Origin of the sequence: Sulfuricella sp. T08 (assembly GCF_000971475.1) — a bacterium.
Lineage (GTDB): Bacteria > Pseudomonadota > Gammaproteobacteria > Burkholderiales > Sulfuricellaceae > Sulfuricella.
In genome coordinates, this window is sequence record NZ_DF967585.1 from 1 (window position 1) to 115,343 (window position 115,343).

Here is a 115,343-nt window from a genome sequence, read left to right on the forward strand (position 1 = left end):
GCTGCAAAACTGAGTTGTTTCATGGGCAATTTCAGTCGATTGATGATGTCCGCTATTTTACAGGTTCAGGAACTTGTTCAGGGCTTCCTTAGCAACCATCCCGCCCCACGGCAGGATGCCCCGGATTCCATTTCATTCCATCCGGGCTACGCTGGCTCAACTCGCGTAAGGCAATAACGATTGCGTCAGACGCGGCCTGAGAGCCTTGCCAATAGGCGTTCTACAATGCAGCATGACTGAGAGCCAATAATGACGGCACTCTTCATGAATCACACCTGAACAATGCCTATCCATGCGGGTTGCAGTTCGTAGGATGCGCTGAGGCACGAAGCGCATCGTTCGCGACTGGATATGCGGGTGGCGCCATGAAACAGTCAAGTAGGGTGGGCACGTTTTTGTGCCCACGCGGTTGACGAAGGTTATTTCCGCGTGGGCACAAAAACGTGCCCACCCTACCCGGCTTGACTTTTCGTCAGCACATCCTACGCAGGCTGAGGTTATGCCTCTGTCTCTCTCGGCAACCTGCAACCGTCTCTACCACAAGCGACTAGCAAATCATGCAAACGACTCATTTCGTCGTAGAGCGGTTGCATAGCGTAGCGCTCTCCTAATACCTCGAATACGCCAATGTCTGTAAAGAAGGCTCGAAAGAAATGACTCGGAACCCCCGACTTTGGTGCAGGCCCAACATAGGCGGGGATAAAGTCTCCTGCAATTGGCTGTGACAGAAAAATATCCAGACTTTCATCGAAGTGTTCGATTCGATTACGAAGGGTTCTGTTCTTGAGGGGATTGTCTTCGTTGATCTGAAAAGCTGCTCGAAGTTGAGCACCTCTACGGCGATGGAGTTCAATGTGCTTACTCTTGGGGCTGGCAGATGGCCAGAAGTAGCGAGATACAGCGGCAGCCTGTTGAATGATGTTTTGGAAGCAGTCCAAAAACTGCTCCTGAGTTAGTTCACTTTCACTCTCCCCGTAGGTACGTGAGATCGCCTCGGCTGAAGTGAGCGCGGAAGATATGCAAGCCAGCATGCCTTCCAAGTAGAAGAACTCATACACGCAGAATATACCCTTCTGATCGTTCATCGCCGCTAATGCGCCCAGCGCGGACTCATTGCTCCGCTCGCGCCAAATTTAACGCCAGCAACCGCCGCAAGATTTCCTCGTCCGGCATCTCCGGCGTGTAGTCGTTCCAGCCGTAAGCCTTGGCAACGGCGGCATCCAGTGTCTTATGCGCGTTGTCCAGCCACGCGGGACGGGCATTGTAGAGGTTGGTGAGGGTGCGTTTTTTCAGGTCGGCCTCATGTCCGGGTTTGGCGACGGGACGCGCTGGGTAGCCTGCTTTTTCTTCTTCGGGGGTGCGCACCCAGTCTACCCACTCCGGCGGGTTGAGCCAGTTTTCGCGCAGTTTGTTCAACTCTTGTGCGGCGGTGGCAATCTCGGTGGCTGCGGTGTTGGCGTAATCGGATGGCACGAGGTTGGGCGTCAGCCCTTCTGGAAATTGGAAAGTCTCGAAGGTGGTGGTTGGTGTGTAGCGTGGGTCATTTCCAGCACCATGCCAAGAACAAACCGCCAGCGCCCAGAGTTCGTGAAAGCACGAATGAAGGATGCCGAATGTCGTATTGTCTGAACGGGCAATGGCATAAAGCTTCTGGTCTGGCAGAATACTTTTATCCATCCATACAAAAATGCGGTGCTTGGCTACTTCTGGAGTAGCAATGTAGCGCGGCAAGCCAGTTAAAGCTTTTCGCATTCCAGGGCGCGCTTCGGCGTGACGCCACCAGTATTTTCGGTAAGCCTCGCGATTGTTTTTTTCGCGCTCTGGTTTGACATGTTGCGTTACATACTCGAACGGGGCTTCGTACAGCGCGGCATCCGCCTCACTCATCCCTGTGCCGAAATCAATAATCCAGCCATCGCGCGGACGGCGCGCCACATCCAGCCCGTTCCATAAAGGCTTGAGTACGTCACTGTTCGGTCGGCCATTCGGATTCGGTAGCTTGAGCCATTGCCGCGCCAAGTCACCATCAATATCGAATGCGCCTTTTTTCGATGCCCCCATGAAACACACACCCGCATTCTCTTTCAGCGGCTTGGCCTGAGTGAGATTCAGCCCAGCGCCTGCGGTCAAATCGGCGTGGATGGTTTCAACGGGTTGTCCGTTTAATACGACTGACTGGATTCCCGCCTGCGCGGGAATGACGGAAGCGAAGCACACCAGCGATACACGCACCGCTGCGCCTTCGTTAATCCATTCCTCATCGCTCCACGCATTGAAGATTTTGGAAGTGCCGCAGATACGCGCCAGCACTTGCTGATTCGAGCCGCCGCGTATGGAGTTGGTGGCAACCAGTCCGGCGCGCTGGCAGTTACCAGCTTCGATTTGCGCCCGTGTTTTCTCGAACCAATACGTCACCAAGTCCGCGCCACCCGGTACGCGGCCTTCATACACATTGCGCAGGGCTTCGGTGTAGTCATCGCTCAACTCGCCGCGCATCTTGGAGCCGCCCAAAAATGGCGGGTTGCCGATGATGGCATCGACGGTGGGCCATTGTGCCTCTACGGCTTCACCCTCTCCCCCAACCCCTCTCCCGCTTGCGGGCGAGGGGAGTAAAAGCACCGCGTCGCGGTTCTCGATGTGATCGAGCGGTTGCAGGATGGGGTTCTTGCGGATGGGGTAGCCATTCTTGAGCATCCACTGGATTTCGCCGATCCACACGGTGACGCGGGCGAGTTCGGCGGCGTAAGGGTTGAGCTCGATGCCCAGCACATTGGCGGGCGAGGCTTCGATGCTGACCTGGCGATGCAGGCCGTGTTGTTCGGCTTCGAGGTTGGCTTTGTGTTCGAGGTCTTTCAGTGCGCGCAGGGCGAGGTAGAGAAAGTTTCCACTCCCGCACGCGGGGTCGAGCACTTTGAAATTCTTGAGCCGTTCGAGATAGACAATGAACGCGCCTTGTGCTTCTTGCAGGGCATTCTTCGAGCCTTTGCCGCCTTTCTCGTACAGCGCCATGCGCTCGGCGATGAGGCGTTTCGCTGCTTCCCATTCCGCCGCGAGCGGCTCGACGATCACCGGGTTGATGATGCGCAGGATGGATTGCTGGTCGGTGTAGTGCGCGCCAAGCTGGGAGCGTTTCTTCGGGTCAAGCCCGCGTTCGAACAAGGTGCCGAAGATGGAGGGCTCGATGCCGCTCCAATTGAGCTTGGCGGCGGCGTGCAGGGTGGTTATTTCGCTGGTGATGAGCGGTAACACTTCCACCGTTTCGAACAATCCGCCGTTGAACCAGTGAATATCCTCCAGCGCGAAGTCTCCCCCCTTGCGCATCGCATTGAATAATTCTTCGAAGCGGCTGGAAAGTTTGGCGGGGTCGGCCTGGCTTTTGTCCAGCAAGCGCTCGAACAACTTGCCCGGCAGCAGTTCGGCATCTTCGGCAAACAGGCAGAACAGGCACTGATTAAGAAAGTGCGCCACGGTCTGCGGGGCATGGCCTCTGGCGTTCAATGACTGCGCGAGGGCGGCGAACTTGCCTGCCGCTTCTTCGGTGATTTCTGAAATGGTGCGTTGTGGGTGGAACTTGTCGGGGTCGGTGAACAGCCAGCGCAGCTTGTCGAGGTTGGAAGGTGAGGCGATGTCTTCCAGCGCGATGGTGTGAACTTCGCTGGGCGCGTTGGTGAAGTGGGTGTGGATTTCGATGATGTTGGTATCGCACACCACGAGCAACGGCGGGTTGTCCAAGGCCAGCGCGTAGGTCATCAACTGTTTCAGGGCTTCGCCCAAGTTGCGCCGCATGGCTTTATATTCAAACCCGAAAAAGCCTTTTTTCCATACATCAGCCCAGCCTTGCCCGGCTCCGGTGCGCGCGGCGCCGCGCTCGAAGCAATAGGTCTCATGGCTGGATGGCGAAGGGGTGGGCACGCCCAACAGGGCGCACAGGTCAATGAAGTGGAGTTGATAGCTGGCGCGCTCTTTGAGCGGGTTATCTCGCCACTTCTCGATGAATTCGCGCGGGGTCATATTTTTATTTTCCACCGCCCTCTTCATTCAGCGGCATTATCGGGTTGGTTTTTACGCAGCGGATCAGAAGTGATCTAGCTCGACATCAAAGGGGATGGATTTATTTATCCTAAAAAGAAGCAGTTGAAGCCACAGAGAACACAGAGATGGCGCGGCACCGACTCGTCAAGCAGGACACGCCTCATGCTGCCAGCAGTGCTTGCCGGGATTCTTCAAGGAGCGCTACGGCCTGCTCGCGTTTGACACTGGGGAATTCGTCAAGGAAGGTATCCAGATTGTCGCCACCTTCCAGATAGTCAAACAGGGTTTTGACCGGAACCCGTGTGTCGGCAAAGCATGGGGTGCCGCCAAGGATATCGGGATCAATCTTTACAACGGCGGAACGCATCGCATTCTCCAAACACAACTAAAGCTGATTTAATAATACACCACGTCGCGGCGCTCATCCATAGTACGCAACACGTGATGAAACAGTCCTTAAAGCCAAACCATCAACCCCATCTCCAGAGGATGGGTCAGGAGTTCCTGCCAGGGATAAACGCGGATCTTGTAATCCAGATGACCGCACCGATCGGGGGCCAGATCGAGGGCGAACAGATGTTCCCCGGTCTCTTCCACGATCCCCTGGAACGAGAAGCTGAAGTGCAAGTAATCCTTCATCTCCTTGCGGGTCGGGCGACGCATCATCAGCTCGACCACCACATCCTCAGGTGCCAGGCCGTTCAATTTCAGGACGACTTCGAAGCGCACTTTGTCGCCAAACTGAATGTGCTTCTTCGGTGTATCCAGGCGGCGTATCTCGACGCCCTGCCAGGTAGCGCGGATCTTTGTTTTCCAGACCGAAAGATTTTTCGCGTTTGCGTAGTCATCGCGGGCGTACAGCTCGCCCTGGCGGCTGGCCTGCAGGTAGAAGCGGGTCACGTATTCGCCCACCATCCGGTTGGAATTGAAGCGTGGCAACAGGGTGCCGATCGAGCGCTTGGAACGCCTGATCCATTCCGCCGAGTAGCCCATCTTGCCGCGATCGTAGTACTGGGGCACGATACGGTCCTGCAGGATCTCGTAAAAGGTCTGGCTGTCTTCCTTGTTGCGACGGTAGTCGTCCATGTAGGTTGGTGCCGGCTTGATCGCCCAGCCGTTGGTGCCGTCGTAGCCCTCGCCCCACCAGCCGTCCAGCACCGAGAAATTGATCGCGCCGTTGATGCCCGCCTTCATGCCGGAAGTGCCGCTCGCTTCAAGCGGGTACACCGGGTTGTTGAGCCACACATCCACGCCCGCTACCAGTCTGCGCGCCATACCCATATCGTAGCCTTCTACCAGCAGCACCTTGCCCTCGAATTCCGGCATGTGGGACATCCCTTGAATATGCCGGATTAAATCCTGGCCTGGGCGGTCGGCAGGGTGCGCCTTGCCGGCAAAAATAAACAGCACCGGACGGTCGGCCTCGGAAATGATCTGGCTCAGCCAGGTTGGATCTTCGAACAGCAGCGCGGCGCGTTTGTAGGTGGCGAAGCGGCGGGCGAAACCGATGGTGAGGACGTTCGGATTGAGGGGATCGATGTGCTTCAGCAGCCTGTCGAGGTGGGCTTCGGAGCCGTTGTTGCGGAAATGCTGCTGGCTGATGCGAAAGCGCACCAGTTCGAGCATTTGCGACTTGAGCGACTGGCGCACACTCCAGAACAGGTGGTCGGAGATCTCGTCGATACGCGCCCAGTAGCCCTGATTGGTGAGATTATGGCGCCACTCGTAGCCGAACTGGTTGTCGAACAGGTCGATCCATTCCTGCGCCAGGAAAGTCGGCATGTGCACACCGTTGGTGACGTAGCTCATCGGGTTTTCCTCGGGAGCCAACTGCGGCCACTGGCTGGCACAGATGCGCGAGGATACTTCGCCGTGAATGCGGCTGACGCCGTTGTGAAAACGCGAGCCCCGCAACGCCAGGGCGGTCATGTTGAAATCCGGCCCATCCGGCGTCCTGCCCAGGGAGAGAAACGCTTCACGGCTGATTTTCAGCTCATGGCACATGTGCTCGAAGTAGTCGCAGACCGTATTTTCGGCGAAATGGTCGTGCCCCGCCGGCACCGGCGTGTGGGTGGTGAACACGGTATTGCCGGCAGCCGCTTCCAGCGCGCTGGCGAAATCCAGCCCCTCGGCGACCAGGTAGCGGGCGCGTTCCAGCACCAGGAAGGCGGCATGGCCCTCGTTGATGTGCCACACCGTGGGCGTCAGTCCCAGCGCTCTGAGGGCGCGTACGCCGCCGACGCCAAGAACGCTTTCCTGCATGATGCGCATGTTGCTGTCGCCGCCGTAAAGCTGGTGGGTAATATCGCGGTCCTCGGGCGTGTTTTCCTCCAGGTCGGTATCGAGCAGGTACAGCGTAACGTGACCGACCCGTGCCTGCCATACCTTGACCGTCACCTCCCGTCCCGGCAGGTCGACGGAAACATGCATCTCTTTGCCATCCTCCCCCAAAGCGGGAACGACCGGCAGGTCTTCGAAATCTGAATCGCTGTAAGTGGCGATCTGGTTGCCTTCGCCGTCGATAATCTGGGAAAAGTAGCCTTGGCGGTAGAGCAGTCCAACCGCAACGAAGGGCAGGCGCAGGTCACTCGCCGACTTGCAGTGATCGCCGGCGAGTATGCCGAGGCCACCGGAATAGATCGGGAAACTTTCGTGAAAGCCGAATTCGGCGCAAAAATAGGCGATCAGATCGCCTTCCTTGAACTGCTCGTGGTTGCTGCCGCGACGCAGCGGCTCGTTGTGGTAGGTATCGTAAGCCGACAGCACGCGGTTCACGGTGGCCAGAAACACCTGGTCCTCCGCCGCTTCCACCAGGCGTTTTTCGTCCACCCGGCGCAGGAACACCTTGGGATTGTGTCCGACCGCATCCCACAGGGCGGGATGAAGGCGCGCGAACAATGTCCGGGTCGGCTTGTCCCAACCATACCAGAGGTTGTTGGCAAGCTCATCCAGGCGCAACAGCTTGCGCGGAATCTTCGGGTTGACCTCGATAACGAAAGTGGTGCCCTGCTTCATGCTGATTCCTTAAATCTTTGCTAAAAAAGGCAATTCACCGCAGAGGACGCGGAGGAATTCAAAGGCTTATGTGTCATTACGTGCTCACCAAGAGGGCAGTCAAAGTCTGGTATTAAGCTCTTATTTTTGTTTTTCCTCTGCGTCCTCCGCGTCCTCTGCGGTTCAACAGCTTTTGACAGATTATTCCAACCGAAGGAAATTCTCCCGGTAATACCTCATCTCGCCGATGGATTCATACACATCGGCCAGCGCGGTATGGTTGTTCTCCTTTTTGAAACCGCCGTAAACCTGTGGCCTCCAGCGCTTGGCCAGTTCTTTCAGGGTGCTCACGTCGAGGTTGCGATAGTGAAAATAATCCTCAAGCTTGGGCATGTAGTTCGCCATGAAACGGCGATCCTGGCAGATCGAATTACCGCACATCGGCGATTTTTTTGCCGGAATGTATTCCTTCAGAAACTCGATCAGTTGGGCCTCGACGGCGGCATCATCCAGTTTAGATGCCTTGACCTTGTCGATCAGGCCGGATTTGCCGTGAGTCGCAGTGTTCCAGGCGTCCATGCCATTCAGCACCTCATCGGACTGGTGCACGACCAGTACCGGCGCTTCGGCGATGGTCTCCAGGTTGGAGTCGGTGATCACCAGCGCGATTTCGATGATGCGATCCCGTTCGGGAACCAACCCGGACATCTCCATGTCGATCCAGATGAGGCGATTGCTGTCTTGTGCCATAATGGAAACCCAGTAATCTTAAAGACGCCATTTTAGACCGAAACCACCTGTGACTCCATGACATTTACCCTGATCTTCCTCGCCACACTGGCAATCTCCGTACTCTTGCGCTACTGGCTCGCACAACGTCATATCCGCCACATCCAGGCACACCGTGCCAGCGTGCCGCAGAATTTCGCCGACCGCATCGATCTGGAATCACACCAGAAAGCCGCTGATTACAGCATAGCCAAAACCCGCCTGGATAATCTGCATCTCGTGCTGGAAACCGCACTGTTACTGGCCTTTACCCTGGGCGGCGGGATCGAGGTGCTGTATGGCCTGTGGCACGGCCTGCTCGGGTCGGGGCTATGGCAGGGCACGGCACTGATACTGAGCGTATTCGCTATTTCCACTTTAGTTGAAATTCCGCTGGGGTTCTACAGCGCCTTCAGTATCGACGCCCGCTTCGGCTTCAACAAGATGACACCGGCGCTGTTTTTCACCGACCTCGCCAAGCAGATGCTGCTCGGTGCGGCGCTCGGCATTCCACTGTTACTCGGCGTACTCTGGCTGATGGGGCGGATGGGTGAATACTGGTGGCTCTACGTATGGAGCGCATGGATGGGATTCAACCTGCTGGTACTGGCGGTTTACCCCACCTTCATCGCGCCACTGTTCAACAAGTTCACGCCGCTTGAGGATACCACGCTGAAAGAGCGCGTCGGCCAGTTGCTGCAGAAATGCGGCTTCCGCGCTCAGGGCTTCTACGTGATGGACGGTTCCAAGCGCAGCACCCATGGCAACGCCTATTTCAGCGGCTTCGGCAAATCCCGGCGGATCGTGTTTTTCGACACTCTGCTGGAACGCCTCGGCCACGACGAGATCGTTGCGGTGCTGGCCCATGAACTCGGACACTTCAAGCACCGTCACATCATCAAGCGCATTGCCCTGATGGCCGCCATGAGCCTGGCCGGACTGTGGCTGCTCGGCTGGCTGATGGACAAGGAATGGTTTTACCACGGTCTCGGCGTCACCACGCCAGGCACTGCCACGGCACTGCTGCTGTTCCTGCTGGCGATGCCGGTATTCACCTTTCTGCTGCACCCGCTGATGAGTTTTTATTCGCGCAGGAACGAATTCGAGGCCGACCGCTACGCCGCAAAAAATGCCAGTGCCGACGATCTGGTTCGTGCGCTGGTCAAGCTCTACAACGACAACGCCTCGACCCTCACCCCCGATCCGCTGCACTCGGCGTTCTACGATTCGCATCCGCCTGCGGCGATCCGCATTGCACACCTTCAGGCTCATGCTAGTATTTAGTAGCCCATTTCACCAAAACAGCGACATCAACCCACGGAGGTCCACATGAAATTTATTACACTGCTCCTGAGCCTGCTGCTCGTCAGCTCGCCTGTGCTTGCTGATCCCTTTCCCAAGGGAGACGCCAAGATCGGCAAAACCCTGCACGATAAATCCTGCGTCAGCTGCCACGTTTCCATGGTGGGTGGAGACGGCTCCGCCATTTACTCCCGCCTCGAACGCAAGGTGAAGAATCCGCAGCAACTCCAGGCTCGCATCCGCAACTGCAATGCCAATGTCGGCGCAAACTGGTTCCCCGATGAGGAGAACCACGCTGCGGCCTACCTCAACAACGCCTATTACCACTTCAAATAAACCCATGAATCCGTTAAGCACCGAGCAAATCACGCAGCGACTGGGCACGCTGGAAGGCGGCTGGGAATACGCTGACGGCAAAATCAGCAAGACCTACCGCTTCAATGACTATTACCAGACCATGGCCTTCGTCAATGCCACCGCCTGGGTATCCCATCGCGAGGATCACCACCCCGATCTTGAAGTGGGCTACAACCAGTGCCGGGTGAGTTACCACACCCATGACATCAAAGGTCTGTCCGAAAACGACTTCATCTGCGCGGCGAAGATAGACGCCCTGCTCAAGATCTGAATGGGGCAGGTGCAGCACGGCCAAGTTGTCGCCGCCTTCGGCAGGCACTTCGATGTTGAAACGGCAGAGGGCATCGTTTCCTGCGTCACCCGCGGCAAAAAAGGCGGCATCGCCTGCGGCGACCGGCTCCAGGTCGAGATGACCGGCACTGCCCAAGGCGTGATCAAGTCGATCGACACTCGCACATCACTGCTGTTCCGCTCCGATGAATTCAAAGAGAAGATCATTGCCGCCAACGTCACCCAGATTATCGTCGTGGTGGCAGCAGAGCCGGCCTTCTACGAGGATCTGGTCAGCCGCTGCCTGATCGCAGCCGAGGCTGCCTCTCTCAAGATCGTCATCGTGCTCAACAAGTGCGACCTGGAGCAGGCAACCCAGGCCGCGCTCGAGAAACTCAAACTGTACCGCGATCTGGGCTACCCCCTTGTAACCCTCTCAGCCAAGCGGGACATCAGCCCGCTACGCCCCTATTTACAGGGCGAAACCAGCGTGCTGGTGGGGCAGTCCGGCATGGGCAAGTCGAGCATCATCAACGCCCTGCTGCCGGCGGCGCAGGCACACACGCGCGAGATTTCCCAGGCACTGAATTCCGGCAAGCACACCACTACTCATGCACGCCTTTACCACCTTGATGACGACAGTCATATCATCGATTCACCCGGCCTGCAGGAATTCGGCCTGGCCCACGTCAACGAGCAAGACATCGCTTACGCCTTCGTCGAGTTCCGCCCCTACCTCGGCCATTGCCGCTTCAGCAATTGCCGCCATCTGGTGGAACCGGGCTGCGCCGTTCTTGAAGCCACTACGGCAGGTAAAATCGACAGACGACGACTGGGCACTTTCCACAAGTTGGTCAGATGAATGCACCTCTGCCCTGCCCCTGCGGCCTGCCGCACAGTTACGAGGTTTGCTGCGGCCGCTACATCAGCGACAACATCCCCGCCCCCACCGCCGAAGCGCTGATGCGCTCGCGCTACACCGCCTACACCCTGGCGCAGGAGCCCTACCTGCTTGCCACATGGCACCCCAGCACCCGCCCCGCCGTGCTGGACCTCGGCACCAAACCCCAGCCCAAATGGCTTGGACTGCAAGTCAAACACCGCCAGCAAACCGACGACAGCCACGCCGAAGTTGAATTCATCGCCCGCTACAAGATCGGCGGCCGCGCCTACCGGTTGCATGAAACCAGCCGCTTCGTGCGCGAAGAAGGGCAGTGGTATTACCTGAATGGGGACATCAAGGAAAGCTGATGCGGCACGGATTATTCGAACCGCATATTGCGTTTCGGTGTGAATGCGGTAATGCTAAACTGTAATTTGCTAATGCGCTTGATCAGGCGGGGGAATTAATCGAGTCTGATCCAATTTAACCAACCGGAAGACGGCCATGGGCAATGAAGAGACTCCGCTAGCCAAGCTGCTCGACCTGTCCAATTTCCTCGAATCCGAGGGCGCCCTGGACGAGAACCTCTATCAACTCGCGAAGATGGCGGCCAAGATCCTCAACGCCGAAAACTGCTCCATCATGCTGTTGAACGATGACGAATTCGAAGAATTGCGCCTGCGCGTCTGCGCCAACTTTGGAAATTTGCCAGCCAGTGCCTACCAAAGCCCCGTCAAGCGGGGAGAAGGCATTTCCGGGCATGTCGTCGCCACCGGCAAGTCGCTTCTGATCGAGGACATCACGCAATCGGAATTCGCGCAGGTGGCTCGCCAGCTTCACGACACTCGCAAGAGCATGATCTCCTCCCCGATCCTGATCAACGGCAAGATCATCGGCGTGGTCAACGTCAATGCACCGAAGCATCAGCGCCCGTTTAACCTGGACGATCTCAATCTGCTCGACATCGTGGCCTTGTTCATTGGCCGGTCAATCCAGGTCATCCAGCTGCAAAGTATCCTGAATTCCCGCTTCGCCCAGATCACCCTGGCCGCAGAAGCGGATAAAACCTTCGGCAACGCCCTGTTCACCGCCGCTCAGAATCCGGACCAGATGGCGAAGATTGTCGCCAAATCGTTCTACCGCGAAATGACCAAAGCCGGCTTCGGCTCAAACCAGATCATCAAAGCCGCCTCGGAAATCATCTCGGAACTGACTCAAAGCCTGCACAAGCACAGCAAGCGACTAAAAAAACAGTGATCCCGATGAACCCTGCAATTCTTCTTTTTTCCTGATCTTCATGCCTGCCTGCCGGGCAGAAAAATGTACCCTGAAAAATCACCTATAATTTTTATTATCCGCACCTCACAAAGGAAAAGTCATGAAATGCCTATGGATTGCGATTAAATCATCGATGATCGTCTCGGCAATGCTAGGCGTCTCGAGCCTCTCCTGCGCTGCCGATAAATTCGATATCGGCAAAAACGAATACATGACCAACTGCGCCAGTTGTCATGGCACTACAGGAAAAGGAGATGGACCATCCGCGGAAACGCTTAAAAGCCGCGTATCCGACCTGACTGTGCTTTCCAGGAATAACGGCGGCGTATTCCCTGTTTCCCGCGTATATGAAGTGATTGACGGAAGACAGCAGGTGAAAGCCCATGGAGTACGAGAGATGCCCATTTGGGGAAAAAACTACAGCATCAAGGGTGCACAGCACTACGACGACTACCCCTACGACCCAGAGTCTTTCATACGCGGGCGCATACTCGCTTTGATCGATTATCTGAATCGTATGCAGGGAAAATAGAACAAAAGGGTCTACGTTTCCGTAGGCCCTTATCTAAATCCAGCGCCATCTGGAAGATAAATCTTCGCTCCGGCTGGAATTGATCGCCTTGCCATAACGTCAAGAATGCCTGCGAAAATCGTGAAGCGACCATTCTTCTGACCAAACCACAGGCAGCTCGAAGTCTAGATTAATAGTAAAACCCTGTTATCCCTTACCCGAACCCAGGTGAAGGTAAGTCCCCGTTTCGTGGTAAATTTGGCGTTTCCAACAGGCGCCCCATGAAGAAGCACGTGCAATGACCTCGCCACAGAAAAACGACATGCTCGACTCGCTCAAACTGATTGGCACCGGCAAGGCCTTTCAGGATGAGCTTTGCAGCATGATAGCAACCACCCAGATGTTCCGCGATTTCGAGTGGCACGACATCGAAGCGCTTTCCGGATACATGCAAGCCTACGAAGCGAGCGATGGAACCACCCTGTTCCGCGAGGGCGAAAAGGGCACCTACGTGTGCCTGATCATCAAGGGCAAGGTCGACGTCTACAAGGAAGATCACCACGACAGGAAGAAAATCGTCGCCACCATAGGTTCTGGCAAAACCTTGGGCGAAATGGCGATCATCGACGGCGAACCGCGATCGGCAACGGCAATCGTCGCCGAGCCCACCACACTGACCATACTCACCGAAACTAACTTTCTCCGCATCATCAGCGAAAAACCCGCCTTGGCCACTAAAATCCTGCTGAAGATAGCGCGCCTGTTAAGCCAGCGCCTGCGTCAGACAAGTGGCATTTTGGTGGATTATCTGGAGAGCAAAGCCGATTAGGCCGATGCTTGCACGGCTGCAGGGTTCGGACCAATCATAGCCGATCCCATGCACCGAGTTGCTGAACGCTGCGAAACCCCCTTACCTGCTGCTCCTGGCGCCTAGCTTAGCCAGCACCCTCAATGCGGCGCGCAGCGCCAGCACGATTAGCAGGCTGAGCGCAAAACCACCCAGTACGTCAGCGGGAAAATGCGCGCCCAGGCTGATGCGCGACAAGCCGACCCAGAGCAGGAAAAATACCCCGGCAAAACGCCACCAGCGGGCGAGCGGCCAGACCGAGGCGCACACCAGCATGGCGAACGAGGAATGGCCGCTGGGGAAGCTGTGGTGGAGCTTGGCTTCGCCGACGATATGCACGCTGGCCTCGCCCAGTGCCAATGGCGGCCGGGGGAAATCGAGCAGAGGCTTGAGCCAGCCGAGCACCAGCCCGTCGATGAAATAGCCGAGAGTGAACACTGCCAACACGCCGATCCACAGATTGGCGGCATTTTCGCCGAATCCCAGTTGCTGCACATAGCTGCGTGGAACGGTGAACACTGCAGCCAGCATCAGCAGGCACAGGATCGGCACGAAGCTGGTATGTTCGCCGATGGCGGTACCGAACAGCATGAACTGGTCTAGCCAGCCGGCACGCACATCGTTGATGAGGTGGAACAGCCAGACGTTGAGACCGCCCCAGTCGTAGAGGATTGCCCTCATCCTCTCCCTTTCAGGCCAGCCAGGCCAGCGCCCACAGCACGCAACCACCTGCGGCGGCGATGCCGGCGCCGATGAACAGCCAGCGCTTGCGCGTCAGCACGGTCATGGAAGCGAGTGCAATGGCAATCTGGATCAGCGTCATGGATTGCGCCAGGCGGTGATGCGGATGCATCATGTGCTCGCTTTGATGGTTGGCTTCCTCGGATTTCTTTTCAAGTTCTTCGGCCTTGGCCTTGATCTCTTTCTTTTCCTCGTTGTACTTCTCGATCTGCTTCTTGTAGTACTCCTGCTTGTCAGACGGCGCGATGTTGGCGGCCAGTTCCATCAGGTGGCCCTTGGTGCTCTTGGCCTGATAGAAATTCCACTGGTCGGAAGCATGTGATTTCTGCAGCACCGCTTCGTTCTTGTACAGCATCGCTTCGTTCTGGGTGGCGCCGCCCTGATAGCTGACGATAGCGCCGACGGTGGACAAGATGGCGGTGAAGATCGCGACCGACTGAGCCAAGCCAGGCCCGTGCTGGGCCTGGTGCTCGACTTCGTGGTCATGCGCGCCGTGAACGTGAAAACCGTGACCGGACATGGCTTAACCTCGACAAAACCGGCTTAAGCGTGACGCTTATGCGCGCGCTTGGCCTTGTGCTTCGGCTTGGCGATTTTTTTGGCTTTCTTGGCTTTCTTGGCCTTGTGCACGGTTGCTGGCCTGGCAGCCTCAGCAGGCTGGACGGCTATCGGAACCATCTCATTGGGTTCGGCCGCAGCAACGGGCAAAACGGCGGTGGCGGAAAAAGCGATGGCGGCGAGAAAAGTAATCAATTTTTTCATGGTGTCCTCAAAATTAACAAAGAATGGCGCTGGGATTATGCCACAGAACGATTCGAATCCGGCAGGGCCGAAGATTTTTACAAGCCGCTCAGCACCTTGATGTGTGCCGCCACACTGCGGCCCAATGCGTGCAGTTCATAGCCCCCCTCCAGCGCAGACACAATCCGCCCCTGGGCATACTTTTCCGCAACATCCTTGATCTGCTGCGTGACCCAGATGTAATCCGCCTCCTTCAGCCGGAACATCGCCATGTCGTCTTCCCAGTGGGCGTCGAAGCCGGCGGAGATGAACAGCATTTCGGGCCGGAAGCGTTCCAGGGCAGGTAACCAGCGCTCATTCACCGCCTGGCGGAACGCAGCGCCATCGGTTCCTGCCGGCAGCGGCACGTTGATGATGTGGTCGTTGCCGCTGTCGGCCCCGCAATACGGGTAGAATGGATGCTGGAAGGTCGAGCACAACATGACGCGCGGATCATCGTGGAAGATTTCCTCGGTGCCGTTGCCATGATGGACGTCGAAATCGACAATGGCGACCCGTTTCAGGCCATAGCGCTCAATGGCGTGCGCTACGCCGACGGCCACGTTGTTGAACAGGCAGAAACCCATGGCGCGGCCCGATTCAGCATGGTGGCCGGGCGGGCGGATGGCACAGAAAGCATTCTCCAACTTTCCCTCCAGTACCAGTTCGGTCGCCAACACCACTGCGCCGGCAGCGCGCAGCGCCGCATTCAGAGAGAACGGGTTCATCGCCGTGTCCGGATCGAGGTAGACCAGCCCATGCTGGGGCGCTGCGGCTTGCACGGCTTCAATGTAATGCGGCTTGTGCACCCGCGCCAGTTGCTCGAACGTGGCCAGCGGCGCATCATGGTGCTGAAGAAAAGACAGCAACCCGGAAGCAATCAGCTGATCTTCGATTGCACGAAGCCGCGCCGGGGATTCCGGGTGGTGCGCCCCCATGTCGTGCTTGAGGCAATCTGGATGGGTGATATAACCAGTATGCAATTGTCACACCTAAAATCGTGCCGTCAACTAAAATGGAAGAAAGAAGCTGAACATACCGGATTCGGTTATCCATCTCCCTTATCGTTATATTTAACCTAAACAACAACGAGTGCAAGCCCATGGGACAACATTACCTCAGTACTTTATTCTCTCCTAAATCAGTCGCGATCATCGGCGCCAGCGACCGCGCCGACTCGGTGGGAGCCATAGTATTCAAAAACATGCTGGAAAGCGGCTTCAAGGGGTCGCTTTACCCGATCAACCCCAACCACAAGAAAATCCAGGGCAAACGCGCCTATGCCACGATCGAAGAAATCGGCAAGCCGGTTGAACTGGCGGTGATCTGCACCAATGCGGCAACCGTGCCCGACGTCATCGAAGCCTGCGGCAAGCACGGCGTGCGCTCCGCGGTAGTGCTGTCCGCCGGTTTCAGCGAAGTAGGCGCCCATGGCGCCGAGATCGAGCGCACCATGCTGGCCAACGCCAGAACTTACGGCGTGCGCATCATCGGCCCTAACTGCCTGGGTATCATGCGCACCGGCATCGGCCTCAACGCCACTTTCTTCAAGGGCAACGTCAAGCCCGGCAAGCTCGCGCTGGTGTCGCAATCGGGCGCGCTCTGCACTGCCATTCTGGACTGGGCGCCAGCCAACGACATCGGCTTCTCCAGCGTGGTATCGATGGGCACTTCGGCCGACGTGGATTTCGGCGAAATTCTCGACTATCTGGCATCAGACCCGCAAACCGAAAGCATCCTGATCTACATTGAGGGTATCCACAAGGCGCGCGGCTTCATGAGCGCCCTGCGCGCCGCCGCCCGCTCCAAGCCGGTATTCGTGGTCAAGGTCGGCCGCCATGCCGCCGGCTCGAAGGCGGTGATGTCGCACACCGGCGCACTGGTCGGCTCCGACGACGTGTTCGACGCCGCGGTGCGCCGCGCTGGCGTAGTGCGCGTGATGTCGATCGGCGAGCTGTTTTCCGCAGCCAAAGCGCTTGCCTCTCCCCACCGCTCCAGCGGCAACCGGCTGGCCATCGTCACCAACGGCGGCGGGCCAGGCGTGATGGCGATCGACCATGCGGTCGACCTGGGCGTCACTGTCGCCAGCTTGTCCGATCAGACTATCGAAGCGCTGAATAAAGTGCTGCCCGCCACCTGGTCGCACAACAATCCGGTGGACATCATCGGCGACGCTACGCCGGAACGCTATCGCGACGCAGTCACCATCTGCATGGAAGATTCAGACGTGGATGGCGTGCTGGTTATCCTCACCCCCCAGGCGATGACTAACCCGCTAGCAGTGGCCAGCACGTTGATCGAAATAGCCAGCCGCTTCAAGAAACCCATGCTGACCTGCTGGATGGGCGACATCCAGATCAAGGCAGGAAGGGCAGCATTTGCCCAGGCACGCATCCCCACCTTCAGCACGCCGGAATCCGCAGTCGAGGCCTTCTCCTACATCACCGCCTTCTACCGCAACCAGCGCCTTCTGGCACAGACTCCCGGCCCGCTGTCGCACCGCGACGAACCGGACGTGGAAGGCGCACGCATGCTGATCGAAACCGTGTTGTCCGAACGGCGCAAGGTACTCTCTGAAATGGAATCCAAGGCCTTGCTGGCCGCATTCCGCATCCCGGTGGCGAGCACCGTCATCGCCCGCTCCCCCGGCGAGGCACTGCTCCTGGCCCAGCAACTCGGTTACCCGGTGGCAATGAAAGTCAACTCGCCCGACATCACGCACAAATCCGATGCCGGCGGCGTCAAACTCAACCTGATGAACGCGCCTGCCGTGCGCGCCGCCTACCAGGACATCATCACCGAGGTGAAGAAAAACCGGCCAGAGGCACACATCGACGGCATCGCCATCCAGCCGATGGTGGTCAAGCCCAATGGCCGCGAGTTGATGCTCGGCGTCACCTCCGATCCGGTATTCGGTCCGGTGATTACCTTCGGTGCCGGCGGCACCACGGTGGAAGTGCTGGGAGACCGCGCCGTTGCGTTGCCGCCCCTGAACAGCTTTCTGGTGCGCGAACTGATTGCCGGCACGCGCATCTCGAAACTGCTCGGCGCCTTCCGCCACATGCCGCCGATCCAGATGGTGGCACTGGAAAGCCTGCTCCTACGCGTTTCAGAGATGGTATGCGAGCTGCCTTGGCTCAAGGAGATGGACATCAACCCGCTGATCGTAGACGAGAACGGTGCACTGGCAGCGGATGCGCGCGTGATGGTGGACTTCGCCCCGGTCTCCGGCGACCGCTATGCCCATATGGCGATCTATCCCTACCCTTCCCATCTTGTCACTGAGTGGCAGTTGCCGGACGGCACGGAAATCACCATCCGCCCGATCCGCCCGGAGGATGCCGAAATGGTGCAGGAGTTCGTGCGCAACCTGTCGGCCGAAGCCAAATACTTCCGCTTCATGAACACCCTGCAGGAACTTTCTCAAACCATGCTGGCGCGCTTCACACAGATCGACTACGACCGCGAAATGGCACTGATTGCCGTGACCGAAGAAGGAGGCAAGGAAGTGGAAATCGGCGTCTGCCGCTACGCTATCAACCCCGACGGCGAATCCTGCGAATTTGCTCTGGTGGTAAACGACCAGTGGCAGCACAAGGCAATCGGCCACAAGCTGATGGGCAGCCTGATGGATGCGGCGCGCACCAGGGGTCTGAAAACCATGGAAGGCGAAGTGCTGGCGAGCAATCACAACATGCTCAAGCTGGTTGGGACGCTTGGCTTCGCCATCGCCACCAGCGAGGAAGATTCGGCCATCAAGCGGGTGACCCGTAGCCTGTAAAACAGATGGATGCCACCCTCGCCCGCCAGGAAATTCTGGTTACCGCCCTCCGCAACGCCCTCGGAGAGTCGGTCGAGATAGTGGAAACACATATTTCCTGGGTGCTGCTGGCTGGCGACTACGCCTACAAGATCAAGAAAGCGGTCGACCTCGGCTTTCTCGATTTCAGCACGCTGGAAAAACGCCGCTTCTATTGCGCTGAAGAACTGCGCCTCAACCGGCGACTGGCGCCCGATCTTTACTTGGAAGTCGTTCCCATCGCCGGCAGCGCAGACCACCCCGACCTGAGCGGCACCGGACCCGCCATCGAATACGCCGTTAAAATGCGGCGCTTCCCCCAGTCCTGCCTGCTCGACCAGGTGTTGCTGCACGGCGAACTAGCCCCTGAAACGGTAGACGCCATCGCCCGCAGAATTGCCGATTTCCATGGCCACACTTCAATCGCAGACAACGAAAGCCCTTTCGGCACACCGGAGCTCACTCACCTGCCGGTGGCAGAAAATTTCGCGCAAATTCGTCCGCGACTACGGGATAAAGAAGACCTTATTCGCCTGGACAAACTTGAGCGATGGAGCGAACGGGAATATCAGGCACGTTTCGACGCCCTTGCGGCGCGCAAGGCACGGAGTTTTGTCCGCGAATGCCACGGCGATCTGCATCTCGGCAACATGGTGCTGCTGGATGGCGAGGCGGTTCCCTTCGACTGCATCGAATTCAGCGACAATCTGCGCTGGATCGACGTTATCAGCGAGACGGCCTTCCTGGCCATGGACCTGCAAGACCGCGAGCGGCCTGACCTGGCGCGCCGATTTCTCAATGCCTACCTGGAGCAAACCGGGGATTACGAAGGTCTTGAGGTGCTGAGCTACTACCTGGTGTACCGCGCCATGGTGCGCGCCAAGGTGGCCTGCATCCGGGCCGGACAGGCGAAACTGTCGGCTGACCACTGGACGCAATACCGAAACCACATCGAACTGGCGGCAGACTTTACTCGCCCCTTTCAACCTTTCCTCGCCATCACCCACGGCTTTTCCGGAGCCGGAAAAACCACGGTCACTCAATCGCTGCTGGAAGCGACAAGCTTGTTTCGAGTCCGTTCCGACGTGGAAAGAAAACGCTTGTATGGGCTCAAGCCGGAGGCGCGCAGCGGCGCCGGGACAGGTGAAGGCATGTACTCTCCGGTAGCCAGTGAGCGCACCTACCGACGTCTGGCGGAGGTGGCGCGGGGGATTATCCACTCCGGCTTCTCTGCCATCGTCGATGCGGCATTCCTCAAACGACGAGAGCGCACAGCCTTCCATGAACTGGCACAGGAATTAAGCATTCCTTTCGTCATTCTGGATGTGACCGCACCCGAAAACCTGCTGCGAGAACGTGTAAAGCAACGCATGCAACACGGGCGAGATGCCTCGGAAGCGGATATCACTGTGCTGGAAAATCAGCTCCGCAATAGCGAGCCGCTAGACGCCAGCGAACTGGCCGTAGCAATCGAGGTGGATACGGAACAGGCAGAAAATGTTCAGGCGCTTGTGCAGCGCTTGGCGGGCATGGCGAGAAGCACCACCCCGATATGACCAAAAGTAGGCGACATCGCTTCTCGCCGTGCCCGCTCCGTCCCCCTCTCCCACGTTGTGGGAGAGGGGGACGGAGTATCACTACGCGATGTTCACTTTATTGAAGGCTACTTCTTGCTGAGAAGCGCTTCAATTTCCGCTTCTGCCGCAATCCAGTCCTGCAACGAATTGCCCAGAAACCCATGCCGCTCGGCGTGGTAATAAGCCGCCTCGGCAACCATGCGATAGCGCTGCTCTGGCGTGACGGTGGATTTGGCAACCGCTGCGCGCTTCGCTGCAGGTTTTTTCGGCGCAGCGGCTTTTGTCGGCGCAGCAGGCTTTTTCGGTGCTGCCGCAACAGCCTTCTTCGGCGCAGCCACCTTGGCAGCAGCTGGCTTCTTCACGGTAGCTTTTGCGCTGGCAGTGGTTTTTGCAGCGCTTGATGATGTCTTTTTCTTGTCTGTACTTGGGGTTGTTGCCATAATTTTTCTCCAGGTTAAATCTTGAATAATTTCACATCAATTTTTGAATGCAGTATAGCTCAATTTTTCAAGGGTAGAGCAGTTTCATGACATTACGATGAAACCTGCGCATCCTGCCCTACTTTGCCTCGAGCGACCGGTCCGGTCGGATCAGAAACCTGTCACTGCGCTCCTTGCGGTTCTGGAGGTAGTGGTTGACTGTGATCTCCCGGCCTGATTTGTCGAAGATGATTTCGTAGTAAACATAATTCTTGAACACCTCTTCGAGGTTCAGGTCCTGACCGGGATCCCACGGTTTCATCGCCGGATCGAAGTTCTCGAAATAATAAGGCGCGCCGGGCTGGAATTTTTCCTCCAGCGATGCCGCGCTTGCCCCCACCCAAAACAGGATCGCAATAACTGCCGCTGCAATACGTACGCCTTGCCTCATGTTCAGCACTCAGGGTGTAGGGCGGAAAAGCGCAGCGCCTTCCGCCGTATGATATCCCCCGGATTGCGCTTCGCTTATCCAGGCTACGCACTCAGGGCTAGCAATCAAGCCGTTCCACCCACCGTCAGACCGTCGATGCGCAGGGTCGGCTGGCCCACGCCCACAGGCACGCTCTGGCCGTCCTTGCCGCAGGTGCCCACGCCAGGGTCGAGCGCCATGTCGTTGCCGATCATCGACACCCGCGTCAGCACGTCCGGCCCGTTGCCGATCAGGGTCGCGCCCTTCACCGGGTAGGTGATCTTGCCGTCCTCGATCATGTAGGCTTCCGCCGCCGAGAACACGAACTTGCCGCTGGTGATATCGACCTGGCCGCCGCCGAAATTGGCCGCATACAGGCCATGCTTGACCGACTTGATGATTTCCGCCGGGTCCTTGTCGCCGTTCAGCATGTAGGTGTTGGTCATGCGCGGCATCGGGATGTGCGCGAAGGATTCGCGCCGGGCGTTGCCGGTAACGGCCATGCCCATCAAGCGGGCATTCAGCGTGTCCTGCATGTAGCCCTTGAGAATGCCGTTTTCGATCAGCACCGTGCACTGGGTCGGATTGCCCTCGTCGTCGACGTTGAGCGAGCCACGGCGACGGGCGATCGTGCCGTCGTCCACCACGGTCACACCGGCTGATGCGACGCGCTGGCCGATCTTGCCGCTGAAGGCGGAGCTGCCCTTGCGGTTGAAATCCCCTTCCAGTCCGTGGCCGATCGCCTCATGCAGCAGGATGCCCGGCCAGCCTGAACCCAGTACCACGGTCATGGTGCCCGCCGGAGCCGGCTTGGCATCGAGATTGATGAGCGCCTGATGCACCGCCTTTTGCGCGTAATCCTGCAGCACCTCATCGCTGAAATAAGTGTAGTCGAAACGCCCGCCACCGCCTGCGCTGCCCTGCTCGCGCCGGCCACCATCCTCCACGATAACCTGCAGAGAGACCCTGACCAGAGGACGCACATCCGCTGCCAGCAGGCCGTCGTTACGGGCGATCAGCACCACCTCGTACTCTCCGGCAAGCGATGCCATGACCTGGGTGACACGCTTATCAAGCGCGCGAGCATGGCGCTCCAGCCTTTCCAGCAGGGCCACTTTTTCGGCATCCTTGAGACTGGCGATCGGATCGTGAGGCAGGTAAAGCTGGGGCTTGGCTGAACCATAAACCGCCGGCACCGATTTTCCCGCCCCCTGCCGGGCAATCGCACGGGTGGTTTCGGCCGCAGCCGCCAGGGCTGGCAGGCTGATGTCATCGGAATAGGCAAAAGCGGTCTTTTCGCCGGATACGGCGCGCACGCCCACGCCCTGGTCGATGCTGAAACTGCCCGACTTGACCTGGCCTTCCTCCAGGCTCCAACCCTCGGCGCGGGTGTACTGGAAGTAGAGGTCGGCGTAATCCACCTGATGGGTCATGATGCGGCCGAACACCTGCTGCAAATCTCCTACATCCAACCCGTAAGGGGTCAGCAGAGTCGACTGGGCGGTGCCGAACAGAGGGTCGGACTGGAACGAAGCGGTTTCAATTTTCATAAATTTTAAGGATTCAGCAAGTTTTCAAGGTTCGGTGTGTCAGGGCAGGCAGGCTCTTGCGCAAGCTCGCCTGATAGGCCGGGTTGACGTTGGCAATCACTACACCGGAGCCACGCGGCAGACGATCGAGAATCACACCCCAGGGATCGACGATCATGCTGTTTCCGTGTGTTTCGCGGCCGGACAGATGGTAACCGCCCTGGGCCGAGGCCACCACATAAGCCAGGTTCTCGATGGCGCGGGCACGTACCAGAGTTTCCCAATGCGCCTTACCAGTGGTTTCAGTGAAGGCGGCGGGCACAACGATAATATCGACCTCGCCCATGGCGCGATAAAGTTCGGGAAAACGCAGGTCATAACATACGGATAGACCGATTCGGCCGAACGGAGTTTCAACCACCACTACCTGGTCACCCGGTTCAATGGTTTTTTCTTCGCGATATTTCTCGTTGCCGAGATCCAGGCCGAACAAGTGGATCTTGTCGTAGCGCGCCACCAGCTTTCCCTTGTCGTCGTACACCAGACAGCTGTTGCGCACCTTGGTCGGAACGCTCGCCTCCAGCGGCACCGAGCCACCTATGATCCATATCTTGTGCTTCCTTGCCATGGCACTGAGGAATTTCTGCATCGGCCCCTTGCCCTCGGCTTCACGCACCGCTACCTTGTCGCTTTCCTTCTTCCCCATGATGGCAAAAAACTCCGGCAGCACGACCAGTTTGGCGCCCTGCGCCGCGGCCATGCCAATCAGGCGCTCGGCCTCGGAAAGGTTGGCCGCCACGCTCGGGCCGGAGGCCATCTGGATGGCCGCGATGCGGCAAACGCCGGGCTGCGGTTTGGCGCGTGCAACTGCAGTGCGGGTCTTGGTTCTGGCGAAACTCGATTTGGCTTTCGTTATCATTTTCTTTCCTCTAGTCCATTGCTTAATTCAGTGATGAGTCATGTAGGTTGGGTTAGCGGCTTCATCGCGTAACCCAACAAACTCAACCAAAAGTAGGCGCCTCTAGGCGACATTCAAGACCAACATTTGAAGGAAACTTAGGTTTGTTGGGTTACGGCGCAAAAAACCGCGCCTAACCCAACCTACATTTCACCCATCACCTCACTGCGCGTTCCCGCCGATTTTTACGACATTGGGATTGTCCCATGTTCCGGTAATACTGTATTCGTAAGCAGCGATTTGATCAATCGGATCTCGCAACAATTTTTGCGCCACCAGCGCAGCTATCCCAACCACGGGTCCACCCAGAAAAGCGCCGGCGACGGACACGCCCTCTCCCAGCTGGGGAGCCACTCTCACTTTCAGGTTCTGGGTTTCCCTGGCAAGATCGGTTTCACCCTGCATCCGGACTTTTGCCGCCGGGCCTTCCAGCCTGAAATCATCGGTGTGCGCTACACCGTGGTCGATGCGCGCACTGCCGGAAATCGAGTCAAAGGCGAAACCTCCGCTGAAAATATCGCGAAAATCCAGCGTCAGGCGCCGTGGCAGCGACTGAAGACTGAGCAGGCCAAGCAGCTTGCCCACTCCCGGCTCGACTTTGAGAAACTGGCCATTCTTCGCTTCCAGTTTGAGACTGCCGGCCAAACTCGGAAAATCGATATCATGTGGACTCCCCGCCCAGGAAAGCTCGCCGTCGAGCTTCGCCGTTCCGCGCTTCACCGCTTCCGGGTAGCCCAGCCGGGCCAGCAGCTTACCCACATCCTGCGCCTCAAGATGCAGATTGGCGTTGGTCATCGGCCTGCGTCGCCACCCCTGCCACAACCCGTCCATCTGCAGGCTGCCATCAGGGTTGCTGATGCGCAGTTTCTCGATACGCCAATCCTCATCCTCCTGCACGGCCAGCAGTTCGAGCTTGCCTAGTTTCTTCTGCTTGGCCGAGAAACTGTCCGCGATTATATCCAGTGCAGGCAGTTCCTTCTCCTGCGGCGCTTCGGTCGGCACCCCCAGCTTCGCCGGAGCTGGATCGGGAATAGTCAGATAACCCAGGCGCGCCTGCAGCCGGCCACGGCCCCCAGGGTTCCAGTTCACGCTGCCGGCAAGCTCCCTGCTCTCTATCTTCGCCTGCCAGGTGCTCTCCTGGATTTTGGCGCTAATACGCAAGTCATTAAAGCGCTTGCCGAATGCATCGAGTGCACCAAATTTCAGGTTGAGCCCGGCAAACCCGGACAACGGCGACGCCTTGGCCGATGGCTGTCCAAGGAGTCCGCGCCAATGATCGAGATCAAGCAAGGCCAGTTCGCCGCTCAACCAGATGCCAGGCTGCGGGGGCAACACCGCCGCTGCTCCCAGATTGACCGCGCCACGTTCAATTGTCGTTTTGCCGTTTTCTTGATTGCGTGACAGAACTGCCGCCAGAACCTTGCCATAGCTGAGCTGAAGCAGGTCCTGATTCGCACCCGTTATTTTCTTCTCGATGTGCAGCGGCACCGCTTCAGCCGCTTTTTTGCCAAAAGGCGCAGGCAGGTTAACCGCCAACCCAACCAGTGAAGATTCGAGCAGCATATCGGCCTGCTTTTTGCGGATCGAGACCACCCCACGCCAGTCGGCAGTTCCATTCAAGTTGTTGATTAACGGCAAGTCGGCCAATCCACGTATTCCGGCAGCGGTGGCACGCCCCTGAGCATTGATACGCACGCCGCCATCCTTCTGTGTCGCCCCGCTGATCGATGCCGGACCACCCACGACCTGCGCCGTAATTTGAGGGATCCCCACCGAGGCTTCGGTAAAATCCAGACGTCCATTCACTTGTTCCAGCGTCGGGAAGTCCGCGCCAAGAGAAACGCGGTTGTTGACGAACTGGTAGCTTCCCACCACCCGGCTGTCCTTGTTGCGTCGCAAGGGGATAACCAGCTTCAGCTTGAAATTGCCGTTGCCCGATGCCCCCATGCCTTCGGTGAAATCGTCGATCATGGCGCTGACCGGGCTGCGGTCGATGAACTTGATCATATCGCCAGTCGGTCCGCGAGCTTCGCCCTCCACTTCAAGAATTTCATCCAGGCTCAACAGGTCTGGAATCACCACACGTGTCTTGCTGATTTGCATGCCATCGGTATTGCCTTGATGTGCGGTGATTTCCATGCGCGCGCCACGGAACAGGAGATCGACCGTGATATTCTCAATTTTTGGCCAGCCCGGCGCATATTCCAGCGTGCCGCCAGTCACCTTCCCGGCCACCTCGAACAGGCCGTGCTTGCCGTCGGCAAAGGGGAAATCGGCCAGATTGCCCTTCAGCCGCAGCCTCACATCGTTGGACTGCCCGGCCAGCAGCGCCGTATCGAGCCAGTCGCGCGTCGATTGGCCGACCGTGAGAGGGATGTATCGGGCGACCTGGCGCCCATCGCCGCGGGTGAACTGGCCGGTGAGATCGATCGTGCCCGGCGTACCGCTTTTCATCTTGTAGCTGCCGAACAGCGTGCCCGCCAGGTGGCGGTTGGCAAGAGAAAGACTGGTCAGGGTAATATCCAGACCATTTTCCTGTTTCTTCCAGTTCATCTGCGCAGTCAGCGCATCCATCTCCAGCGGCTCGCGGAACAGACCGGGAAAGTCCGCACGCACGCCGTGTGAATCCAGCGCCAGGGTGCCGGATTTTTCGTTGGCGTCGAGGTTGCCGCTCAGGCCGGAAACACCCGGCAGCTTTCCATGGGGCTTCATGCCCAAGCCGGTAAAGCCACCCTTGGCCGTATAGCGCTGCGGCGTTTTCCAGTCGCCGCTCCATTTAACGCTGAAGTCGTGGAAGCTGCCCTGGGGAGCGATTTCAGCCATATTGCCACGCACTTCCTGTGACAGCGGCAGCGCATCGGCCAATTTCACCAGCGGTTCCAGGTAAAGGCCATTGGCGCGAATTTCCCCGGTAGCGGGATTTTTGCCTTGCGCCGGGATATAGCGCACCAGCAAATCGGTAGCCGGCAAATTGACGCCGCTCTTCGCTGCCAGACTCACACGCTGCGCGCGGAACTCGAATGCACCCGGCAGCGGCTTTCGTCCGAGACGGCCTTGCAGACTTTGCAGTTCGGCCTCGGCCAGGTCGCCGATAAAACGGGCTGCCGAATCGACAAAACGAACATCCGCCTGCAACGGCCGCCAACTCAGGCGGCCGCTCAGGCTATGCAGATCGAGCTGGGGCAAATCAGTGGCGAAGCGGGCGGCTACATCGTTCAGACGAATGTCCGCTGTGACCTCGCTGACCCCGCCGGCCTTGAGCCCAAGCCAGGCCTGCACCCCGCCATAACCGTGCCGCAGCTCGAACGGGAAGGGTAGCCAGGTCTGCCAGGCAGCGATGTCGGCATGGTCGAGTTTCGCATAAACCCTGCCCTCCCAGGCAGCCAGATCGGCCACTTTTTCACCTTTCAAATCGGCACGAATATCCAGCGGGTCTGACAGTTCGACAGGCGGAACGGCCTGCAGGCCCAGTCGATGCCGACTGCCGCTGTTCTCCAGGCGCAGGTTGACGCGGCTCAAGGTCAAAGCCGGCGCCTGGAGCTTCTCGTCGCGCCACTCGATCACTGCGTTGCGGATGACGATGCGCGATTGCTGCAACAGCCAATCGGCAAAACCGCTGTCGCTGTCCGGCTGGTTGAGCTCGATTCCCGCAATGAAGATGTGCCCTTCGGCGTCTCGCCGGAGACTCAATATGGGATCGCTGATTTCGAGGGAATGCAGGCGCACCTCGCCGACCAGCAGCGTCCACCACGACAGGGTGCTATCAACGTTCTGGAGTACCAGCGCAGGACGTCCCTGCCGGTCGTAAACCTGAACTTCGCGTAACGCCAGGTGCGGCCTCAAGCGCTCCCAGCTGGCATCGATTGCGCCTATCGCCACACGCTGGCCGGCTGCGCGGGTAATGGAAGCGGCAATGTCCTCGCGGTATTGGCCGATATTGGGCAAAATCCAGTAGCGCAGTGCCACCACCGTCGAGGCGAACGCCAGCCCGGCCAGAAACAGGGCCGCGATTGCAATTCGGTAACTCCAGCGCCAAGAGGTTTTGAGCATTTCAGATTCAGAAAAAGAATAACCGCAGGGGCGCTTAATGCGCCCCTGCGGTCAGATTATACTCCGGCGGCGGGGATTGCTTCACGTTACCCTTTGGTCAGCTTGCAATTGCGTGTGCGCTGCGCGCGGATGTTTAGATGCCGGGGGCTGCCCGGCAGCAGGTTACTTTATTTTGCTTGCCCAAAATATAAGTAACCAAACAAAAGGGCACCCACCCGCACCGGCCCTTCGGGCTACCCTCGATTTTCCGGGCAAATCGGGCGGCCGCGTTAAACTCGGCCTTTGGCCTCAGACAAACGCAGCCGACGGCCCCCGATTCACCCGAAAAACCGAGGCGGTGCAGAGGGGGATTCAAATCGGTTTTGTGAGCGTAGCCCGTGTTTTGGTTGCCCTCCCCGCCGGGGAGGGCTGGGTGGGGCGGTTTTGTTTTGCTTTTCGGTCCCCTTGGGCCACCGCCGAGCAGCGCAGCCGGGCCGGGAGATTTCGGCGAGGACTGTCTGAGGCCCACAGGGCCGAGTTCCGCAGCCGCCCGGTTCGGCGAGCAGCGCAGGGAACCCCGAAGGGGCGGTGGAGAGGGGCGGCTTTCTTTGGTTACTTTCTTTAGCAGTTTAAAGAAAGCAACTAGCCCGCCGGGCTACCCCCGGCACCTAAACATCCGCGCGAAGCGCGCCTTACGAATCCAATATTACTGGTAGTCTGGCCCCGAATATGCGGAATGCAGAGTTAGGCTGGATGCGTGATGGCAAGACCTGACCCCGCTAGTTACGATCTCATCTTAAGTTGAATATGTAGCACGGACTCTCTTTGACCGCCTAAGGTATGTAAACCAGATTGCGCATGCCATGAACGTTAGAAAAGCCTGCTTTGCCAGTTCTTCGACCATAACGCTGCTGACCTCAGATGGAAGGTCGGAAATGCCTGAAAAAATAAATGGCAATGCAATGCTATAAGCCAACCTCGAAAGGAAATACGCCTTAGCGATTTTTACTGCATTTTGTTTGACCGACCATAAAACAGAGCCCGCATAGAAACTGAACGCCATCAACCATATGCTCATTGTTGTTTCAATCGAGACCATTATGCGCATGCTTGGAAATGAACTGAAAAGGGACGCAGTTGCCTCCCACGCTCTGATTAACTCCACAATCGTTGAGAGCGGCGAAAGAATTGTAAGGGATATACAGAGGAATGCCAGCCACCCTTTAACTCCTTTCAACGTGGCGTCAGCCGTAGCAACTTTCGTAACTGTTGGCTGTACCACGGGTGGCAACAAAATCGCCGACGCCTGAGTAGAGCCCACGGCAGCCCCGCATTTGTGGCAGAAATGGGCGCCGATGAGAATCTCTGAGCCACATTGAGTGCAGTACATATTCCCGACTTCTTTCTGCGCTATCTGCAAACCATCTTCGGATGGATCTTCCCGAGAACCAGTCTCAGCTATAGATCTTTGTGTACCTTGACCTTGGAAGCCATAAATTATCCACTGATAACCCTTTAGTCCAACAAGCACTGCGAAAGGGGGAATAACAAGGTTCACAAAGAATGAATCACTATCCCAGTAATCGAAATAATGCCCGAGAAATTCAAAGCTAGTATTCGTGCGGAAAAGAACGAATAGCGCCCATACGACAGAACAGATAAGGTAGGCACGTCCGAACCGACCAAGGCCATTCAATTTCACTTTGAGCCCTATGGTCGGAGGGGGAGATAGGGCGGAATGCAGTGCTATCGCCCTCTCAATTTTTGCGGACTTATTTGCCCGAAATTCATCGTCAGTCGCAAGTATCCGTTCAAATACATCAAGGATATTGGTTGGTGGCGTATGCCGCTTGAGTTGTTCAGCATCCGACCGTTTTGAGATCATGCTAAACATAGGCTGTAAATCTGAAGTAGGTGCAACACCGATAGCCAAGTATGCCGCCCAAGCGTCCGTAATCTTCTTGGTGTCATCGTCATTGAATTCTCGGCCGGAACTCCCCAGCCAATTTTCAATTGTTTGCCATTCCGCTCTAAGCTGGGAAGAAGCCTTGGGATCAAGAGCCATGTCGCGCAACACATTGATGTAGAACAGTCCCAAGTCCAACAAAAAGCCATGCCCCGATGCATCGTCGGCAGCAATCAATAGCGTTCGGGTGCTTGAGTCGTAGGGCATTTGGTTGCTCCAGGAAATTCGGTGCGGAAATTCGGGGTTCGGATTCTGACCCCTCGGATTCCCTTGCTGATGGCTAACGCTCCACTTGAGCCGCGGCTTGCCTTGGAGCGCAGCGGAAGGGTAAGCCGTCGGACTCGAAGTGGTTGTTAGCGCTATTGCGGACTAAGTACATAAATTGTTTCTTACGCATCTTAGCTCAGCCCTATTAAATCATGCTTACTCAGGGGACACCCTAAACATCCCCCCCTGAGATTGCCCTGTCTCTCAGTGATTCCATCTTGGTAAGAATCCTTTTGTAGAGTCGTGCCGCCTCATCCGCCTCTTCTATCATTATGGGCAGAAGTTCCTTGCCATCGTCATCAAAAGCCGAGAGCCCGCTGTTCTTCAATTCGATTAGCCTATCTCGCTGTCCTTCTGCGCGATCCAAAGAGTCCTTCCACTGGTCACAATATACTTTGAGATAAATAATTCGATTTTCTGTTGCCATTTCTTCCCCCTCGATCCTGTATTGCGCTAACGTAAAGTAGACCCCCATAAAACACTAAAAATATTATCGGGTTGGTTTATAAACATGACAACGACTCTAAGCTTAATTTAAAATCAAGACAACCAAATATTTATTGGGCATTTTTTCGGCTTTTAACACCCCGCCTACCCGCTCCAGCAACGAGCATAAAAAAAGCCGCCAAAAACCCCGGCGGCTTTTTCGTTCCCCACAGGCAGGAAAGTTACTTCACGACCTCTTTCAACTGCTCCAGGATCGCCGGATTCTCCAGCGTGGAAACGTCCTGGGTGATCTCCTCGCCCTTCGCCAAGGCGCGCAGCAACCGCCGCATGATCTTGCCGGAGCGGGTCTTGGGCAGGTTGTCGCCGAAACGAATCTCGTCGGGCTTGGCGATCGGACCGATTTCCTTGGCCACCCAGTCGCGCAGGTCGGCGACGATTTTCTTCGCCGCTTCGCCTTCGGGGCGGTGGCCTTTCAGCACGACGTAGGCCACTATCGCTTCGCCCTTGATGTCGTGCGGCTTGCCCACCACGGCGGCTTCAGCCACCAGCGGGTTAGCTACCAGGGCGGACTCGATTTCCATCGTGCCGAGGCGGTGACCGGATACGTTGAGCACGTCGTCGATCCGGCCCATGATCCAGAAGTAACCGTCCAGGTCGCAGTTGGCGCCGTCGCCGGCGAGATAGTATTTGCCGCCCAGGTCTTCCGGGTAATAGCTCATCTTGTAACGCTCTGGGTCGCCGTAGATGGTGCGGATCATCGAGGGCCAGGGGCGCTTGATCACCAGGAAGCCGCCCTTGCCTCTGTCCACATCGTGGCCGGCCTCGTCGACGATCGCAGCCATCACTCCGGGCAGGGCCATGGTGCAGGAACCGGGCTTGAGGCCATGCACGCCGGGCAGCGGGGTGATCATGTGGCCGCCGGTTTCGGTCTGCCACCAGGTATCGACGACCGGGCAGCGGGTCTGGCCGACAGTGTTGTAATACCACATCCACGCCTCGGGGTTGATCGGCTCGCCCACAGTACCTAGCAGGCGCAGGGAGGAAAGATCATATTGCTTGGGCAGGTCGGCGCCGAGCTTGATCAGGGAGCGGATCGCGGTTGGCGCGGTATAGAAGGTGGTGACCTTGTGGTCCTGGATCATCCTCCAGAAGCGGCCGGCGTCGGGGTAGGTCGGCACGCCCTCGAACATCAGCTCGGTGGCGCCGATCGCCAGCGGGCCGTAGGTGACATAGGTGTGGCCAGTGATCCAGCCGACGTCGGCGGTGCACCAGAACACGTCGCTGTCCTTGTAGTCGAAAGTCCAGCGCATGGTGTTGATGGCGTGGAGCAGGAAGCCGGCGGAAGAATGCTGAACGCCTTTGGGCTTGCCGGTGGAACCGGAGGTGTAAAGAATGAACAGTGGATGCTCGGCGTTCACCCACTCCGGCTCGCAGGTGTCGGCCTGGCCCTTGACGGCATCGTGCCACCATACGTCGCGCTGTGCATCCCACGCGGCTTCTCCGGCGGTGCGCTGGTACACCACCACCTTCTTCACGCACTCGCAGCCGCCCATGGCGAGCGCGTCGTCCACTGCAGGCTTGAGCGGCAGCGCCTTGCCGCCGCGGAACTGGCCGTCGGCAGTGATGATCAGGCTGGCGGTCGCATCGGTGATGCGCTCATGCAGGCTCTTGGCGGAGAAGCCGCCGAACACCACCGAGTGGATCGCACCGATACGGGCGCAGGCCTGCATCGCCACCACCGCCTCGATGCTCATCGGCAGGTAGATGATGACGCGGTCGCCCTTCTTCGCGCCCAGTGCCTTGAGTCCGTTGGCGAAGGTGCAGACGCGGTGGTAGAGATCCTTGTAGGAGATCTTGGTGACCTTGCCGTCGTCCGCCTCGAAGATGATCGCGGTCTTGTTCGGCTGAGTGGCGAGATGCTTGTCCAGGCAATTGTAGGAAACGTTCATTTCACCGTCGTCGAACCATTTATAGAACGGCGCGTTGCTCTCGTCCAGCACCTTGGTGAAAGGTTTCTTCCACACCAGCAGTTCGCGCGCCAGCCCGGCCCAGAAGCCTTCGTAATCTTTATCAGCCTGCTCGCACAGTGCCCGATAGCCTTCCATCCCCTTGACGTTGGCCTGGGCCTTGAATGCCTCAGCCGGCTCGAATACCCGTGTTTCATTCATGACTGATTCGATCGACGACATGTTTTCTCCTCGGAGTTTTTGTTACGATGCGGTAGGTTGATTAGAACTGATGATATCGCTTTTATTAATTGATGCAAGCCAAACAAAATTGATTTTTGTCAACGTGATGCCGACAAAACTCGGGATTCCGCCAAACATATAGATAAGCTAACTGACATCTCATCATATCAAAATGGATATTTCCACGCAAAACACCCCCGAACAACTCATAGCAAAGGCGCTCAACCTCAGCCGCTATGCCCGGCGCCTGACCGAAAGCGACACCACCGCTCTCGACCGGCTGCGTGCAACCCTGTTCACACCCTGGGATGCGGCTGCGATGCAGGCCATCCTCGACGGCTGCGCGATCGAGGATGAAACCGCCCTGAAGAAAGCCCTGCGCTTTTTGCGCAAGCAGGTGATGCTGCGTCTGATCGTGCGTGACCTCGCTGGACTGGCCGACCTGCGCGAAGTCATGAGCACCGCCACCGTGCTGGCCGAAGTCACCACCAACTTCGCCCTCTCCCGGATCGACAGCTGGCTGCGCAGCCAATACGGCCCCCCTGTCGGCGAAGAAAGCGGCACCGAGCAAGACCTGGTCGTGGTCGGCATGGGCAAGCTCGGCGGCGGCGAGCTCAACGTCTCATCGGACATCGACCTGATCTTTGCCTACCCTGAGGAAGGCGAAACCACCGGGCCGCGCAAAACCAGCAACCATGAATATTTCGCCCTGCTCGGCAAGAAGCTGATCGGCGCCCTCAACGAGGCCACCCCGGACGGTTTTGTCTTCCGCGTCGACATGCGGCTGCGGCCCTATGGCGACTCCGGGCCGCTGGTCGGCAGCTTTTCCATGCTGGAAAACTACTACCTCACCCAGGGCCGGGAATGGGAGCGATACGCCTGGATCAAGGGGCGGCCTCTCACCGGCAGCCTGTACCGGGAACTGGCCGCCATCCTGCGGCCATTCGTGTTCCGCAAATACCTGGATTTCGGCGCCTTTGCCTCGATGCGCGGCCTGCACACCCAGATCCGCCAGGAAGTGAACCGGCGCGACATGCAGGACAACATCAAACTGGGGCCGGGCGGCATACGCGAAATCGAGTTCATCGCCCAGGTATTCCAGCTCATCCGCGGCGGCAAGGAAACCGACCTGCAGACCCGCTCCACCCTGGTGGCGCTCGACCTGATCGAACAGCGCAAGCTGCTGCCGGCACAGACCGTGACCGAGCTGCGCAGCGCCTACTTCTTCCTGCGCAACCTGGAGCACCGCCTGCAATACCTGGAGGACGCCCAGACCCAGACCCTGCCGGTTAACGACGCCGACCGGCAGATCATCGCCGCCGCGATGGGCTACGCCGACTGGCCCGAATTCCTGCACGCACTCGACAGCCACCGCAGCAAGGTGGAGCGCCATTTCGAGCAAGTCTTCGCTGCGCCGCAAAGCGCGCAGGGCAATCACTCCCTGGCAGCATTGTGGCAGGGCGCGCCAGCTGAAGAGGAAGCCATCTCACTGCTTGCCGAACAGGGCTACCACCACCCAGCCGATGCCTGGCAGCGGCTCAACCGTATCCGCGAAGGCAGCCGCTACAACCAGCTGCCAACCGAAAGCCGCACCCGCTTCGACTCACTCCTGCCGCCGCTGATCCAGGTGGCCTGCAACTTCTCCAACCCGGACGAAACCCTGGAGCGCATTCTCCATCTGGTGGAAAACATCAGCCGGCGCGGCACCTACCTCGCCCTGCTGGTGGAATACCCGCAGACCCTCAACCAGGTGGCCAAGCTGTGCAGCGCCAGCCCCTGGGTATCGGATTACCTCACCCAGCACCCGATTTTGCTGGATGAACTGCTCGACACCCGCGAGCTTTACGCCAGGTACGACCGGGAGGAACTCCGGAACGAGCTGAAGGGGCTGCTGCACGCGGCTGAAGGCGACACCGAGCGGCAGATGGACATCATGCGCCACTTCAAGCAGGCGCAAACATTCCGCCTCGTGGCGCAGGATCTGGCCGGGGCGCTGCCGCTGGAAATCCTGTCCGACCAGCTCTCTGACCTGGCCGACATGATCCTGGACGAAACCCTGCGCCTCGCCTGGGCCGGGCTGCGCGTCAAACACCGCGACACACCGCGCTTCGCCATCATCGCCTACGGCAAACTGGGCGGCAAGGAACTGGGCTACGCCTCCGACCTCGACATCATCTTCCTTTATGACGACGATTCGCCCGATGCTGCCGAGAACTACGCAAAACTGGCGCAGCGCATCAACAGCTGGATTTCCAGCATGACGCCGGCCGGCATCCTTTACGAAACCGACCTGAGGCTACGCCCCAACGGCGCCAGCGGCCTGCTGGTCAGCTCGGTCGAGGCATTCGAGGACTACCAGAAGAATCAGGCCTGGGTGTGGGAACACCAGGCGCTGACCCGTGCCCGCTTCTGTGCCGGCGATGCCGATATCGGCGCGACCTTCGAGCGCATCCGCATCGAGGTGTTGCGGCAGGTGCGCGACCCCGCCACCCTGCGCGAGGAAGTGCTCAAGATGCGGCAGAAGATGCTGGACGCACACCCCAACCCCAGCGGCCTGTTCGACATCAAACATGATAGAAACGGCATCATCGACGTCGAGTTCATCGTGCAGTATCTGGTGCTGAACTTTTCCCGCCTCCATCCCGAATTGACGCGAAACGCAGGCAACCTCGCCCTACTCCGGATCGCCGGCGAGTTCAAGCTGATCCCTGCGAAACTGGCAGAGCAGGTACGCGACACCTACCGCGAATACCGCCTGCTCCAGCACCAGCTCCGGCTACAGGGCGGCGCTCATGCCCGCATCGATCCGGAGCAGACGGAAGAACACGCGGAAGCCGTCAAGCAGCTGTGGCAGGCGGTGTTCGCTCCTTAAATTCGGCAAAATGCGCTACAATTAGCCGATTCCTGACAATTCCTAGCGACATTATTCCCTCCCCCTGGCAGGGGGAGGGCTAGGGTGGGGGTGGAAAGCCTCGCGTGAGAACGGGCATTTTTACCCCCATCCCAACCTTCCCCCTATGAGGGGGAAGGGGCAAAAAAACCGGCCCCGGCATTGTTGATTGGCAGTTAACTTTAATTAGAGTTTGGAGCAACAAATATGTCTATGTCCGACCGCGACGGCCTGATCTGGTACGACGGCAAGATGGTGGATTGGCGCGACGCCACCACCCACGTCCTCACCCATACACTGCACTACGGCATGGGCGTGTTCGAAGGCGTGCGCGCCTACAAGACCGACAAGGGCACGGCGATCTTCCGCTTGAAGGAGCACACCGACCGGCTATTCGCCTCGGCGCACATCTTCTGCATGAAAATGCCTTTCGATAAAGCCACGCTGATGCAGGCCCAGCTGGATGTGGTGCGCGGCAACAATCTTGAATCCGGCTACATCCGTCCGATCGTGTTTTACGGTTCGGAAGCCATGGGCATCGCGGCAACCACGCTCTCCACCCATATCGCCGTGGCCGCCTGGTCGTGGGGCACCTATCTCGGCGCAGAAGCGCTGGAGAAAGGTATCCGCGTGAAAACCTCGTCGTTCACCCGCCACCACGTTAACGTCAACATGTGCCGCGCCAAGTCGGTATCTACCTACACCAACTCCATTCTCGCCCACCAGGAAGCAGCGCACGATGGCTACGATGAAGCCCTGCTGCTGGATGTGGATGGCTACGTGGCGGAAGGCGCAGGCGAAAATCTTTTCATCGTCAAGAATGGCAAACTGTTCACGCCCGACCTGACTTCCTGCCTGGAAGGCATCACCCGCGCCTCTATCATCGAGCTCGCCGGCGAACTGGGCATCCCGGTGATCGAAAAACGCATTACCCGCGATGAAGTGTATTGCGCCGATGAAGCCTTCTTCACCGGCACGGCGGCTGAAGTTACGCCGATCCGCGAACTGGACAACCGCACCATCGGCGAAGGCAAGCGTGGCCCGATCACGACCAAATTGCAGACCATGTTTTTTGACTGCGTCACCGGCAAGGCAGCCAACCATCAGGATTGGCTGAGCCTGGTTTAAGGAGAGATCGATGCAACCCGAATTCAAGGCACGTTATTACGAAGTCACGGCGAAGGATTTGCCGCTGCACTGCCCGACACCGGCGATGCAGAGCTGGAGCAGCCACCCGCGTGTGTTCCTGCCGATAGAAAAGACCGGCGAAGCGCTGTGCCCCTATTGCGGAACGCTGTACAAGCTCAAGGGCGAGTTGCCCAAGGGGCATCACTAACAACCTGATTTACCGCCGATCAAAACAAGCGCCCTTCGCGCTTGCCCCCTCTCCCCCTGTGGGAGAGGGTTGGGGAGAGGGGTAGCCGGCGTCTCCAAAACAAAACCAACACACTAAGGAAGTTTGGGTTTGTTGGGTTATGGCGCAAAAAACCGCGCCTAACCCAACCTACATAACTGCGTCCTCTGCGGTAAAAAAGATTCATGTCGAAAATCCTCATCATCGCCCCCTCCTGGGTCGGCGACGCCGTGATGGCGCAGCCCCTGTTACGACGTCTGCGGGAACTCTATCCCGATGCCGTGATCGATGCCTTCGCGCCGGCCTGGGTGGCCCCGGTACTGGAACGCATGCCGGAAATCCGGCGCGTCATCATCAATCCGCTGGCCCATGGCGAGCTCTGTCTCAAGCTGCGCTGGAAGCTGGGGAGCGCGCTGCGGCAGGATCACTATGATCACGCCTTCATCCTGCCCAATTCGCTAAAATCGGCACTGATTCCTTTCTTTGCGGGCATTTCGTTGCGCACCGGCTTCAAAGGCGAGATGCGCTTTGGCCTGATCAATGACATGCGGCATCTGGACAAGCAGTCCCTACCCCTGATGGTGGAGCGCTTCGCCGCCCTGGCCGAATATCCCGGCACCCCCCTGCACCGCCCGGTGAATAACCCGCGCCTGACGGCGGATAAAGAACGGACACAAACCACGCTTGCCAAACTGGGCCTGACCCCGAAAAAAACGGTGGTCGCTTTCTGCGTCGGCGCCGAATACGGCCCGGCCAAGCGCTGGCCGGCTCCACATTTCGCCGAACTGGCGCGCATGCTGGCAGATGAAGGCCATGAAATCTGGCTACTGGGCTCGCACAAGGATGCGGAAATCGGCGCCGAAATCGAAAACTCAAGCAACGGGGTGGCCCGCAACCTGTGCGGCCAAACCGACCTCGCCGAGGCCATCGACCTGCTTGCCGCTGCAAACCTTGCCGTCGTCAACGATTCCGGCCTGATGCACATTGCCGCCTCACTCGACAAGCCGATGATCGCCTTGTTCGGCTCGTCCAGCCCCGGCTTTACCCCGCCAATGTCGGACCAGGCCAGGATTATCAGCCTGAACCTGCCCTGCAGTCCCTGTTTCAAAAGGGAGTGTCCGCTCGGCCATTTCGACTGCATGATCAAGCTCTCTCCGAAACGGGTTTTCGAGGAAGCCGCCGCAATGCTCCAGCATGCCGGCCCACAAGATAAAAACCAGGGAAAATGAGAATTGACAAGCGCAGCAGCTTTCACCACGATATGCACTTAACCGGTTTGGAATCGTAATGGCAACAGGAATACCCAAAGGGTTTGAATTCATCGAAAGCCTGGCAAAGGAGCTTTCCTCCAAAAACCTGGTTTTCCCGACCTCACTGAATGCCACAATGCGCATTCGCTCTGCGCTGAATGACCCCAACTCGTCAACAGACAAAGTCGCTCACATCGTCGGGGCGGAGCCGGTGCTTTCCGCACATCTGTTACAGCTTGCCAATTCGGTCGCGATGAACACCAGCGGCAAGCCGATCGTCGACCTGCGCACGGCGATCACCCGGCTAGGCTATGCGCTGGTACGCAACGTCGCCATCTCGGTCGGGATGCGCCAGCTATCCCAGGCATCACCGCAGGGCGTCATGCAGCCGTGGGTGGAAAAGCTATGGAAGCACAGCATCCTGGTCGCATCCATCTCCTACATACTGGCAAAAAAACGGGCGCGAATTAACCCGGACGAAGCGATGCTGGCAGGGCTGCTGCATGATATCGGCGAGTTTTACATTCTGACCCGGGTGAAAGACTTCCCGGAACTCTTTGCCGATGAGGCGGCCATCAAGGAAATCACCCGCCTCTGGCACGCCGAGGTGGGACGTGCGATCCTGGAAAGCTGGGAAATTCCCGAGGAAATCGCCGCCGCGATCCAGGATCATGAAACATTCAACCGCATCCACGCCGCGCCGGCCGACCTGACTGACGTGATCATGGTCGCCAACATCCTCAGCGGCGAGGGTATGCCGGAAAACATTGACTGGGAAAAAGCTCCGCAAGCCTTCGGACATCTGAGGCTGGACTCGGAAACCTGCGATACGGTGTTGATGGATTCCGAAGACGAAATGAAACAGATTGCCCTGGCCTTGGGCTGACCAGCCCTATCTACAGGGTAGTTGAAATAGGCAGCTTTTCTTCCGAACAAGTGTTCAATAAAGATTCTGCAATATTTCCATTGGATGGCAATCAAGCCGATAATTTCAACATTGACAACCGAAGCGGCACCATCCACGATAATACCGTCAATCTGGAGAGCTCAATGAGCACCGTACAAACAAATATGGCGGATTTTATCGATACCCTCGCCAGGGAGATATCGGCGAAGAACCTGATTTTCCCAAGCTTTCCCGACATCACAATGCGGATTCGGTCCGCACTGAGCGACCCCAACATTTCCGCCAGCAAAGTCGCCAAAATCGTCGGAACAGAACCGGTTCTGTCAGCACAGCTATTACGCCTGGCAAACAGTGCTGCATTATGCGCCGGTAGCAGACCGGTTGACGACCTGCCCACAGCGATCAAACGTCTGGGTTATGCTCTGGTTCGCAACGCCGCGATTGCGCTAGGGATACGTCAACTGGCCCAGGATACCCACCAGAGCATGATGCGTGTTCCCCTGGAAAAATTGTGGCGACACAGTATCCAGGTTGCCGCGCTCAGCTACGTGCTGGCGAAAAGGCTGACCCGCCTTAACCCCGACACTGCGATGCTGGCGGGTCTGCTACACGATATCGGCATGTTCTACATCCTGGCCCGCGCGAATAAATACCCGGATCTGTTTACCGATGAGGCGATGTTAAGAAACATCCCGCATCAAACGCATGCACAAATCAGTCCGGTTATTCTGGAAAGCTGGGATGTCCCGGAGGACATCATTACTGCCGCAAGAGATCATGCCTCATTTAACCGGATCCACTACGCACCGGCAGACCTGACCGATGTGGTAATGGTAGCCAACATCCTGGCCAAACGAGGCTGCCCCGGGCCAGATGGAAGCTTTGAATGGTCAACGCCTCCCCCCGCCTTCGGCCGGCTTAACCTGGATGCGACAACCTGCGCCGCTGTAATGCTCAAGTCCGAAGAGGAAATTACGCTGATATCCCAAGTATTCTGCTGAAATATCGAGCCCGGCCTTTTTCCTGGTTATAGCGTCCGGGAAAAACGCGGCTTCTCTGCCGATTGCTGCTTGAGATAGGCATCGAAGGGCATCGCGATATTGCGCAGGAAGAAGCGCCCGACCTGGGTTACCGCAACCTTTTCAGGCGACAGTGCAACCAGTCCGTCGGCTTCCATTTCCTTCAATTCCACCATGGCATCGGCAAAGTATTTGTCGAAATCGATTCCCCATGCACGCCCGAAGGACGCCTTGTCGAGTTCAAGGTCACACATGATGCGGGTAATGGCATCGCGCCGCAGCTTGTCCTCATTCGTGACGCGCAGGCCGCGCTCTGTCGGCAGCCGCCCCTCACCCACCAGTCGATAATAGTCGGACAGCTTTTTCACGTTCTGCACGAACACATCCTCGGTCTGGCTGATCGAGGAAGCGCCGAAAGCGTAAATATCGCAGTTCTTGTGAGTGGTGTAGCCCTGGAAGTTGCGGTACAGGGTCTTGCTCTGTTGCGCCCTGACGATCTCGTCGTCGGGTTTTGCGAAATGGTCCATGCCAATGTAGACGTAGCCTGCAGCGCCAAGTTTGTCCAGAATCAGCTGTTGCAGTTCCAGACGTGTAGCGAGACTGGGCAGATCGGCTTCAACAATTAGTTTCTGGTTTTTTTTCATCCACGGCACGTGGGCATAATTGAACACTGCCAGCCGGTCCGGCCCCATGTCGATAATCTTGTCCAGCGTTTCACGATAGGTTTCCACGGTCTGATGCGGCAGGCCCACCATCAGGTCCATGTTGATACTGTCAAAACCTTCTTCACGCATCCAGCCATAAACCTGCCGGATCAGGCTTTCCGGTTGCACCCGGTTGACCGCCTTCTGCACGGTGTCATTCAGATCCTGCACGCCCAGGCTGATGCGGTTGAAGCCGGCATCTTTCAGGGCCTTTACATGCTCGCGGGAAAGCTCGCGCGGATCAACCTCGCAGCCTTTTTCCGCATCAGCAGCGATGGTAAAACGGCTGGCGATATGAGCGAACAGGCGGCGGATATCGTCGGGGGCCAAATAGGTCGGCGTGCCGCCGCCCCAGTGCAACTGGCGCGCGACTCTGGACGGGTTGGTCAGTGCAGCCACCTGGTCAATTTCCTTGAACAGGTAATCCAGATATTCGGTAGCACGATTGTAGTTCCTCGTCGCCACCATGTTGCAGCCGCAGTAGTAGCACAGCGTGTCGCAGAACGGAATGTGCACATACAGCGACAGGTCGCGCCCCTTGTCCTGGGTCTGTTTGATTTCTTCCAGCCACTCCTTCTCGCCGAAGGCATCGGTAAAATAGGGTGCGGTCGGGTAAGAAGTGTAGCGTGGACCGGCCTTGCTGTATTTTTCGAGTAAAGAAGCGGCGAGTTGCATGGTGACGTGCTTTTCAGAATAGGTGAGGCGGTAATTATACTCCGGCTTGAAAGCTGGTGGAAAAAACGGCCGAAAACCGCGATAATCAAGGCAAAATCACACAAAGAGAAAGTGCACTACATGATCAGCCTGCCCAAAGAAATTTTCAAAGCCTACGACATCCGCGGCATCGTCGGAAAAACCCTGACACCGGAAATCGTCGAGGCCATCGGCCACGCCATCGGTTCGGAAGCCGTAGCTCGCAAGCAGACCGCCATCGCCATCGGCCGCGACGGACGCCTGTCTGGCCCGGACTTGGCCGCAGCGCTGGCGCGCGGCATTCAGAAAGCCGGCATTGACGTCATCGATCTGGGTCTGGTTGCCACGCCCATGACCTATTTCGCCGCTTACCAGCTCAACACCCACTCCGCGGTCATGCTCACCGGCAGCCACAACCCGCCCGACTACAATGGCCTGAAAATGGTGCTGGCCGGCGACACCCTGTCCGGCGACGCAATCCAGGCGCTGCGGATTCGGCTGGAACAGGGCGACCTGTCCAACGGCAGCGGCAGCTACAGCACCCACGACATCGCCGACGAATACCTCAACCGCATCACCTCCGACGTGAAGATGGCGAGAAAGATGAAGATCATCGTCGACTGCGGCAATGGTGTACCCGGCGCGTTCGCGCCCCAGCTCTATCGCGACATGGGATGCGAAGTCGAAGAAATGTTCTGCGAAGTGGACGGCAATTTTCCTAACCACCACCCCGACCCCTCGGTCCCCGAGAACCTGCGCGACCTGATCGCCCGCCTCAAGACCAGCGATGCCGAAATCGGCTTCGCTTTCGACGGCGACGGCGACCGCCTGGGCGTTGTTACCAAGGACGGGCGGATTATCTTCCCTGACCGCCAGCTGATGCTGTTCGCGCAGGACGTGCTCTCACGCAATCCCGGCGCGGAAATCATCTTCGACGTCAAATCCACCCGCAACCTGTTTTCCTGGATCCGCGAACGCGGCGGCAAACCGCTGCTGTGGAAAACCGGCCACTCCTTCATCAAAGCCAAGATGAAAGAAACCGGCGCTCTGCTGGCTGGCGAGATGAGCGGCCACATCTTTTTCAAGGAGCGCTGGTACGGCTTCGACGACGGCCTCTACGCTGGCGCACGCATGCTCGAATTCCTCAGCAATCAGGCTGACATCAACGCCACCCTGCATGGCCTGCCGGATACCGTGAACACGCCGGAACTCCAGATCAAGATGGAGGAAGGCGCGCACTATGCCCTGATCGACAAGCTGCAAAAAACCGCAAAATTCCCGGATGCCACGGAAATCATCACCCTCGACGGCCTGCGCGTGGAATACGCCGACGGCTTCGGCCTGATGCGGCCGTCCAACACCACGCCGGTGATCGTGCTGCGCTTTGAAGGGGATAACGAAGTGGCGCTGAAGCGGATTCAGGAAGAGTTTCGGGCGGTGTTGCTGGCGGCGGAACCGAATGCGCAGTTGCCTTTCTAAGATAAATGGATCCGAAACATCTAAAATTCAGTCGCAGGATATTGCCAAGCAGAACGCACTCATCGTAACATTACGCCATCGGTACTTGTTTTATATCTCTTATATAAGATATATAAAACAAAAAGGTTTCGCAGCGTAAAAACCACTAGGTTATTTGTCGAGGTCATACATTATGCCTGTCGTCATGTCTCGCCGTCGCTTCATCACCATCGCCGCCGCCGCTGTCGGCCTGCCGTTGCTGCTGAAGGCAGGTAGTTCCCAGGCCAGGCCGGTGCGCTGGGAAGGCACCGCACTGGGAGCGCCCGCCTCCATCCAGCTTTACCACACCGACGAAGCACAGGCGCGCGCAGCCATCGCTGCCGGGCTGGACGAACTGAAGCGACTGGAGGCAATTTTCAGTGTCTACCGCGCCGACAGCGCCATCGCCGCGCTCAACCGCGACAGCGTGCTGGAGAATGCACCGGCTGACTTCATCGCCCTGCTGACCCACGCCCTGTCGCTGGCCAGGATCAGCGACGGCATCTACGACCCCACAGTGCAACCGCTGTGGCAGACCTATTTTCGCCATTTCACTGCCGCACACCCCGATCCCTCCGGGCCGGCTCCGCACGACATTGCCGCTGCGCTTGCCCTGGTGGATTGGCGCGCAGTCGAGGTGGACGCAAACCGCCAACGCATCGCTTTCACCCATCCCGGCATGGGCCTGACGCTCAACAGCGGCGCCCAGGGCTATATCACAGACCGCGTCACCGATGTGCTGCGCGCCCATGGCTTCGAGCACATGCTGGTGGACATGGGCGAGCCGCGTGCCTTGTCGACCAAGCCTGATGGCTCGGCCTGGCGCATCGGCATAGCCAATCCTGCCGATCCCAATAGCACGGTGGCCACGCTTGAAGTGGTGGACCAGTGCGTATCCACTTCAGGTGGCTATGGCACCCTGTTCGACCCTGCCGGCGCCTTCACCCACCTGATCGACACCCGCACCGGACGCACTGCGCCCGCGCTGCTGGGGGTTTCGGTCATAGCCAGCACCGGCACCATCGCCGACGGCCTCTCCGCCGCCATGCTGATGGCGCCGGTCGAGAGTCGACTAGCCATCCTCCGGGCTGCTGGCGGCACGAAGGCCATCTATGTCACACCCGAAGGCGTGATATCCACCGTGGTGTCCTGACCGTGAACGCCACCGAGGAAAACACGATGGATTTCAGCGCACCCGACATGGTCGAGGGCATCGCCCACGTTGTAGCGGTGGAAGGCACCATAGTCTGGCTGGAACCGGAACAGACCACCAGCTGCGGCAGTTGCGCCTCGTCCTCGACCTGCGGCGCCAAGGGGGGTATCGGCACTACCGCCAACCGGCTCGAAGCCCGCCGCTTCTCGCTCGAAAATCATCCCGGCCTGGTTGTCGGCGAACGCGTGGTGGTCGGCATCCGCGAGAATACGCTGCTCAAGGCTTCGCTCACCGCCTATGCCATTCCGCTTGCCGCCATGCTGGGCGCAGGCGTAATGGCACAATGGGCCGCCGGCAGCGATGGCATCACCATGGCCGCCATGGTCGCCGGGCTGGCGCTCGGTCTTGGCATCGCGCGCCTGAGCGCCGGCCATCTGTCTTCCCGAGGCGACCTCGCCCCCCGCTTCATTCGTCGCGCCAATACGGGCGGCACCTGTAAAATAACCTAGAGGCCGAGGCATGAAAGAATACATCCTTCTGATGGTGAGCGCGGCACTGGTCAACAACGTCATCCTGGCCCGCTTTCTCGGTCTGTGCTCGTTCATGGGCGTCACCACGCGCATCGACACCGCGGTCGGCATGGGCATGGCAACCACTTTCGTGATCACCGTCTCGTCGATGGCTGACTGGGCAGTCGCAACCTATTTGCTTGAGCCCTATAACCTGTGGTATCTGCGCACGGTGACTTTCATCATGGTTATCGCCGCCGCCGTGCAGTTCACCGAGTTGACGGTAAAAAAGGTATCGCCACACCTGTTCCAGATGCTGGGCATCTACCTGCCGCTCATCACTACCAATTGCGCGGTGCTGGGTATTGCCATCCTGCTGGTCGAGCACAGAATGAATTTCATTAGCGCCACGCTGTTCGGCTTTGCTTCCTCCATCGGCTATAGCTTGGTGATGGTTATTTTCGCCGGGCTGCGCGAACGAATGGCATTGGCCGAGATCCCACGCCTGTTCGCCGGCCCACCGATCGGATTTATCGTCGCCAGCCTGCTGGCGCTGGCGTTCATGGGTTTTTCCGGGATGACCACGACTGGGTGAGATGTGATGAATAAACCCTTGGCACATCACTCATCACCTTTCATTGGCTTAGGAGTCTGACTATGTTATTAGCGGTCGGCAGTCTCACGATAATGGGCGTCACACTCGGCAGCATACTCGGCGCGGCCGCATATTTTCTCGCTGTTGAGGAAAATCCGCTGGAGGAGGAATTGAAGGAGATGCTGCCCGGCTCGCAATGCGGCCAGTGCGGCTATGTTGGCTGTGGCCAGTATGCAGTTGCGCTGGCGAAGGGCGAGGCACCGATAACCCTGTGCACGCCCGGCGGCAGGGCAGTGATCGAAGTGCTTGCCAGGAAGCTGGGCGTCACCGCCGACCTGTCCGAGCATGAAGAGAAGGTGCCAGAATACGCCGTCATCATCGAGGATCTGTGCATCGGCTGCACCCGCTGCATCAAGGAGTGCTCGGTGGACGCCATCATGGGTGCCAACAAGCTGATGCACACGGTCATCGCCGATGTCTGCCACGGCTGCGCCAAATGCGTCAAGGTCTGCCCCACCGACGCGATCGAGATGCGCCCGATCCCGATGACGCTGGGCAGCTGGCATTGGGCCAAACCTGAAGACCAGCATGCCATGCATTAAAGAGGGCGATTTAAGATGAAACTTTTCCCCATCCGCGGCGGCATCCATCCCGACTACCGCAAGGAACTGACCAGCGAGAAGGCCATCGTCGCATTACCCATGCCGGTTGCACTTTACATCCCCCTGCAGCAGCACATCGGCGCGCCGGCCGAAGTACTGGTGAATGAGGGCGACCCAGTCAAAAAAGGGCAGATGATCGCGCGTAGCGGCGGCACGGTGTCCGCTCCCCAGCACGCACCCACCTCGGGACGCATCAAGGCCATCACCGCCATCGCTGCGCCTCACCCTTCCGGGCTGGCGCAAACCACCATCATCCTCGAACCCGATGGCAAGGACGAGTGGGGCGAGCTCCCCGAACCCATCGCTGATCCCTTCACAGCGGACACACACACCATCAACGAGCGCGTCGCCGCTTCAGGCATCGTCGGCATGGGAGGGGCAGCCTTCCCCTCGGCAATCAAACTGAACCTCGGCACCCAGAAAAAGCTGGAAATCCTGCTCCTCAACGGCGCTGAATGCGAACCCTACCTGACCTGCGACGACCGGGTGATGCGCGAGTACGCCGACGAGATCATCGACGGCGCGCGCATCATGGCACATGCGCTGGGCGTACCCAGGGTGGTGATCGCCATCGAACAGAACAAGCCCCAGGCAATCGATGCCATGACACGGGCCGCTTCCACCTTTTCCGAGGTTGAGGTAGTGGGCGTGCCGGTGCAATATCCGATGGGCTCCGAGCGCCATCTGGTGCAGGCCATCACCGGGCGCGAAACACCGGCAAAGAAACTCACCGCCGACATCGGCGTTGTGGTGCACAACGTCGCCACCGCCCGCGCCGTGCATCATGCCGTGCGCTTCGGCCGTCCGCTCATCTCCCGCGTAGTGACGGTGAGCGGTAACGCGGTGCGCGAACCGAATAATATCGAGGTGCCGATCGGCGCCCGGGTGGCCGACCTGATCGCCTTCTGCGGCGGATTCGCCGTCGAGCCCGAAAGCCTGATCAACGGCGGGCCGCTGATGGGCCAACCGCTGCCCGGACTGGACGTGCCTGTGATCAAGGGCATGTCGGGCATCCTGGCTCTCACCGCCGCAGAAATCAACCAGCAGCCGGCCAGCGCCTGCATCCGCTGTGGCAACTGCGTGACAATCTGCCCGTGCGGGCTGGTTCCGGTAGAAATGGCCGCCTTCATCCGCAAGGACAATTTTAAAGTCGCCGCCCAGCTCGGGGTAATGGACTGCGTTTCCTGCGGCAGTTGTTCCTGGCTGTGCCCGTCGCATATCCCGCTGGTGCACTATTTCAACTACGCCAAGGGCATGATCAACGCCCAGGATCGCGAACGGCGCAAGATCGAACAGACCCGGATTCTGGCCGAAGCGCACACCCTGCGCGTGGAAAAAGCAGCTGCGGACAAAGCCGCCACCCTTGCCGCCAAGAAAGCCCAGGCAGCCGCGGCAGCCGCTGCCAAAGAAAAGGACGAGACCCCCGCATGACCTTTCTATCCATCAAGAACAGCGCACCGTTTACCCACCAGGTCAGCAGCGTTCAAAAAATCATGTTCACGGTGTTGCTGGCGCTGATACCGGCTACCGCTTTCAACCTCTACCTGTTCGGCTGGCCTGCGATCCTGCTGTTCACCGTCACAGTCGGCGCCTGCGTAGTGGTAGAGGCAGGTTGTCTGATACTGGCTGGCCAGCCGGTGAAAGCGACACTCAACGACTACTCGGCAGTGCTTACCGGCTGGCTGCTGGCGATGAGCCTGCCGCCCTGGGCACCTTGGTGGATCGGCGTGCTGGGGGCGATTTTCGCCATCGCCCTGGCCAAACATCCCTTTGGCGGCATCGGCCAGAATGTGTTCAACCCCGCCATGGTGGCGCGCGTCGCCCTGCTGATATCGTTCCCTGTGGCGATGACCGTCTGGGTGATGCCGCATCCGCTGTTCTCGGCCCATGCACCCGGCCTGGCCGACGCCATTGCCATCACCTTCGGCGGCCAGATGCCCGATGCGGTGAGCGCGGCTTCTGCGCTTGGCCATATCAAGACCGAGCTGTCGCGCGGCATTCCGGTGTCGCAATCTCTGGCGCAGGCGCCCGACATGATGGACATGATGCTGGGCTACCGCGCCGGCAGTCTGGGCGAAACCTCGGCGATACTGATACTCGCCGGCGGCCTGTTCCTGATGGCCCGGCGCATCATTTCATGGCATATTCCGTTGAGCGTAATGGGCGGGGTGTTCCTGATGGGCGCGATATTCCACGCCGTTGACCCGGCCCGCTTTGCCCCCGGCACCTTCCATCTGGTATCCGGCGCCACCTTTCTGGGAGCGTTTTTCATCGCTACCGACTACGTCACTTCGCCGGTGTCAAAAAAGGGACAACTGATATTCGGCCTCGGCTGTGGCGTGCTGATCTGGCTCATCCGCACCTTCGCCGGCTACCCCGAAGGCGTGGCTTTTGCAGTTCTGCTGATGAATGCGCTGGTTCCCATTATCGATCAATACACCCGTCCGCGCGCGTTCGGGCGCACCCGCAAGGGCGAACCGCTGCCGCTGGGGAAAGAAAATCCATGAAAGCACAGCGCACGCTACGCCACGGGTTGATTCTGGGCACATTTTGCTTGGGTTTCGGGATCGTGCTCGCCATTAGCGACAGCATTACCGTGGATGATATCGCCGCTCGCGCGCAGGAAGACAGGCTGAATTCGCTCAGCCAGGTGATCCCGGCCAGCATCCACGACAACAATCCAGTGACGGATACCGTCACTATGAAGAACGATCGCAACAAGGAAATCACCGTCTACCGTGCTCGCAAAGAAGGCAAGGTAACCGGTGTGGCCTACGAGATATTTGGCTCGGGCTATGCCGGCGAAATGAAGCTGATGATGGGCGTGGATGCCCAGGGTAAGATCCTCGGCGTGCGCGTTCTTGCCCATAAAGAGACCCCCGGCCTGGGCGACAAGATCGAAGTAAAAAAAGGCGACTGGATACTGCGCTTCACCGACCTTTCGCTCGGCAATCCGCTGCCAGACAAGTGGAAAGTAAAGAAGGACGGCGGTCAGTTCGACCAGTTTGCCGGAGCCACCATTACGCCCCGTGGCGTGGTTGACGCCATCCACAAGGGGCTTGAACTGTTCTCCGCCAACAAGGCAAAAATGATGGACATCGATACCAGCAAGGTGGCAACGAAGGAGGCACATTAAATGACAACACCATACCGAACCATTGTCCGCGATGGTCTGTGGGATAACAACGGGGTGCTCGCTATGTTGTTGGGCCTGTGTCCGGCCATGGCCATGACGACCAGCGCCACCAACGCGCTGGGCATGGGATTGGCAACAGCGGTAGTAATGGCTGCATCCAGCATGCTGGTAGGCATGTTCCGCAACCAAATTACCCAGGAAGTGCGCATCCCGGTATTCATCCTGGTCATCGCCTCCATGGTAACACTGGTGGATCTCTTCATGAATGCCTGGATGCACGAGCTTTACAAGGTGCTGGGCATGTTCATTCCTCTGATTGTGTCCAACTGCCTGCCACTTGCCCGCCTTGAAGCTTTTGCTGGTAAAAACTCGACGTTGCCCTCGCTAGTGGACGGTCTCTTCATGGGTCTCGGCTTCACCATCGCGCTCACCCTTATCGGCGCGGTGCGCGAGATCGTTGGCGTGGGCACCCTGTTCGCCGATGCATCGCTGCTGTTTGGGCCCGCTTTCAAATTCATGGAAATGCGCTTGTTACCCGCTGACACAGGCATATTGATGATGGTTCTGCCGCCCGGCGGGTTCCTGGCGCTCGGACTGCTGGTAGTAGGCAAACGCATGCTGGACGTGCGCGCCGGCAAAGCCATCCAGATGGGCGGCGCACACAGTGCAGCATGAGGAAGGTGCAATGAAGATCGGGGTCGTCTACGCCGCACCAACCCGCCAAGCCTGGCTCAGCGTCGAAGTACTCGACGGTGCGACTGTCAGGGACGCCATCGAGCGTTCGGGCATCCTCCAGCAGTTTCCTGAAATCGACCTGGAACAGCAAAAAGTAGGCATCTTCAGCAAGCTCACCAAGCTCGACGCTGCGCTCGCGGATGGCGACCGCATCGAAATCTACCGCCCCATCACTTGCGATCCCAAGACCGTAAAGCGCAAGGCCAAAACCGAAGGTGAAGAAGAGGCATCGGAAGGCTGAACACTACACATAGCCCAGCTTATTTGGATTATTTTCCCCAAATCATGTCGGCGTTGTAGCGAGTTTGTTATGATTGGCGATCATTTCAAGAATTCGCCCTCATCGCATAAGGGATAACTTCGTGGCACGGTCGCCGCTTCCGGCTTCTTTTTTCGGTATGGTTCTGGGAATCGCCGGCCTTGGTCAATCTTGGCGCGTTTCCGTTCGACTTTGGGGTATGCCATCTGCGATCGGAGAAGGGTTGCTGCTACTATCCGCGCTGATCTGGGCAGCGCTTCTGGTTGTTTATATATGGCAGGCAATAAGGCATCCAGAGGTCGTCCGAAGCGAATTCCAACATCCGGTTCAGGGTAGCACGCCCGCCCTGTTGGCTATTTCGACACTGCTGATCGCGCTCGCGGTGTTGCCCTACTCGCGCTCATTGGCATGGACACTTACCGCTGCAGGAATCACCTGGCATTTGGCTTTTTCGCTCTGGCATACTGGCGCACTCTGGCAAGGGGGGCGCGATGCACTAGATACGGCGCCGACCCTTTATTTACCCACTGTGGCCGGCAACTTCACCAGCGCTGCCGCGCTGGGGGGATTAGGGCATCCAGACTGGGGCTGGTTATTTCTGGGTGCTGGAATTTTTTCCTGGCTGGCACTCGAATCGCTCGTCATCCAGCGTCTATGGCACTCCAAAGCCCTGCCAGCAGCGCAGCGCCCCCTTCTCGGCATCCAGTTTGCCCCGCCGGTGGTTTGCGCCATGGCCTGGATGATGCTCGACCCAGGCGCCGCTGATCATTGGCTGCTGATGCTCTGGGGCTACGGGCTGTTCCAGCTTTTGCTGGGCTTGCGACTGGGTTCATGGCTCGGTGCGCAACCCTTTTCCCCTTCCTACTGGGCCTATACTTTCGGCATTGCCGCTGCAACAATCTGCGGTCTCAAATTAGCATTGGCGGGTGTCGGCGCCGCCCAGATCCTCGCTATTCCGATTTTTGCAGGGGCCAACTTATTTATTGGCTATCTCTCCCTGCGAACTGCATGGCACGCTGCCTACCGCCCCTCCTCCACCTTCAGCCGCACCGCCCCCCGTTCCCCCGACTGAGCGGAAGCCGTCTCCAGAATAGCTCGGCTGATTTCATCGCGGCTGGCGTTTATCCCGCCCAGATCCACCCATTCCCCCAGCTTGGCGCTGACGGTGGTGCGCAGCTCCTGGAAATTCACGTCCTGGACTCCCCGATTGCCTACGAAAGACAAGCGCGGTGCGATCTCCAGCTCCACCCGGTCGCCGTTGAGACGCGGCAGCACCTCGAAACCGGTGGTGACATTGAGAAACTGCGTATCCTGTCCGTACACGATGCGATTACCGGCAAATGCCAGAAAGCGTTGCACGTAAGGCAGCGATTGGCCGACGCGGATGAAGGCGGGCGCGCCTTCCAGCACATTAATGAACTGGCTGGTGTTGTCCTGACCCGAACCGGTGCTGCGGGTGATCTGGTAGCGCAGGCTGTCTTCCTGCCGGCCGCCGATCACCAACCCGCCGCTGCCGGACGGTTCTTTCCCCGGCAAGATGATGCGTACGTTCCCCGCCCGGCCTGCGCCGGACACACCCTGTGATTCGCTACCGCCGCTGCGCGCGACGTCCTGCTGCAAAGTGATTCTCAGGTTTTTCCGCGCCCGGTCGAGTTCGGCCAGCAGCAGTTCGATGTCGCGCAGGCCCTGGTCCGAAGCGCGCACGAAAAGCTGGTAATTCATGCCGCCGACGTTCTCTCCCGCCCCCAGCATGGGGCGGATCACCGGGATCAATTCCTCGGCGGAGCGATACTTGAGCGGGATGATTTTGAGCGGATAATCTGCCAGCGCCGCCGTGGTCAGTATCGATAGCAAAAGCGTCACGATCAGCTTCTTCAACATTGGTTTCTCCTTGCAGAATCCCTATTCTAGCGTCTTGCTTGCCCCTTGTTACAGGTTAGGAGGTAAAATGCCGGGATGTACTCATTCATCCGCTCCATATTTTTCAGCCTCGACGCTGAAACCGCCCACGGCCTCGGCATGCGTGCAATCAGGGATGCCCACCGGGTAGGCCTGCTGTGCCTGCTCGCACCGCGCATCAAAACAACGCCCCGCACCGTGATGGGATTGACCTTCCCCAACCCGGTCGGCCTGGCAGCCGGACTGGACAAAGACGGCGACTATATCGATGCGCTCGGCGCGCTGGGTTTCGGTTTCATCGAAATTGGCACTGTCACGCCCCGCCCCCAGCCCGGCAACCCCAAGCCGCGTCTGTTCCGGTTGCCGAAGGCGGAGGCGATCATCAACCGCATGGGCTTCAACAACAAGGGTGTCGACTATCTGGTCAGCAGCGTCAAGCGCAGCCGCTACAAGGGCATACTCGGCATCAACATCGGCAAGAACTTCGACACGCCGATCGAAAAAGCCGTCGACGACTACCTGATCTGTTTGCGCAAGGTCTACCCCTACGCCAGTTATGTCACCGTCAACATTTCCTCACCCAACACCAAGAACCTGCGCCAGCTGCAGCAGTCGGATGAACTGGAAAACCTGCTTGCCGCACTCAAGGCCGAACAGAAAATGCTCGCCGAGCAACACGGCAAATACGTGCCACTGGCGCTCAAGATCGCGCCCGACCTCGACACCGAGCAGATCATCATGATCGCCGACTTGCTGCTCAAGTACCAGATCGACGGCGTGATTGCCACCAACACCACCATCGGCCGCGAAGGTGTTGAAGGCCTGCCGCATGCGGAAGAAACCGGCGGCCTCTCCGGCGCGCCGGTGCGCCAGAAATCCAATGCGGTGATCAAGCAGCTCTCTATTGCCCTGCAGGGAAAAATCCCGATTATCGGGGTGGGGGGCATCATGAACGGGCTCGATGCCGCGGAAAAGATCCAGGTTGGCGCCAGCCTGGTGCAGTTCTACTCCGGCTTTATCTACCGTGGCCCGGAGCTGATCGCCGAAGCCGTGCGCGAGATCGAAAGCGCTGAGCGCATGTCCTTCAAACAGAAGTGATCACTGCATGCTGATCGGCGTCCCCAGGGAAATCAAAGACCACGAATACCGTGTCGGCATCACTCCGGCCGGGGTGCGCGCCCTGACCGACGCCGGCCACGAAGTTTGGGTGGAAACCCGCGCTGGCGAGCGCATTGGTTTTAGCGACGCACTCTATCTGGCTGCCGGCGCCAGGATAGCCAACACGGCATCCGACGCCTACGCCTGCCCGCTGATCGTCAAGGTCAAGGAACCCCAACCCAGCGAGATTCCGCTGCTCCGGAAAGAACAGGTGCTGTTTACCTATTTGCATCTGGCCGCCGACCCGGCGCTCACCCGCCGCCTGCTGGAAAGCAGAATTATCGCCATCGCCTACGAAACCGTCACCGATGCGGCAGGCGCCTTGCCTCTGCTCACCCCGATGTCGGAAGTGGCCGGAAGAATTGCCATCCAGGCCGGCGCCACCGCGCTACAATTGGCCAACGGGGGCCGCGGGGTGCTGCTCGGTGGCGTCCCCGGCGTAGCGCCCGGAAAAGTGTTGATCCTCGGCGCCGGCACGGTCGGCACCCATGCCGCCAGGATGGCGCTGGGGCTGGGCGCCGACGTCACCCTCATGGACATCAGCCTGCCGCGGTTACGCCATCTCGACGACATCTTCGGTGCCCGTCTCAAGACCCGCTATTCCGAAGCACATGCCATCGAGGAACTGGCGTACGAGGCCGACCTGATCGTCGGCTCGGTGCTGCTTCCCGGCAAGCGTGCGCCGAAATTGATCAGCCGCGCCCTCATCCAACGGATGAAACCGGCCTCGGTGCTGGTGGATGTGGCAATCGATCAGGGCGGCTGCGCCGAAACCTCCCGCCCCACGACGCATTCCAGCCCAACTTACATTGAGGAAGGCGTAGTGCATTACTGCGTCGCCAACATGCCGGCAGCCTGTGCGCGTACCGCCACCCAGGCGCTGACCAACGCCACCTTGCCCTACGTGCTGGCGATTGCCGGCAAGGGATGGAGGGACGCGCTGAAAGCGGATGCCGGACTACGCAAGGGACTCAACCTTCACCTTGGCCAAGTGACCCATGCCGGCTTGGCTGCCGACCTTGAATTTCCCTGCATCAGCCCTGATATTGCCCTGGAGTAAAGCCCAAGCTTTGTGCGACTTGCAAGTAGGGGATTTAATGGCCGACAATCCCACCATAGCGAACATTGAGGCGGCCTGACGACAATGGAACATTACTTTTTCATTCTGATCGGCACGGTATTGGTCAACAACATCGTGCTGGTCAAAATACTTGGCCTGTGCCCCTTCATGGGGGTATCCAAAAAGCTAAGCGCTGCCGTCGGCATGGGCGCGGCGACCGCATTCGTCCTCACCCTGGCTTCCGGCCTGAGCTATCTGGTGGATCACCACCTCCTGATCCCCAATGATCTCAGCTATCTGCGCACCCTGTCCTTCATCGTGGTGATCGCGGCCATTGTCCAGTTCACCGAAATGTTCATCCGCAAGTCCAGCCCGGCGCTGTACCAGACGCTGGGCATCTACCTGCCGCTGATTACCACCAACTGCGCGGTGCTCGGCATCCCCCTGCTGAACGTGCAGGAAAACCACAATTTCATCGAATCCCTGCTCTTCGGCTTCGGTGGCGCGATGGGTTTCGCACTGGTGCTGGCGTTATTCGCCGCCATGCGCGAACGCCTTGAAGGCGCCGCCATTCCAGCGCCATTCCGCGGCTCGGCCATCGCGATGGTGACTGCCGGACTGTTGAGTTTGGCGTTCATGGGTTTTGCCGGGCTGGTGAAGTGATGATGTTAGGACTACCCCCCTCTCCCCAACCCTCTCCCGCGAGGGGCTGCCCTCTCCTCAATCCTCTCCCGCAAGCGGGAGAGGAGGCAAACGAGAAAGGCACTTGTTTTGATCGGCGCTTGTTTTGATTAGCGCCATTCTGGTCATGATTCTCCTCGCCGTCATTCTGGGCGCCGTACTGGGTTACGCCTCGATCAAGTTCAGGGTCGAAGGCAACCCACTGGTCGAAAAAGTCGAGGCCATCCTGCCGCAGACGCAGTGCGGACAATGCGGTTTTGCCGGCTGCCGACCTTATGCCGAAGCGGTTGCCGCCGGAGAGGCCGAAATCAATCAATGCGTTCCCGGCGGCAATAATGTGGCCAAACACCTGGCCGAGTTGCTCGGCGTAGAATTCAAGCCTGTCGGTGGCGAAGAGGATTTCGACCACAAGCCCAAGATGGTCGCTTTCATCGATGAAAACACCTGCATTGGCTGCACCGCCTGCATCAAGGTCTGCCCGGTGGATGCCATCGTCGGCGCGACGAAGCTGATGCATACTATCCTGGCCGATCCGTGCACCGGCTGCGAACTATGCATACCGGCCTGCCCAGTGGACTGCATCACGATGATCCCGGTGAAGGAAAATGTCACCACCTGGAAACGGCAGTTTCCAATTTTTGAATTGAAGAAAGTGGCATGAGAACGCTCCACAAATTCCACGGCGGCGTGCATCCGCCGGATCACAAGACAGAATCGAGTCGCCTGCCTATCGCCGCCGCGCCGCTGCCGCAGCGCCTGATCGTTCCGCTGCGCCAGCATATCGGCACCCCGGCCACGCCTATCGTCAAAGTCGGCGACCATGTACTGAAAGGACAGATGATAGGCGCTGCCGACGATTTCATCTCTGCTGCCGTTCATGCGCCGACATCAGGCATCATCAGTGCCATAGAAATCCATGCCGTACCCCATCCATCCTCCCTGCCGGACCTGTGCATCACCATCGTGTCAGATGGCGATGAGCGCTGGATAGAGCGCCAGCCACTGGATTACCGAACTGCCGACCCCGATGCAGTGCGCGCCCGGCTACGCGATGCCGGCATCGTCGGGCTGGGCGGCGCGGTGTTTCCCACCCACGTCAAACTCAGCCCCGGCCAGCAGAAAATCAAGACCCTGATCCTGAACGGTGCCGAGTGCGAACCCTGGATTACCTCCGACGACCTGCTGATGCGAGAGCGCGCAGCCGAAATCGTGGCGGGCATCAAAATCATGGCGCACCTGATACAGCCGGAAGAAGTCCTGATCGGCATCGAGGACAACAAACCCGAGGCCATCGCGGCGATGCAGGCGGCTTGCCAGAGCACAGGCTTTGAAGTGGTCACGGTGCCCGTCCTTTACCCCAGCGGCGGCGAGAAACAGCTGATCAAGATGCTGACGGGCAAGGAAGTGCCGAGCGGCCAGCGCACGGTCAATATCGGCGTTTTGTGCTCCAACACCGGCACTGCCTATACCATGCACCGCGCCGTCGACCACGGCGAACCGGTGATCTCGCGCATTGTCACGGTCACCGGCAATGTCACCAAACCGCAGAATTTCGAGGCGTTGCTCGGCACCCCGCTCGGCGAACTAGTTCAACTCGCGGGTGGCGCCAGGCCCGACACCAGCCACTACCTCATCGGCGGGCCGATGATGGGCTTCGGCCTGAACAATCTCGATGCCCCTCTGACCAAGGCAACCAACTGCCTGATCGCCGTTTCACCCGCGCTGTTCCCACCCAAGCCGGCAGCCATGCCATGCATCCGCTGCACCCAGTGCGCCCAGGCCTGCCCATGCAACCTCCAGCCACAGGAACTCTTCTGGTTTTCGCAAAGCAAGAATTTCGACAAGGCGCGCGCCTACAACCTGTTTGACTGCATCGAATGCGGCTGCTGCGATTACGTCTGCCCCAGCCATATCCCGCTGGTTTCCTTTTTCCGCTTTGCCAAGAGTGAAATTGCCACGCAAGACCGGGAAATAATGGCAGCAGAGCAGGCCAAGCAACGCTTCGAGTTCAAGCAGATGAGGGAAAAACGCGAGAGAGCAGAAAAAGCGGCTCGCATGGCCGAGAAGACGGCTGCCGCCAGGGCAGCGGCCGCCGCAAACCCGGACGATCCCGTAGCGGCAGCGAAAAAGGCCGCGATCCAGGCCGCCGTGGAACGTGCCAAGGCGAAGAAAGCCGAGGCAGTTGCTGCTCTTTCCCCCTCTCCCCAACCCTCTCCCACGAGGGGAGAGGGAGCAAACGAGAAGGGCGCTTGCTTTGATTTGCCGCCTTCCGAACAGTCGACCGCACCGGAAAACAACACGGAACCCTCATGAGCTCACCCCACGTCCTCACCCCCGGCAGCAGCGTCAGCACCATCATGCTGCTGGTGCTGGCCGCCCTGCTGCCGGCGATCGCCGTCTATTACTTCTACTTCGGTCCCGGCATCCTGATCAGCCTCGCCCTGGCAAGCGTCACAGCCCTGGTGGCCGAAGCGGCGATGCTGCAGCTGCGCAACTATCCGGTGAAATATTTCCTGACCGATGGCAGCGCTGTGCTCACTGCCTGGCTGCTGGCGCTGTCCATCCCGCCGCTGGCGCCATGGTGGCTAATCGTGGTCGGCACCGCCTTCGCCATCATCGTCGCCAAGCACCTTTACGGCGGCCTCGGCAACAACCTGTTCAATCCGGCGATGGTGGGATTCGCCGTACTGATGATCTCCTTCCCCTCTTACATGACGCAATGGACAGCACCTTTACTGCTGTCGCATCACCCGGTCGGATTTTCCGAAACGCTGCAGTACTACTTCAGCGGCACGCTGCAAGGTGTCAAGCTTGACGCGGTGACCATGGCCACCCCGCTCGACGCCATGAAGACCCGCCTCAATCTCCAGCACACCATGAGCGAAGTGACGAACATGCCGATCTTCGGTATGTTCGGTGGCAAAGGGACCGAGGCGATCGCCGCCATGTACCTGCTCGGCGGCCTGTTCCTGTGGCAGCGACGCATCATCACCTGGCACACCCCGGTCTCCTTCCTGGTCGCCCTGGCTCTGGTCGCCACGCTGTTCAACGGCATCGACCCCAACCGCTATGCACCACCGATGTTCCACCTCTTCACCGGCGGTGCCATGCTGGGTGCCTTCTTCATTGCCACCGACTACGTCACCAGCCCGACCACGCCGCTCGGCAAGCTGATTTTCGGCGCCAGCGCCGGCTTCCTCGTATACGTCATTCGGGTATTCGGCGGCTACCCGGATGGCATCGCATTCGCCGTCCTGATCATGAACGCGGCCGTGCCGCTGATCGATGCCTACACTCAGCCGCGGGTCTTCGGCCACGACTCCAGGACGAAACCATGACCACCAGCATCCTTCGCCACGCCTCCGCCTCCGCCGGCATCCTCACTGCCTTTGCGGTCGTCGGCACGGCGCTGCTTGCCGCCACCTACCTGGTCACCCACCCGATCATTGCCGAATCCGAAAAGCAGGCCAAGCTCGCCCTGATCGGCCAGATCCTGCCTGCCGCACTCCACGACAACGATTTATTCAAGGACTCTGCGCTGCTTCCGCCCGCCGGGGAACTCGGCAACAGCGAACCCACTCCGGTCTATCGCGCCCTCAAGGAAGGCAAACCCTCCGCCGCGGTACTGGAAGTGATTGCTCCTGACGGCTACAGCGGAAAAATCCGGATGATCGTCGCGATCAAGGCGGACGGCGAAGTTTCCGGCGTGCGTGTAGTGACTCACAATGAAACCCCTGGCCTGGGCGACTATATCGAAATCGCAAAAAACAGCTGGATCCGGATATTCGAGAGAAAATCGCTGTCGAAATATGCAGATCAGGACTGGAAAGTAAAGAAGGACGGCGGCAAGTTCGAGCACATGGCCGGCGCCACGGTGACACCGCGCGCGGTAGTCAAAGCCGTGCACAAATCGTTGAAATACTTCGCCGCAAATCAGGACAACATCTTTTCCCTGCCGGCCAATTCTCAGGAGCAAGCGAAATGAGTGACGACACCATCAGCTACAAGGAAATCATCTGGAATGGCCTGTGGAAGAACAATGCCGGCATCGTCGCACTGCTCGGCCTGTGCCCCCTGCTGGCGGTCAGCTCCACGGTGGTAAACGGCATCAGCCTGGGGCTTGCCACGGCGCTGGTGATGGCCTTCAGCAACGGAGCGGTGTCGGTGGTGCGCGGCTGGGTGCCGAACGAAATCCGCATTCCCGTTTTCATCCTGATCATTGCCGTGCTGGTAACCATCATCCAGCTGTTGATGAATGCCTACATGCAGCCGCTTTACCTGGTGCTGGGTATTTTCGTGCCGCTGATCGTAGTCAACTGCAACGTGCTCGGCCGTGCCGAAGCCTTCGCCTCGAAAAACCCGGTGATGCCTTCGGTAGTGGACGGCTTCATGGTCGGCTTCGGCCTCACCCTGACCCTCGGTGTACTCGGGGCGATGCGCGAGATAATCGGCAAGGGCACGCTGTTTTCCGGCATCGATCTGGCGTTGGGCGAATCGACCAAGGGGTTGATCATCACCGTGTTCCCCGACTACCATGGATTTCTGCTCGCCATCCTGCCGCCCGGCGCCTTCCTCGGCTTGGGCCTGTTGATTGCCGGAAAAAACTGGATCGACCAGCGTGCCAGCAAGAAAGCGCAAAGACAGCCCGCCGCAACCCTCCCGCCTTCCCACGTAACCGCGTAGGTATGAACTGATAAAAAACGATTACCCAAGAGAACTGCAGTTTCCAGGATTGACCACGAATTTGCTGGCATCAGGATTCCGCGATTGATCCGTTCAACTTTTTAGTGTGTCGCTCATGACTAATACAGGAATGTGGATTGATAGGCGGCAATCACTCAACCACCCTGAAATCGACGCCGAGCGATACGACACCTTCGTCGAGAAGGTGGCCTCATTAAGTGTTGGCTGAAGGTCAGTTGCGTGCTAATAGCTGCCGATCGTTGTTTGCAGGAGAGGACGTTTGATCTACAGATGTCGCTGCAATGGGGTTAGCGAGGAAATCACGCTTTGATCGAAAAGATAACCGAGACATGTCTCGAGCTAAAGTCCAATATACCGAGTGAGTAGCTTAAATGGCCAAATCTTTTCCCATAAAAAGTGCTCTACTGGAAAGCCCAGGGTTAACCCTAGCCAGAAGCTAACAGACAGCAGCACTGTTTTAGACTTGTGGTAGCACTTCACCATAAGACCGTTTTCGTCCGGATGCGTATGAAACATCTTAAGCTCCTCAAGTGCTAGTCTTGTTGTCGAATGAGCCATTAGTACCTCACGATTGCGTTAACACTCCGCACTGGCATGCGGATATCGCATCATCATAAGCACTGGGGTAAATGTATGAACCACTACTGCGGTAGCCCGCCGCACGCGCTTCAAAATTTGCGACAGGCCCTAGTACTCGCTACTTCCCTTTATCCAGATGCGCAACTTTGAGCCTTCCCTGGGAGCGATATTTGTTGGGATCTATGCTGTGCAAATTGATCTTCTGATGAATCGCCCTCGGCGTAAGCCCCAAAGACTTCGCCACCTCGCTGACATTGCCGCAGAAGCGGGTAAGCGCCTCCTTGAGGATTAGCGCCTCAACCTGTTCACCTGCCCGCTGTTTCACCTCCTTGAGGGACAAGTCAACGGGTTGACAAACGCTCGCTAGCACCCCGCCACTGGTTTGGGGAAGCAGTAGCTCGGACATAATAGGACCGGGCGAAAATAGGAACGAGCGCTCCAGTACGTTCTCCAGTTCACGTACGTTGCCAGGCCAATCGTACTGCATCACCCTAGCTATTGCGGCCTCGCTTAATGCTTTGATAACTTTGTTGTACTTCGCGGAGAGTTGAGCAAGGATGTGATTGACGAGTGGCAAAAGATCCTCGCGTCGTTCGCGCAGCGGTGGGATAAGGATGGGTACTACGTTTATCCGGTAGTAGAGATCCATCCGAAAAGCTCCCTCGGCAATGAACTTGTCTAGGCGCATACTGGCCGCGGCGATCACCCGAACATCAGCGGATAGGCGCTGCTTCCCCCCCACCCGCTCGAACTCACCGCCTTGGAGCACCCGCAAAAGACGCGCTTGGGCGGCGAGAGGCAACGAATCGATCTCGTCAAGAAACAGACTTCCGCCCTCTGCCTGCTCAAATAGTCCGTGGTGGACTTCGTAGGCACCGGTAAACGCACCGCGCTCATGTCCAAATAGCGTAGTCTCGATTAAATTTTCTGGTATTGCGCCGCAGTTCACCGCGACAAAATTCCTGTTCCAGCGCTCACTCATGGCGTGGATGCGACGAGCAATGACCTCCTTGCCTACACCGGTCTCACCGGTAATCAGCACGGTCGCGGTGGTTGGTGCTACTACCTTTACTATCTCCAGAGCATTGAGCATGGATGGGGACTTCGCCACGACGGGAGGTTTGTCGGCATCCTCGGGCTGGCTCGGACTGACGCCGCACCATGCTTTTCCGTCGCGCCGCTCTCTAGTGATTTGCGCTTTGACTGTCGCCTCCCGACCGCGGATGACGCCCTGTTCCCGGTGATATTCGTCTCCCTCAAAGGAGGCGGCTATCTTGGGGTCGGTATAAATGCGTGCCTCGCACATCCCGTCTTCCACAGCAATGCGTTTGTCCAGGATCACTTTCGCGTAGCCGAAGTTACGTGCTGCAATCCCGCCGAAGACGCTGGACGTCATTTTGCAGAGCTCAGGGGCTTGCATGACGGCTTCCCCGAAGGGGCAGCGCGTGTTGACCACTCGCACCATGCCAGGTTCGCTTGATGCACGGGAAAAATTCCCGCCGATCTTATTCTTAATTTCCACAATCATGTCTGCGTACTTGTCATGATCCAGTGGCCCATCTTGCGCCAACTCTTGGCGGTACGCGGCCTCAAAGCAACCACTCGCGGTGAGACCGAGTTGCTCGATGTAATTTAGGCGATTATTACCCTTGCCGCCACCCATCTTTGCGCTGACCTCGACGCTCTGGGCAACGAAAGTTTGCAAAAACAGGATGGGGTTTAGATGGGAAAAAAGCTTATCGGGCATAGTTGGTCTCCTCAAATCCGATATCGCTATCGTAAGTCGCGCGCTGTTGCGCGCTGGGCTTAGCTATTCCAAGGTTCTGCAGTGGCTATCTACCTAGGCTACACCAAAATATTGATTGCGTTTAAGAATGTTGGTGACCCCCACATCCGCACCCAGGTCCGTGTACATGTTTTTTCTGGCCGTGTTTCGGCTGAAGTGAACGCATAGCCAGATCACGACCACGCGCCATGTTGCCATGCATCGCGGGGGCAGATAGGATCACTTTTTCGGTCGCGCCCCCACATACCGAGCAATCCGGGCTGGATGCGTTGATTGCATGGCGTGCTTCGAATTGCAGTTTGCATCGGGTACACAGGTAATCATAAGTTGGCATTTTTGTCCCGCCTTCCGTTGTTCTAGTGCGTTTCTCGGAAATACTAAGACGTGGACACCTGTTACACCAGGCGCCCACGTTTCCAGGTGTCTCTCTTGGACTTAGCCCCAACGTGGCGGTTGTTTCCCTTTGACGCCGAATTGGCTGGAGGTGACATCGGTTCTTGCCCGTTTTTCATGATCCCGGGTCGGCGCCCTCAGCCGACGCGTCTCGACCTCCCAGACCCAGCCGCTGATGACCACATCCTTGGGAATGAGAGGATGGTTTTTGAATGCCTCTATGGTCTTCATGCAGGTTTCGTCCACGTCGTCCATCATCCCGATCCACTTGGCGAACGCACCTTTCTCCAGTTTCAGTTCCGGCAGCGTCGGGTCCATCGCGATATTGTCCGTATCGACCCCCTTGTCGCGTAACATCTTTTCCAGATCGGTCGCATTCGCAGACAGCATGCCGCATTGCGTATGCTGCACGATGACGATTTCCTTGGTGCCAAAGAAATTGCAAGTCAGCATCGCCGAGCGAATTGCATCGTCGGTGACGATTCCTCCGGCATTGCGGAAGCAGTGTGCATCCCCACCGCCGGCCGGTGTATCTACGTGAATGCCGAGCGCTTCGTCTACCGGCAGGCGTTCGTCCATACAGGCAAGTACCCACAAGCTTCGGTTGTTATGCCCATCCGGTCCATAGCGGCGACGTTGTGCCCAGAGGTCATATGAGGCGACGTGTGTGCTTAGTTGCTCTTTGAGAGTGGTCATTGATGAGTCTCCTTGCTAAAAGGCTACAAATTTAAAACCACTTGAGCAGCCTAATTTCTTTGGTAGCATCCCAAGTGGATTGGTAACGGGTGTTTTACCCGCAGAACTTACTTTAGCAAGTCTCATGCCAGATAATAACCATAGCAAATACAAAGACTTATGACATCTGACTCTCTCTCCATTGATCACAATTTCCTACTAATAACTAGTTTAGTTCACATAACATATTGAATAATTGAAATAATATTGAAATGAAGAAACACTTCATAGTGGGAAGTGATATTGCTTAGGGCGGGGGAAATTGGAGCTACCATGGTCAATCAGCACTCAGAGGTTCACCAGTACATCTGCGACGGAAGAACGCATTGCTCTTAGATAGCATCATGCGAGGAAGCAACTTACTTCCTGAAAAACTGTTACGGAACAGAAATGGATGGAGACAACGATGGTGTTCCTTGCGAGCAGCAGTGGTGCAATCGATAACAAATTACCGAATGCCACAGTGCTAACACTCCGGTCATCCGGACGCCCTGTAAGCGGGACGTTTCGCATCGGCATGGCAGCGCGGGCGCCTGTTAGCTTCACGTTGAAGGTCCTAAGGGGTCGGGTACCGAAGTTCGAGTTTCCCGGTAGCAGACGCTGGAGTTGATCCACCAACCTTGCTGCGGCTTCAAGAATAGCGCGCTTTGAGCCCTGTTTCTATCATGGAATCCGGATACCCGAATTCGCTTTTGGCATTCGTGCTTTTTGCCGTGTTAAACTTTTCCATATGAACGCTGCCAAACGTCGCGAAATCTTCACCCGCTTTCGCTCAGCCAACCCCAAGCCCACCACTGAACTGGTCTACCGTACCCCCTTCGAACTGCTGGTGGCGGTGGTGCTGTCGGCCCAGGCCACGGACAAGAGCGTCAACCTCGCCACCGCCAAACTGTTTCCAGTGGCCAATACGCCGGCAGCCATACTGGCGCTCAGCCAGGAAGGGCTGGAGTCCTACGTCAAATCCATTGGCCTGTACAAGAGCAAGGCCAAACACCTGATCGCAACCTGCCGCCTGCTGCTGGAACAGCACGACAGCGAAGTGCCGCAGAACCGGGAGCAACTGGAGAAGCTGCCCGGCGTTGGGCGCAAGACCGCGAATGTGATTTTGAACACCGCCTTCGGTCAGCCTACCATCGCTGTAGACACCCACATCTTCCGCGTCGCCAACCGCATCGGCATCGCACCGGGCAAGACCGTGCTGGAAGTGGAAAAGAACCTGCTCAAGTTCATCGCCCCGGAGTTCCGCCACGATGCACACCACTGGCTGATCCTGCACGGACGTTACGTATGCAAGGCGCGCAAGCCGGACTGCCCGCACTGTTTGATTAACGACCTGTGCGAATACAAAGAGAAAACCTTACCCTTATGAGCATCGCCACCGGACTTGTCACCGCCCCCATCGCCGAACCGCAGCTTGCCGGACTAGCCGTTGCGGCCGCCATGGAGAAGGCTGGGCTGACTATCGCCAACAGCGTGCTGCTGTTCCTCACCCCGGAGTTCGCCCGCGACCCCAAGCCCGCCCTTCTGGCTGCGTCCCGGGCCAGCAACTGCACCCGCATTATCGGCTGTTCGGCAGCAGGCATTTTTACCGATCAGGACTGGGTGCTGGACGCTCCGGCCGCTGCCGCTATGGTGTTTGGCGGCGACATCAGCCTGGCCCCGGCACCACAACCGCAGGCGGACGACCTGATACTGTCACTGGCCGCCCCGAATGCGCTCAACTCCGCCTGGATCAGTGAGCCGGGACGGCGCTTCGGCGGGGTGTCGGGAGATGCGACCGGTCAGGGCCCGTTCAAGGTTTGGTGCGGTGGCAGGACGGCCGAAAACGGCCGCTGCGAAACCCGGTTGGCCGGTGCAAGCGGTGTCGTCGGCGTTTCCCAGGGCATCCGCGCCCTGGGCGGTCCACTCGAAATTACCCAGGCCAGCGGCTACGATGTAATCTCGCTCGGGCAGCAACCTGCCATGAACGTGCTGACGCGCGAACTGCCTCTCGATCTCCGCAGCGAAAACGGACTTCCCCTGCACCTGCTGATGGCCGGGATCATCCACGGCGATCCGGCAACGGCTATCGCAGATGGCCGCTTCCGCCTCGCACCGATCATTTCCGCCAATGCCGAGGATCGCTCGGTCACCCTGTCGGCACGGCTTGCGCCCGGCGAGCAGATGTTCTGGGCGGTGCGCCAGCCGCTAGCCGCCGAGCGCGACATGCGCCTGACGATAGACCGCTTGCAGCAGGAACTCGATGCCCCGCCCGATTTCGGCCTGCTGTTCCCCTGCATGGGACGCGGCCCCTATTTCTACGGCGGGGTGGACCGTGACCTCGATCTGGTCAAGCAGCGCTTCCCGGACATGCCACTGATCGGCTTCTATGGCAATGGCGAAATCGGACCGCTGGACGGCGCCAACCAGTTGCTGCAGTACGCTGCCGTTCTCGGTCTGTTCGCCCGGATGAGCTCTCATGTTTAGCCCCAGTCGCGACCAGGCACGCCGTTTCTTCTTCGAGTCCTGGCAAAAATTCCGCGCCCGGCAGCCGCTGTCCGATCTCGAAGTCATCGCCCTGGAACTGATGCAGCAGCATCCGGAATACCACGCCATCTTCGACAACCCGGAACGCTACGTCGAGCGCGATTATTTGCCTGAGTCGGGCGAAACCAACCCTTTCCTTCACTTGAGCCTGCATTTGGCAATCCGCGAGCAACTGCCGATCGACCAGCCTCGCGGCATCGCCGCCCACTACCGGCGCCTTCTGGAAAAAACGGGCAGCACGCACGACGCCGAGCATTTGATCATGGACTGCCTGGCGGAAATGATCTGGCAGGCGCAACGCAACCATTCGGCGCCGGACGCCGAAATTTATCTTGGCTGCCTGACCAGATGTTAAAATCCATTTCATGTTCGATTGACAAAAATCGTAGCGCTTCAAAAAATTCCCAATTACCCTTCCACTATTTTTTAACTCCTACGAGACCGAAGGATCAACCGATGAAAAAACAATTGCTTGCCTCAGCCACCCTGCTGCTCGCCACAACCACCCTCCAGGCCGTAGCGGACGACATGGCCCAGTACCCGGAAGAAAGCCGCAAGATCGTCAAGGAATTCGCCTCGCAGCTGGGCGGTGAAATGCAGAAGGAAATGAAGGCCAACGGCCCGGTCGGCGCCATCAAGGTGTGCCGCGACATGGCGCCCACCATCGCCTCCGAAGTTTCGCGCAAGAACGGCTGGAGCGTTAGCCGTAAGTCCCTGAAGGTGCGCAACGCTGCGCTTGGCATGCCGGATGCTTGGGAACAGAAAGTGCTGGCCGACTTTGAAAAACGCATGGAGAAGGAAAACCCGGTCAATATGGAATTCGTCGAAATCGTCACCGAACCGCAGGGCAAATTCTTCCGCTACATGAAGGCCATCCCGGTGCAGGATGTCTGCCTGAAATGCCACGGCAGCGACGACACCATCGCCCCCAACGTGAAGGATGCGCTGAAGGCCGAATACCCCCACGACAAAGCCACCGGCTACACCCTGGGCCAGATCCGCGGCGGCTTCAGCATCAAGCGCCCTCTGTAATTTTTATTCACTGAGCGCCCCGCCCAAAGCGGGGCGTTTCTATTTCACCCGACCACCCGGCAGGACTCGCACATGCACACAGAAAGCTTTATCGCAGGCAAGGATGCCTCGCTGGAATCGTCAATCGGCACCATGCAATCCAGACTGGCCAATCTGGGTTTCCACATTGAAGAACGCTCATGGCTGAACCCGATAGACAGTGTCTGGTCAGTACATATCAGGGATCGCGACTGCCCCCTGCTGTTCACCAACGGCAAGGGCGCATCCAAACCGGCGGCCCTGGCAAGCGCGCTGGGCGAGTTTTTCGAGCGCCTTTCCTGCAACTATTTCTGGTCGCATTATTATCTGGGCGAAACGATTGCCAATCGCTCATTCACCCATTATCCACAGGAACAATGGTTCAAGCCGGGTGACGATGGCGGCTGGCCAGAAGATCTGCTCACGCCGGAACTGCGCACGTTCTACAACCCGGAAGGCAGCATCGATGCCGACACACTGGTCGATCACAACTCCGGCAATATCGAGCGCGGAATTTGCGCCCTGCCCTACATCCGTAGCCGCGACGGCATCCGCGTCTGGTTCCCGGTCAACATCATCGGCAACCTGTACGTCAGCAATGGCATGTCGGCCGGCAACACTCCCGCCGAGGCGCGCACCCAGGCGCTGTCGGAAATTTTCGAGCGCTACGTCAAATTCCGCATTATCAGCGAAGGGCTGTGCCTGCCGGAAGTACCGGATGAGGTGATCGCCCGCTACCCGCGCATAGAGGCGGGCATCCGCGCACTGCGCGCGGCGGGCTTCGGCATCCTGGTCAAAGACGCCTCGCTGGGCGGGCAATACCCGGTCATGAACGTGACCCTGCTCAACCCGCACGACCAGGGCTGCTTCTCCAGCTTCGGCGCCCATCCGCGCTTCGAGATCGCCCTCGAGCGCTCCCTCACCGAACTGCTGCAAGGCCGTGCGCTGGATGCGCTGGGCGGCTTTCCAGAGCCGGGCTTCGACCTGGACGAAATCGCCAGCTCGCCGAATATCGAAATCCACTTCGTCGATTCCAGCGGCATCATCAGCTGGAATTTCCTCGGCGACTCCCCGGATTTCGAGTTCAGCGACTGGAATTTCAGCACCACGACCGAAGAAGACTATGCCTGGCTGACCGAGCGCATCCACGCCGAGCAGCGCGACATCTATATCGCCGACTTCGCCCATCTGGGCGTCTACGCCTGCCGGATCATTGTGCCCGACATGTCCGAAATTTACCCGGTCGATGACCTGGAATGGGAAAACAACAGCGTCGGCAACGGCATCCGCCCTGCCATTCTGCAACTGACCGACCTGGACAACGACGGGTGCACCGACCTGCTGAACACGCTCAACGAACTCGGCCTGGACGACCAGCGACCGGTTGCGGCACTGATCGGCCTGGCAGCCGATGCCGGCTCATTCTGGAAAGACTTGCGCGTAGGTGAGCTGAAAACCCTGCTGGCACTGGCGATTGGCGATGAAGAAGCGATCCGTGAAGGCTGCGACTGGGTACGCCATTTCGAGCAACTGAACGAACAGCGCCGCAAGGTTTACCGCTGTATTGAAAGCCTGCTCAACCTGGGCGATGCAGCCCCGTACAGCGATGCCCTGAAGCGCCTCTACGGCGCGGATACGCTGCAACAGGCGCAAGCCCTGCTCAGCGGGGAGCAACGCTTTTTTGGCCTGCACTCACCGGGGATGGCACTGGAAGGGTGTGACATGCACCAACGCTTGCTTGCGGCTTATGGAAAACTGCACGTGATATAGGCGATTAACACTGCCCATTACCCTAGCGTATAAAACACAGCCTGCGCAGGGAGCCCTGCGCGGGCTGTCTCAACCGATCACTGCTGCAGCGTCGCGTCTTCGATGAGCACCTTATACGCATAGCCTGCACCGAAATCCTTGTCGGTACGGACGACGCCCTTCACCGTCACGACATCCCCGGTCTTGGCCTGACTCATGGTCGTCACGAGTACGTCGTTCGAACCGGTCGCAGCAGAACCTGAGCCATCACGCAGATGGATCCAGTTTTTCCCCATGATCTGCGAGTTGTATTTCACGACCTTGCCGCGAACCAGAACAGGCTTGTCCTTCAGTTCGGCGCCCTTGGTCATGATTTCCGCAACGGTCCGTGCATTTGCGCCGCTGGCCTTGGGAACATGGATATCACCGGTGTCTGCCGTCTTGGCAACGCCGGAATGAGCCGTAGCCATGTCTTTGCCTGCAGCCTGCGCACTCCCTCCCGCACCGCCCAAGGTACCGAAGACTATCGTCGGGAAAGTCTTCTTCAGCGCCTTGCTCTCGAAGTTCTTCATGATCATCACGTTTTCAATCGTGACTTCAGCGCCTTTCCTGACCGGTGACTTGTTGACCGCAGCCCAGGTCTCGCCGTCCTTGGTCTTGAGGCGGAGGTAGGTATAACTCTCGACGTCCTTGACCTCGAGGACCTCGCCCTTGACGACGGTGGGCGCAGGCGAAGAAAAGACAGGGGTTTCGCCTGCCCAAACGAATGCGGCAACAACAATCATGCAGATCGCCAACAGGGCTTTCATGGTCTGGAAACTCCTTCTAAACAGGGCCTGTGAGTATAACAGAAGGCCGGTCAGCGGCACCGACTCCGGTATCACCCCTGGTTCTTCATCGCACCTGGTGGACGATCTGTCCGAGCATTTCCGGCGTGATCAGCGTGATTCCGCGCTCGGTGACGTGGAAACGCTGTTTGTCGCGCTCAGGGTCGAGGCCGGCCGAGAAACCGTCGGGGATCTTGCAGTGTTTGTCCACCACCACGCGCTTCAGTGTCACGTGGCGGCCGATCTGGACGTTGGACAGGATGACCGAGTCCTGTATCAGGCTGTAATCGCCGACACGCACTTTCAGGAACAACAGGGAGCGTTCGATGGTCGCTCCGCTGACGATGCAGCCGCTGGAGACCAGCGAATCCATCGCATGGCCGCGCCTGCCGTCGTTGTTGAAAATAAACTTCGCTGGCGGTAATTGCTCCTGATGGGTCCAGATCGGCCAGGTGTCATCGTACAGGTTAAGCTCGGGCGACACCTGCACAAGATCCATGTTGGCTTCCCAGTAGGAGTCCACCGTGCCGACGTCGCGCCAGTACGGCACATCGCCCACCATGTTGACGCAGCTGTCGGCGAAGTGATGGGCAAAAACACGATGGCGCGGCACGAGATAGGGAATGAGATCCCTGCCGAAGTCGTGACCGGAATCCGGGTCGTCGTGGTCGCGGATGAGTTGCTCGTAGAGGAAGCGCGCGCCGAACACGTAAATGCCCATGCTCGCCAGCGCGCTGTCCGGCCTGCCGGGCATTGCTGCCGGGTGTTCCGGCTTTTCGTGGAAGTCGGTCACCCGCCCTTTCTCGTCCACGCCCATGATGCCGAACTCCCGCCCCTCCGCACGCGGCACCTCGATGCAGGCGACGGTGATATCCGCTGCTTTCGCGACATGGTCGGCAAGCATGCGGCTGTAATCCATCTTGTAGACATGGTCGCCGCCGAGGATCAGCACGTATTCCGGCGCACAATTGCGCAAAATGTCCAGATTCTGAAAGACGGCGTTTGCCGTGCCCTGGTACCACCCCTCCTTGACACGCTGCTGGGCCGGCAGGACATCGATGAACTCGTTGCACTGGTCATCGAGAAAGCTCCAGCCCCGCTGGATGTGGTGAATCAGGCTGTGCGCCATGTACTGGGTCGCCACCCCGATGCGCCGAATGCCGGAATTGATGCAGTTGCTGAGCGGAAAATCGATGATGCGCAGCTTGCCGCCGAACGGAACGGCCGGCTTGGCGCGCCAGTCGGTCATCTGCTGCAGCCGGCTGCCGCGTCCGCCGGCAAGCACCATGGCGTAAGTCTTCTTCGTCAGGGCGCTGATGAAGCGTGGGGCCGACTCCGCCTTGTATGGGCAGTAAGTAATGTGAGCACAGGTTTCGTTGACATGTTCGTTCATCAGGCTACACCTCCGATTCTCCACGTGCCTCGTCACGGCAGGACGGGATTTTTTCGTCACTCACGCCAATAAAACACAGCTTGACCTCGAACGGCACATCGAACGCGTGCAGCACGAGTGGCACCACCCAGCGGGCACGGGCAAGGGGGTGTCGTCATCCATCTTGCCCTCACGCCCACAAACTCAGGGGCGGGTTGGCGATGACAGCGCGCAGGATATCACCACGCTAGACGAAGGCCACCATCTCCCCCATCTCGTTCACCACCGGCACCTGAATTAACTGCTCCAAAGGGCCGTGGAAGGACTGGCCGGTGACGCCATATATGGAAAACATTTATCGCGACCTTTCCTTTTCATCACGATGAAGGCATAAATCTTATTGGGTGCTGTTATCCAGGAAGGATGGCGCGGGTGTATTGGGTGATGTCGTGCGTCACCGTGAAGCTGCCATAGGCTGCCTACCCCTTGGCATGCATGCGTCGCTACGGGATCACCTCGCGATCGAAGTGCGCAAGTTTTTCCAGTAGCCAGACATCCTGGAGCAGCATGGGGCCGCGCGGGCCGGCAGTCATCACATTCTGGTTGTCGGGTACCGGCGAGTCGCCGGTGGGGGTGACTTTTTTCGTGTTCATGGATTATCTCCTTGGCTTGCTGAACAATTTAGCACTTTCATACTTATGACTTTCATTATAGAGAGCATGTAGTCAATGCCACCAATTGATTAAACCAATTTCATTGATTACCAAAAGCTATCAATAAATAACGAAAGTATGTTCAGTCACCCATTCCGGATTCCAGAGACCCGCTAAAAAGTTGATTAAATTCCTACCATAGCGCTTTTCAGTTTCGGATGACCGGGTTGTTATCGTTCATCCAGTGGGTGATGCCGTTGCGTACGTTGTAAACCTGCGTATAGCCCATCTTCGCCAGTTCACGCGCCGCGGCGTCGGTGCGGTTGCCGGAGCGGCAGATCAGGACGACCGGCGCATTCTTGTTCACCTCGGCGGTAAAGCGCGGCAAAAATTCCGGGTTCGTCCGTCCGGCTGCGTCAAAGAAGGTCAGTTTGCGGCTGCCTTCCACCACGCCGGTCTGGCGCCATTCCTCCGGCAAGCGGATGTCGTACAGGGGCACGCCCTGCGCCAGCAGCTCTTTCAACTTGGCGTTATCGACGTTGGTGTAGGGCGGCTCGGCGCAAGCGCCGAGACTAAGTGCAAAAAGTACGATGGCGAAGAGGCGAGCGATCATGGGGTAATTCCTTTCATAAGTAGATTTCAATGGGATGGCTTGTCGCGCGTGGCGATCAGGCTGGCGACGACGCTAGCCCCGATCAGGACGGCGACGATGGCCAGCGAGGCTGCCACCGGCACGTGATACCACGGCGCGATCAACATCTTGGCGCCGATGAAGGTGAGCACTATGGCCAGGCCGTATTTCAGCAGATGGAAGCGGTCCGCCACGTCGGCGAGCAGGAAATATAGCGCCCGCAAGCCCATGATGGCAAAGATGTTGGAGGTAAAGACGATGAAGGGGTCGGTGGTGATGGCAAAGATGGCCGGAATGGAGTCCACCGCGAACACCACGTCGGAGGTCTCGATCAGAATCAGCACCAGGAACAGCGGCGTGAAATAGCGCACGCCGTCCTTCATCACGGTGAATTCCTCGCCGTGATGGCCCTCGGAGATGCGCAGATGGCGGCGCGCGAATTTCAACACCGGGTTCTTGTTCAGGTCAGGCTCCTTCTCCGCCATCACCAGCATGCGCATACCGGTCACCACCAGAAATAAACCGAAGATATACAGCACCCAGCTGAACTCCTGCACCAGCCAGGCCCCGGCCAGAATCATGACGGCGCGCAGGACGATGGCGCCCAGCACGCCGTAGACAAGCACCCGGCGCTGGAATTCGGCGGAGACGTGGAAGGACGAGAAAATCAGCAGGAAGATGAACACGTTGTCCACCGACAGCGACTTCTCGATCAGATAGCCGGTGAGGAATTCCAGCGCCTTGCGGTCGGCGATCTCCTGCCCGGCCGTGCCGTTCAGATACCACCACAGGCCGGCGTTGAACAGCAGCGCAAGGCTGACCCAGACCATCGACCAGGCGGCCGCCTCCCTGACGCTGACCTTGTGCGCCTTCCTGCCGCCGAAGACGAACAGGTCCAGCGCCAGCATGAACAGCACGAAAGCGATGAAGGCGGCCCACATCCAGGGTTCGCCGATGGAGATTGTGGTATTTGTATTCATAAAAGGGAGCGGAATTTGACAGCGCCATAATACCGGCACTGTTCCATCAAGAAAATTCGTATATTATTTACGAAGTGTTCGTTATTTACGAAGGCAATCTTGAAGCGCTCTCTGCACTGATGCCGATATTTTCCCCCGGATACGCCCCCATGACCCATTCCACTTCGCCACACCGTGATGACGACTGATTCCCGCCGGGCGCGCCTGTTTCTGCTTGCCCTGCTTACCGGGGCGGTCGCGGCGATCATTGCGGCTCTCCCCCCTTTTCCGCAGCCGGCGGCCTATCACGACTTCGCCGACCAGCGCGCCTTCCTGGGCCTGCCCAACTTCCTTAATGTGGCTTCCAACGGCCTGTTCGTGCTGGTGAGCGCGGCCGGCCTGCGCTGGCTTACCGCCGCAGGAGGGGATGCGGCCTTCCGGGATCGCCGCGAACGCTGGATTTATCTGGCATTCTTTCTCGGCCTGGCGCTGACCGGCATCGCTTCGGCCTGGTACCATCTGGACCCGGACAACGGGCGACTGCTGTGGGATCGCCTGGCGATGACCATTGCCCTGATGTCCTGGCTGGCGGCAATTATCGCCGAGCGCATCGGCGGCGCAGTGGGGCTGGCGCTGTTGCCGACGCTGCTGGCCGCGGGCGCGGCCTCCGTACTCTACTGGGGCGCCACCGAGGCTTTGGGGGCAGGCGATCTGCGCGCCTATGGCATGGTGCATTTCTACCCGGCGCTGCTGATTCCGCTGCTTATTCTGCTGTTTCCTCCCCGCTACACCCGCGGCGGCGATACGCTGATGGTGCTCGGGTGGTATGCCGCGGCGCTCGGCGCCGAATTACTCGACCGGCAGATATTCGCCTTGGGCGGAATCGTCAGCGGCCATTCCGTCAAGCACGTCTTTGCCGCTCTGGCCGCCTGCTGGGTACTGCGCATGCTCAGGCTGCGGCGGCCCTGCGATCGTGGTGGGCGGCCGGCACTGGCGTAGCTATCATGCAAGGCTGCTGCGCGTTGAGCCGTCCCTGTCGACACAATTATAAATGGAGAGCATGCGCCGCCACTGCCTATCCGCTGGCTCTGCTGTTCGATGTTACCATTGCCATCACACACCAGTTTTCCACGCCCCCCATGTCCGGAACTGCATTACTGCCTCTGATCGTTGCAACCGCCTTCATCGGCTGTCTCCTTCCCGCTGCTGGCCCACTTCGGCAGGGGAGTGGCCGCCTTGGGCGCAGTCGGGATCATGGCGGGCTGCCTGGCATTGCTCGCCCCCCTGGTGCCGACCGTGCTGGCGGGGGAAAACCTGGTGACGGCCTACACATGGCTGCTCGCCTACGGCCTCGATCTTTCCTTCCGGCTCGACGGGCTGGGGCTGCTTTTCAATAACGGAGGCTGCATTGATAGGCGGACAGACGACCTTAGAGCACCCATATTCACTGATGGAAGACCACTTGAAGGAAGCATCCACGACATACAGTCGCTTTTCCGGCTTGACGATGATTTCTGGTTTCGCCTGGCTGGCGGGGATCATTGCTCTGCTGGCTATAAGCCTCGCCAACGAATATCAGGAAGCTGACAAACATGCCCAGGTAGAGGTGGGTAATATCACACGGGTGCTGGAAGAGCATGCATTGGCAACCGTACATAAAGCTGACCTGCTGTTGCTCGAAGTACAAAGGAACGTGCGTCCAGACGACATGCGACTAGCTCCCGGCGTGAGCAGCTCACGTAGACAGGAACTCCACTCATTGATGAAATCTCAGCTTGAGAGCATGCCAGAAGTGGCCGTGCTCCAAGTTACCAATGCTCTGGGAAATCACATTTACAGTTCGCTCGACACGGTTCCCCGTGTCAATATCGCCGACCGCTACCACTTCACGCGCCACAGAGACGACGGGGCGGCGGGGCTGGTGATTTCTCCACCTGTCGTCTCGCGCACCACCGGCAAATGGACGCTAATATTGACTCGGCGGCTCAATTTCGAGGATGGTAGTTTCGCCGGCATCGTCAACGTCATATTGAACCTGGAATACTTCCAGCAATTCTACCAAACCCTTAATCTAGGCACACATGGACTGGTGTCGCTGTACGACAAGGAGTTGCACCTCGCGGCGCGCTATCCGCCAAGTGAAAAAGATATGGGCAAGAAATTACCTCAACTTAATGTAAGACCCTATATCGAGAAGGGGATAAAACACGGGGTCTACCACGGCAAGTCACCACTGGACGGCGTCGAGCGCCTGTACGGCTTCCGGCAGGTGAACGACCTTCCGCTGATCGTTATCGCTGGCATCGCCGAGGGCGACTATCTCGCCGAGTGGCATCGCCATATTTGGCAATACAGCGTTGGAGCAGTGATTTTCAGCTTGGTGATGATAGGTTTCGGATTGCGGCAGCGGCGGGCAGAGGAGGCTCTTAGCCAAAATGAGGTGAGATTCCGCTATATGCTGGAAACCAGCCCCATCGCAGTGCGAATTGCAGCATCCTCTGGTCACAATATTTTGTTTGCCAATCAGCGCTATGCTGAATTGATCAATTCGGCACGAGATAAGGTTATTGGCACAGATCCAAAACTGTTTTACGCCAACCCACAGGATTACGAAGATATTCTCCAGCAACTCGACAAAGGGTTATCGGTCACTAACAAGCTGGTCGAGTTGAAAATTCCCGGTGCCAGAAAAACCTGGGCCTTGGCCTCCTACTTCAGGATGGAATATGAAAATGAGCAGGCTGTTTTGGGCTGGTTCTATGACGTGACCGACCTCAAGAATGCCGAGGATAAAATTTACAAAATGGCATTCTATGATGCACTGACGCAGCTACCTAATCGACGTCTGTTGATGGATCGCCTGAGCCAGGCGCTTGCAGCGAGCACGCGCAATGGGCAGTATGGCGCAGTACTGTTTATTGATCTCGATCACTTCAAAACCCTCAACGATACTAAAGGGCATGCCATTGGTGACCTGTTGCTTATCGATGTGGGAAAAAGGCTGCATTCCAGTGTGCGTGAAGGCGATACAGTGTCACGTTTGGGTGGTGACGAATTCCTGGTTGTGCTGGAAACGCTCAGTACTGATGCCGATGTCGCTGCAACGCAAGCCGAGATCGTTGCCGAGAAGATACGCACCACCCTGAGCGAAGCTTATACACTCAATGAACGCCTGTGCTATATCACGTCGAGTATCGGCATCGTTCTGTTTCGCGGTCATCAGGAAAGTACTGACGATTTGCTCCGGTATGCCGATACGGCGATGTATCAAGCCAAAACGAGCGGCCGCAATACCATCCGTTTCTATGACTCAGCCATGCAGCGCGCCATCGATGCTCGCGCCAAACTTGATGATGAATTGCGTCTCGCACTCAAAAAACAACAATTTCATCTGTATTACCAAATTCAAGTGGACAACTTGCGCCGTTCTATTGGTGCAGAAGTATTATTGCGCTGGGAGCGCCCTGAACACGGCTTGGTATCCCCTGCGCAATTTATCCCGCTTGCCGAAGAAACCGGACTCATCATACCGATAGGGATATGGGTGCTTCAAACTGCCTGTGCGCAACTTGCAGCTTGGCAACATGATGCACTGACCCGCGATCTGACACTGGCGGTAAATGTCAGCGCCAAGCAATTCCATGAGGTTGACTTTGTTACCCAAGTACAGCGTGTGCTGCTGGAGAGTGGCGCAAAGCCTTCGCACCTGAAACTGGAATTGACCGAAAGCACCATGCTGGAAAATGTCGAGGACACCATCACCAAGATGCATGAAATACAAATGCTTGGTGTGAGTTTCTCGATGGATGATTTCGGCACCAGTTATTCTTCGCTGCAATACTTGAAACGCTTGCCGTTGAGTCAAATCAAGATTGACCAATCGTTTGTCCGTGACATCGTCAGCGACCCTAACGACGCCTCCATCGTGCAGACCATCATCGCGATGACTGAGGCGCTTGGGCTAAACGTGATCGCGGAAGGTGTGGAAAACGAAGCGCAGCGCCAATTCCTCGAGAAACGCGGCTGCAATGCTTTCCAGGGATACTTGTTTAGCAAACCTGTACCGTTGGATGAGTTTATGGAATTCCTGAAAAACCGGATCTAACAGGATAATATTAGCCTTGACAGCACTTGTCTCAAATTGGCGCGGAAGTGCCGGCCAAGAAGCTGGAATTGGATGTCGACTTTAATATTGTATTCTAATGAAAAGCTCGTTGTCGTAGTCGGCCAGATGTCCAGACGGTGGATGTAGAGGAAGGAGTTCGCCCCTTTGAGGCCTGCAACCGGGTCTCGATGCCCGGTTTGATAGATAATTTAAGTGGTTTCTCCTCATGCGGGCACACCTATCCCGTTAAACGGAGGTGCTTGAGCGATCAGTTTGGCCAATCGCCGCAGATTTTGCACGGTTACAGATTTTAAGTGGAAATTGTTGGCGCTTGGAGGCCATGAACTTCGGATCGTCGGCCTGAACGGTCATACACCGAATGCCAAAAAGCGACCACTCAGTAGGCTGCTGGATGTCTGCTTTCCTGGAAGATGAGCTGGCGCTTTAGACGAAGCCGTCCTTAAGACGCTCTCCAAAGCTGCCTTTCAGAAGTGCCTAAGAAACCAGTGGCGATTGACTGCGGCTACCCGACTCAGTGATACTCTAGTAGCGTGTCGCTGCACTTCAGACCGGCCCTGAAATAAGGTAGGCCCCTTTTGTTTAAGCGCCCCTGAAAACGCCGATCTTTGGGAAAATAAGGGGGGCATAGGTACTTGCTGCGAACGCTGTTTCAGGTCTTGTTCCGGGTCAGGATTAAGGGCGAGATGGCGTCCTTGGCGGCACTTCGACCATGATTCGGCTCTCCAACGGTCTGGAAGATGTCGCCGACCTGAAGCATGCGCCCGGATGATCTCCCGCAAAAACACCTATATTTAATGGAACTTTCTGACGATGTGCGAGCTTTTTGGGATGTCTGCCAGCCAAGCCGTGACAGCAAGAGGCACACTCAGTGATTTTCGTCTGCGTGGCGGACTGGCGGCGGACAACCCTGACGGATGGGGACTCGCCTGGTGGGAGAATGGTGTTTTTCGTCTTTCCAAGGAGCCGCTGCCGGCGCACCAGAGCGTGCTTTTCGCGTGTTTGTGCAAAACCACGCGCTCTAACCTGATTGTCGCTCATGTGCGCAAAGCCAGGTTTCCGCCCGTCAACACCATGGACAATACGCATCCGTTCCAGCGGGTATGTTGCGGAAAAGAATGGGTGTTTGCCCACAATGGGCTGGTGCCTGATATCGTGGAGATGGAGCGCGCAAATAACGGTTCGGTCTGTCAACCTGCAGGAGAAACCGATTCGGAATATGCCTTTTGTCACCTCCTGAGCCATATCTCCCAGAACATCCTGGCCTCCCCTGCCGCGAATGCAAACTTCTCGTTCCCCATCGTGGCGATGATCAGTGAACTGATCGCATCGCACGGCAAGTTCAATTTTCTCATGTCGGACGGAGAGCATCTGATCGCATACGGCCATGACAGGCTCCACTATCTGGAACAGAGAGATTCGTATCCCCAAGACGGCACTCCGGCCGACAGCGCCATGATCGCCACGGAGCCTTTGTCCGGGAATAAAAACTGGACCGCTTTCGAGGCGGGGGAGTTGCGCATTTACCGTTTCGGCAGAGTAGTGTGGCGAATCCTGACTCGACCATCCAACCAGATTTCCGATCTGGGGAGGATGTCCACATGAGCGATCCGGTTTTCTCGACTACAACGCATCCACTCCAGTGGCGCCAGAAGTGGCTGACGCCATCAAGCTATCACCGTGGCCGGAATGGCCGAAAAACCGTCACATAAAATTAAGAAATCTTATTGACAGCAGACCTGATTCAGGGGCTTCCACAAAACCTGTGGATATCTCTGTGCAAAACCATGTAACAAAAAGATAACCTGATTGTTTGATAAAGGATTTATATAGTTTGTCCAAAAGATAAGCTAATATATTCATTATTAAATTCAAAGAGTTGAATAATAAGCAAGATCAATCAATGGGTTTGGGTAGTTATTAAAGTAAATTATTAAGTTGAAGCGGTAACTGTGGACAGTTTGCTCACTAAATCCAGCAAATATACTTGGAATCAGGACTATACTGCTTTTCAGCGGCATCGTTTTTATGATGGTCGCCGCTCCCAGGCGGACACGCTAAAGCGGGTCCGGTTATTTCAAACAGTGAACGTCTGCTCTTGTATGGTTAGGGTGGTGGCAACGGCTTTCTTATGTAACAGTTAAGTAGCCGGGGTGGAGGGGCAGCGTCTGCACCTGTTCTCCCTACCGAGAGACAGGTATCGAAAGCCCTCCACCCACACCACTCAGCGTCGAGGAGGAATCTAGCGGTGTTAATAGTTGGCACCTTTTGCATAGTGCTGCTCGTGCTCACCACTGTCATTCACTACGAAGTGCTCCGCGCGCTGAGTAGAGGACTTCCAGTGGCCGCTATTCCCGTGCGAGCAAAGCTTATTGTTGTCATCTTCGGAGCGTTCTTCGCACATGCTGTCGAGATCGTCCTGTACGCCCTCGCGATATATGTACTCGTCCGCTACTTGGGCTTGGGTACACTGGGTGAATCAGGCAATTTCTCCATCAACACCTCTCTGTACTTCTCGACGGAGACGTATACATCTCTCGGCTACGGGGATGTTATTCCTAGCGGAGATTTGCGACTGCTCGCTGGTATGGAAGCTCTCAACGGCCTGCTATTAATCGGATGGTCGGCCTCATACACTTACATTTCGATGGAGCGCTTCTGGGGGGATGACGACAGTTAATAAGGGTGGCCGCGACTTGGCGCAGACGGCGGAAGACATGAAGGTGTTGGGCCAGGAGGCCAAGGAGCATTTGCAACCAGCGCAGTCGGTACCGGCGCCCTGTCCTCGATAGCTCGGCTGCTCGAGGCGGCCGGCTTGGCGCTGCAGTTTCTCTCGCACAAGGCAGAGGACGCCCTGCACTACCATACCGGCGACATCACAGCGGCCGGGACGTAACCTGCACGCAATGTGGTCAGCAGAGGCACCTTAAACGCACCACCAAGATCCCGCCCTGCCCGAGTTGCCACGGCACCGAGTTCCGCAAGTGGTACTGAGCGATGTGGCGGCGGTTGTCGCTTGAACCGCTGGCACGAGCGTGGCCTTTTCGTGCGCCTGCGAGTGCGTGCCGCCACGCTCAGTTACTCCTCCCTCTCCTCCGGCGGCTTGAGACCGCGAAATGCCCGATACAGCATCACGTCGTAGGCGATCTTCATCCCCGCCCCGATGAACAGTGGAGTAGAAAACGTCAGAAACTGCATCAGGAATCCCGCAAAAGAAGGCGCGACCGCCCAGCCTCCCAGCCGAACCAGGTGGGTGATGCCGGAAGCGAACGTGCGTTCCTCCGGCCGCACCATCGCCATCACGTAGGACTGCCGCGTCGGCACGTCCATCTCCACCAGCCCCTCGCGCAACAGAAACAGCACGGCCGCCACCCAGAAATTCGGCGCGAAGGCGACAGTCATCAATAACAAGCTTGAAGGAATGTGAGTAAAGACCATGGTGTTCACCAGCCCGATACGTTTGGCCAGCCAGGCCGCACCGAGGTGCGAGACGGCATTCATGCCACGGGCTCCGAAAAACAGCACGGCGATCACCGATTCGGACACGCCGAAGCGCTGGTAGAAGAAGTACGACAGCAGCGCCGTGCCGACGAAGCCGCCGGCTACGCTGTCAAGCCCGAAGAGTAGGGATATGCGCCACAGCACCTTGCGGCTTTGCGGCGAGACAACCAGACTGGGCTGTTTCAGCGGCGCTTCCGACTGGGCCGAAAGACGCAGGTAGAGCAGGGCAGTAGCGAACAACAGCAAGGCGTACAACATCACCGCAGCCTGGAACGATGCCAGCTCGCCCACTCCGGCCATGCGCAGAAAACCGGGGATCGCCGCCAGCAGGCCGCCGAGGCCATGGCCGACATCCTGCAACACGTTGTACCAGGCAAAGGCGCGGGTGCGCTCCTGATCGGTGGCGGTAGCAGGGATGATCGCCTGCTCCAGCACCAGTGCGGCGCCGCGATCCCGCCCCATGCCGTTGAGCATGCCGACGAAAGCAGCGATGCCCACCGCGACTGGACTGGAATACCATGCCGCCGCGGCGCCGCCCAGCGCACTCAGTAACGCCAGCCAGAACAGCAGGCGACGCCTGCCCAGACGGTCGCCGGCAAAGGTCACCAGCAACGCGGCCAGCGTTGCGCCCGCCAGGCCGGCACTGATTACCAGGCCGATTTGCGACGGCGTGAACGCCATGCGGGCGAGGTAAATGCCGAGCAGCACCCCCATCATGCCGGTGGCCAGTGCCCGCAGGAAGGCGGTTGTATAGAGAATGTAGCGGTCGCGAACCATGTTTCCGCCTAGCTCACCGCGCGGCGCAGCAGCCCCACCACTTTCTGCAGCGGCGTTTCTGCACACCAGGCATAGAGCGCATCGTAGATGACCATGCCGTGTTTGAGCATTTCGTGGTCATCCTCGAAATTGAGAGACAGTCCTTTCGAGATCGCCAGCAACCCGGCCGCCTCCTTCGCCAGCTCGGGAGTGCCGGTATCGGCTGCACGCACAATGCGCGCAAGTTTGGCTAGCGCCGGGTCGGTCAGTTTATATTTATCGATGAAAGCATCGAAGCTGCACTGGTCGCCATGATGGCCCAGTTCAATACCGGGCACGTCGTAGGGAACGGCGCCGGTGTCAGCGGCCATTTTCATCACGTCGCCACCCGGCACATACAGAAACTCCGGCGCTTCGTCGATGAAGCGCGCGATCAGCCAGGGACAGGCGATGCGGTCAATCCTGGGACGTTCTCGGGTGATCCACTTCATGGTTTTCTCCTGAACGCGGAAATGGGTTTACTTGCTCACTGTATCGCCACCTGCCGCTTTCCAGCCTTCGATGCCGCCCTCGATGAAGCGGGCCTGAACGCCCTTAGCCTGCAAGACATCCACCACAGCATTGCTGACCGAACCGCCGCGCACGCAGTAGAGCACCACTTCGCGGTTCTTGGGTATCTTGTCTGCCCATTCTTCAATCACGTCCGGGTCGCACCAGGTAGCACCAAGGATTTTTTCCCGGGAGGCATCAAGATCGCTTTTTCGGCGCACATCAAGTAATGCAAAGGGCGATGAATTTCTTAGTTTCTTGAGGTCGTTGGGGGAAATTGTGCGGTCCATGCTCAGACTCCTTCAGGAAATGGCAAAAGTGTAAATCAATCCCAGCGCCGCGCAGGCGCCGATCACGCGCATGATGTCCTGCTTGTACTTCCACAGGGCGAAGAAGGCTGCGATGGAAATCAGGGCGTAGAACCATTCGAAGCTGCCGCTGAAAGGCGCAGCCTCGGTGGCCTTGGGCCATAAAACGTGCCAGCCGAAGAAAATGGCGAGGTTCAGGATTACGCCTACCACGGCGGCGGTAATACCAGTCAACGGTGCGGTGAACTTGAGGTCGCCATGCGTCGCTTCCACCATCGGGCCACCGGCCAGGATAAAAAGGTAGCCCGGCAGGAAGGTAAAGAAGGTGGCGGCACAGGCACCAGCGAATCCTGCCAGCAACAGGCTCTCCGGACCAAATATTTCCTTCGTCCAGCCGCCGATGAAACCAACGAAAGCCACCACCATGATGAGCGGGCCGGGGGTGGTTTCGCCCAGAGCCAGACCATCGATCATCTGCAGACCGGTGAGCCACTGGTAATGCTCGACACCACCCTGATAGACATAGGGCAACACCGCATATGCGCCGCCAAAGGTGACCAATGCGGCCTTGGTGAAGAATTCACCCATGTCCAGTAGCACCGGGCTCCCCATCAGCACCCACATCGCCGCCGCCCATATGGCGAGAAAAACGAGCGTCATGATGACCAAGCGCGACAGTTTGAATTTCGCGTGTTCCGGTGTCGGTGTGTCATCGTCAATCAGGGCCGGGCCATATTGCTTGCTGGATGCGCCATGACCACCGCCGACCTTGAACTTGCCCGGTGCGATCTTGCTGCCAATGAACCCCAGCACACCTGCAGCCAGCACGATGGCCGGAAAGGGGATGTGCAGCGCAAAAATGGCGAAAAAAGAGGCCACGGCGAATCCCCACAACACCTTGTTTTTCAACGCTCGCGAGCCTATGCGCCAGGCGGCGAAAACAACAATCGCCACTACCGCCGGTTTGATACCGGAAAATACGCCTTGAACAAATTGTAGATCGCCGTAAGCCATATAGACATAGGACAACGCCGAAAGAATGAACAACGAAGGCAGCAAAAACAGCGTGCCTGCGACGATACCACCCCAGGTGCGGTGCATCAGCCAGCCAATGTAAATCGCGAGTTGCTGTGCCTCCGGCCCCGGCAGCACCATGGCGTAGTTGAGGGCATGCAGGAAGCGGTGTTCGGAGATCCAGCGCCGTTTCTCCACTAGATCCTGATGCATCATGGAAATCTGCCCGGCAGGGCCGCCAAAGCTGATGAAACCCAGTTTGAACCAGTAGACAAAAGCCTCCCAGAATGTGGGTTGGGCGGGGCGTGCCAGATCCTTCGTCTCGCTCATATTGATTCTCCTGTTTTAAAATTCATATATATCCCGTCGAAAACACCACCTGCCGCCGCGAGCAGCGCATCATCATCCGACTGGCTGACGCGCAACCCGCCCAGCACCATCTCCACTCCCGCCGCTTCCGCCACCGGCATGCCGCCCACATCGAGGCAGTGCACCAGCGCACCCAGCTTTGTCAGAGAAGTGTCAGATTCCAGCCCGAAACTCGCCAGCAGAACCTCGAACGTCACCCGCTGGCCGACATGGGTAAACTCGGCGCCGTCAAAGTCAAAACCCAGGGCATCATCCGGGCAGTCTTCCGGCTGTTCAAGCCACAGGAAGCGCGCTTCCGGATCGATGAAGCGGCGAATCAGCCAGGCGCTGGCCATGCGATCCACCCACAGATGACGGCGGGTTGCCCACTGGCAGCCCTGATAGTCCGCCGCATCGCGCAGGGTGACACTGCCCGGCACTGCTTTGGGTTCGTCGGCGGACAGACTGGCCAGAAAAAGTGTTTCTGCATCTGTCAGCAGGGCATCAGCTTCGACCTTGCCATGACTTGAAAAATAATCCAGCGCTACCAGCGCCTCGAAATCCCGCCACAATGCCTTGAGCTGACGCCGTCCGGCAGCCGCGTCGATGCTGCCGATGGCGGTCTTGAACTCGGTTATCCGCCCCATCAATTTGAAATAGTCCTCACTGCGGTCGAACAGTCCCTGAAAATCGATCTTCTCCTCGGTAGAGGGGTGGGTAACATTCAACAGATAGGCGCTGCCGCCGCCCTGCTTGATGTCTTCGGCATGCATGCGCAACGCCTGCCGCAGCCCCCGTCCAGCGGGGAGCAGGTAAACGCCATCGCGCAGCACGGCGCAGCCCAACCCCTTCATGGCACGCCACACCCGCATGCGCAGGGTGGCATTGACTGTCGGCAGGCTGACTACCAATGCCAACCATTTCTCCGTGCTAAAAGCCGGCTTCATAATTTGCACCCGAACATAATCTGTTCTATTTATAACATCAATTGGTAACAATGTGAACAATATTACAGATTCATGATCTATCAGGCATGCTGAAAATCAAGTAAAATCAAACAATATTAGTAAAATCAAAATATCAACCGACTTTCATTTTTTCCTTTTTAAGACCTACTCCAAATCAAGATGAGTATCTCACTAGACAACTGCCCCACCTGCAAACTCTGGATGTACCGAGTATTCCCCTTCCTGCGTTGGTGGCCAACGGTCAACAAGGATTCCAACAAGGCCGACATGATTGCCGGCATCACCGGTGCCATGATCGTGCTGCCACAGGGTGTAGCCTTCGCCACCATCGCTGGCATGCCGCCTGAATACGGCCTCTACGCCGCTATGGTGCCGGCCATCATCGCCGCCCTGTTCGGATCGAGCTGGCATCTGGTTTCAGGACCGACCACCGCCATCTCGATTGCGGTGTTTGCCGCCGTGAGCCATCTTGCCGACCCAGGATCACCCCAGTTTGTCAGCATGGTACTCACTCTCACCTTCCTGACCGGCGTATTTCAGCTTGCGCTGGGGCTGGCGCGCATGGGGGTGCTGGTCAACTTCATTTCCCACACCGTGGTGATCGGCTTTACCGCAGGCGCGGCATTGCTGATCGCTGCGAGTCAGGTAAAGAGCTTCTTCGGTATTGCCATCGAGCGCGGCGCACACTTCCATGTCGTGATCGAACAGCTGATTCTGCAGATTGGCAACCTCAACCCCTATGTCACGACAGTCGGCGTGGTCACGTTGGCGACCGGCATTCTGGCCAGGAAATTCATCCCAAAATTCCCCTATATGATCGTCGCCATGGTGGTAGGTAGCATCGTGGCTTTTTTCATCAACATGGAATTCGGCGTCGAACTCACCAAGATCAAGACGGTGGGCGCGCTGCCGGCCCATCTGCCGCCGCTGTCGCTACCCGATTTTTCCTATGCCACCATCCACAAGGTGCTGTTCCCGGCGCTGGTGGTCACCATGCTGGCGCTGACTGAAGCGGTTTCCATATCCCGCGCCATTGCCACCAAATCCGAGCAGCGCATCGATGGCAACCAGGAATTTGTCGGCCAGGGACTGGCTAACATGATCGGCAGCTTTTTCTCCGGCTACGCTTCCTGCGGTTCCTTCAACCGCAGCGGCGTCAACTACGCTTCCGGCGCACAGACCCCGTTGGCAACGGTTTACGCCTCGATCTTCCTGGTGCTGATCCTGCTGCTGGTCGCGCCGCTCGCCTCCTATCTGCCGAACGCCGCCATGGCCGGCATCCTGTTTCTGGTGGCATGGAGTCTGATCGACTTTCACCACATCAGCTCCATCGGCAAGACCAGCAAGGCTGAAACCGTGGTGCTGTGGGTGACCCTGCTCGGTACTCTGGTTGACTTGGAGAAGGGTATTTTCTTCGGCATCCTTCTCTCCCTTACGCTCTACCTGTACCGCGTTTCGCGCCCTGCGATTATTCCAGTGGTGCCGGCCAAGGAAGAAGGCGCCTACCACCTCATCGACGCTCACGGCCATCATGAATGCCCCCAGTTCCGCATTGTGCGCATCAACGGAGCGATCTTCTTCGGAGCGGTGGACTACGTACAGAACGGCCTGACCCAGATCGACGAAGCCAACCCGGATCAAAAATCAGTGATGATTGTCGCCAGCGGCATCAGCTTCGTTGACGTGGCAGGCGCGGAAATGCTGGCCCAGGAAGCGCGTCGCCGGCGCAAACTGGGTGGCGGCCTGTATTTCTACCGATGCAAGGATTCCATCTACAAATTCCTGCGCAAATCCGACAAGCTGGATGACATCGGCGAGGGTGCCTTCTTCCCCGCCATGTCGAACTGGATCAAACCGATCTACAGTACCCTCAACCCGGAAATCTGCCGCAACTGCAAATACCGCATTTTCCCCGAGTGCCAAACCCATTTGCCAGATGGCGAAGCAAGAAAAGAATGATCCGCAAGAAGCTCAGTGGCGATTTTCAGACCATCCATAAACCGCCTATCAGGAACTAACAAGATCAACCAGGCTTCACCACAGGCCAGCGATTTCTCTGAATCTGTGCTGAAAGCCAATCGCGAACCGGTTAATGGGCACAAGAAATTCAGAACGAATTCCAGGTCTGATTTGTGCAGACCAAACTTTCAGCCAACTTGATCCAGACAAGAGAAAAAATGAAGCACGCCCCGGAAACAACATCCAGCAGCAGCATTTCCAATCACTCCGGAGCCAGCCATGTACCAGCGTAAGACCTTTCTATCCATTGTCGTTGCCGCAGTACTCATAGCTTCAACGGCACACGCCATGACTCAGGAAGAGGACACCATGGTGACCTACGCGGCACAGCGTGGCAGCGATGGCGCTCAGGTATTGCTGGCCGTCATGTACCTGCATGGCGATCCCACGCACGCAAAAAACGAATCCCTCGCCGCGAACTGGTTTGAAAGAGCAGCTGGACAAGGCAATGCCTATGCGCAAAAAATGCTGGGCGATCTCTATGAGCAGGGACGAGGCGTGCCCAAAAACCTCAAACTGTCCGCCGACTGGCGCGAAAAAGCCGCCAACCGCGGCAACACCGAAGCTCAATTGATATTGGGAAAAATGTATCTCAACGGTCAGGGAGTCAATCAGGACTTGAACAAGGCGGAAGAATGGTTGAACCGCGCTTCGGTCGCAGGGAACAGCGAGGCCCAATTCCTCTTGGGCAAGTTATATCATCTCCAGAAAAAACCCGGAATGGCCGGTGACTGGCTAGCCAAGTCTGCGGCACAAGGTTATGAGAGCGCCATCAAGTTTCTGCATTTCATGGAAGGCATCGGTTTCCAGTCGGAGGAGTCTTTGCACCAGCGCCCAGCCGATCTGCACCAACTCGCTGCAGACGGCGATGGTGAAGCACAGTATCAGCTCGCCATACGCTACGAAAGTGGTGCTTATGGGGAAAAGCTGGATCATAAGCAAGCCTTGCACTGGTTTAACCAGGCTGCAAATGGCGGCCATGTGATGGCGATGAAAAGCCTCGCCCATATTTACGAAAAGGGCCTGGATGGCATTCCACCTGATGCAAAGTCAGCTGAATACTGGCAAAAAAAAGCGGCTGAGCATGCCAGGTAATGCTGCGCGCACGACCTTTATTCGTACGCAACCTGACCGAATTTAAATTTTAAGGCCAATATCGTGTCATCCCTTTTCGAAATTTTCGGCAACGACCTCTTGAGCCTGATGGCAAGCATACTGCTTGTCATCGCCTATCATCTGTTTCTACGCCGCAAAATCAGGAAAGATCCCGCCTACACCGTGGGGGCAATCAACAGGATTGCCCGCACCGCATGGGTAGAGACCATCATGCACGATGGCAACAAGGAGCTTCTGGCGGTACAGACCTTGCGCAATTCCACCATGGCCGCCACTTTTCTCGCCTCCACTTCGGTGCTGCTTGTCATTGGCGTACTTACCCTGAGCGAGCAGGGCGGGAAGCTCGAAGCCACATGGCATGTGCTTAACGTTGTAGGCGCGAAGCATCCTGCGCTATGGTTGACGAAATTGATTTTCCTGCTGCTCGACCTGTTTGTCGCCTTCTTCAGCTTCGCCATGTCCATTCGGGTATTCAACCATGTCGGATACATGATCAATGTCCCCCTCGGGCTGAATCACAAGATGATCACCCCGGCGCATGTGGCCACCCACCTCAATCGAGCCGGACGTTTTTACAGCATTGGCATGCGAGCCTACTATTTTCTGGTACCCCTGGTGTTCTGGCTGTTCGGGCCGCATTTCATGCTCGTCTCGACCGTTGGCCTGCTGTTTGTTTTATATCGCATCGACCGTGCACCCAAAATACTGGTCATGGATTACAGCGATACAGATTAAACTCCGCCGCCGCACAAACTTTCCCACATTTGCGACAAATATATCCATAAAGCGTTTTTTACACCTCGACTCGATTTAGGCTTAGCGTGGCTCGCCGCCGGGCAGTGTAGTTTTGCACTCCTTGAAAATCCTGGCTTGGCACTTGCGACAAATTTCCGGGTCGAGGGTGTTGAAAACCGCCATGGTCACGTTCGACTTGGCCGGGAAAAAACCGCCCACGCCAATATCTTTCAGATAACGCCCCTGCTTCAGGAAATTATACACCGTATCCTTTAGCCTGTAGAAATACAGTCCGCCGCCCATTTTCCTGCGCCGTTTGGCTTCCTGAGCCAGCATTTCCGCGCCGGCGACATCAATGAAATTGATGCCGCCGCCGATAATCAGCACGCTTTTCTGCTGCGGATTTATTTCGTCGATCTGCAGCAAGCTGCGCTGGACGTGATCAACCGCACCGAAGAAAATCGAACCGTTGATACGCACCATGCAGAACTGCGGACATTCCACGTGACCCTTGGCATCTTCGAAATGGTAGGAGCCTTCTTCTCCGGCGGGCACCACCGGCACGACGGCGGGTTGGGAGGTACGGGCGAGGTACAGCATCAGCGAAAGCATCACGCCGACATAGATGGCGAACTCCAGCTCGACGAACAGCGTTGACAGCAGCGTGGTGAACAGCACCACGGTTTCAGACCGGCTGGTGTGAAAAATGGAATGGATGTGATGGAAGTCGATCAGTCCCCACGCCACCAGGAACAATATCGCCGCCATCGCCGGAATCGGCAGGTAAGCGGCGAGCGGTGCCACCAGCAGCAGGGTGGCGGCAAGGAACAGTGCGGAGAACACCGCAGCCAGAGGGGTTAGCGCCCCGGCAGCATAGTTCAAACCGCTGCGGTTGAACGAGCCGCTCGATGCATAGCCGGAGAAAAAACTGCCGAAAATATTCGCCAGGCCCTGTCCGATGAATTCCTGATTGCCATCGATGCGCTGCTCCGAGCGTACCGCCACTGAGCGGGCTATCGAAACCGCCTCGGTCAGCGCCAGCATGGTGACCGCCAAGGCGGTCGATGACATTTTCTTGATAGTCACCAGGGAAAGGTCGGGCAGGGAGAACGGCGGCAGGTGGGCGGGCAGAGCGCCGACGGTAAGGATGTGGGTAGCCTCATTGCCAAACAGGCTGTCCAGAAGCAGCGCAAACAGGCTGCCGATCAGCATTGCCGCGATCATGTAGGGGATTTTCGGAAAAAACTTTTTTACCAGGATACCCGAGGCCAATGTCGCCACTGCGACCGAGGTGACGTAAGGATTGATGTCGCCGATTTGCAGCACGAGTTGGCGGATGATCTCGTAAAAGTGCGAGCCGCGCGGGATGTCGATGCCGAAGAAATTCTTGATCTGGCTGGCGGCGATCAGTACCGACGCCCCGGCGGTGAAGCCGATCACCACAGTATGGGAAATGAAGTTGACCAGCACGCCCATGCGCGCCAGTCCCATGACGAGCTGGAATACGCCAACAAGGAAAGTCAGGGTCAGCACCAGGCTGATGAACTGCGCACTGCCCGGCTCGGCAAGCGGGCTGACCGCAGCGAAGATCACGATGGAAATCGCAGTGGTCGGGCCGGATACCAGATGCCAGCTGGAGCCGAACAGCGCGGCGATAATGGTCGGCACCATCGCAGCGTAAAGGCCGTATTCCGGCGGTAACCCGGCGATAGTGGCGAACGCCACGCCCTGGGGCAGCACGATGATCGCGCCGGTCAGCCCGGCGACCAGATCGGTGCGGGCGGCCTGCGCGTCCACCATCGGCCACCAGCGCAAGAAGGGGAAAACTTTATAGAGCCAGAGATTACAGGCGAGAATATCCTTCAACGCACATCCTATATGTTGCAAATTTAAACATCGTAGTTCTAATTTGCATCATATTCTACAGAACTCACCCCTTGCCATCAAGAACCGTTTCCCTCCTCCATTTCATAAACCTTCAGCTTGCGCCACAGCGACACGCGGTTGATGCCGAGCATCTGAGCGGCAAACGTCTGATTCCCGCCCGCCTCGTTCAACACCCAACGGATATAAGCCTTTTCCTGCTCCTCAAGTGAGGGAATGCGCCCCTCCTTTTTCTTGAATGAGCGCGCGCTCAATTCCCGCAAATTGTCGGGCAGGTGAGCCACCTGGATGACATGGCCGGTGTTGATCGCCACCCCGCGCTCAATAACGTTTTCGAGTTCGCGCACATTGCCGGGGAAGTCGTGGCTTTCCAGGATGGCGATCGCCTCGGCCGAAATTTCAGTGACCTCCTTTTTCATCAGGGTGGCGAATTTTTTCAGGAAGAAGTAGCTGAGCAGCACCACGTCGCCGCCGCGTTCGCACAAGGGCGGAATATGCAGGTTCACGACATTGAGGCGGAAAAACAGGTCCTGTCGGAATGACCCATCTTTGGTCACCTCCTGCATGTCCCGGTTGGTGGCGGCGATGTAGCGGGCATCCGCCTTCACTGGCGAGGTGCCACCCAGACGCAGCACCTCGCGTTCCTGGATTACGCGCAACAGCTTGACCTGCATCGCCGACGACATTTCGGTAATCTCATCGAGGAACAGCGTACCGCCCTCTGCCGACTCGATCAGCCCTTTCTTCAGCGTCAGCGCACCGGTGAACGCGCCCTTCTCGTGGCCGAACAACTCGTTCGACAGCAACTGCTCGCTGAACGCGCCACAGTTCACCGCCAGGAACGGCCCGTCCGCCCGATTGCTGTTGTAGTGAAGATAGCGCGCGAACAGTTCCTTGCCGGTGCCGGACTCGCCGGTGATCAGCACGTTGCAGTCGGTCGGCGCCACCTGCCTGGCCATCTCCAGCAACTTCAGCATGCTCGGATCCTGGGTGATGATCTTGACCCGGCCTTCGTAGCTTTCGATCTGCTCACGCAGTTGGCGGTTCTCACGTTTCAGGCTGATTTTCTCCATCGCCTCACCAACCACCTGGCGCACCTCGTCGAGACGGAACGGCTTGGCAATATAATAAAACGCGCCTTGCTTCATGGCCTCCACCGCCGACTCCGGCGTCGCATAACCGGTAATCACGATCACCTCGGTTTCCGAGTTGCGCTCGCGGCACTTCTTCAACACCTGCATGCCGTCCACTTTTTCCATCTTGAGGTCGGTCAGCACCACATCGAATGACTGGCTCTCGATCAATACCAAGGCAGCCATACCGCTCTGGGCGCCGGTCACGTCATAGCCATCCTTTTTCAGGACGTGGACAAGGCTTTTCAGTGCAATCTTCTCGTCATCAACGATCAACAACTTTCCCTTACTTTGAATCATGTTCCATTCTCTTCCATCAATAATCTTATTGCTGCGGCCCGTCAGCAGGTTCCAGCGGCAGCCGGATATGAAACACCGTACCGTGCCCGGGTTCACTATTTACCGAAATGCTGCCGTTGTATTCCTCGACGATTTCATAAACGATGAACAGACCGAGCCCCATTCCCCGGCCTACGTCCTTGGTGGTAAAGAAGGGGTCGAAGATGCGCGGCAGGACGTCGGCTGGAATGCCTGGGCCACTGTCGCGAATTTCAATGTCGATTGCTTCCACTCCCGGATAACCCTTGCCGAGAAAGCGGGTGTCGTGCCCTTGTCCGGCCACGAAACTCTCTTTGGTCAGACCATGCCTGGCTGCCCCGATTCGAATCTCACCAGATTCGCCGGTCGCCTCCAGTGCATTCTTGATCAAATTCAGGAACGCCTGCTCCAGCCTTCGCCGATCCGCCTGCAGCACGATGTCAGCAGGAATTTCGGTGACAATGCTAACGCCAGGCGGCGTTTCACCCTTGAGAAACAGCAAGACCTCTTCGAACAAAGCCGCAAGGCGCACCGTTTCCCGCTTGACCGGCTTGTCCCGCGCAAAATCCAGCAACGCCCGCACAATCTTCCGTGCCCGTTCCGTCTGCTCGTCGATCTGCTCCAGCAGTTCCTTACCCTGTTCCGGGCAGCACTCGCCGACTTCCTCCAGCAGAATCTGGCAGGACAGTGAAATATTCGACAGCGGGTTGTTCAGCTCATGCGCCACGCCAGCAAGCATGGTGCCAAGCGAGGCAAGCTTCTCCGAGCGTAGCAGCCTTTTCTGGCGCAGCTCGAGCTCGCCGATCATGTGATTGAACGCCTGGGTGATCGAAATGATTTCCCTATCCCCGGAAGGCACGACCAGCTTGTCCAGCCTGCCACTCGAAACCGCTTCTACGCAGCGATCCAGGTGCCTCAGGGGACGCGCCACCAGGCGCGACAGCATCCAGCCGATGGCGGCCATCAACAGGGAAATCAGCACAATGGAAACCACCAGCGTAGTGCGAAACCGGTCCAGCGACTCGCGGATCATGCGCCGCTCGGCATCCGCCATCCCCTCGGCAATGGTCACGACATCCTTGCCCACCCTCCTGACTTGCACTTCCAGCAACGTCTTCTGGTGGGCATTAGCCAAACCTGCTCGCCCGTATTCAGCCATCAGGGCACGGTAAGCCCGCACATCGTTTAGCAGCCTTGCAATACGTGGCGCTGAGGCCAGCACGGAAAAATCCGCGGCATTGCCCTCAAGTAACTCCACCACCTTGGCGGCATAGCGGTTGCCTTCCTGCCAATCGCTGTCCTGCCGGTAGAGAAAATAGTTCTTCTCGAAGCGACGAATTTCCAGCGTTGCATCGAACAATTCCGTGATGCGCCCCCCCAGTTTGATTTTCTGCTCGATCAAACGCAACTCGATATAGGTGAACAGGGACAGAGCTATGATCAGCAGGGCCATGGCGTAATAGCCCAGGTAACCAAGCGTGATTTTTTGCCGCAGCGAGGATTGTAGCTTCATGGGTTTCTATGGTAGCTCCGATTGTTGCATTTAGCAACGATCGGAGCTACCAATGTAACCAATCGATAAAAAACGCAACGCCTTTATCTACAAAGGAAATTTTGCTTGTAAATCACTGTAGCAAACCGTGGCATTACTAATTGTAACAAAAAAATGCATTTCCATGAATCCGCAAACACCACAACAAATCATTAATAATCATTATGTTAATTAATTAATGCAAGCGTGGCACAGATAATGCTCTATTTTCAAGCATGAAAACCGACAAGTATCGTAGATACGGAAGGAATAAAATCATGCACAATATAATTAACCAACTAAAAAACCTGTTCGCCGCTATGGCCTATGCCGAGGCCGGCGATCTGGATGCAGTCAAACAAATACTTCAGGGGAACCCCAGCATACCAGCAAAAGAAAAAAGCTCTGAAACAACTGCGCGTCACCCTGCAGTCCCAGCTTTTTAAGGCCCAATCTGTAGATTTACAGTTACTACAATCCACTGAAATTCGGCTCCAGGAACTTGGGCGCCGGCTCCGAAAAGCCCGGCACGTACAACGAACTCCCCGGCTTCACCCGGCCGTCGTAGCAGATCGCGATACACCCCATCAACGTGAGGCTTTACTGCGGACGGGCCACTCCGGGTAGCCTTGGTGTCGCCTATGTGGACCAGACCGCCATCATCTGCGGCTACGATTCCCGAGCGCTTCTATAAAAATACCCTCTACCACCAATATTCACTCCTTGCCGATTTGTGCCGGATCGAGCAAGTTTCGACGCAAGTAAGCGATTTCTCCGAGGACGTGTTGCGCGCTAATCATGAATTGGTGAAGGGCTACAAAAGACTGCAAAATGAATTCTGATTCGCCCGACAAATGCCGTCAAAATCCAATTAATAAGGCCATAAAGCATTCCTATTCCTAATCCCTCTCCAGCCTGATATTATTGGACTCTAAAACAAGACCTCCATGGCGGAATATCTTTCCGCACTAAAAATATGATGAGTCAGGGATGGGCAATATGAATCAACAAGTAGCGCGTTTTTTTCCGTTTCTGCGCTGGTTCCCACTGCGCGGTGAGAACATCAAGGCCGACCTGATCGCCGGCATCACCGTTGCACTGGTGCTGATTCCCCAGTCCATGGCCTACGCCCAGCTCGCCGGCCTGCCTCCCTACTACGGACTTTACGCAGCTTTCCTGCCCGGCGTCATCGCCGCCCTGTGGGGCTCGTCAGCGCAACTGGCCACCGGCCCGGTTGCGGTGGTCTCGCTGCTGACAGCATCCGCTCTTGCTCCGCTGGCCGCCTCCGGCTCCAGCCAGTTCATCGCGCTGGCGATCATGATGGCTCTGATGGTCGGCATCATCCAGCTCTCCCTGGGAGTGTTCAAACTCGGGGTGGTGGTGAATTTTCTTTCCCACCCTGTCATCGTCGGCTTCACCAATGCTGCGGCCATCATCATCGGCCTTTCCCAGCTCAACAAGCTGTTCGGCGTATCGATGGGGCGCAGCGAACATTTCATCCAGGATATCTGGGGCGTGCTGCAGCAGGTCGGCGACACCCATCTCCCGACGTTGCTAATGGGCGTCTCGGCCTTCGCCATCATGTGGGGGCTAAAAAAATTCGCTCCCAAGATGCCCGGCGTATTGATCGCTGTTGCCCTCACCACCATCGTCAGCTGGTCGATCGGCTTCGAACACAACAGCAATGGCAAGGTCGAGGAGATCATGGATGCAGACGTTAAAACCTTGGCCAGTGAATTCGCCCAGACTGAAACCAAGATCGACGAACTGAACAACAAGATCAGCGCCAAATCAGCCGAACTCAAGCAGCATCAAAAGAGCCATGAAGGCAGCTCGCAGCGCACCGCCGCGCTGAACTACGAAATCGAGCTGCTCAAGCTGGAACACAAGGATACGGAAGGCGAAAACCGCAAGCTCGCCCGCTCCTTGCGCAAGTTCATTTTCGAGCAAGTACCCACAGCCGATGGCCAAGCCGCCAGGCTTTACCTGGTCGGCCAGGTGCCTCAGGGCGAGAAGTCCGACGGCTACCGCTGGCGCATCAAGAAAGTAAGCAAGGGCGAACTCAAGCTGGTCGGTGGCGGTGAGGTAGTGGGTTCCATCCCCGCTGGCCTTCCCAAACTGGACCTGCCCAAGTTCAGCTGGGACATGATGGTGACCTTGTTTTCCGGGGCACTGGTGATTTCCCTGGTAGGTTTCATGGAAGCCATTTCCATTGCCAAAGCGATGGCCGCCAAGACCAAGGATCGCATCGACCCGAACAAGGAACTGATCGGCCAGGGCATCGGCAATATTGTCGGCAGCTTCAGTCAAGCCTTCCCGACCAGTGGCTCATTCTCCCGTTCGGCGGTTAACCTCAACGCCGGCGCCAGAACCGGCATGTCCTCGGTGTTTGCCGGTGCAATCGTGCTGATCACCCTGCTGTTCCTCACCCCGCTGCTCTACCACCTGCCCCAGGCAGTGCTGGCCGCGGTGATCATGATGGCGGTGATCGGCCTGGTCAATTTCAAGGCGATCAAACATGCCTGGCACACCCACAAGCACGACGGCATCGCCTCGGCCGTGACTTTTGTCGCCACCCTGGCTTTCGCACCTCACCTTGACAACGGCATCATGGTCGGTGCCGGCTTGGCCATCATCCTCTACCTCTACCGCACCATGTCGCCGCGCGTCGCCATCCTTGGACGCGCTCAAGATGGCACACTGCGCGACTCTAAAGTACATAACCTGCCGGTCAGCGATTACATCATCGCCATCCGCTACGACGGTTCCCTCTACTTCGCCAACGTACCCTATTTCGAAGACACTATCCTGGAAGCGGTATCCAACAGCCCCTGCGCCAAGCACCTGCTGATCGTGTCGGATGGCATTAATCAGCTCGACGCCTCGGGTGATGAAGTCATCCACCACATGGTGGAAAGGCTACGTTCCAACGGCATCCGGGTGGTTTTCAGCGGCCTCAAGAAACAGGTGATCGACGTCATGCGCCATTCCGGCCTGTTCGATTTCATCGGCCAGGAAAACATTTATCCCGACGAGGACAAGGCGCTGGATTCAATTTATGCCGAGGTCCTCGAAACCGATCCCAATGCCCAGTGCCGCCTGATGAAGGGCGGCCACATTGGCGGTGCCGATGGGGTGAAAACCTGGCTATAATGCGCGTCAATAACAAGATGCTGGAGAACCACTCGTGATATTTGCTTCAACCCTGCTGCCCATCGACGTCACCTTTGGTGTCATCGTCTATTGGTTGCTACTGGGCTTGGCAGGCCTGCTGCTGCAAAACACCCGCGCCATCACGCAGTATATTTTCCCCGCCGGCGCCCTGGGTGCACTGATCCTGGCGGCTGCCGCTTTGGGCAGCTTGGGTGGCGCCGTCAATGTTGCTGTGCTACCGCTCGGCCTGCCCGACCTGCCCTTCCATCTGCGTCTGGATGCTCTGTCCGCATTTTTCCTGCTCCTGCTCGGCGCTGCCAGCATCGGCATTTCGCTTTATTCGGCTGGCTATTTCCGCGACATGCCAGGAAACACCCTCGGGCTGCTGTGCTTCGAATACCACGTCTTCCTCGCCAGCATGGCCCTGGTTCTGATGGCGGATGATGCTTATATGTTCATGGTGGCATGGGAAACCATGGCACTGTCTTCCTATTTCCTGGTCACCACCGACCACAAGGTGCCGGAAATCCGCCAGGCAGGCTTCATCTACCTGCTGGTCGCCCACGTCGGCGCAATCGCCATCCTGATGTGCTTTGGCGTGATGCAGGGCGGCCACGGAGATTACACCTTCGCCACCATGCGCTCAGCGCACCTGACCGAATTCTGGTCCAGCGTCACCTTCCTGCTCGCCCTGTTCGGCTTCGGCGCAAAGGCCGGCATCCTGCCCCTCCACATCTGGCTGCCGGAAGCGCACCCAGCCGCTCCTTCCCCGGTTTCGGCGCTGATGAGCGGCATCATGCTGAAAACCGCAATTTACGGCATCCTGCGTGTTTCTCTCGACCTTCTCGATGCGCACATCTGGTGGTGGGGCGTACTGGCCTTGACGCTGGGCCTGATCACCGCGCTGTTCGGCGTGATCTTCGCCGCCGTGCAGACGGACATGAAGCGCCTGCTCGCCTACTCCTCGATCGAGAACATCGGCATTATTCTGGTTGGCATCGGCCTCGCCCTCACCTTTCACGCCTTCGAAAAGGACGCACTGGCCGCACTGGCGCTCACCGCGACCTTGTATCACGCCCTCAACCACGCATTCATGAAGGGTCTTCTGTTCATCGGCACCGGTTCGGTGCTGCACGCCACCGGGGAGCGGAATCTTGGCAAACTGGGCGGGCTCATCCATCACATGCCGAAACTGGCGCTGCTGATGCTGGTAGGCGCCCTCGCGATTGCCGGGCTGCCCCCGCTCAACGGCTTTGTATCCGAATGGCTGCTGCTGCAGGCTTTCCTGCTCTCGCCGGGGCTACCCCATTCCTATCTCAACATGCTGATTCCGGTCGCTGCGGCCGCGCTGGTCCTGGCTTCGGCGCTGTCCGGCTATGTCATGGTCAAATTCTACGGGGTGATTTTCCTTGGGCAGCCGCGCGAAAAGACCCTGCACGAGGCCCACGACATTGGCATCTTTGAACGACTGGGGCTGACCTGGCTTGCACTGGGCTGCATCCTGCTGGGGGTGTTCCCGGTATTCGTCATCCTGCTTATCGACCCAGTCACCCAAATGCTGCTCGGCCAAACCCTTGGAAGCACCGCCGCGCAGACCGGCTGGCTGTTGCTCACTCCGATCCAGCCCGAGCGTGCCAGTTACAGCCCGCTAATCCTGTTCCTGATCATTGTCGTCGGCGTTATTTTCACGATATTCCTAGTAAAAAAATTCTATCACGGCCGTTTGCGCCGCGGCCCAGCCTGGGACTGCGGCTTTCCTGAGCAGACGGCACGGATGCAGGATACCGCCGAAGGTTTCGGCCAGCCTATCCGCCAGATTTTCGAGCCCTTTCTCGGGGTGACCCGCATCGTCCCATCCCCTTTCGACAAAAAACCCCACTATCACGGTGAATCACGCGACCGCCTGTGGAACCTGCTATACCTGCCGATCGCCAGAGTCACCGAAAAAATTTCCGTCATGGTTGGCAAGTTGCAGCACGGCCGCATCCATGTTTACCTGCTATATAGTTTTGTCACCCTGCTCGCACTACTGGCGTTTATCCGATGAACGGCATACTTTTACAGCTCTTTCAGGACACGCTGGTAGTGTTGATCGCACCCCTGCTTCTAGGCTGGGTCAATCAGTGCCGAGCCTGGCTGCAGAATCGCAGCGGCCCTGGCGTGTTGCGGCCTTACCTGAACATGGTGAAGCTGTTTCACAAAGATGCGGTGCTGGCGCACAATGCCTCGCCGATGTTCCGCTTTCACCCTTATATCCTGTTTGCCTGTATGTGGCTGGCAGCATCCCTGGTGCCAGTAATCGCGACCGACCTGCCGCTCTCCCCGGCAGTGGACGTGATCGCGCTGGTTGGCATTTTCGCCCTGGCACGCGTCTTCGTCTCCTTGGCGGCCATGGATATCGGCACCTCATTCGGCACGCTCGGCGCACGACGCGAAATGCTGGTCGGCTTCCTTGCCGAGCCGGCACTGCTGATGGTGTTTTTCACCGCTGCCGCAATCAGCCACTCCACCTCGCTTACCACCATCGTCGAGACCCTCGCACACAAGCAGTTCATCATCCATCCCAGCCTGGCCTTCGCCGCCGTCGCCTTCATCATGGTGCTGCTGGCAGAAAACGCGCGCATCCCGGTGGACAACCCCTCCACCCACCTCGAACTGACCATGATCCACGAAGCCATGATTCTGGAATACTCCGCCCGCCACCTTGCCCTGATCGAATGGGCGAGCGCACTCAAGCTGCTCGCCTTCACCACCATCGGCTTCGCCCTGTTCATGCCATGGGGCATCGCCGAGGCCGGCAACTGGGGCGCGCTACCGCTTGCCCTTGCCGCCCTGTTCATCAAATTAACGGTAGCGGGAGCCGGCCTGGCGCTGCTCGAGACCATCTCCGCCAAGATGCGCATTTTCCGCGTACCGGAATTCATGGGTACTGCCTTTCTGCTGGCCGTTTTGGGTCTGCTCGTCCATTTCCTGCATGGAAACTGAGATGGAAAATTTCTCCGGACAACTCATCAACCTGTTTGCAGCACTGCTGCTGCTGATTTCCTTTGGCATGCTGTCACAGCGCCGGGTGTTGTCACTGATCAACCTGTTTGCGCTGCAGGGGTTAATGCTCACCATCAGCACCGTGATCGTGGCCTATTCCTCGCACCAGCATCACCTTTACTACTCGGCGGCGCTGACACTGGTACTGAAAGTGATTATCCTGCCGTGGATCCTGCACCGCCTGATGCGCAAACTGAACGTCAAATGGGACATCGAGACGTTGTTCAACATCCCGACCACCATGCTGGTCGGCATCGCCCTGGTGGTATTCGCCTTCAACCTGGCGGCGCCGATCTCCATGATGGGTGGAGCCATCACCAAGAGCACCCTGGGGATTGCCATGGCCAGCGTACTGCTCTCTTTCCTGATGATGATCACGCGCAGCAAGGCGGTGCCGCAGGTAATCGGCTTTCTTGCCATGGAAAACGGCCTGTTTTTCGCCGCTACCAGCGCCACTTACGGCATGCCTATGGTGGTGGAACTGGGGATTGCACTCGACGTGCTGGTGGGCATGTTCATCCTGGGCATCTTCTTCTTCCAGATCCGGGAAACCTTCGACAGCCTGGACTTGAAGCACATGGAAAAACTCAAGGAAGATTGACGTGGAAATTCTCTGGATACTGGTGATTCCCCTGATCGGCGGCCTGTTGCTGGCGCTGTTCGGCGGCCAGCGCTTCGCGCCCGAACTGAACTCCATCATGAGCTTCGGCACCTTCGTAGCCTCCGCATTCCTCACCGTCAGGGTCATCACCGATGGCCCGATGACCGCACTGAACGAGCAGTTCTTCGTCGATTCCTTCAACGTCTTCCTGGTCGCCCTTACCGCTTTCGTTGCCTTCACTACCTCGCTATTCTCGCGCCCCTACATGCGCATCGAGCAAGTACACGGCAAGCTCACCATCAACATGCTGCGGCTCTACCACAGCATGTACCAGCTGTTTACCTTCACCATGCTGCTGGCACTGCTCACCAACAACCTCGGCATCATGTGGGTGGCGATGGAAGCAGCAACCCTGACTACCGTGCTGCTGGTCTCGCTCTACCGCACTCCGGCCAGCCTGGAAGCGGCATGGAAATATTTCATCCTGTGCGGCGTCGGCATCGCCCAGGCACTGTTCGGCACCATCCTGCTCTATTTTGCGGCGGAAAAAGTGCTCGGTGCAGGCGGTACGGCGCTGCTATGGACACACCTTGACGCCGTCAAAACCCAGTTGGAACCGACCGTGCTGTCACTAGCATTTGTCTTCCTGCTAGTTGGCTATGGCACCAAAGTTGGTTTGGCACCGCTGCACAACTGGCTGCCCGACGCACATGCCGAAGGCCCGACACCGGTTTCCGCCGTGCTTTCCGGCCTGCTGCTCAATGTTGCGCTATACGCCGTGGTTCGCTCCAAAGTACTGGTAGATGGCGCACTCGGCAGCCATCTCGCCGGCAACCTGATGATGGGCTTCGGATTGCTCAGTGTAGTCATGGCCGCGTTTTTTCTGTCGCGCCAGAAGGACGTCAAGCGCATGTTCGCCTATTCCTCGATCGAGCACATGGGGCTGATGACTTTTGCCTTCGGCATGGGCGGCCCGGTAGCGACCTTCGCCGGCATGCTGCACATGACCGTGCACTCCCTCACCAAATCGGCGATCTTTTTTGCCGTCGGTCATGCCACGCAGAAATCCGGCACCCAGCTAATGGAAAATATCCGCGGCCTGATCACGACCAACCCCACTATAGGCTGGGGCTTGGCGATCGGCTCCCTGGCCATACTCGGCATGCCGCCATTCGGCGTGTTCGCCAGCGAGTTCCTGATCATAACCACCGCCATGCACGCCTACCCATGGACCACGCCGTTCCTGCTCGCCGCGCTGGGCGTAGCATTCGCCGCGATATTCAGCCGGGTACAGAGCATGGTCTTCGGCGAAACCACCGACGAACGCCTGCCCCACCCGCCCGCGCTGGTTCCGGTGTTCGTGCATCTGGGATTGGTACTGCTACTCGGGCTGTATATCCCGCCCTACCTGGCAGACTGGTATCGCCAGGCGGCTGCGTTGATCGGATAAAGAATCATGAGACTCGACGAATTCCCGACAAAATTTCCCAAGCTACCCGGCGCCATGCCGATCTGGCACGGCACGGTCGATGCTGAAGAATTCCGCAACCTGTGCGAGCAGGTCGCGCGCGGCGGCGGCAAGCTGGTCGCGCTGTGGGGCAGCGACGAACTGGCGCATGATGCCGGCTATGCCCTGCATGTCTCGCTGGTCACCGCGCTGGGCATGCTGTGCCTGACCCTGCCTCTTTCCGCCGAGCGCCCTTCATATCCCAGGATCAGTGACCTGTTCCCTTGCGCCAACCGCATGCAGCGCACCGCTGCTGACATGCTCGGCCTTCATGCCAGCGGCAGCAACGACCGCCGCAAATGGTTGCGCCACAAATCCTGGCCAAATACTGTACACCCGCTGCGCAAGAACTTTGATGGCAGCACGGTTTTCCCCACGGAAACGGATGGCTACCAGTTCGTGACGGTTACCGGCGACGGCGTCCATGAAATCCCGGTCGGCCCGGTCCATGCCGGCACCATCGAACCAGGCCACTTCCGTTTCTCGATCATTGGCGAGCGCGTGCTGCGACTGGAAGAGCGCCTTGGCTACAAGCACAAGGGCATCGAAAAGCTTTTCGAGCGCATGAACCTGGAACAGGGCGCGAAGCTTGCCGGGCGGGTCAGCGGCGACAGTACCGTAGCCTATGCCTGGGCTTACGCCCAAGCGGTGGAAAGCGTTACCGGCACCACGCCATCGCCTCGCGCCTTGGCGTTGCGCGCTGTGCTACTCGAGCTGGAACGCATCCACAACCACCTCGGCGACCTCGGCTACCTGGGCAACGACGTGGCGCTGGCATTCGGCTTCGCCCAGTTCTGGATACTCAAGGAAGATGTGCTTCGCTTGAACGGCGAACTGTTCGGCCACCGCTACCTGATGGACAAAGTGGTACCCGGCGGCGTCGCCAGCGACCTTGACGACAAGGGTTGCGAACGTATCCGACTGGTGTTCAGGCATCTCGAACATGGGATCAAGATCCTGAAAGACATTTATGACGAACACGCCGGAGCCCAGGATCGCTTCCTCACTACCGGCAAAGTCTCGCCAGACTTGGCTGCGCAACTGGGATTAACCGGTTTGCCTGGACGGGCCAGCGGCCAAGCCTGGGACCTGCGCGCACAGTTCCCCTGCGCACCCTATGATAGTCTCGATGTGCGCATGGCCACTCATCGCAATGGCGACGTTGCGGCCCGGGTCACGGTACGTTTCGAAGAAGTACTGGAATCGATGCGCTTGATCCGCCTGATCATTGATCAGCTACCGGCAGGGGAGCTCCGCACAACCGTCGGCGATGCGCCGGAAAACGCGTTGGGGCTGGGCTGGGTGGAAGGCTGGCGCGGTGAGATTCTGATTGCGCTGCATACCGGCAAGAACAACGCGATCCATCGCCTGCACCCGCATGATCCATCATGGCAGAACTGGCCTGTTCTGGAACACGCGATTATCGGCAACATCGTGCCGGATTTCCCGCTCATCAACAAATCGTTCAACCTGAGCTATACCGGGGTCGATTTATGAGCGTTAGCTGTCAGCTCTGAGCCTTCAGCTAACCCCCCACGCGGCAAGCCGCGCACAAAACCAAACTGACAGCTGATAGCTGATTACTGAAAGCTGGAAATCATGTACCAGATCATCAAACAAATACTGAACACCGGCATCAAGACCGAAGCGCCTCCTCAGCCCGACGAGGCGCTACGCGTGGAAGCCCAGAACCTGCAGGAAGAAATCCTGCGGCACCTTGGCAGTGCACTCGCCATCCGCCACGTCGACGCGGGCTCCTGCAACGGTTGCGAACTGGAAATCCACGCCCTCAACAACGCCTACTACAACATCGAAGGCTTGGGCATCCATTTTGTCGCCAGCCCACGACATGCCGACATGCTGCTGGTGACCGGACCGGTATCTCGCCACATGGAAATTGCGCTCAAGCGCACCTACGATGCAACCCCTGACCCCAAGCTGGTGGTCGCCGTCGGCGACTGTGGCTGCGACGGCGGCATCTTCGGCGAGAGCTACGCCAGCTGCGGAAAAATCTCCAACGTGATCCCTGTGGACATCGCGGTACCCGGCTGCCCACCCACACCGATTGCTCTGTTGCAGGGCATCCTCACCGCCGTAACCGGCGGCGTCAAAAAGGAAAAAGACTCAAAATAGCCATCGCCTCTCCGGGTAAGCAAGCCTGCTCAATCAGCACTAACCAGTTCCAGTTCGCGCGAACGCCAGTCGAGCACCGCAGTGCGTTCATACATCCGGCCGGCGAGATCCTTGAATTCCCTGCGTATCACCTCGGCGGCAAACTGTGACAGAAAGCGCGACTTGAGTTCGGCACGCGCCCGGTCCACGCCGATTTCCTTGTAAGGTACCGAAGCCAGCAGCAGGAAGCCGTCGTCCGGAATGCGACCGGCCGCCATGTTGCTCTGGATGATGCCCGCCGCCTTGCGGATCGGATCAGCCAGGTCCGGGCTGTAGGGGCCGATGATCAGGGCGAGGTTGGGTATATGCAGGAAATCGAAACCGCGTCCCAGGCAGATCATCCATTCGCGGTGCTCGATATCCAGGGTGCGCTGGATGTGCCGGATTTCGGTGACGTGCTGCATGTTGCCGATGAGCAGCGGCAGAAGATCGCTGCTCACCCGCTGCGGCATATCCGGGAACAGGGCTTCGAGACGCCGTCCCAAGGTGTTTTCGTCTTTTTCAGTCAGCTTCGCCACCTCCAGGGTATCGCCGTTGTTGCCGTGCAGAATAATGGCGTCCTCGTCGGTTTCGAATCCGCAGACGATCGGATATACGGTAGCGTGGCCGGTGCCGAAGACATGTTCGACCTGCGCCTTGATCGCGCAGGTATGCGCTATTGCCGCCTCGGTGTCATAGCAAAAACCGGCGCAGCCGCGATGGGGATCGCCCTTGGAAAAGTGGTAGGTGATCAGCATCAGCACCCGGCGGCCGGTCGTGACGATGTCCTGTACGTGGTTGGCCAGCACCTCGCCGAGATGCGGCCAGCCCAGGTTGAACATGCCGCCGAGGTTGCGGATCGGCATGATGATGCCGGGCGGCGTATTGGTGGCGACGGGGATATTGATGCGCCCGTCCATGCACTTGAGCACCACGATATCGGTCGGGTGTTCAGCCAGATAGCGCTCCCGTGCGAGATATTGTTCGGGGCTGCAGAAAGATGACGAGTGCCTGCTGGCATGGCCGATCAGCCATTCGATACGTTGCTGGATCGGTTTGCTATGGATATCCATTTATAATCTCCCTGTAACACTTGCCCTGCACCGCGATGAACGCACACCATAACTAATCCATCTGCCGGCTCTAGGATTATTTGAACAAGGTCTGATTGTTCTGGAGCAGGCTGCCGCACATCCCGCCCGGTAATGCAGCGCTGAAATAATGGCCCTGCATCTGACAGACGCCAAGACTTCGAAGGTATAACACGGTTTCAAGCTTTTCGACACCTTCCACAACCATCTTCAGGTTGAGCGCATCAGCCATTTGCACAATGGCCTGAACAATACGGCGGCCATCTTCCATGTCCAGACGGGATGTGAATGATGTGTCAATTTTCAGGATGTCCACGGGCATTTTGTGCAACTGGGACAGCGAAGAGTAGCCCGTGCCAAAATCGTCGATGGCAATGGAGAATCCTGCATCATGAAGCTCGTGCAGGCGCTTCGATTCGTAGTTAAGGTCCAGAAGCGCCACGCTTTCGGTAATTTCCAGTACAACATCCTGCGGCTTAAGCCCATGATCATCGACTTTTCTCAACAGGTTCTGCACAAATGCGGGCGCAAACAATTGTAGTCGCGAGATATTGACTGAGGCCTGAACGAGCTTATTCACCTCCCGCCAGCTTTTTAGCCGTTGCAGGCTATGGTCGAATACCTGTTCTCCCAGTTCCTGAATAATTCCCAGATGTTCCGCCATGGGTATAAAGACATCCGGCGCGACCCAGCCGTTAGAGTCGTCATGCCAGCGGGCCAATGCCTCGAACGTAATGATCCGCTGGGTTTCGACATCCACCACCGGCTGATAAAACACCTGCAGCGCGCCATCCTGGATGGCACGGTTGAGGCGAGTCTGCAACTGGACATTCTCCCGATCCAGCGTCTTGTCGTGGATGTCCTGGTAAAACTGCACATTGTTGCGTCCAACGCTCTTGGCATGAAACATGGTATGGTCCGCGACACTCATCAGCGTTTCCGGGCCATCTGCGTCATCCGGAAAAATCGCAAAGCCGATGCTGAGCGTTACCTTGGTTTCCACGCCATCCAGGTCGATGCTATCCCGGGCCACATCACGCAGGCGTTCGGCTACCCTGCGGAAGTCTTCTTCATTGCTGACATCCGGCAACAAGACAACGAATTCATCGCCACCCCAGCGCGACAGGGTATCGATTTCCCGCAGCACGGATTGCAGGCGCATGCTTAAAGCAACGAGTACCGTATCTCCGGCGTTATGCCCCAGCGTGTCGTTGATATGCTTGAAGTGGTCCAGATCGATAAAGCCTAGCGCGACCTTGGTCTTGTTTCTCTGCGCACGGGCAATGGCCTGCTGCAGATGATCCTCAAGCAGGATGCGATTAGGTAGCTGGGTGAGCGCATCGTGCAGGGCAAGCTGTGTAATGCGCTGCTCCTGCAGGTGGCTAGAGGTAATGTCGCGCAGCACCCCGCGCAAGGCGATGACATTTCCTTGGCGGGAGCAGTGTGCCAGCAGGCGAGCCTCCACCCAGATCGGGTCTTCCTGAATGGGCAGCAGTCGAAAACGGATTACATCGGAATGTTTCTGTGCGGAAACCAGCTGCTCGATGAGCTCGCCCAGCGATGTGCGATCATCTGGATAAATGTATTCAGACAAGGGAGTTCCGATACACTTATTCCCGTTTTCTACCGATATGTCACACAGCTTGCTCCAGGCAGAACTGAAGTTGAGCAGCCAGCCCTCGGGGGATAGATCGACAATGGCTTCCTCAAGCAGATTCATCGTCTCGAGCATGGACTGGCGCCGCGCCTCTTCCTGAATCAGCTCTGTAGCATCACGTATCAAAGCAACCAGGTTTCTGGCCTGGCCGGTTTCGGATGGCAGCATTTGCAGCCTTCCCATGAAGAACCGGTCTTCTTCATTAATGCTCAGGGTAAATTCAAAGATTTCCCGGCTGCTGCTGGCAAGCACTCGGGGCGTCGCCAGCAGTATGGCCTGCGCCATGTCGTCAGGCAGTGACTGCTGCAGGGATGTTCCAGCAAGGTTCGCATCGAGCCCGAGAGAGAAGGTCTGATTGTCAGTCCAGATATTGAGAATCTGGCCCATCAGGTCATATTCAATGACCAGATCTTCGGTTGCGCCCACCAGCGCCCTGAGACGGGTAGCACCCGCTTCCAGGCTTTGCTCGACCCGTTTGCGCGCCAAAGCCAGCGCCAGGCTGTTGGCAATCGTGCACAGCACCTTGATCTCCAGCGGCAACCAGTTGCGCGTTGTGTCGCGGCTGAACAGACCAACGAATCCTTCCATTTCACCGCTGACCAGGAGAGGGATGCAAAGCACGGTGTGAATCTGTTGCCCGGCAAAAAGGGTGGCTTCGGCCTGAGGAAGTTCGGAAATCTGTTTTGAAAGCACCATACCCACATGCAGGGTATCGGAAAGCAAAGGATAGTTCTGGTACTGGAACTCGTGGAATTGGGGCAAATCCGACAAGAGCCTTACACCCATGGAGGAAGAAGAAGTGCAATGAAGTTTTGCACAGGCTAACCCGCTTTCATCGGGTTGGTTAAGGAAAAGGGAGCAACAGCTCACACCGGTAGTTTCAGCAAGTAGCCGCATGACTTCCGTCAGATTGTGCTCGCTGGATTCTTCCAGCAGCAATCCGGCAACTAGGCCCAGAGTCTCAAGGTACCCCCGATATAAATCCAGCTCTTCATCGGCTTGGGCTGCCGCAAACTTCACACTGTCGGGCTTAATAAACATAGGAAATTTTATCTGCGCAAAAAAAGAAGGGGCAAATGTATGAAAATATTCGGATATTGCATATGTTATCAGGGTAATCGATGAATTCTACGCTCATCATAAGCGATTTTTGCTCTTAATCTGCAGTGACCCTTTCCAGATCTCTGGAGTGCCAGTTAAGCACCGCTTTGCATGAACATCTTGCACAACAGCTCCGGGTGCTCGGCGCATATCACTTAGACCACAAACCGGGAAAGGAAGCGCGACTTGTGCTTTGCACGCGCACGGCCCACACCGATCTCGACATCAGGAGCGGATGATTCAGACTGAATTGGCGCCAGAATTAGCGCGATCCCTCTTGGCACATTTTTTTTTGCACCCATCGTCACAGGCAAGAGCCTGGAATCCGGGAATGCACTGCATGTAACTGAGTGAGATTTTCTGGCTTTCATGTAGCAAAAAATCAAGGAAAGCCCGTGCCACCACCGTCAACTGCTTGTCGCGTGCATACACCGCATACCACTGGCGCCGGATGGGAAAACCCTCGACATCCAGCACCACCAGTTCGTCCGAGCTTTTTTCCAGGGCCAGGGTATGGGCGGACAGCACGGCCACGCCCAAGCCGCCGGCAACCGCCTGCTTGATGGCCTCGTTGCTGCCCAGTTCCATCCGGACCTTGAGGCTGAGCCCCTGTTCGGCGAAGAAGCGCTCGGTGGCCAGGCGCGTTCCCGAGCCAGCCTCGCGCATCAGGAAAGGCTCTTCGGCCAAGCGCTTGATCGAAATATTCTTTTCCCTGGCCAGTGGATGGCCACCGTGTGCCAGCACCACCAGCGGGTTTTCCAGGAAAGGCTCGACCTGCATATCCATGTGTTCGGGCGGCTGACCGAGGATGTAGAGATCGTCCTCGTTATCCATCAGGCGCTGCAATATCCGCTCCCGATTGGTCACCTTGAGCGACACATCGATACCGGGATAAAGATCACAGAATGGACCGAGCAAACGAGGCACAAAATATTTGGCGGTGGTGATCACTGCCAGACGCAGCTTGCCGGCCTTCACCCCTTTCATATCGGAAACCAGCATCTCGAAGCGCGACAGCCCGTCGAAAACCTCGTGGCACACGGCAAGCAACTCGCGCCCCACCTCGGTCAGATGGATGCGCTTTCCGACCTGCTCCAGCATGGGTAGGCCGACGATGTCGGTCAACTGCCTGATCTGTATCGACACGGTCGGCTGAGTCAGGTGCAGTTCCTCGGCGGCGCGAGTAAAACTCAGGTTGCGCGCAACCGCTTCGAAAACCCTGAGTTGGTGCAGGGTCGCATGTTTCATTGCAATTTATCGCTCGGCATTAACATAGATAATTATCTATCGTTTATATAATAAATCACAATTATTATTTATGATTTTACTTGATTATAGTTACACCACGCTCAAACGAGCCACAAGCTTTCCATACCGGAAAGCATACGTTTTAACCTGAAATCAAGGAGCTTGCAATGGCAGTCAAGACCTACAACGCTGGTGTCAAAGAATACCGGCAAACTTACTGGACCCCGGAATACACCCCGCTGGACACCGATATCCTTGCCTGTTTCAAAATCACGCCACAGGCTGGCGTACCCCGCGAAGAAGTTGCCGCAGCCGTTGCTGCCGAATCTTCAACCGGCACCTGGACCACCGTGTGGACCGACCTGCTGACCGACCTGGATTACTACAAAGGCCGCGCCTATCGCATCGAGGACGTACCTGGCGATGATACCTGCTTCTACGCTTTCGTGGCATACCCGATCGACCTGTTCGAAGAGGGTTCCGTCGTTAACGTGCTGACCTCGCTGGTGGGTAACGTGTTCGGCTTCAAGGCACTGCGCGCACTGCGCCTGGAAGATATCCGCTTCCCGATCGCCTACGTCAAGACCTGCGGTGGTCCACCCCAGGGCATCCAGGTCGAGCGCGACAAGATGAACAAGTATGGCCGTCCACTGCTGGGCTGCACCATCAAGCCCAAGCTGGGTCTGTCCGCCAAGAACTACGGCCGCGCCGTGTACGAGTGCCTGCGTGGTGGTCTGGACTTCACCAAGGACGACGAGAATGTTAACAGTCAGCCGTTCATGCGGTGGCGCGATCGTTTCGAGTTCGTGCACGAAGCCACCCTGAAAGCTCAGCGCGAAACCGGCGAACGCAAGGGCCACTACCTGAACGTCACCGCTCCAACGCCGGAAATGATGTACGAGCGTGCCGAGTTTGCCAAGGAAATCGGCGCGCCGATCATCATGCACGACTACCTCACCGGCGGTCTGACGGCCAACACGGGTCTGGCCAACTGGTGCCGAAAAAACGGGATGCTGCTGCACATCCACCGCGCCATGCACGCTGTGCTGGATCGCAACCCGCACCACGGTATCCATTTCCGCGTCTTGACCAAAATTCTGCGCCTGTCCGGTGGCGACCACCTGCACTCCGGTACCGTGGTGGGCAAGCTGGAAGGCGACCGCGAAGCAACTCTGGGCTGGATCGACACCATGCGTGACGAATTCATCAAGGAAGACCGCAGCCGTGGCCTGTTCTTCGATCAGGACTGGGGCTCCATGCCCGGCGTGATGCCGGTTGCATCCGGCGGTATCCACGTCTGGCACATGCCCGCACTGGTGAACATCTTCGGTGATGATTCGGTGTTGCAGTTCGGCGGCGGCACGCTGGGTCACCCCTGGGGTAACGCAGCCGGTGCAGCGGCCAACCGTGTCGCACTGGAAGCCAGCGTGGCAGCGCGTAACCAGGGTCGTAATATCGAGAAAGAAGGCAAGGACATCCTGACCAAGGCAGCCGCCAGCAGCCCGGAACTGAAGATCGCCATGGAAACCTGGAAAGAGATCAAGTTCGAGTTCGATACCGTCGACAAACTGGACGTGGCACATAAGTAATGAATTACGGTGAGGGGTGAGGGGTAATGGGTGAGGCGAAAAAGCCAACCCGCCTCACGCCTCCCGTCTCACCCCTAACGTGATACTTAAGGAGCAAATCATGAGTGAAGTAATGGATTACAAATCGCGCCTGTCTGACCCTGCCAGCCGCAAGTTCGAGACCTTCTCCTACTTGCCGGCCATGACTGCGGACGAGATCAAGACGCAAGTGGAATACCTGGTTTCCAAAGGCTGGAACCCGGCTATCGAGCACATCGAGCCGGAATACCTGATGGATTCCTACTGGTATATGTGGAAACTGCCGATGTTCGGCGAAACCGACGTGACCAAGGTGCTGGCTGAAGCGGAAGCCTGTCACAAGGCCAACCCCAACAACCACGTGCGTCTGATTGGTTACAACAACTTCAACCAGTCACAGGGCGCGGCGATGGTGATTTTCCGCGGCAAGACCGTTTGATGTAGCACTTTCCCCGCCGTCACCCCCTTTCGGCGGCGGGGAATTTTAATTCCACCGCAATTTTTATTTCGTTTTCCGCGCATGGACGCAAGCGGCTGCCAAAGTCGGCCCTTTCCGCCCCTGTGTTGACCGATAGATGGAGACAAGTCATGAGCGACATCATCCAGCAGTACCGGATCGAAAATGAACCCTACTACCGCCCCGTCTCGGACGAGGTGGAACTGTACGAAGCCGCCTATAGTGTGCGCATGCCGATGATGCTGAAAGGCCCGACCGGCTGCGGCAAGACCCGCTTCGTCGAACACATGGCCTGGAAGCTGGGCAAGCCTCTGATCACCGTGGCCTGCAACGAAGACATGACCGCCTCCGACCTGGTCGGCCGCTTCCTGCTCGACGCCAGCGGCACCCGCTGGCAGGACGGCCCGCTCGCCCTCGCCGCCCGCTACGGCGCGATCTGCTACCTGGACGAAGTGGTGGAGGCGCGTCAGGACACCACCGTGGTGATTCACCCGCTGACCGACAACCGCCGCGTGTTGCCGCTGGAAAAGAAGGGTGAACTGGTCCATGCCCATCCCGATTTCCAATTGGTGATTTCCTACAACCCCGGCTATCAGAGCCTGATGAAGGATCTCAAGCAGTCCACCAAGCAGCGTTTCGGCGGCCTCGACTTCAACTATCCAGAGCACGCCATAGAAACCGAGATCGTCGCCCATGAAACCGGCGTCAATGCGGAAGTGGCCGGCAAACTGGTTTCCATCGCCGAACGCGCCCGCAACCTCAAGGGGCATGGTCTGGACGAAGGCATCTCGACGCGCATGCTGATTTACGCCGGCAGCCTCATCGCCACTGGTGTTGACCCGGTCAAAGCCTGTCGCGTGGCGCTGGTGCGCCCGATCACCGACGATCCCGACATGCGCGATGCGCTCGACGCGGCAGTAACGACATTTTTTTAGTAATGGGTAAATAGCGATGGGCAATGGGTAGAACCTAGCGGTTTTAACACATCACCCATTCTACATCACCCATCACAGGGCTTTACCATGGCTATCAATCTCGAAGACTATCAGGAACTGTTAGACTCGCTTTCACCGGCATTGCAGGAAAGCCTGCATTCCGCATGGCATGAAGCGGCCAAGGTGTTCAGCGCACGCGGCCTGGACAATTACCTCAAGGGTGCCGCCGCCCTGAAGACTCTGGGCAAGGGCGACGATCTGATCGCCACCTGGATCGACCATGCGCCGCTGGTGGCCAAAGAAATTGGCGAAGACGTTATTCCGGATCTGGTGCAAACCGCGCTGGAGCTGGCCTCCAAGACCTCGGGAGGGGTGATCGAGCTGGTTCTCAGCACTGCGCCCACGGCGGCCAACCGCCTCGGCGACGAAGTCCTGTTCCGCTCCTACCTGCAATTCATCAACACCCTGCTGTCCCAGGCGCCGCGCGGCGTGCGCCCGATGCTGGAAAACCTGGAGATGCTGTTCAGCCAGCTCACCCTGGGAGGTCTGCGCCGCTGGGCGCTGTGGGGTGCGCATACCCATCGCACCAATTACCCGGAGCAGGGTAACTATTTCAGCCTGCAATCCAGGGAATCCCTGGCCATGCTGCAGAAGGAGCGCAAGGGTACGCTGTTCATCGACGTGCAGCGCCGCATCAACATGTATCTGCGCGCCCTGTGGGCACGAGATTTCTTCATGAAACCCACTTCCGGCGATTTCGAGACGCGGGAAGGCTACCGGCCCTATGTGGAGGGTTATTTCATTCATCTGCCGGATGCCTATGATGATCACAGCATCGGTGAAACCAAGCTGCCAGGCCTGGAAATGTACCGCGCCGCCGCCGCCCATAGCGCCGCGCATATCGTCTATACCCGCGACCCGATCTCGGCCGAGGCGCTCAATCCCTGGCAGATGGCGGTGATCAGCGTGATCGAGGATGCCCGGGTGGAAACCCTGGCAGTACGCAAGTTCCCCGGACTCAAGCACCTGTGGGCACAGTTGCACACGATCGAATCCGGGCAGGGCAAGTCTGCCGGAGATTATCTCAACCGCCTGGCACGTGCCCTGCTGGATGATGGCTACCAGGACAACGACCCGTGGATCGCCCAAGGGCGTGTATTATTCAAGCAGGCTGCGGATCGCCTCGACACCAACCAGGTATCCTGGGACATTGGCGTGCAACTGGCGCATGAATTCATGAGCAAGCGCATTCCATTCAATCCCCGCAGCGACCTGCTCACCGCACTCTACCGCGATGACAACCGCTATTTCTGGGAATTCGAGGAATTCGATTTCGAAAAGGCCATGGCAGCCGGTTATGAAGCACCAAAGCAGGTGCGCAAGCACGTCAGCCTGATGGAATTCGCCAACGAAATCGACGTCGAGAACGCCGGCGACGATGCGGAAGAAATCTGGATGCTGGACACCGAGCTGTTCCCCTATGAAGACATGGGAAAATCCTTCAACGAACTGGAAGGCAAGGAACCCGTTTCCGAACCCTATCATTATTCCGAATGGGATTACCAGATTCAACTTGAGCGTCCGGCTTGGGCCACGGTGCTGGAAAAGCGCCCGAAAGCCGGCGATTTGCAGCTCATCGACGACATCACCTCCCAGCACAAGCGCACCATCGGCCGCCTGAAGTTCTTGCTCGACGCCCTGCAACCGCAGGGGGTGACACGCATCCGCAAGCTGGAAGACGGCGACGAGGTCGACGTCAACGCCGCCATCCGCGCCATGATCGACATCCGCATGGGGCAGCAGCCCGACCCGCGCATCATGATGCGTTCGGTGCGCAAGGTACGCGACATTTCGGTGATGGTGCTGCTGGACCTGTCGGAATCCACCAACGATAAAGTGAGCGGGCAAGATTACAGCGTGCTCGACTTGCAGCGCCAGGCCACGGTTTTGCTGGCGGACGCGATCAACAAGATCGGCGACCCCTTCGCGATTCACGGTTTTTGCTCGGATGGGCGCCACAACGTCGAATATTCCCGTTTCAAAGACTTCGATCAGGCTTATAATGACGAGCCAAAATCGCGACTGGCGGGAATGAGCGGACAGCTCTCCACGCGCATGGGCGCCGCGATCCGCCATGCCGGGCATTACCTGAAATTGCAGAAATCAGCCAAGAAGCTGCTGCTGGTGATTACCGACGGCGAACCGGCAGACGTGGACGTGCGCGACCCGCAATACTTGCGCTTTGACACCAAGAAGGCGGTAGAGGAAATGGCCCGTGGCGGCGTGACCACTTTCTGCATGTCGCTCGACCCGAGAGCGGATCAATATGTCTCCCGGATTTTCGGGGCCAAAAACTACATGGTGGTGGATCATGTGGAACGGTTGCCAGAAAAGCTCCCGCTGCTCTACGCTGGATTAACGCGGTAAATGTAATTATTGCTCTATCGAACTATTCAATTTGATGTGCTGGAGCTTTCAGTGATGGCTAACTTGCTCACGCAACTTAAGCCGCGATGCGGCGGCCGCAGCTAAAAGCTGCCGGTACTTTTTTGCAGGGCTTACACGATGACACAACAAACTTATGTCGGTATCGATCAGGACACCAACGCGGGCCTGACCCATCTCGGACGCATGGTGCGCGACGCCTGGGTATTCGGCATCCTGCCCGAAACGGAAACCTGCACGGGATGGGATTCTGCGCGCATGCAAAACCTGTACGAACAGGTTTATGCCGCCTGGGAACCCTATGCCCATCTGCCCAGCCGTCTGCCTGAAGAGTTGCGCGAGCGGCACACCCGGTTTTATGCCCAAGCCATCACGGCCGCCCGTGACGAGGGATGGGACCCGGAACTGGGCGAGGACGAATAAGGCTTACTTGCGCTCGGGCGCGGGAAACTTGATCACCCGCGCCGCGCCGTCAAAGCGCCCCTTTGCAGCCAAATCGTTCAGGGCGCGGGGCAGTTCAACTTGCAGGCGTTCCATGAGTTGCGCCGCATCGGGCTGGTAATAAACCGCCTGGTATGGAACCGGATCGTCGAGGGAGGCGCGCGTCTGGGGACGAAATTCCTGCCAGGCGATGTCGATCCAGCATTTGCGCTCGCCATCGAGGAACACGAATTCCTCCGCATCCAGAATCGCCAGGTACTGCATGGCGCGGATCGGGACGAACAGACAGCCGGAAGGACTGCGGGCGAGCAAGGTATGCGCCAGGTTGTAGGTTGCGGCTGGCAGAAAGCGGGGTTCGCGCGCTAGTTCAGTGTTGCGATAGCAGCTGATTTCCATGAGTGCTCCATGAGTATGGGCAAGTATGCAATAATTTCAGAACAAATTATCCCTGCTTTGCACGAGCTTGAGGAGATGAACGATGAAAAAACCGATCCAGGCATTCAACAAGTGGATGCTCTCGCTGGTGGAGCACATCGGCCTGCTGGTAATCGCCATTGCCACAGTGTACGCCATGGCAAGCGAAGTCATGGTCATGGTGCGGGCAGCGCAGGTAACCCTGGCCGACCTGCTGCTGTTATTCCTCTACCTGGAAGTGCTGGCGATGGTCGGGCTGTATTACGGGACAGGCAAGCTGCCAGTGCGCTTCCCCCTTTATATCGGCATGGTGGCGCTGGCGCGCTACCTGATCCTGGACATGAAGGCCATGGACGACTGGCGCATGCTCGCTGTGAGCGGCTCGATCCTGATGCTGACGGTGGCGGTACTGCTGATCCGTTTTGGCCATGTCCGCTATCCGTATCCGGGTGACGAGCCGGCTGCAGAGTTACACAACACTATTAAAAACTGAGACTTACGGAACCTTGCCATGACTACACCCATGTATCAATCCAGCATCGAAAGCCTGCCCCTGCTCAACCGCGGCAAGGTGCGCGACATCTACGCCGTAGACGACAAGCACCTGCTGATTGTCACCACCGACCGCCTTTCCGCCTTCGACGTCATCC

General features: G+C 57.8%; 103 protein-coding genes and 1 pseudogene (1 of these 104 running past the window's edge). 64 read left to right on the top strand and 40 right to left on the bottom strand.

What is annotated here, in order from left to right; all coding sequences use genetic code 11:
* Nucleotides 1–497 precede the first annotated feature (497 nt).
* The 5 genes from SCT_RS15290 to orn form a co-directional block, all read right to left on the bottom strand.
* On the bottom strand, nt 498–1,085 hold the full coding sequence (locus SCT_RS15290; protein ID WP_059424675.1) for a hypothetical protein: 588 nt from the start codon (nt 1,083–1,085) through the stop codon (nt 498–500).
* A 25-nt stretch (nt 1,086–1,110) separates the two neighbouring features.
* Entirely contained in the window at nt 1,111–4,011 is a 2,901-nt protein-coding gene (locus SCT_RS15295; RefSeq protein WP_059424678.1) for a DNA methyltransferase, read from the bottom strand.
* A gap of 181 nt (nt 4,012–4,192) precedes the next feature.
* Nucleotides 4,193–4,399 carry a DUF433 domain-containing protein gene (locus SCT_RS15300; protein WP_059424680.1) on the bottom strand — a complete coding sequence of 69 codons (207 nt, stop codon included), beginning with the start codon at nt 4,397–4,399 and terminating at the stop codon, nt 4,193–4,195.
* 89 nt (nt 4,400–4,488) lie between these two features.
* A complete protein-coding gene (glgP, locus tag SCT_RS15305; RefSeq protein ID WP_059424682.1) occupies nt 4,489–7,047 on the bottom strand; it encodes an alpha-glucan family phosphorylase in 2,559 nt (852 codons plus the stop codon).
* 180 nt (nt 7,048–7,227) lie between these two features.
* A complete protein-coding gene (gene orn / locus SCT_RS15310; RefSeq protein ID WP_059424684.1) occupies nt 7,228–7,776 on the bottom strand; it encodes an oligoribonuclease in 549 nt (182 codons plus the stop codon).
* Between the two features lie 57 nt (nt 7,777–7,833).
* Between orn and SCT_RS15315 the strand changes: the two genes are divergently transcribed.
* The 8 genes from SCT_RS15315 (at nt 7,834) to SCT_RS15350 (ending at nt 13,224) form a co-directional block, all read left to right on the top strand.
* On the top strand, nt 7,834–9,078 hold the full coding sequence (locus SCT_RS15315) for a M48 family metallopeptidase (RefSeq protein WP_059424686.1): 1,245 nt from the start codon (nt 7,834–7,836) through the stop codon (nt 9,076–9,078).
* A 45-nt stretch (nt 9,079–9,123) separates the two neighbouring features.
* Nucleotides 9,124–9,432 (top strand): cytochrome c, encoded by a 309-nt coding sequence (locus SCT_RS15320; RefSeq protein ID WP_059424688.1) that lies wholly within the window; start codon nt 9,124–9,126, stop codon nt 9,430–9,432.
* 4 nt (nt 9,433–9,436) lie between these two features.
* On the top strand, nt 9,437–9,724 hold the full coding sequence (locus SCT_RS15325; protein ID WP_059424691.1) for a 4a-hydroxytetrahydrobiopterin dehydratase: 288 nt from the start codon (nt 9,437–9,439) through the stop codon (nt 9,722–9,724).
* Nucleotides 9,725–10,585 (top strand): ribosome small subunit-dependent GTPase A, encoded by an 861-nt coding sequence (gene rsgA / locus SCT_RS15330; protein ID WP_059424694.1) that lies wholly within the window; start codon nt 9,725–9,727, stop codon nt 10,583–10,585.
* Nucleotides 10,582–10,974: a YchJ family protein gene (locus tag SCT_RS15335; RefSeq protein ID WP_059424696.1), complete on the top strand. Its 393-nt coding sequence runs from the start codon at nt 10,582–10,584 to the stop codon at nt 10,972–10,974. The genes rsgA and SCT_RS15335 overlap by 4 nt, the downstream gene beginning before the upstream one ends.
* Before the next feature lie 136 nt (nt 10,975–11,110).
* Nucleotides 11,111–11,863 carry a GAF domain-containing protein gene (locus SCT_RS15340; RefSeq protein ID WP_059424698.1) on the top strand — a complete coding sequence of 251 codons (753 nt, stop codon included), beginning with the start codon at nt 11,111–11,113 and terminating at the stop codon, nt 11,861–11,863.
* Between the two features lie 121 nt (nt 11,864–11,984).
* Nucleotides 11,985–12,416, top strand: a complete 432-nt coding sequence (locus tag SCT_RS15345; RefSeq protein ID WP_059424700.1) for a cytochrome c — start codon at nt 11,985–11,987, stop codon at nt 12,414–12,416.
* Nucleotides 12,417–12,693: 277 nt separating this feature from the next.
* Nucleotides 12,694–13,224 (top strand): cyclic nucleotide-binding domain-containing protein, encoded by a 531-nt coding sequence (locus tag SCT_RS15350; RefSeq protein ID WP_059424702.1) that lies wholly within the window; start codon nt 12,694–12,696, stop codon nt 13,222–13,224.
* A gap of 81 nt (nt 13,225–13,305) precedes the next feature.
* Here the strand turns inward: SCT_RS15350 and SCT_RS15355 are convergent, their stop codons facing one another.
* The 4 genes from SCT_RS15355 to SCT_RS15370 all read right to left on the bottom strand — a co-directional run bounded on the left by SCT_RS15355 (nt 13,306) and on the right by SCT_RS15370 (nt 15,746).
* A complete protein-coding gene (locus tag SCT_RS15355; RefSeq protein ID WP_059424704.1) occupies nt 13,306–13,923 on the bottom strand; it encodes a phosphatase PAP2 family protein in 618 nt (205 codons plus the stop codon).
* A 10-nt stretch (nt 13,924–13,933) separates the two neighbouring features.
* Nucleotides 13,934–14,503: a DUF4337 domain-containing protein gene (locus SCT_RS15360; protein WP_059424706.1), complete on the bottom strand. Its 570-nt coding sequence runs from the start codon at nt 14,501–14,503 to the stop codon at nt 13,934–13,936.
* A gap of 23 nt (nt 14,504–14,526) precedes the next feature.
* Nucleotides 14,527–14,745, bottom strand: a complete 219-nt coding sequence (locus SCT_RS15365) for a hypothetical protein (protein ID WP_059424710.1) — start codon at nt 14,743–14,745, stop codon at nt 14,527–14,529.
* Nucleotides 14,746–14,822: 77 nt separating this feature from the next.
* Entirely contained in the window at nt 14,823–15,746 is a 924-nt protein-coding gene (locus SCT_RS15370; protein ID WP_059424712.1) for a histone deacetylase family protein, read from the bottom strand.
* A gap of 119 nt (nt 15,747–15,865) precedes the next feature.
* Between SCT_RS15370 and SCT_RS15375 the strand changes: the two genes are divergently transcribed.
* Complete coding sequence (locus tag SCT_RS15375) at nt 15,866–18,544, top strand: bifunctional acetate--CoA ligase family protein/GNAT family N-acetyltransferase (RefSeq protein WP_059424715.1); 2,679 nt, start codon at nt 15,866–15,868, stop codon at nt 18,542–18,544.
* A gap of 5 nt (nt 18,545–18,549) precedes the next feature.
* Nucleotides 18,550–20,118 (top strand): bifunctional aminoglycoside phosphotransferase/ATP-binding protein, encoded by a 1,569-nt coding sequence (locus SCT_RS15380; RefSeq protein ID WP_059424717.1) that lies wholly within the window; start codon nt 18,550–18,552, stop codon nt 20,116–20,118.
* 107 nt (nt 20,119–20,225) lie between these two features.
* On the opposite strand, the gene SCT_RS17760 is transcribed toward SCT_RS15380, so the two are convergent.
* The 8 genes from SCT_RS17760 to acs form a co-directional block, all read right to left on the bottom strand.
* Nucleotides 20,226–20,579 (bottom strand): DUF2934 domain-containing protein, encoded by a 354-nt coding sequence (locus SCT_RS17760; RefSeq protein ID WP_059424719.1) that lies wholly within the window; start codon nt 20,577–20,579, stop codon nt 20,226–20,228.
* Nucleotides 20,580–20,697: 118 nt separating this feature from the next.
* The gene (locus SCT_RS15390) at nt 20,698–21,009 is read right to left on the bottom strand and encodes a hypothetical protein (RefSeq protein ID WP_059424722.1); all 312 of its coding nucleotides are present in this window, start codon (nt 21,007–21,009) and stop codon (nt 20,698–20,700) included.
* A 104-nt stretch (nt 21,010–21,113) separates the two neighbouring features.
* Nucleotides 21,114–22,577 carry a metalloprotease TldD gene (gene tldD / locus SCT_RS15395; RefSeq protein WP_059424724.1) on the bottom strand — a complete coding sequence of 488 codons (1,464 nt, stop codon included), beginning with the start codon at nt 22,575–22,577 and terminating at the stop codon, nt 21,114–21,116.
* 13 nt (nt 22,578–22,590) lie between these two features.
* Nucleotides 22,591–23,475 carry a carbon-nitrogen hydrolase family protein gene (locus SCT_RS15400; protein WP_059424725.1) on the bottom strand — a complete coding sequence of 295 codons (885 nt, stop codon included), beginning with the start codon at nt 23,473–23,475 and terminating at the stop codon, nt 22,591–22,593.
* A gap of 201 nt (nt 23,476–23,676) precedes the next feature.
* Complete coding sequence (locus tag SCT_RS15405) at nt 23,677–27,564, bottom strand: YhdP family protein (protein WP_059424727.1); 3,888 nt, start codon at nt 27,562–27,564, stop codon at nt 23,677–23,679.
* 775 nt (nt 27,565–28,339) lie between these two features.
* Nucleotides 28,340–29,716 (bottom strand): DUF2569 family protein, encoded by a 1,377-nt coding sequence (locus SCT_RS15410; protein WP_059424730.1) that lies wholly within the window; start codon nt 29,714–29,716, stop codon nt 28,340–28,342.
* Nucleotides 29,717–29,948: 232 nt separating this feature from the next.
* The gene (locus SCT_RS15415) at nt 29,949–30,203 is read right to left on the bottom strand and encodes a hypothetical protein (RefSeq protein ID WP_144408305.1); all 255 of its coding nucleotides are present in this window, start codon (nt 30,201–30,203) and stop codon (nt 29,949–29,951) included.
* Between the two features lie 241 nt (nt 30,204–30,444).
* Nucleotides 30,445–32,412: an acetate--CoA ligase gene (gene acs / locus SCT_RS15420; RefSeq protein ID WP_059424735.1), complete on the bottom strand. Its 1,968-nt coding sequence runs from the start codon at nt 32,410–32,412 to the stop codon at nt 30,445–30,447.
* A gap of 172 nt (nt 32,413–32,584) precedes the next feature.
* On the opposite strand from acs, the gene glnE reads away from it, so the two are divergent.
* The 6 genes from glnE (at nt 32,585) to SCT_RS15450 (ending at nt 39,814) form a co-directional block, all read left to right on the top strand.
* Nucleotides 32,585–35,284 carry a bifunctional [glutamate--ammonia ligase]-adenylyl-L-tyrosine phosphorylase/[glutamate--ammonia-ligase] adenylyltransferase gene (glnE, locus tag SCT_RS15425; RefSeq protein WP_059424737.1) on the top strand — a complete coding sequence of 900 codons (2,700 nt, stop codon included), beginning with the start codon at nt 32,585–32,587 and terminating at the stop codon, nt 35,282–35,284.
* Between the two features lie 225 nt (nt 35,285–35,509).
* On the top strand, nt 35,510–36,430 hold the full coding sequence (locus SCT_RS15430; protein WP_059424739.1) for a branched-chain amino acid transaminase: 921 nt from the start codon (nt 35,510–35,512) through the stop codon (nt 36,428–36,430).
* 10 nt (nt 36,431–36,440) lie between these two features.
* Nucleotides 36,441–36,638, top strand: a complete 198-nt coding sequence (locus tag SCT_RS15435; RefSeq protein ID WP_009204966.1) for a zinc-finger domain-containing protein — start codon at nt 36,441–36,443, stop codon at nt 36,636–36,638.
* Between the two features lie 203 nt (nt 36,639–36,841).
* Entirely contained in the window at nt 36,842–37,885 is a 1,044-nt protein-coding gene (gene waaF, locus SCT_RS15440) for a lipopolysaccharide heptosyltransferase II (RefSeq protein WP_059424741.1), read from the top strand.
* Between the two features lie 58 nt (nt 37,886–37,943).
* Nucleotides 37,944–38,792, top strand: coding sequence for an HDOD domain-containing protein (locus tag SCT_RS15445; protein WP_059424743.1), 849 nt, complete (start codon nt 37,944–37,946; stop codon nt 38,790–38,792).
* A 164-nt stretch (nt 38,793–38,956) separates the two neighbouring features.
* Nucleotides 38,957–39,814 (top strand): HDOD domain-containing protein, encoded by an 858-nt coding sequence (locus SCT_RS15450; RefSeq protein WP_082098402.1) that lies wholly within the window; start codon nt 38,957–38,959, stop codon nt 39,812–39,814.
* Between the two features lie 26 nt (nt 39,815–39,840).
* On the opposite strand, the gene hemN is transcribed toward SCT_RS15450, so the two are convergent.
* A complete protein-coding gene (gene hemN, locus SCT_RS15455; protein ID WP_059424746.1) occupies nt 39,841–41,211 on the bottom strand; it encodes an oxygen-independent coproporphyrinogen III oxidase in 1,371 nt (456 codons plus the stop codon).
* Between the two features lie 123 nt (nt 41,212–41,334).
* Between hemN and SCT_RS15460 the strand changes: the two genes are divergently transcribed.
* The 11 genes from SCT_RS15460 to tehA all read left to right on the top strand — a co-directional run bounded on the left by SCT_RS15460 (nt 41,335) and on the right by tehA (nt 50,847).
* The gene (locus tag SCT_RS15460) at nt 41,335–42,708 is read left to right on the top strand and encodes a phosphomannomutase/phosphoglucomutase (RefSeq protein WP_088178679.1); all 1,374 of its coding nucleotides are present in this window, start codon (nt 41,335–41,337) and stop codon (nt 42,706–42,708) included.
* Nucleotides 42,709–42,880: 172 nt separating this feature from the next.
* A complete protein-coding gene (locus tag SCT_RS15465; protein ID WP_059424748.1) occupies nt 42,881–43,879 on the top strand; it encodes an FAD:protein FMN transferase in 999 nt (332 codons plus the stop codon).
* Nucleotides 43,880–43,905: 26 nt separating this feature from the next.
* The gene (locus SCT_RS15470; RefSeq protein WP_059424750.1) at nt 43,906–44,388 is read left to right on the top strand and encodes a SoxR reducing system RseC family protein; all 483 of its coding nucleotides are present in this window, start codon (nt 43,906–43,908) and stop codon (nt 44,386–44,388) included.
* A 10-nt stretch (nt 44,389–44,398) separates the two neighbouring features.
* Nucleotides 44,399–44,983 (top strand): electron transport complex subunit RsxA, encoded by a 585-nt coding sequence (gene rsxA / locus SCT_RS15475; protein ID WP_059424752.1) that lies wholly within the window; start codon nt 44,399–44,401, stop codon nt 44,981–44,983.
* A 62-nt stretch (nt 44,984–45,045) separates the two neighbouring features.
* Complete coding sequence (locus SCT_RS15480) at nt 45,046–45,585, top strand: RnfABCDGE type electron transport complex subunit B (protein WP_059424755.1); 540 nt, start codon at nt 45,046–45,048, stop codon at nt 45,583–45,585.
* 15 nt (nt 45,586–45,600) lie between these two features.
* Nucleotides 45,601–47,076, top strand: a complete 1,476-nt coding sequence (gene rsxC / locus SCT_RS15485) for an electron transport complex subunit RsxC (protein ID WP_059424757.1) — start codon at nt 45,601–45,603, stop codon at nt 47,074–47,076.
* Complete coding sequence (locus tag SCT_RS15490; RefSeq protein ID WP_059424759.1) at nt 47,073–48,152, top strand: RnfABCDGE type electron transport complex subunit D; 1,080 nt, start codon at nt 47,073–47,075, stop codon at nt 48,150–48,152. Before rsxC (SCT_RS15485) ends, SCT_RS15490 begins: the two co-directional genes overlap by 4 nt.
* A complete protein-coding gene (rsxG, locus tag SCT_RS15495; protein WP_059424761.1) occupies nt 48,149–48,781 on the top strand; it encodes an electron transport complex subunit RsxG in 633 nt (210 codons plus the stop codon). The genes SCT_RS15490 and rsxG (SCT_RS15495) overlap by 4 nt, the downstream gene beginning before the upstream one ends.
* Nucleotides 48,782–49,456: an electron transport complex subunit E gene (locus tag SCT_RS15500; protein ID WP_059424763.1), complete on the top strand. Its 675-nt coding sequence runs from the start codon at nt 48,782–48,784 to the stop codon at nt 49,454–49,456.
* A gap of 10 nt (nt 49,457–49,466) precedes the next feature.
* Nucleotides 49,467–49,757, top strand: coding sequence for an RnfH family protein (locus SCT_RS15505; RefSeq protein ID WP_059424765.1), 291 nt, complete (start codon nt 49,467–49,469; stop codon nt 49,755–49,757).
* Nucleotides 49,758–49,878: 121 nt separating this feature from the next.
* Entirely contained in the window at nt 49,879–50,847 is a 969-nt protein-coding gene (gene tehA, locus SCT_RS15510) for a dicarboxylate transporter/tellurite-resistance protein TehA (RefSeq protein ID WP_088178677.1), read from the top strand.
* Here tehA and SCT_RS15515 read toward each other — a convergent pair.
* Nucleotides 50,796–51,656 (bottom strand): hypothetical protein, encoded by an 861-nt coding sequence (locus SCT_RS15515; RefSeq protein WP_059424766.1) that lies wholly within the window; start codon nt 51,654–51,656, stop codon nt 50,796–50,798. The two genes, tehA and SCT_RS15515, sit on opposite strands and share 52 nt — an antisense overlap.
* Before the next feature lie 75 nt (nt 51,657–51,731).
* On the opposite strand from SCT_RS15515, the gene SCT_RS15520 reads away from it, so the two are divergent.
* From SCT_RS15520 to SCT_RS15555, 8 genes are all read left to right on the top strand, one after another.
* Entirely contained in the window at nt 51,732–52,772 is a 1,041-nt protein-coding gene (locus SCT_RS15520; RefSeq protein WP_059424768.1) for a quinone-dependent dihydroorotate dehydrogenase, read from the top strand.
* Nucleotides 52,773–52,779: 7 nt separating this feature from the next.
* Nucleotides 52,780–53,892, top strand: coding sequence for an alanine dehydrogenase (gene ald / locus SCT_RS15525; protein WP_059424770.1), 1,113 nt, complete (start codon nt 52,780–52,782; stop codon nt 53,890–53,892).
* Between the two features lie 84 nt (nt 53,893–53,976).
* Nucleotides 53,977–54,555: an electron transport complex subunit RsxA gene (gene rsxA / locus SCT_RS15530; RefSeq protein ID WP_059424773.1), complete on the top strand. Its 579-nt coding sequence runs from the start codon at nt 53,977–53,979 to the stop codon at nt 54,553–54,555.
* Nucleotides 54,556–54,679: 124 nt separating this feature from the next.
* Nucleotides 54,680–55,234, top strand: a complete 555-nt coding sequence (gene rsxB / locus SCT_RS15535; RefSeq protein WP_059424775.1) for an electron transport complex subunit RsxB — start codon at nt 54,680–54,682, stop codon at nt 55,232–55,234.
* Nucleotides 55,231–56,886 carry an electron transport complex subunit RsxC gene (gene rsxC / locus SCT_RS15540; protein WP_059424777.1) on the top strand — a complete coding sequence of 552 codons (1,656 nt, stop codon included), beginning with the start codon at nt 55,231–55,233 and terminating at the stop codon, nt 56,884–56,886. The genes rsxB and rsxC (SCT_RS15540) overlap by 4 nt, the downstream gene beginning before the upstream one ends.
* Nucleotides 56,883–57,911, top strand: a complete 1,029-nt coding sequence (gene rsxD / locus SCT_RS15545; RefSeq protein WP_059424779.1) for an electron transport complex subunit RsxD — start codon at nt 56,883–56,885, stop codon at nt 57,909–57,911. The genes rsxC (SCT_RS15540) and rsxD overlap by 4 nt, the downstream gene beginning before the upstream one ends.
* On the top strand, nt 57,908–58,558 hold the full coding sequence (gene rsxG, locus SCT_RS15550; RefSeq protein WP_059424781.1) for an electron transport complex subunit RsxG: 651 nt from the start codon (nt 57,908–57,910) through the stop codon (nt 58,556–58,558). Before rsxD ends, rsxG (SCT_RS15550) begins: the two co-directional genes overlap by 4 nt.
* A complete protein-coding gene (locus SCT_RS15555; protein WP_059424786.1) occupies nt 58,555–59,256 on the top strand; it encodes an electron transport complex subunit E in 702 nt (233 codons plus the stop codon). Before rsxG (SCT_RS15550) ends, SCT_RS15555 begins: the two co-directional genes overlap by 4 nt.
* 718 nt (nt 59,257–59,974) lie before the next feature.
* Here SCT_RS15555 and SCT_RS15565 read toward each other — a convergent pair.
* The 3 genes from SCT_RS15565 to SCT_RS15570 form a co-directional block, all read right to left on the bottom strand.
* Entirely contained in the window at nt 59,975–61,603 is a 1,629-nt protein-coding gene (locus SCT_RS15565) for a sigma 54-interacting transcriptional regulator (RefSeq protein ID WP_059424790.1), read from the bottom strand.
* A 121-nt stretch (nt 61,604–61,724) separates the two neighbouring features.
* Entirely contained in the window at nt 61,725–61,976 is a 252-nt protein-coding gene (locus tag SCT_RS16880; RefSeq protein ID WP_082098390.1) for an FmdB family zinc ribbon protein, read from the bottom strand.
* A gap of 101 nt (nt 61,977–62,077) precedes the next feature.
* Entirely contained in the window at nt 62,078–62,731 is a 654-nt protein-coding gene (locus SCT_RS15570) for a carbonic anhydrase (protein ID WP_059424792.1), read from the bottom strand.
* A 375-nt stretch (nt 62,732–63,106) separates the two neighbouring features.
* On the opposite strand from SCT_RS15570, the gene SCT_RS17970 reads away from it, so the two are divergent.
* The 6 genes from SCT_RS17970 to ycaO all read left to right on the top strand — a co-directional run bounded on the left by SCT_RS17970 (nt 63,107) and on the right by ycaO (nt 68,116).
* On the top strand, nt 63,107–63,214 hold the full coding sequence (locus SCT_RS17970) for an excalibur calcium-binding domain-containing protein (protein ID WP_202812173.1): 108 nt from the start codon (nt 63,107–63,109) through the stop codon (nt 63,212–63,214).
* A gap of 286 nt (nt 63,215–63,500) precedes the next feature.
* Nucleotides 63,501–64,139 (top strand): endonuclease III, encoded by a 639-nt coding sequence (nth, locus tag SCT_RS15575; RefSeq protein WP_059424794.1) that lies wholly within the window; start codon nt 63,501–63,503, stop codon nt 64,137–64,139.
* A complete protein-coding gene (locus tag SCT_RS15580; RefSeq protein ID WP_059424799.1) occupies nt 64,136–65,236 on the top strand; it encodes an FIST C-terminal domain-containing protein in 1,101 nt (366 codons plus the stop codon). The genes nth and SCT_RS15580 overlap by 4 nt, the downstream gene beginning before the upstream one ends.
* Nucleotides 65,229–65,651 carry a DUF1841 family protein gene (locus tag SCT_RS15585; RefSeq protein ID WP_059424803.1) on the top strand — a complete coding sequence of 141 codons (423 nt, stop codon included), beginning with the start codon at nt 65,229–65,231 and terminating at the stop codon, nt 65,649–65,651. Before SCT_RS15580 ends, SCT_RS15585 begins: the two co-directional genes overlap by 8 nt.
* A gap of 101 nt (nt 65,652–65,752) precedes the next feature.
* The gene (locus tag SCT_RS15590; RefSeq protein ID WP_059424810.1) at nt 65,753–66,328 is read left to right on the top strand and encodes a DUF3365 domain-containing protein; all 576 of its coding nucleotides are present in this window, start codon (nt 65,753–65,755) and stop codon (nt 66,326–66,328) included.
* Nucleotides 66,329–66,400: 72 nt separating this feature from the next.
* Nucleotides 66,401–68,116: a 30S ribosomal protein S12 methylthiotransferase accessory factor YcaO gene (gene ycaO, locus SCT_RS15595; RefSeq protein WP_059424813.1), complete on the top strand. Its 1,716-nt coding sequence runs from the start codon at nt 66,401–66,403 to the stop codon at nt 68,114–68,116.
* Nucleotides 68,117–68,193: 77 nt separating this feature from the next.
* On the opposite strand, the gene SCT_RS15600 is transcribed toward ycaO, so the two are convergent.
* The 5 genes and pseudogenes from SCT_RS15600 to SCT_RS15615 form a co-directional block, all read right to left on the bottom strand.
* Nucleotides 68,194–68,904, bottom strand: a complete 711-nt coding sequence (locus SCT_RS15600; RefSeq protein ID WP_059424815.1) for an OB-fold nucleic acid binding domain-containing protein — start codon at nt 68,902–68,904, stop codon at nt 68,194–68,196.
* Between the two features lie 85 nt (nt 68,905–68,989).
* Entirely contained in the window at nt 68,990–70,315 is a 1,326-nt protein-coding gene (glgC, locus tag SCT_RS15605; protein WP_059424817.1) for a glucose-1-phosphate adenylyltransferase, read from the bottom strand.
* 461 nt (nt 70,316–70,776) lie between these two features.
* Nucleotides 70,777–70,947, bottom strand: a pseudogene (locus tag SCT_RS16890) (catalase); the annotation flags it as partial.
* 208 nt (nt 70,948–71,155) lie between these two features.
* The gene (locus tag SCT_RS15610) at nt 71,156–71,560 is read right to left on the bottom strand and encodes a rhodanese-like domain-containing protein (protein WP_059424819.1); all 405 of its coding nucleotides are present in this window, start codon (nt 71,558–71,560) and stop codon (nt 71,156–71,158) included.
* Nucleotides 71,561–71,586: 26 nt separating this feature from the next.
* Nucleotides 71,587–72,558 (bottom strand): TerC family protein, encoded by a 972-nt coding sequence (locus tag SCT_RS15615; protein ID WP_305809668.1) that lies wholly within the window; start codon nt 72,556–72,558, stop codon nt 71,587–71,589.
* A gap of 177 nt (nt 72,559–72,735) precedes the next feature.
* On the opposite strand from SCT_RS15615, the gene SCT_RS15620 reads away from it, so the two are divergent.
* Nucleotides 72,736–73,536 (top strand): alkaline phytoceramidase, encoded by an 801-nt coding sequence (locus SCT_RS15620; RefSeq protein WP_237759714.1) that lies wholly within the window; start codon nt 72,736–72,738, stop codon nt 73,534–73,536.
* Between the two features lie 183 nt (nt 73,537–73,719).
* On the opposite strand, the gene SCT_RS17370 is transcribed toward SCT_RS15620, so the two are convergent.
* A complete protein-coding gene (locus SCT_RS17370) occupies nt 73,720–74,079 on the bottom strand; it encodes a hypothetical protein (protein WP_159107924.1) in 360 nt (119 codons plus the stop codon).
* Between SCT_RS17370 and SCT_RS15625 the strand changes: the two genes are divergently transcribed.
* The 4 genes from SCT_RS15625 (at nt 74,045) to SCT_RS17975 (ending at nt 79,654) form a co-directional block, all read left to right on the top strand.
* Complete coding sequence (locus SCT_RS15625) at nt 74,045–76,642, top strand: EAL domain-containing protein (RefSeq protein ID WP_159107925.1); 2,598 nt, start codon at nt 74,045–74,047, stop codon at nt 76,640–76,642. The genes SCT_RS17370 and SCT_RS15625 overlap by 35 nt on opposite strands.
* An 831-nt stretch (nt 76,643–77,473) precedes the next feature.
* On the top strand, nt 77,474–78,265 hold the full coding sequence (locus SCT_RS15630; RefSeq protein WP_059424825.1) for a class II glutamine amidotransferase: 792 nt from the start codon (nt 77,474–77,476) through the stop codon (nt 78,263–78,265).
* Between the two features lie 643 nt (nt 78,266–78,908).
* Entirely contained in the window at nt 78,909–79,340 is a 432-nt protein-coding gene (locus tag SCT_RS15635) for an ion channel (RefSeq protein WP_059424827.1), read from the top strand.
* Between the two features lie 68 nt (nt 79,341–79,408).
* Nucleotides 79,409–79,654 carry a hypothetical protein gene (locus SCT_RS17975; RefSeq protein ID WP_082098404.1) on the top strand — a complete coding sequence of 82 codons (246 nt, stop codon included), beginning with the start codon at nt 79,409–79,411 and terminating at the stop codon, nt 79,652–79,654.
* Between the two features lie 84 nt (nt 79,655–79,738).
* Here the strand turns inward: SCT_RS17975 and SCT_RS15640 are convergent, their stop codons facing one another.
* Genes SCT_RS15640 through SCT_RS15660 form a run of 5 tightly spaced genes read right to left on the bottom strand, consistent with a single transcriptional unit; the run spans nt 79,739 to nt 84,083 of the window.
* Nucleotides 79,739–80,938, bottom strand: a complete 1,200-nt coding sequence (locus SCT_RS15640; RefSeq protein WP_059424829.1) for an MFS transporter — start codon at nt 80,936–80,938, stop codon at nt 79,739–79,741.
* An 8-nt stretch (nt 80,939–80,946) separates the two neighbouring features.
* The gene (locus SCT_RS15645) at nt 80,947–81,408 is read right to left on the bottom strand and encodes a chromate resistance protein ChrB domain-containing protein (protein WP_059424830.1); all 462 of its coding nucleotides are present in this window, start codon (nt 81,406–81,408) and stop codon (nt 80,947–80,949) included.
* A gap of 27 nt (nt 81,409–81,435) precedes the next feature.
* Entirely contained in the window at nt 81,436–81,756 is a 321-nt protein-coding gene (locus SCT_RS15650) for a rhodanese-like domain-containing protein (RefSeq protein ID WP_059424833.1), read from the bottom strand.
* 12 nt (nt 81,757–81,768) lie between these two features.
* Nucleotides 81,769–83,118, bottom strand: coding sequence for a chromate efflux transporter (chrA, locus tag SCT_RS15655; protein WP_059424835.1), 1,350 nt, complete (start codon nt 83,116–83,118; stop codon nt 81,769–81,771).
* Nucleotides 83,115–84,083, bottom strand: coding sequence for a chromate resistance protein ChrB domain-containing protein (locus SCT_RS15660; protein WP_059424837.1), 969 nt, complete (start codon nt 84,081–84,083; stop codon nt 83,115–83,117). Before SCT_RS15660 ends, chrA begins: the two co-directional genes overlap by 4 nt.
* A 180-nt stretch (nt 84,084–84,263) precedes the next feature.
* Between SCT_RS15660 and SCT_RS15665 the strand changes: the two genes are divergently transcribed.
* The 3 genes from SCT_RS15665 (at nt 84,264) to SCT_RS15675 (ending at nt 87,974) form a co-directional block, all read left to right on the top strand.
* Nucleotides 84,264–86,063, top strand: a complete 1,800-nt coding sequence (locus SCT_RS15665; RefSeq protein WP_059424840.1) for a SulP family inorganic anion transporter — start codon at nt 84,264–84,266, stop codon at nt 86,061–86,063.
* A 279-nt stretch (nt 86,064–86,342) separates the two neighbouring features.
* Nucleotides 86,343–87,218, top strand: a complete 876-nt coding sequence (locus tag SCT_RS15670; RefSeq protein ID WP_082098391.1) for a tetratricopeptide repeat protein — start codon at nt 86,343–86,345, stop codon at nt 87,216–87,218.
* A 63-nt stretch (nt 87,219–87,281) separates the two neighbouring features.
* Entirely contained in the window at nt 87,282–87,974 is a 693-nt protein-coding gene (locus SCT_RS15675; RefSeq protein WP_237759715.1) for a DUF599 domain-containing protein, read from the top strand.
* Nucleotides 87,975–88,055: 81 nt separating this feature from the next.
* Here the strand turns inward: SCT_RS15675 and SCT_RS15680 are convergent, their stop codons facing one another.
* From SCT_RS15680 to SCT_RS15690, 3 genes are all read right to left on the bottom strand, one after another.
* Nucleotides 88,056–89,840, bottom strand: a complete 1,785-nt coding sequence (locus tag SCT_RS15680) for a SulP family inorganic anion transporter (protein ID WP_059424845.1) — start codon at nt 89,838–89,840, stop codon at nt 88,056–88,058.
* Nucleotides 89,841–89,917: 77 nt separating this feature from the next.
* On the bottom strand, nt 89,918–91,291 hold the full coding sequence (locus SCT_RS15685; protein WP_059424847.1) for a sigma-54 dependent transcriptional regulator: 1,374 nt from the start codon (nt 91,289–91,291) through the stop codon (nt 89,918–89,920).
* A 25-nt stretch (nt 91,292–91,316) separates the two neighbouring features.
* Entirely contained in the window at nt 91,317–92,822 is a 1,506-nt protein-coding gene (locus SCT_RS15690; protein ID WP_059424850.1) for an ATP-binding protein, read from the bottom strand.
* Between the two features lie 296 nt (nt 92,823–93,118).
* On the opposite strand from SCT_RS15690, the gene SCT_RS17375 reads away from it, so the two are divergent.
* From SCT_RS17375 to SCT_RS15725, 8 genes are all read left to right on the top strand, one after another.
* The gene (locus tag SCT_RS17375; protein WP_159107927.1) at nt 93,119–93,286 is read left to right on the top strand and encodes a hypothetical protein; all 168 of its coding nucleotides are present in this window, start codon (nt 93,119–93,121) and stop codon (nt 93,284–93,286) included.
* A 553-nt stretch (nt 93,287–93,839) separates the two neighbouring features.
* Nucleotides 93,840–95,993, top strand: coding sequence for a SulP family inorganic anion transporter (locus SCT_RS15695; RefSeq protein WP_059425104.1), 2,154 nt, complete (start codon nt 93,840–93,842; stop codon nt 95,991–95,993).
* A gap of 34 nt (nt 95,994–96,027) precedes the next feature.
* Nucleotides 96,028–98,040 carry a hydrogenase 4 subunit B gene (gene hyfB / locus SCT_RS15700; protein ID WP_059424855.1) on the top strand — a complete coding sequence of 671 codons (2,013 nt, stop codon included), beginning with the start codon at nt 96,028–96,030 and terminating at the stop codon, nt 98,038–98,040.
* Nucleotides 98,037–98,978 carry a respiratory chain complex I subunit 1 family protein gene (locus SCT_RS15705; protein ID WP_059424862.1) on the top strand — a complete coding sequence of 314 codons (942 nt, stop codon included), beginning with the start codon at nt 98,037–98,039 and terminating at the stop codon, nt 98,976–98,978. The genes hyfB and SCT_RS15705 overlap by 4 nt, the downstream gene beginning before the upstream one ends.
* Nucleotide 98,979: 1 nt before the next feature.
* Nucleotides 98,980–99,639: a formate hydrogenlyase gene (locus tag SCT_RS15710; protein ID WP_059424864.1), complete on the top strand. Its 660-nt coding sequence runs from the start codon at nt 98,980–98,982 to the stop codon at nt 99,637–99,639.
* 1 nt (nt 99,640) lies between these two features.
* The gene (locus SCT_RS15715; RefSeq protein ID WP_059424867.1) at nt 99,641–101,089 is read left to right on the top strand and encodes a hydrogenase 4 subunit F; all 1,449 of its coding nucleotides are present in this window, start codon (nt 99,641–99,643) and stop codon (nt 101,087–101,089) included.
* 6 nt (nt 101,090–101,095) lie between these two features.
* Nucleotides 101,096–102,643, top strand: coding sequence for an NADH-quinone oxidoreductase subunit C (locus SCT_RS15720; protein WP_059424869.1), 1,548 nt, complete (start codon nt 101,096–101,098; stop codon nt 102,641–102,643).
* A gap of 102 nt (nt 102,644–102,745) precedes the next feature.
* Complete coding sequence (locus tag SCT_RS15725) at nt 102,746–103,279, top strand: NADH-quinone oxidoreductase subunit B family protein (RefSeq protein WP_059424874.1); 534 nt, start codon at nt 102,746–102,748, stop codon at nt 103,277–103,279.
* 29 nt (nt 103,280–103,308) lie between these two features.
* Here SCT_RS15725 and SCT_RS15730 read toward each other — a convergent pair whose 3' ends face one another.
* The 3 genes from SCT_RS15730 to SCT_RS15740 all read right to left on the bottom strand — a co-directional run bounded on the left by SCT_RS15730 (nt 103,309) and on the right by SCT_RS15740 (nt 108,394).
* Nucleotides 103,309–104,370, bottom strand: coding sequence for a carboxysome shell carbonic anhydrase domain-containg protein (locus SCT_RS15730; protein ID WP_059424876.1), 1,062 nt, complete (start codon nt 104,368–104,370; stop codon nt 103,309–103,311).
* Nucleotides 104,371–104,446: 76 nt separating this feature from the next.
* Nucleotides 104,447–107,086, bottom strand: coding sequence for an EAL domain-containing protein (locus tag SCT_RS15735; protein WP_059424881.1), 2,640 nt, complete (start codon nt 107,084–107,086; stop codon nt 104,447–104,449).
* Between the two features lie 300 nt (nt 107,087–107,386).
* The gene (locus SCT_RS15740) at nt 107,387–108,394 is read right to left on the bottom strand and encodes a LysR family transcriptional regulator (protein ID WP_059424886.1); all 1,008 of its coding nucleotides are present in this window, start codon (nt 108,392–108,394) and stop codon (nt 107,387–107,389) included.
* A 167-nt stretch (nt 108,395–108,561) separates the two neighbouring features.
* Between SCT_RS15740 and SCT_RS15745 the strand changes: the two genes are divergently transcribed.
* From SCT_RS15745 to SCT_RS15765, 5 genes are all read left to right on the top strand, one after another.
* The gene (locus tag SCT_RS15745) at nt 108,562–109,983 is read left to right on the top strand and encodes a form I ribulose bisphosphate carboxylase large subunit (RefSeq protein WP_059424900.1); all 1,422 of its coding nucleotides are present in this window, start codon (nt 108,562–108,564) and stop codon (nt 109,981–109,983) included.
* Between the two features lie 100 nt (nt 109,984–110,083).
* The gene (locus SCT_RS15750) at nt 110,084–110,440 is read left to right on the top strand and encodes a ribulose bisphosphate carboxylase small subunit (protein WP_059424901.1); all 357 of its coding nucleotides are present in this window, start codon (nt 110,084–110,086) and stop codon (nt 110,438–110,440) included.
* Between the two features lie 149 nt (nt 110,441–110,589).
* Nucleotides 110,590–111,393: a CbbQ/NirQ/NorQ/GpvN family protein gene (locus SCT_RS15755; protein ID WP_059424902.1), complete on the top strand. Its 804-nt coding sequence runs from the start codon at nt 110,590–110,592 to the stop codon at nt 111,391–111,393.
* 87 nt (nt 111,394–111,480) lie between these two features.
* Nucleotides 111,481–113,820: a nitric oxide reductase activation protein NorD gene (locus tag SCT_RS15760; RefSeq protein ID WP_059424903.1), complete on the top strand. Its 2,340-nt coding sequence runs from the start codon at nt 111,481–111,483 to the stop codon at nt 113,818–113,820.
* A gap of 138 nt (nt 113,821–113,958) precedes the next feature.
* Nucleotides 113,959–114,261 carry a hypothetical protein gene (locus SCT_RS15765; protein WP_059424905.1) on the top strand — a complete coding sequence of 101 codons (303 nt, stop codon included), beginning with the start codon at nt 113,959–113,961 and terminating at the stop codon, nt 114,259–114,261.
* Nucleotides 114,262–114,264: 3 nt separating this feature from the next.
* On the opposite strand, the gene SCT_RS15770 is transcribed toward SCT_RS15765, so the two are convergent.
* The gene (locus SCT_RS15770; RefSeq protein WP_059424906.1) at nt 114,265–114,675 is read right to left on the bottom strand and encodes a hypothetical protein; all 411 of its coding nucleotides are present in this window, start codon (nt 114,673–114,675) and stop codon (nt 114,265–114,267) included.
* An 82-nt stretch (nt 114,676–114,757) separates the two neighbouring features.
* On the opposite strand from SCT_RS15770, the gene SCT_RS15775 reads away from it, so the two are divergent.
* Both SCT_RS15775 and SCT_RS15780 read left to right on the top strand, forming a co-directional pair.
* Nucleotides 114,758–115,186, top strand: coding sequence for a phosphate-starvation-inducible protein PsiE (locus SCT_RS15775; protein WP_059424909.1), 429 nt, complete (start codon nt 114,758–114,760; stop codon nt 115,184–115,186).
* An 18-nt stretch (nt 115,187–115,204) separates the two neighbouring features.
* Nucleotides 115,205–115,343: the 5' portion of a phosphoribosylaminoimidazolesuccinocarboxamide synthase gene (locus SCT_RS15780; RefSeq protein WP_059424912.1), read on the top strand. 752 nt of this gene lie beyond the right edge of the window; only the first 139 of its 891 coding nucleotides appear in the window; it begins with the start codon at nt 115,205–115,207; the stop codon falls past the right edge of the window.

Bases quoted from the DNA above. Each gene is read 5' to 3' on its own strand.
- rsxG (WP_059424761.1), top strand. From the start codon at position 48,149: ATGAAAGCACAGCGCACGCTACGCCACGGGTTGATTCTGGGCACATTT.
- SCT_RS17760 (WP_059424719.1), bottom strand. From the start codon at position 20,579: ATGGCAACAACCCCAAGTACAGACAAGAAAAAGACATCATCAAGCGCT.
- chrA (WP_059424835.1), bottom strand. From the start codon at position 83,118: ATGAGCGAGACGAAGGATCTGGCACGCCCCGCCCAACCCACATTCTGG.
- SCT_RS15665 (WP_059424840.1), top strand. From the start codon at position 84,264: ATGAGTATCTCACTAGACAACTGCCCCACCTGCAAACTCTGGATGTAC.
- SCT_RS15340 (WP_059424698.1), top strand. From the start codon at position 11,111: ATGGGCAATGAAGAGACTCCGCTAGCCAAGCTGCTCGACCTGTCCAAT.
- SCT_RS15380 (WP_059424717.1), top strand. From the start codon at position 18,550: ATGGATGCCACCCTCGCCCGCCAGGAAATTCTGGTTACCGCCCTCCGC.
- SCT_RS15325 (WP_059424691.1), top strand. From the start codon at position 9,437: ATGAATCCGTTAAGCACCGAGCAAATCACGCAGCGACTGGGCACGCTG.
- SCT_RS15725 (WP_059424874.1), top strand. From the start codon at position 102,746: ATGTACCAGATCATCAAACAAATACTGAACACCGGCATCAAGACCGAA.
- rsgA (WP_059424694.1), top strand. From the start codon at position 9,725: ATGGGGCAGGTGCAGCACGGCCAAGTTGTCGCCGCCTTCGGCAGGCAC.
- SCT_RS15770 (WP_059424906.1), bottom strand. From the start codon at position 114,675: ATGGAAATCAGCTGCTATCGCAACACTGAACTAGCGCGCGAACCCCGC.
- SCT_RS15400 (WP_059424725.1), bottom strand. From the start codon at position 23,475: ATGATAACGAAAGCCAAATCGAGTTTCGCCAGAACCAAGACCCGCACT.
- SCT_RS15430 (WP_059424739.1), top strand. From the start codon at position 35,510: ATGTCTATGTCCGACCGCGACGGCCTGATCTGGTACGACGGCAAGATG.
- rsxA (WP_059424752.1), top strand. From the start codon at position 44,399: ATGAAAGAATACATCCTTCTGATGGTGAGCGCGGCACTGGTCAACAAC.
- SCT_RS15555 (WP_059424786.1), top strand. From the start codon at position 58,555: ATGAGTGACGACACCATCAGCTACAAGGAAATCATCTGGAATGGCCTG.
- SCT_RS15600 (WP_059424815.1), bottom strand. From the start codon at position 68,904: ATGAAAGCCCTGTTGGCGATCTGCATGATTGTTGTTGCCGCATTCGTT.
- SCT_RS15515 (WP_059424766.1), bottom strand. From the start codon at position 51,656: ATGTTGAAGAAGCTGATCGTGACGCTTTTGCTATCGATACTGACCACG.
- SCT_RS15335 (WP_059424696.1), top strand. From the start codon at position 10,582: ATGAATGCACCTCTGCCCTGCCCCTGCGGCCTGCCGCACAGTTACGAG.
- SCT_RS15730 (WP_059424876.1), bottom strand. From the start codon at position 104,370: ATGGATATCCATAGCAAACCGATCCAGCAACGTATCGAATGGCTGATC.
- SCT_RS15755 (WP_059424902.1), top strand. From the start codon at position 110,590: ATGAGCGACATCATCCAGCAGTACCGGATCGAAAATGAACCCTACTAC.
- SCT_RS15685 (WP_059424847.1), bottom strand. From the start codon at position 91,291: ATGATTCAAAGTAAGGGAAAGTTGTTGATCGTTGATGACGAGAAGATT.
- SCT_RS15670 (WP_082098391.1), top strand. From the start codon at position 86,343: ATGTACCAGCGTAAGACCTTTCTATCCATTGTCGTTGCCGCAGTACTC.
- ald (WP_059424770.1), top strand. From the start codon at position 52,780: ATGCTGATCGGCGTCCCCAGGGAAATCAAAGACCACGAATACCGTGTC.
- SCT_RS15775 (WP_059424909.1), top strand. From the start codon at position 114,758: ATGAAAAAACCGATCCAGGCATTCAACAAGTGGATGCTCTCGCTGGTG.
- hemN (WP_059424746.1), bottom strand. From the start codon at position 41,211: ATGCAACTCGCCGCTTCTTTACTCGAAAAATACAGCAAGGCCGGTCCA.
- SCT_RS15480 (WP_059424755.1), top strand. From the start codon at position 45,046: ATGTTATTAGCGGTCGGCAGTCTCACGATAATGGGCGTCACACTCGGC.
- rsxG (WP_059424781.1), top strand. From the start codon at position 57,908: ATGACCACCAGCATCCTTCGCCACGCCTCCGCCTCCGCCGGCATCCTC.
- SCT_RS15610 (WP_059424819.1), bottom strand. From the start codon at position 71,560: ATGATCGCTCGCCTCTTCGCCATCGTACTTTTTGCACTTAGTCTCGGC.
- SCT_RS15640 (WP_059424829.1), bottom strand. From the start codon at position 80,938: ATGGTTCGCGACCGCTACATTCTCTATACAACCGCCTTCCTGCGGGCA.
- SCT_RS15625 (WP_159107925.1), top strand. From the start codon at position 74,045: ATGATTTCTGGTTTCGCCTGGCTGGCGGGGATCATTGCTCTGCTGGCT.
- waaF (WP_059424741.1), top strand. From the start codon at position 36,842: ATGTCGAAAATCCTCATCATCGCCCCCTCCTGGGTCGGCGACGCCGTG.
- SCT_RS15320 (WP_059424688.1), top strand. From the start codon at position 9,124: ATGAAATTTATTACACTGCTCCTGAGCCTGCTGCTCGTCAGCTCGCCT.
- SCT_RS15500 (WP_059424763.1), top strand. From the start codon at position 48,782: ATGACAACACCATACCGAACCATTGTCCGCGATGGTCTGTGGGATAAC.
- ycaO (WP_059424813.1), top strand. From the start codon at position 66,401: ATGCACACAGAAAGCTTTATCGCAGGCAAGGATGCCTCGCTGGAATCG.
- SCT_RS15650 (WP_059424833.1), bottom strand. From the start codon at position 81,756: ATGGACCGCACAATTTCCCCCAACGACCTCAAGAAACTAAGAAATTCA.
- SCT_RS15690 (WP_059424850.1), bottom strand. From the start codon at position 92,822: ATGAAGCTACAATCCTCGCTGCGGCAAAAAATCACGCTTGGTTACCTG.
- nth (WP_059424794.1), top strand. From the start codon at position 63,501: ATGAACGCTGCCAAACGTCGCGAAATCTTCACCCGCTTTCGCTCAGCC.
- rsxD (WP_059424779.1), top strand. From the start codon at position 56,883: ATGAGCTCACCCCACGTCCTCACCCCCGGCAGCAGCGTCAGCACCATC.
- SCT_RS15360 (WP_059424706.1), bottom strand. From the start codon at position 14,503: ATGTCCGGTCACGGTTTTCACGTTCACGGCGCGCATGACCACGAAGTC.
- SCT_RS15315 (WP_059424686.1), top strand. From the start codon at position 7,834: ATGACATTTACCCTGATCTTCCTCGCCACACTGGCAATCTCCGTACTC.
- SCT_RS15750 (WP_059424901.1), top strand. From the start codon at position 110,084: ATGAGTGAAGTAATGGATTACAAATCGCGCCTGTCTGACCCTGCCAGC.
- SCT_RS15450 (WP_082098402.1), top strand. From the start codon at position 38,957: ATGAGCACCGTACAAACAAATATGGCGGATTTTATCGATACCCTCGCC.
- glnE (WP_059424737.1), top strand. From the start codon at position 32,585: ATGGATATTTCCACGCAAAACACCCCCGAACAACTCATAGCAAAGGCG.
- SCT_RS17375 (WP_159107927.1), top strand. From the start codon at position 93,119: ATGCACAATATAATTAACCAACTAAAAAACCTGTTCGCCGCTATGGCC.
- SCT_RS15615 (WP_305809668.1), bottom strand. From the start codon at position 72,558: ATGAATACAAATACCACAATCTCCATCGGCGAACCCTGGATGTGGGCC.
- SCT_RS15720 (WP_059424869.1), top strand. From the start codon at position 101,096: ATGAGACTCGACGAATTCCCGACAAAATTTCCCAAGCTACCCGGCGCC.
- SCT_RS15660 (WP_059424837.1), bottom strand. From the start codon at position 84,083: ATGAAGCCGGCTTTTAGCACGGAGAAATGGTTGGCATTGGTAGTCAGC.
- SCT_RS15580 (WP_059424799.1), top strand. From the start codon at position 64,136: ATGAGCATCGCCACCGGACTTGTCACCGCCCCCATCGCCGAACCGCAG.
- SCT_RS15735 (WP_059424881.1), bottom strand. From the start codon at position 107,086: ATGTTTATTAAGCCCGACAGTGTGAAGTTTGCGGCAGCCCAAGCCGAT.
- SCT_RS15295 (WP_059424678.1), bottom strand. From the start codon at position 4,011: ATGACCCCGCGCGAATTCATCGAGAAGTGGCGAGATAACCCGCTCAAA.
- SCT_RS15290 (WP_059424675.1), bottom strand. From the start codon at position 1,085: ATGAACGATCAGAAGGGTATATTCTGCGTGTATGAGTTCTTCTACTTG.
- SCT_RS15355 (WP_059424704.1), bottom strand. From the start codon at position 13,923: ATGAGGGCAATCCTCTACGACTGGGGCGGTCTCAACGTCTGGCTGTTC.
- SCT_RS15565 (WP_059424790.1), bottom strand. From the start codon at position 61,603: ATGCCCGATAAGCTTTTTTCCCATCTAAACCCCATCCTGTTTTTGCAA.
- SCT_RS15740 (WP_059424886.1), bottom strand. From the start codon at position 108,394: ATGAAACATGCGACCCTGCACCAACTCAGGGTTTTCGAAGCGGTTGCG.
- SCT_RS15350 (WP_059424702.1), top strand. From the start codon at position 12,694: ATGACCTCGCCACAGAAAAACGACATGCTCGACTCGCTCAAACTGATT.
- SCT_RS15490 (WP_059424759.1), top strand. From the start codon at position 47,073: ATGACCTTTCTATCCATCAAGAACAGCGCACCGTTTACCCACCAGGTC.
- SCT_RS15300 (WP_059424680.1), bottom strand. From the start codon at position 4,399: ATGCGTTCCGCCGTTGTAAAGATTGATCCCGATATCCTTGGCGGCACC.
- SCT_RS15505 (WP_059424765.1), top strand. From the start codon at position 49,467: ATGAAGATCGGGGTCGTCTACGCCGCACCAACCCGCCAAGCCTGGCTC.
- SCT_RS15620 (WP_237759714.1), top strand. From the start codon at position 72,736: ATGACGACTGATTCCCGCCGGGCGCGCCTGTTTCTGCTTGCCCTGCTT.
- SCT_RS16880 (WP_082098390.1), bottom strand. From the start codon at position 61,976: ATGCCAACTTATGATTACCTGTGTACCCGATGCAAACTGCAATTCGAA.
- SCT_RS15645 (WP_059424830.1), bottom strand. From the start codon at position 81,408: ATGAAGTGGATCACCCGAGAACGTCCCAGGATTGACCGCATCGCCTGT.
- SCT_RS15765 (WP_059424905.1), top strand. From the start codon at position 113,959: ATGACACAACAAACTTATGTCGGTATCGATCAGGACACCAACGCGGGC.
- SCT_RS15590 (WP_059424810.1), top strand. From the start codon at position 65,753: ATGAAAAAACAATTGCTTGCCTCAGCCACCCTGCTGCTCGCCACAACC.
- SCT_RS15415 (WP_144408305.1), bottom strand. From the start codon at position 30,203: ATGGCAACAGAAAATCGAATTATTTATCTCAAAGTATATTGTGACCAG.
- SCT_RS15745 (WP_059424900.1), top strand. From the start codon at position 108,562: ATGGCAGTCAAGACCTACAACGCTGGTGTCAAAGAATACCGGCAAACT.
- acs (WP_059424735.1), bottom strand. From the start codon at position 32,412: ATGTCGTCGATCGAATCAGTCATGAATGAAACACGGGTATTCGAGCCG.
- tldD (WP_059424724.1), bottom strand. From the start codon at position 22,577: ATGAAAATTGAAACCGCTTCGTTCCAGTCCGACCCTCTGTTCGGCACC.
- SCT_RS15570 (WP_059424792.1), bottom strand. From the start codon at position 62,731: ATGACCACTCTCAAAGAGCAACTAAGCACACACGTCGCCTCATATGAC.
- SCT_RS17370 (WP_159107924.1), bottom strand. From the start codon at position 74,079: ATGATCCCCGCCAGCCAGGCGAAACCAGAAATCATCGTCAAGCCGGAA.
- SCT_RS15520 (WP_059424768.1), top strand. From the start codon at position 51,732: ATGTACTCATTCATCCGCTCCATATTTTTCAGCCTCGACGCTGAAACC.
- SCT_RS15585 (WP_059424803.1), top strand. From the start codon at position 65,229: ATGTTTAGCCCCAGTCGCGACCAGGCACGCCGTTTCTTCTTCGAGTCC.
- rsxC (WP_059424757.1), top strand. From the start codon at position 45,601: ATGAAACTTTTCCCCATCCGCGGCGGCATCCATCCCGACTACCGCAAG.
- rsxA (WP_059424773.1), top strand. From the start codon at position 53,977: ATGGAACATTACTTTTTCATTCTGATCGGCACGGTATTGGTCAACAAC.
- SCT_RS15435 (WP_009204966.1), top strand. From the start codon at position 36,441: ATGCAACCCGAATTCAAGGCACGTTATTACGAAGTCACGGCGAAGGAT.
- SCT_RS15365 (WP_059424710.1), bottom strand. From the start codon at position 14,745: ATGAAAAAATTGATTACTTTTCTCGCCGCCATCGCTTTTTCCGCCACC.
- rsxC (WP_059424777.1), top strand. From the start codon at position 55,231: ATGAGAACGCTCCACAAATTCCACGGCGGCGTGCATCCGCCGGATCAC.
- glgP (WP_059424682.1), bottom strand. From the start codon at position 7,047: ATGAAGCAGGGCACCACTTTCGTTATCGAGGTCAACCCGAAGATTCCG.
- SCT_RS15410 (WP_059424730.1), bottom strand. From the start codon at position 29,716: ATGCCCTACGACTCAAGCACCCGAACGCTATTGATTGCTGCCGACGAT.
- orn (WP_059424684.1), bottom strand. From the start codon at position 7,776: ATGGCACAAGACAGCAATCGCCTCATCTGGATCGACATGGAGATGTCC.
- SCT_RS15375 (WP_059424715.1), top strand. From the start codon at position 15,866: ATGGGACAACATTACCTCAGTACTTTATTCTCTCCTAAATCAGTCGCG.
- SCT_RS15445 (WP_059424743.1), top strand. From the start codon at position 37,944: ATGGCAACAGGAATACCCAAAGGGTTTGAATTCATCGAAAGCCTGGCA.
- SCT_RS15465 (WP_059424748.1), top strand. From the start codon at position 42,881: ATGCCTGTCGTCATGTCTCGCCGTCGCTTCATCACCATCGCCGCCGCC.
- SCT_RS15710 (WP_059424864.1), top strand. From the start codon at position 98,980: ATGGAAAATTTCTCCGGACAACTCATCAACCTGTTTGCAGCACTGCTG.
- SCT_RS15405 (WP_059424727.1), bottom strand. From the start codon at position 27,564: ATGCTCAAAACCTCTTGGCGCTGGAGTTACCGAATTGCAATCGCGGCC.
- SCT_RS15695 (WP_059425104.1), top strand. From the start codon at position 93,840: ATGAATCAACAAGTAGCGCGTTTTTTTCCGTTTCTGCGCTGGTTCCCA.
- SCT_RS15345 (WP_059424700.1), top strand. From the start codon at position 11,985: ATGAAATGCCTATGGATTGCGATTAAATCATCGATGATCGTCTCGGCA.
- SCT_RS15760 (WP_059424903.1), top strand. From the start codon at position 111,481: ATGGCTATCAATCTCGAAGACTATCAGGAACTGTTAGACTCGCTTTCA.
- SCT_RS15470 (WP_059424750.1), top strand. From the start codon at position 43,906: ATGGATTTCAGCGCACCCGACATGGTCGAGGGCATCGCCCACGTTGTA.
- glgC (WP_059424817.1), bottom strand. From the start codon at position 70,315: ATGAACGAACATGTCAACGAAACCTGTGCTCACATTACTTACTGCCCA.
- SCT_RS15630 (WP_059424825.1), top strand. From the start codon at position 77,474: ATGTGCGAGCTTTTTGGGATGTCTGCCAGCCAAGCCGTGACAGCAAGA.
- SCT_RS15705 (WP_059424862.1), top strand. From the start codon at position 98,037: ATGAACGGCATACTTTTACAGCTCTTTCAGGACACGCTGGTAGTGTTG.
- SCT_RS15390 (WP_059424722.1), bottom strand. From the start codon at position 21,009: ATGAGGCAAGGCGTACGTATTGCAGCGGCAGTTATTGCGATCCTGTTT.